The following is a 114,767-nucleotide window of genomic DNA, read 5'->3' as shown; positions in this document are numbered from 1 at the left end:
AACAAATCTATTTTCTTAAAGCTAGAAAAAGTGTATATTAATTTTTTTAATAAAAATATTACTATATAGAAAGAGGGAGGATATGATTTGGAAAAAAATAGAAAATAGAAGTCTTTACTTACTAGAAATTCTTGAAAGAAGCTCTATAAGTGAAGAATTATTATTGGAGAAATTAGAAGTTAGCAAGAAAACCTTGTCTAATGATGTAAAACAACTAAATAAAAAAATGCAAAACTGCGCTTTCGTTAACCTTAAAGATAAAAAGCTTTCACTTTTTGTTTATGATTATGACCTATATAAAAGATGTGTAAATATAATGAAAAAAGAAGGAGAAAGTTTTAATAATGAAAAGTATAGACTGACTTATATAATGGGATATCTCTTTTTAAATGATACAGCCAATATGGGTGATCTATCTTTCGAAATGATGATTTCAAAGACAACTTTGAATAAGGATATAGAAAAACTAAACAAATTAATAAAAGATTATAGGCTAAAGATATCAGGTAAGCCCAATGTTGGTATTTGTTTGCAGGGAGAAGAAATAGATATAAGAAACTTTGCTATTGAAAATTGTTACTATGAAATTATTAAAGAAAATAAAAATACAAGAATAGTTTCTAAGATAATTAAAGATATTTTATCACCTTATCTAATAGATGAGGATACGATAGAAAAAATGAAAATGTTTCTAAATGTATCTATTTCTAGAATTAATCAGGGGCATAATATTGAAAATCTTTCAGAAAATTATGCATATGATTCAAATGGATTTTCTTTTGATATTGCAAATATCTTAAGAGATAAGGTAGGTCATATGTTTGAAATTGTCCTAAGTCATGATGAATTGAAGTTTATAACAGTTCCTATTAGGGGAATGAGAACCCCTCTTATAACAAATAAAATTTCAGATATCAAAATAGGTGATGAAATATATAGTTTGATAGAAGAAATTTTTATGGCTATCAAAAAGCAAATGGATCTTGAAGTTGACTTAGGAAAGGTCAAAAAAGAATTCACCTACCATATATATTTTCTTTTAAATAGGATTAAACTTGATTATAAGATAAAAAATAGTCTAAACGATGAGATTAAAAAAGAATATAGGGTTGCTTATAAGATGGCAGAAGTAGCTTCTAAGGTTATAGAAGATAAGCTTGATAAAAAGATAAATGAATCAGAGAAGTCTTATTTGGCCTCATATTTTCAAATATATATAGTTGAAAAACTAGATTTGATAAATAAAAATAGCTTTAAAATTGCTATTTACACCTCTGATGAGATTAATGGTCAATCTTTAAAAAGGAAGCTAAAATCAATGAGCCCTGGAAATGATTTATCTGTAAGTATATTAGACTCTATCGATTTAAATTTAAATGTTTTTGATCTTATTATAACAAATAAGGACATTGATACAGATATAAATCAGATAAGTGGAGAAGAAGCCTACAATTTTGCAATGATTAAGGAAAGAATTGAAAATCTTAAAGAAAAGAAGAATTTAGTTTTAAATAAAAGATTCTTGAAATCTGTATTTTTAAATGAGCTAAATGATCAAAAATTATTCTTATTAGATGGAGAAGATTTTAATGAAAATCTTACCTATATGCTAGATTCATTAGAAAATGAAAGATTAATTTCAAAAGATTTTAAACAAAAAGTTATTGATAGAGAAAAGAAATCTTCAACAATTTTCTCTCAAAGTGTAGCTTTTCCTCACGCTAAGGCAAATAAACTTACTGTAGCTTTAGGTATAAATGAGAAATCTTATCCAAAATTAATATTTTTAGTTGGTTTACCAGAAAATTTAGATGAAGTTTTAGTTAAGTTATATGACGAAATTGTTACTATAGCAAATGATGAGAACTTAGTTGAAAAAATATCTAAGATAAAATCTTACTCTAAACTAATGGAATTTTTTATCAAGGATACAAATTTATTTAGATAAGGAGAAATACTATGAACAATTTGATAATTTTAGGTATTTTTATACTTTTTATGTACCTGCTTCAATATTTATTTACTTTTTTACAGATGAATTCTTTTAAAAAATATTTTAATGAATTTATTAAAGATGGAAAAGTTGCTATAGGTATAAAAAAGGGAGCTATTAGGGCAGGTTCTATAGTTTTGTTTTCTGTAGATGATATAGGAAATATTAAAAATTATGCTTATATTAAGGGTGTTTCAGTATTTGCTAGATTCAAAAAAGAAGATACTTTTAATAATGCCAATATAAAAGATTTAGATCAAGAGCTTTTAAAAGGACTAAAGTTAGACAAAAACCTATCTTTAGCTATTTTAAATGCAAGGGAAAATTTTATTAAAGCATTAAATGGAGAAAAGATAGAAATGGAAAAATCGCCTCTACAAAAAGCTTTTGGCTTTTTTAAAAAATAAATAAAAAATAAGGAGAAAATTTATGGATTTTTTAGTAAATCTCGCTCAATCCTTTATAGGATTATTTGAGCTTGGAGCAGAGACTCTAGTAAGTTGGATGACAGGTATTGTACCTAAGGTACTTTTACTTTTAGTATTTATGAACGCACTAATAGCACTTATAGGAGCTGAAAGAGTTAATAAATTTGGAAAATTATGTTCGAAAAATAAATTATTAGCTTATGGAGTCCTTCCATTTGTTTCAGCATTTATGCTAGGTAACCCTATGGCATTATCAATGGGAAAATTCTTACCAGAAGCACAAAAACCTTCTTACTATGCATCAGCAGCTTATCATTGCCATACAAACAATGGTATTTTCCCACACATAAATCCTGGAGAATTATTCGTTTGGTTAGGAATAGCTCAAGGGGTTGAAAAACTTGGTCTATCAACAGTACCTTTAGCTATAAGATATATGCTTGTAGGTTTGGTAATGAACTTTTTAGCAGGATGGATAACAGATTTTACAACAAAATATGTTGAAAAACAACAAAATATAAAATTAAAAAGAAGCATAGATGTGGAGGCTCACAATGACTAAAATTAGGATAGAAAAAGGTCATGCAGGATTTGGCGGACCATTAGAAATAGGACCTGAGGGAGAAAAAGATACACTTTTATATATAACAGGTGGTGGAGCAAAACCAGATATAGTTGATAAAATTGTTGAACTTACAGGTTGCCAAGCAGTAAATGGATTTAAAACTTCTGTAGCAGAAGAAAAAATATTTGCAGTAATTATAGATTGTGGTGGAACTTTAAGGTGTGGAATTTATCCTAAAAAAGGAATACCTACTATAAATATTATGGCAACTGGAAAATCAGGTCCACTAGCAAATTATATAACAGAAGATATTTATGTATCTGATGTAGGCTTAAATCAAATTAAAGCTTTGTCAAAAGATGAGATCACAGAAAAAGTTCTTGAAAACAACAAGAAAGAAGATAAGAAAGTTTCTTACTCAAGTGATAAAAAAGTTTCTGAAACCTTAGCAGAACAATCTGGAAATTCATTTATCCAAAAAGTTGGTATGGGAACAGGTAGGGTTATAGATATTTTCTTCCAAGCAGGAAGAGATTCTGTACAAACTGTTTTAAATACAATCCTTCCATTTATGGCATTTGTATCTATGCTAATAGGTATAATTCAAGGATCAGGATTTGGTAATTGGTTTGCAAAATTATTAATACCTCTTGCAAATAATATTATTGGACTTGTAATTTTAGGTTTAGTTTGTTCACTTCCTGTTTTATCAGCCTTATTGGGACCAGGAGCTGTTATAAGTCAAGTTATAGGAACATTGATTGGTAGTGAAATAGCAAGAGGAAATATTGCACCAAATCTTGCACTTCCAGCTTTGTTTGCTATAAATACACAAAACGCTTGTGATTTTATACCAGTTGGATTGGGACTTGCTGAAGCAGAAAAGGAAACAGTAGAAGTTGGAGTAGTATCTGTTATGTATTCAAGATTTCTTATAGGAGTACCAAGAGTAATAGTAGGATATCTTGCATCATTTGGATTATATTAGGAGAAATAATGAAAGCTATTTACGAGAATAAAATTAAGGCTCAAGGAGAATTAGTAGAAGAGTTCGGAAGTGAAATGATAATATTTTTCGGTGATAATGCACCTGATACTTTAAAAGATTATTGTCATTTAATAGATATCAAAAAAGTCAATGGACAAATTAAAGCAGGCGATTATTTTGAAGTTGATGGATCAAAAGTAAAAATATTAGCCGTTGGAGAAGAAGCCCAAACAAATTTAGAAAATTTAGGTCATTTAACTGTTAATTTATCAGAAAATTTAGATGACTTATTGCCTGGGGCAATAATTTGTGAAAATGGAAATTTAAATAAGTTAGAAATAGGATCAACTATAAAAATATTGGAGGCATAAAATGGATTGGTTAGGATTAGAAAATAAAGTTGTACTTGTCACTGGAGCAGCATCAGGAATTGGAAAAGCAGTAAGTGAAGGTTTGTTAGAATCTGGGGCTAATGTTATTGCTTGTGATATTAATAAAGAAAAACCAGAATTTAATTTTGAAAATGAAAAAAATCTTCTTTACAAAGTTTGTGATATAACTAGTAGACAAGATGTAAAAGAAGCAATAGCTGATGGTGTAAAAAAATTTGGAAGCTTAGATGCAATTGTAAATAATGCCGGAATAAATATACCTAGACTTTTAGTTGATCCAAAAAAAGAAGAAAGTGAATTTGAGCTTGATGATAAAGTTTTTGATAAGGTAGTTGATATAAACCTTAAAGGATTATTTTATTGTTCCCAAGAGGCAGCAAAAATATTTGTAAAACAAAAATCTGGGGTAATAATAAATATGAGTTCAGAATCGGGTCTTGAAGGTAGTGAAGGTCAATCTATATATGCAGCTACAAAAAATGCTGTAAACTCCTTTACTAGGTCTTGGTCAAAAGAACTTGGAAAATATGGAGTCCGTGTTGTAGGTGTTGCTCCTGGAATTTTGGAAGCTACAGGGCTTAGAACTTTATCATATGAAACTGCTCTTGCTTATACAAGGTCTATATCTGTAGATGATTTAAGAAAGGGATATTCATCAACAAAAACAACTCCATTAGGAAGAAGCGGAAAGCTTTCTGAAGTTGCAAATTTAGTTTGCTTTTTAGCAAGCGACAGGTCATCCTACATCCACGGAGTAACCATAAATGTTGCAGGTGGAAAAACTAGGGGATAAAAATTATAGGAGTGATATATGAAGCTATTAATAGATGATGCAAATATTGAAAAGATAAAAGAAATATATCAATATTATCTTGTAGATGGAGTTACAACAAATCCATCAATTCTTTCAAAGCAAGATCAATCACCAAAGAATGTATTAAGTGAGATAAGAAAAATAATAGGTCAAGATGAGCTTCATGTGCAAGTTTTATCAAAAAATTCTAAGGATATAATAAAAGAAGCGAAATTAATAGTAAAAGAGTTTGGAGAAAATACTTTTGTAAAAATTCCTTCTAATAAAGAAGGTTTTAAGGCTATGAAAGAGCTTAAAAAAGAAAATATTAAAGTTACAGCAACAGCTATATATTCTCCAATGCAAGCCTTTCTTGCTATGAAATCAGGGGCTAGATATGTGGCTCCTTATGTAAATAGGATTGATAATTTAGGATATGATGGACTTTATGTTGTAAAAAAAATCCAAAATATTATAGATTCAAACCAATTTGAAACAGAAATTTTGGCAGCAAGTTTTAAAAATTCAAACCAAGCTCTTGATTTAATAGAATACGGAGTGGGAGCTCTCACTTGTGGGGTAGATGTAATTAACAAATTTGTTGATGATAGGAATGTGGATAGGGCAGTAGAAGATTTTTCAAAAGACTTTGAAAAAATTGACCCTAATAAGAAAACAATGATTGATTATTTAAATTAATAAAAGACTGTTAAGAGTAAAATCTTAACAGTCTTTTATTTTAATTTTTCATTTAATTTTTCAATTTCACTTTTTGTTGAAAAATATATTAATGCCCAAATTATTAAATATATTATTACAAAAAATATTAAAGAAAAAAGAGCTGATTGTATATTTGGGAACCATTTTAAATAAAGTCCTGCTATTATAAAATATATAGCTAGAATTGCAAAATGAGTAAGACTTGCCTTTAACAAATTATCTTCTTTTATTATCTTACTTCCAATAAAAGATGTTATTCCAAAACCACCATATAAGATTAGCTCAATTATTCTTGCTTTTAAAAGAGAGTCTTGTCCATTTAAAAATTCTGAAACTCCCAAAGTGATTTCTCCTATAGCAAGGGAGATAAATATTTCTATGATACTTCCAATGCCAATTCCTACCAAAAATGATTTTAATAATTTTTTTAATTCTTTCATAATTTCCTCCTAAAAGCCTAAGGCTTTTTTAAATTCTTTTAAATATCTTCTTGAAACATAGGAAATTTTTCCATTTTTAAACTCTACTGCTATGGTTCCCTTAAAAGAAAGGTCTAATTTCTTAACATAATCAAGATTTATAATTTCATATCTTGATATTTTTATAAATTTATTTTTGTTTAGCCTTTCATAAAGCTCATAAAGTCTAATTCTTGACTTATATTCTCCGTTTTTACTTTCTATAAATACATTCTTATCCTTAGTCATACACCTTATAATTTCTCCATATTCCAAAAGATAAATTTCATCATCTTTAAAAACAACAAGCTTATTAATATTTGTAGCCTCAAGGCTTCTTTTTATATTTTCAATATCTTTGTTGTATGAAGGAGCATAAATTTTTACAAGACTTTCATCCAAATTTTCGTCAATTATTATTTCAACTTTCATAGACCCTCCTTATGTTTATATAATACATGAAAATTTTTGTCATAACTACAAAATTCGGACAAGCGGTAGCTTAAATCCATTGAGTGGTCATTTTAAATTTTGTAGAAATTGTATTCAAAACAAATAATTATTAAAAAATTATTTTAATATCAGATTTTAACGAGAATAATTTTAAAATAAATAGATTTTTTGAAAAAATATTTTATTTTTATTTTCTAAAAAGGTGACTTTATTGTTGATAAATAGATATTAAAAATGATATCGAGTTAAAAATTTATTGTGCTCGCAATTTAATTTAATAAAGTGTGTAATTAACTACAACAAAGGAGGAGATATGATTAAGTACATAATAAAGAGAATTTTACAGGCCATAGCAGTTTTGCTTTTGGTTACTTGTATTACTTTTTTTCTAATGAAGCTCGTACCTGGTTCACCTTTTGCTAGTGAAAAATCTCAATCACCAGAGGTATTGGAGGCTTTAAATAAAAAATACGGTTTGGACCAACCTTATTCAGTCCAATTAAAAAGATTTATAGTAAATGCTCTTCATGGAGAATTTGGTGTATCTTTGAAAATGCAAAAAAACAGACCAGTTATTGAGATTATAAAAGAAATGCTTCCAACAAGTGTAAAACTTGGACTTATTGCTCTTTTGTGGGCAACTTTAGTAGGAGTTCCTTTGGGATCTCTTGCAGCTTATAGGTCAGGAGATTTGGATTTTGTAAATTCTGCACCACAAGAAGAAATCAAAAAACTTTTAGATACAAAAGAATTAAAAACTTTACCATATGTAGGAACATATTTTGTATGTTTTATACAGAAAAAAAACCATTTGATAATCCAAAAGTTAGAAAAGCATTCTCACTTGCAATTGATAGAAACTTTATTGTTGATCAAGTTACAGGAAGAGGAGAAAAAGTTGCCAGTGGTTACGTTCCTTCAGGAGTTTATGATGAAAAGGGAACTAAGGGCGATGACTTTAGAACAGTTGGTGGAGATTATTATTCTGTAAAATCTGAAGATTATGAAAAAAATATAAAAGAAGCTAAAAAGTTAATGGAAGAAGCTGGATTTAAAGATGGTAAGGGCTTCCCACAAATAGAATATTTATATAATACTGATGATAATCACAAGGCAATAGCAGAAGCTTTACAAAATATGTGGCAAGAAAATCTTGGAGTACAAGTTAATCTTCAAAATCAAGATTGGAATGTATTCTTAAAAGAAAGAAGAGATGGAAACTACAATATAGCAAGACATGGATGGATTGCTGACTATAACGATCCAATGAGCTTTATCGACATGTGGTTAACAGGTGGCGGAAATAACGATGCTCAATACAAAAATAAAGAATTTGATAAATATGTAAAAGCAGCCAAAGCTACATCAAATCCAAAAGAAAGAATGGAAAATATGCATAAAGCTGAAGATATTTTAATCAAAGATGATTCAGTAGTTGCTCCAATTTATTTCTACGTAAATCCTTACATGATGAAACCAAATATCAAAGGAATGTACTACACACCACTTGGATATTTCTTCTTCAAATCAGCAACAGGATTCTAAAAAAATTTATAGTAAGTAGGGAAATTTAAAATAAAAATGTGATGTTACAGAATATAATTTCTGCAACATCACATTTTTTTCTTAAAAATTTTTAATAATTTATTTTTTATTTTCTTCTAATTCTTTAATAAATTCGTTGATATCTTTTTTATTTATCCTAGAAATTCCAGAATGTTCTGAGTCGAATTTATTTGATTTTATTTTTTCCCCAGATTCATCTTCCATAACTTCTATAACCCTATCTCTACAGAAATTTCCTTGGCAAAAGCCCATTCCACATCTTGTACGTCTTTTTATTGAATCGAATGTCAAACAAGGGATACCTCTATTCATTGCATCTCTTATTGTTTTTTCGCTAACTTGCTCGCACCTACAAACAAGTCTTTCAGGATTTCCAAGTGGCAAATCAATTTTATCTTTTACCTTATTAAAATCTTCGAGTTCTTTGTATTTAATAATAGCTTTTCTGTTAGGATTGTAGGAAGGATCTTCTTCTAATTTTAAATTTAGGTCCTTCAAAATTCCTTCAACAATTTTTGCAACTTCTGGTGATGAAGTTATTCCAGGTGATTGGATTCCTACAACATTTATAAAACCAGAAGTTTTGGTATTTTCTATTATAAAATCTCCTGTTGATGAGGCAGGTCTAAGTCCTGCGAAAGAGCGGATAAATTTTTTCAAATCTATTACATCGTCTTTTACAGACTTTAATCCAAGCTTGTAAATTTCTGCAAGTCTTTCAATGTGAGTTCCAAGATCAATTTCTTCTTCATCAATGGCATCAGGGCCCAAAAGAAGGTTGTTGTGGTAGGTTCTTGTTACAAGAATTCCTTTTGATTTTGGAGAAGGTGTTTGGAATAAAACTTGTTTTATTTTTTCACCGGTTCCTTTTTGCATTAGAAGATACTCACCACTTCTTGGATGGATTGTAAAATCAGTTTCTGTAATCATACTTGAAATTTTTGCTCCGTTTAGTCCAGAAGCATTTATTACAAATTTTCCTTCATAAATATTGTCATCAGAAGTTTTTACTTTAAAAGTATCTCCTTGTTTTTTAATATCAACAACTTCACTTTGTAGTTTCAACTTAGCGCCATTTTCAATGGCATTTTCTATTAGGGCAATAACGTATTCGTATGGTGAGCAAACACCAGCGCCTTTGCAATAAAGTGCTGCTATTGCATCATCGGATACATTTGGTTCGATTTTTCTCAATTCTTCTTGATCAATTATTTTTATATCGTCAAGATCATTTTCTATGCCCATTTTATAGAGTTTTTCTAGTTCTTTTTTATCATCTTCATCAAAAGCCAAAACCAAAGATCCATTTTCCAAAAATCCAAAGTTCAGCTCTTGGTTTAACTTATTAAATTCCACTCTTCCCTTGTAGCAAATTCTTCCTCTTAGCTCTTCGTGGCTTTCGGCGTATCCACCGTGAACTATAGCGGAATTGGCCTTGCTTGCTCCCATAGAAACATCAATTTCTTTTTCTAAAATCAAAATATTTAATTTATATCTAGAAAGTCTTCTCGCAATTGATGCTCCGGTTACGCCAGCTCCGATTACTATAATGTCATACATATTATTCTTCTCTTTTCTTAAATTTTTATAAATAATTAAAATATAAAGTTAAAAATTAAAACTGCTAATATTCCACCAATTATTGGTCCAACAACAGGAATCCAAGAATATCCCCAGTTAGGATCAGCTTTGTTTTTAAAAGGTAATACTGCATAAGCAATTCTTGGTCCCAAATCTCTTGCAGGGTTAATTGCATAACCTGTTAGTCCACCTAAACTCATTCCTATAGATACTATAAGACCAAATACATATAATTTGTCAACGCCGCCCAATCCAGCGCCTTCAACATTACCGAATCCTAAAATAGCAAATACTAAAACGAAAGTTCCAATTATTTCTGATAAAAGATTTCTAAAAGTATTTGGAATTGAAGGGGCTGTACAAAATGTTGCTCTAACTGTTAATGGATCATCGCTTGTAGCATCATAATGATCTTTGAATAAAATATAAACTAAAATAGCTCCGCAAAAAGCTCCAAGCATTTGTCCAATTATGTATGAAGGAACTGTATTCCATTCTATTCCGCCATTAAATGCAAGGGCAATTGATAGAGCTGGATTAAAATGAGCACCTGTTAGTGCACCAAAAATACAAGCTGGAATCATAACTGCAAGACCCCAAGCAAAAGTAATTTGAACAGGACCTCCTCCTTGCATTCCACTCTTATTCATAAGAACGTTTGCAACTACTCCGTCTCCTAATAAAATAAGTAACATTGTTCCAAAAAATTCACCTAGTATTATGTCTCTCATAATATCCTCCTGTTATACTAGCAAATATAAAAAAGCAACAAAAATAATTAATTGTTGCAGTCTCTCTTTTATATTCAGCTGTGAAAATGTTTACACCAATATTATAGCATAAATATTTTTCCTATACAAATAAAAATTTTAAAATTTACAAACAAAATAATTTAACCTATAATTAAAATATAAAAATTAAAGGAGAAAAAATGGATACAAAAACTATAATTTCATATATTGAAAATTTATGTACTAAGCCATCACCTACAGGATTTACCAAAAAATGTGAAAAATATTTAATGGATGAATTTAAAAAAATGGGATATGAGCCTTATCAAAACAATAAAGGAAATGTGATAGTTCCAATTTATGAAAATAAAAATAACAAAAATGACGGCTTACTACTTTCAGCTCACATAGATACACTTGGACTTATGATAAGAAGTATAAAAGAAGAAGGTGGACTTCAAGTAACTACTCTAGGTGGTTTTCCACTTAATTATGGGGAATTTGAAAACGTAAAAATCTTTACAAGAGATGGTAAAGAATTTGAGGGGGTTTTTAGATTAAATGAGCCTTCAGTTCATGGATCCGATACTCCAAAACTTTCAAAAAGAAGTTTTGATGAAATGGAAGTAGTTTTAGATGAAATCATTGAAAGTGATGAAGATGTAGAAAATCTTGGGATAGGAGCTGGAGATTTTGTAGCTTTTGATCCTAGATTTAGGTATTCAAATGGATTTATAAAATCTCGCCACCTTGATGATAAGGCATCAAGTGGAGTCTTGCTTGCTCTTGCTAAAGAAATAAAGGAAGAAAATTTAAAATTTGATAGAAATATTTATATGATGTTTACAACTTATGAAGAAGTTGGACATGGTGCAAGTTCCGGACATCCAGAAGGAATAAAAGATATGATTGCAGTTGATATGGGTGTTGTTTACGATGATTTAAAAACAAACGATAGGATGGTTTCAATTTGTGCAAAAGATTCTTCAGGTCCTTATAATTTTGATTTGACAAATAATCTTATAAATACAGCAAAAGAGATAGGGATTGATTTTGCTGTTGATATTTATCCTTTTTATGGCTCAGATGCATCAGCCGCTATGAGTTCGTTTTATGATTACAGACATGCTTTAGTAGGCTGTGGAATTTCTGCATCTCATGGTTATGAAAGATGTCATGAAAAAGCCTTGATGGGACTTTTTTCTTTATTAAAAACTTATATAAAAAAATAGAAAAGTGTAAAAAAATTACCTATCTAGACATATAAATGAAAATCATATAAAATATAATTGTAGAAAAAACTATTTCTTAAAATTTAAGGGGGAGAGATGAAAATTAAAAAAATTATGGCTGGAGCCTTAACTCTAGCTCTTTCACTAAGCATTACAGCTTGTGGATCAAAAAAAGATGGAGATAACGCTTCATCAGGATCAAATGCAAAAAAAGCAGAAGTTTCTGCAACTATGGTTACTGACCAAGGTGGTATAAATGATAAATCATTTAATCAATCATCTTATGAAGGTTTAAAATCCTACGAAAAAGATGGAAAAATTAAGTTTGATTACATTGAATCTCACAAAGACTCTGATTACCAACCAAACCTTGAGTCAGCACTTGATAGTGAATCAGATATAATTTTTACAGTAGGTTATGCTCTTTATGATGCAACAAGCAAGGCTGCAAAAGACAATCCAGATCAAAATTATGCAATAATAGATAATGCAAACCCAGACAAGATTAAAAATCTTCTTGGAATCACCTTTGCAGATCATGAAAATTCATTCTTAGTTGGATATATAGCTGGTATGACAACAAAATCAAATAATGTAGGTTTTGTTGGTGGAATGGAATCAGCAGTAATTGATAGATTTGAATATGGTTATAGAGCAGGAGTAAAAGAAGCTGCAAGAGAAAAAGGTCAAGACATAGAAGTTCAAGTGCAATATGCAAACTCTTATGCTGACCAAGCAAAAGGAAAAAATATTGCCAACCAAATGTATCAAAAAGGTGCAGATGTAATCTTCCATGCTGCAGGTGGTACAGGAATTGGTGTATTTGAAGCAGCAAAAGAAAATAATAAATATGTAATTGGTGTTGACCGTGACCAAAAAGATGAAGCTCCAGATAATATCTTAGTTTCCACAATCAAGGGAGTTGGAAAAGCTGTCCAATTAACAATTGATGATTACAAAGATGGAAAATTCAAAGGTGGAGAAACAAAAGCATATTCATTAAAAGACGGAGATGCCCTAGGAATAGCTTATGGTGACAATAATTTAGTAGACCAAAAAGTTAAAGATAAGGTTGAAGATTTGAGAAACCAAATAGTTGATGGAAAAATTAAAGTTCCACAAAATGAAAAAGAATTTAAATCAATGGGCTATGACAAATAGGTTAAGAAAATAGTAAATTAAAAAAAGAGTAGGAAGATAGACTACTCTTTTTTTTAAAAGGTAAATGTTTAGAAAATTCTAAATTAATAGTGAGGTTATATGGATAAATATTTAAATGAAAGCCCTATCGTTTCATTGAAAAATATTCATAAAAGTTTTGGAGACAAAAAAGTTTTGAAGGGGGTAGATTTTGACCTTCACAAATGTGAGGTCCATGCTCTACTTGGAGAAAATGGAGCCGGAAAAACTACTTTAATGAATATTTTGTATGGAATGTTTGACCAATCTGACGGTGAAATTTATATAAAAGACGAAAAAATAATAAATAATTCACCCAAAAAGGCAATAAATATGGGTATAGGAATGGTTCACCAACATTTTATGTTGGTAGAACCCTTTAGTGTAACAGAAAATATAATTTTGGGCTATGAAGGAAAAAAAGTTATTATTGATAGGAAAAAAGCAAGGGAGGAAGTTGAAAAATTAAGTAAAGAATACGGACTTCTGATAGATCCTGACAGTAAGGTTTCAGATATTTCTGTAGGCCAACAACAAAGAGTCGAAATATTAAAAGCTTTATATCATGGAGCAGATATTTTGATTTTTGATGAACCTACAGCAGTTTTAACCCCTCAAGAAATAAACGAATTTATAGAAATAGTTAATAAACTAACTGAACTTGGAAAATCAGTTATAATAATTACCCATAAACTAAAAGAAATAAAGGCTATGGCTGACACTTGCACAGTTATTAGACGTGGTGAATATATAGATAAATTAATTGTTAAAAATGTAAATGAAGCTGAACTTGCCGAAAAAATGGTAGGCCGTGATGTAAGCTTTAATGTTAAAAAAGAAAAAATAAATCTTGGAGAAGAAATTTTTAAGATTGAAGATTTATGGGTTAAAGATAACAGGAAAGTGGATAAGGTAAAAGGTCTTAATCTTTCTATAAGAAAGGGAGAAATTTTAGGAATTGCTGGCGTTGATGGAAATGGTCAAACAGAGTTAATTGATGCCATTTCTGGAATGAGAAAAGCTCAAAAAGGAAAAGTAATTCTAAAAGGAAAAGATATTACTAATGAAAATCCTAGGGATATAATTGATCTTGGTATGAACCAAATTCCAGAAGATAGGCAAAAAAGAGGCCTTGTTTTGGAATATCCAATTAAAGATAATTTGATTTTGGAAAATATAGACAAAGATTTCTCAAAAAAAGGAATTTTAGATTTCAAAAAAATAGAAGAAAATGCCAATTCTTTGATAGAAAAATTTGATATTAGACCAAATGATATGAATGAAAAGGCAGGAAGCCTTTCTGGTGGAAACCAACAAAAAGTTATTATAGCAAGAGAGATTACAAATAATCCTGATCTTTTGATAGCAGCCCAACCTACAAGGGGGCTTGATGTTGGGGCAATTGAATTTATCCACCAATATTTAGTTGAACTTAGAAACCAAGGAAAGGCAATTTTGTTAGTAAGTTTTCAATTAGATGAAGTCATGGATTTATCAGATAGAATTTGTGTAATTTATGATGGAAAAATAGTGGGAGAACTTGATCCAAAACAAACTGATGAATACGAGGTAGGAAGATTGATGGCAGGAGGAGATTATGAATAATAAAAAATCATTTGCAAATTCAAAAATATTATTTACTCTTGTATCAATAATTTTAGGTTTATTAGTAGGAGCGATAGTTCTTTCATTAACAGGATACAATCCAATAGAAGCTTATGGAAAATTGATAGAAGGAGTTTTAAAATCTCCAAGAAATATAGGTTGGGCTCTTGTAAATTCTACACCAATAATTCTAACGGGTCTTGGTGTATGTTTTGCTTTTCAAACAGGCCTTTTTAATATGGGAGCTGAAGGACAATTTATAATTGGTACAACAGTAGGATTTTTGGTTGGATATTTATTAGACCTACCTCCTCTTATCCATGTTATTGTTACAATAATTTTAGCTATATTAGCAGGATTTATTTATGGAGGTCTTGCTGGATTTATAAAAGCTAAATTTGGAATTCATGAAGTAATTTCAACTATTATGCTTAACTGGGTAGCTTTTTATTTTCAAAATTTTATAGTTTATAGATATCAAAAACCAAATTCAATGGGAACTTTTGATATAAAAGATTCAGCAAAAGTAACCCTTATTACAAATGCTAGTCAAAAATTTGATGGATTTTTTGGGAAATTTTTCAGAGCGCCAATTCATTTAGGAATAATACTTGCAATTATTAGTGTAATCATCATTTGGTTTATTCTTGAAAAAACAAGTCTTGGATATAAATTAAAAGCAGTAGGATTAAACAGAGAAGCTAGTGAATATGGTGGAATTAGTGCAAATAAAAAAATAGTCCAATCAATGGCAATTTCTGGAGCCTTGTGCTCACTTGCAGGTGTAACCCAAATTATGGGATATACCTATTCACTTCCACTTTTATCAGCTATGGAGAATTTTGGATTTGATGGACTTGCAGTTTCACTTTTGGCATCAAATAACCCAATCGGTTGTATTTTCTCAGGATTATTTTTGGGATCTTTGAAATATGCTGGATCTAACTTACAAAGGACTATGGGAGTTCCAAGCGAATTGATCTCTATAATTATAGGAACAATAATTTTATTTACTGCTATCCCTTTGATATTTAGAATTATAAAAGCAAAAGTAAATAAGAAGAAAAATAGAAAGGCAGGAAATAATGCTTAATTTGACAGTTTTAGGATTGATAATTGGAAATACACTTTCAAATGCTACACCAGTATTATTAACTGGCCTTGGTGGAATGATGAGTGAAAAATCAGGTATTGTAAATATTGGACTTGAAGGAATGATGACAATCGGCGCTCTTGTTGCAGCAAGTGTTGGATATTATGTTGGAAATCCATGGATAGGATTTTTTGCAGGAGGTCTTGCAGGAATGTTTTTTGGTCTAATCCATGCTATAGTTTCAGTAACTTTTGCAGGAGATCAAACAATTTCTGGTATTGCTATAAATACTCTTGCCCCAGGCTTGGCACTTTTTTTGGCAAGATTATTTTTTGACGGGGCAACCCAAACTCCATCAATCCCCTTAGAAAATAAAATTCCTAGATTATTTAACGGTCTAATTACTAATCAAGCTTTAAAAAATATTTTTTCTCAATACGCAACAGTCTATATTGCTCTAATATCTGTAATCTTACTTTATTTATTTTTGTATAAAACAAAATGGGGGCTAAGATTAATTGCAGTTGGGGAACATCCAAAGGCAGCGGAAACTTTAGATATTTCTGTAAGAAAAATTAGGTATCTTGCTGTTATGTTTTCGGGATTTATGGGAGGACTTGGTGGAGCGTCTATGTCACTTGCAGTTGTAAGTGTATTTTCACCTACGTTAATTGCAGGTCAAGGATATATTGCTCTTGTTTGTGTAATATTTGGAAATTGGAAACCACAAGGAGTTTTGATTGGATCATTATTTTTTGGTCTAACCCAAGCTATAGCAACCTATCTTACAGGAACATCAATACAATTACCAATGGAATTCATCTCAATGATTCCATATATATCAATACTAATCTTCTTGATTTTATTTAACAAAAAATCAAATGCACCAAAGGCAAGTGGTAAGCCTTATTTGACAGAAGATATTTAAATAACAGAATATAAAAATAACTCATACCGATCTAATAATCAAAAGAGAACTCATAGATAAATTTAATAAATGAGATCTCTCCACAAGGTCGAGATGGGTTATTTTTGTTTTTCTAAGATTACTAAAGAATATATTATTTTTATTCTAAAATTATTTTAAATTATGATATGAAAAATCAAAATCAATTTATAAAATAAATAGAATATATCGTTAATTGGATTTAAAATTGAAAAATATAATAATGATATTTCTAGTTACTTTTGAGGTTTGATATTTTTACATTTAATTCATTAATCAAAGAAAAAATCTGATAATATTTTGAAAGATTTACAAGATAAAAATGGCCACAAACCCATATCGACCAGGTAAATGTACCTTGATTTGGCATATTTACCCCTAAAACAAAGTGTGGTAGCACTGGAGAGTTTGTGAAACAAACATGTTTTAGTATGAAGGAGTGGAGATATCTCATGGATTATTTTTATAAGAAAATAATTTTGAAATTGATTTAATAGTTTTAATTTTTATTATTTTATATTTTATGTTATTTAATCTGTCTATTTTAAAAAAAGGTATAAAAAAAGCACCAATCGGTGCAATTTTAAAAGGGAAAATTTACGTATTACAACTAAAAAAGCAAGCTTTAGCTTGCAAAAAAATGGTCGGGGTGAAAGGATTCGAACCTTCGGCCTCATGGTCCCAAACCACGCGCGCTACCAAGCTGCGCCACACCCCGATGTCCTAACGACAATATATAATATACCAGCTTTAAAATTATTTGTCAAATATTTTTTTAGAAATTTTTAAAAAAATGTAAGATTTGTCTATTTAGCTGATATGTAAGAATAAAAATCTTCGATTTCTTTCTCACTGAAGATAATTATACCATTTTTCTTTAGGACTTGGCAAGTAATTCCATCACCATTTATTAAATTTTTATCAAAATTTCCATCGTATATATAATCTTTTCCACAAGATGGGGATTTTGCTTTTAATAAGGCTATTTTTATATTATATTTTTTACAAAGATCAAGGGCTATTTGACTTCCTTTTTTAAATTCTTTTGTAAAATCTTCTCCGTCTATATTTATAACTTTTGAATTTTTTATCTCGCAAGGTTTTCTTGGAGTTTTCATCCCTGAATCTACTTCTGGACATACATCTATAAAATTTATTTTAGGAAATTTTTCTCTTAAATTTTTGATTTTGTTATTTTTTCCATCATATCGGCAATTTATTCCCAACAGACATCTTGATATTAAAACATTCATATTTTTATCCTTTCTGATATAATTATAGCAAAGGAGAATTCAAATGAAAATTAAAAACTTTTTTTATAAATTTATTTTAAGCTTTTTTCTTATTTTCGCTTTTACTGGGTGTGTAAAATCTGAAAATTTATATTCAAATCATAGCGTAGAAAATATAAGTATTGCTGAGGATAAAGCTTATTATAAAAAAGATGACCTTGTTGAGTATTTAAAAACTTATAAGAAACTTCCGAAAAACTATCTTACAAAAAAAGAAGCCAAAAAACTTGGTTGGATTCCAAGAAAAGGAAATTTGTGGGAAGTTACTAATAAGGGAGTTATTGGTGGAGATTATTTTGGAAATTTTGAAAAAAATTTACCAGATGCAAATTACAAAGAATGTGATGTAAATTATTATGGTGGAAAACGTGGTGGAGAAAGATTAATTTATGACGAAGATTTTAATATTTTTTATACCAATGACCACTATAAAACTTTTACTAAGGAGAATTAGATGATTTTGTTGGATGGATATGAATTTAAGTCAAGGGAATTGGCATTTTCTTATTTAAATGAAAAAATTGATTTTGAATATGAAGTAGATAATCTTGATGGTCTTTTTGACTGTCTTTCTATGGTTGATGAAAAAATTATTATCAAAAATTTCACTTTTATCTATAAAAATTTGAATGAATACGGAGAAAGATTTTTGTCTTGTTTTATGAAAGCTTGTCTTTTATTTGATTTAGAAATTGATTTTATTTCATAGCTTAATATAGTAAATGAAAGGAGCGAAGATGGAAGATAGGTCTGTAAATAATGAAATTAGAAATTTTGTTGCCAAAAATATTATAAATAATTTTCTAAAAGACGGAGATAAGTTTTACGAGAAAGAATTTCTTATTAATAAATTTAGGGTAAATCCTTCCTATGTTGATAAGACTTATCAAAGACTTTTGGATGAAGATTTAATTGAGGCAAAAAGTGATTATTATTATATGAAAATTGATGAAAGCAAAAAAAATGCCCTTATCGTAGAATTTGCTAATGGATATTTAAATGATTTTTTGAAAAATATGAACTCTATTGGAATTTCCAATGAGGGTGTTTATGATTTTGTAACTTTGAGGATGAGTGCTAATGGATAATATTTTAGAAATTAAAAATTTGAAAAAAACTTACGGTAAAAAAAATGTGCTTGATGGAATAAATTTAAAACTTGAAAAAGGGAAAATATTGGGCCTTATGGGTCCAAATGGTTCTGGTAAAACTACTCTTTTAAAATGCATCATGGGTCTTATTAAGCCTAATGATGGAGAGATTTTAATTGATGGGAAAAAAGTTGGAGTTGATACTAAAAAAATCATCTCTTATCTACCTGATGCCTATCATCTTTATGATAATTTGACAATTGAAGATACTGTAAATCTTTATAAGGATTTTTATGATGATTTTAATATGAGAGTTTGCAAGGAACTTTTTGACTTCATGAAAATCCCAAAAGAAGGCTATTCTGAAAAATTATCAAAGGGAATGAAGGAAAGGCTACTTTTGGCCCTAACTCTTTCTCGTGATACAAAATTATATATTTTGGATGAGCCGATTGAAGGAGTGGATCCTATTGCCAAAGATATGATTTTATCTGCAATTATAAAAACTGTAGATATTGGTAGGACAATAATTATTACAACCCATCAAATTGGAGATTTGGAAAATCTTTTTGATAGGGCAGCCTTTATTCAAAGAGGTCAAATTCTTTTGGAAGAAGATGCCGAGGATTTGAGGGATAAGTACAAAAAACAAATGGTAGATTTATATAAGGAAATTTTTGTAATATGATTAAGTTTTTAAAGTACGAATTAAAAAGATCTAGGGGTTTTTTTCTCATAATGGCACTTTTTGCCATAATTTCAGTATCCCTTATCGGAATTTTTTACAAATTTAATAGCTTTGATATGGAAAATAAGAATTTTTCATTTTTTATTCTTATTCTTGCCCTTGGTCTTATAATTTTATCGATTTGCCTTATATTTTTTACAATTAGGTTTAAAAGAGATATTTTTGATAAGTCATCTTATATAACTTTTACTATTAATATTTCTGTGGCAAAGATTATTTTTGCAAAATTTTTGGCGAGTGTCTTGATTGGATTTTTAAGCCTTTTTATTTTTATAGGTGCATTAATTATAGGATCTAATATTTTAGGAATTTCTAAAGGTTTGTTAGATATTTCCTCACTAAATCTTTTAGCCTATGTAGGAGTAAGTGAGATTTATTATTCCATAGCTTATCTTTTGTTAATTTTGGGAATAACCCTATCAAAAGTTCAAATATTTAAAAAATATTATTCCTTTGTAACAGTAGTACTATCCATTGTTTTATTTACAATTATGGTTTGGTTATTAAGAAATATTTATCAACTAAGTCCTCTAGTATTAAGTTTTAAAAATTTTTCTATCCAAAGACTAATTAATATAAATGGAATAGATATTTCTATGCTATATAATGGAATAGATGGAAAAATAATAGGAATTAATATTTGGATGTTAATATTTTCAATTTTAATAATAGCAATTACATTTTTTTATAATGTATTTTTGATAGAAGAAAAGATAGATTTTTAGGAGATTATATGAGGAAGTATTTAAAATACGATGTAAAATCAAATATGAAATTTTTTATTTCAACTGTAGCAACATTTGTAATCCTATTAATATCTTTGTTATCAATAAAAAGTCTGGGCGCCATATCCCAATCATTAGAGATAAATTCTGCTATAAATTCAATAGAAATAATAGTTATAGTTGTTTTTATCTTGACAATTTCCTATTTTATAATCAATTCTTTTTACAAAGATCTTTATACAAATAGGTCAATACTAACATTTTCCTTGCCAATAAGTGCAAAAGAATTCATATTTGCAAAACTTTTGGTAATAAATATATTCTTTTGGCTTTTGGTATTTTTGTCAGTGTTTTTATTTTATGTAGTTGGAATTTATATGAACATAAAATCACTCTTATCATTGATATTTATAATGATTTTGGTAAATATTATCTCTCTGATTATATTTTTATATATGCAAATGGACAGATTTTTATTAAAAAGAAAAACTTCTGCATTTGCAATTTTTATCATTATGGTTTTAATATTTGCTTTAGGATTTTTTATAAATAAAAATTTTCTTCTCTTAAATAACGAAATGATTTTAAAAAATTATAATTATATGGCCTTTATATATGCTTATATAAAATATAAGGGAGATTTCTATATAAATTTAACAAGTTTTACCTATTATATTTTAATAAGTTTCTTGTTATTTAGGATAAATGCAAAAATATTAAGAAAAGATCTAGATTTATCGTGAGGTTAATATGAACAAAAATATGTATATAGGAATAATAGGAGGAGTAATTATTTCTATTATTTTAAATAATGCTTATAGTTTTCAAAATAAAGAAATGGTAGCTGTAGTTTGTGCAGTTCTTGGTGCTTTTTTCGGTGCAAGTATTGATAATAAGTTTAAGAAATCTAAGTAGGGTATAGTCATAGTATAGTAAGGAGATCTTATGGAAAATAAAATTAATGATGTCAAAAAAATAATAAAAGAATCAAATAATATTGTGTTTTTTGGTGGGGCAGGAGTTTCTACTGCATCAGGTGTTCCAGATTTTAGATCTGCAACTGGACTTTATAATAGAGAAAATAATTCTTCATATTCACCAGAATATATGCTAAGTCATGAATTTTTTGAAAATCATCCTGATAAATTTATGGAATATGCCAAAGAAAATTTGATGATCGATGGAATAAAACCGAATGATTGTCATTATGCCCTAACAAAACTAGAAAAAGAAGGAAAACTAAAAGGTATAATCACACAAAATATAGATTCTCTTCACCAAGAAGCAGACAGTAAAAATGTAATTGAGCTTCACGGAAATTTGAGAGATTATTATTGCACATCTTGTGGTAAAAATTTTGATTTATCTTATGTAAAAAAATTTGATAACTTAGTAAAATGCGATGAGTGTGGATCAGTGGTTAGACCTGATATAGTTTTATATGGAGAAAGTTTAAATAATGATAATATAAACTATGCAGTAAATTTAATTAGCCAGGCTGATGTTTTAATAGTTGGAGGAACAAGTTTAGTTGTTTATCCTGCAGCAGGACTTATAGATTTTTATAGGGGAAATAAACTTGTAGTAATAAATAGAGATCCTACCCCAAAAGATAATAAAGCAGACTATCTTTTAAAAGGAGATATATCAAAAATTATGAAAGAATTAGTAGAAGGTGTTTAATTTTGAAAAAAAGACATGGAATAGATGAACTATCAATAGGACTAGTATGGTTTGCCATAGGGCTTATGCTATTAAATTATTTTTTAAAAATTGATTTTTTACAAGCTCTACCCATAATTATTGTTTTTTATGCCATATTTAGGACTATTTCAACAAATGAAATAAAAAGAAACAGTGAAAATTATATTTTTAAATTAAAATTCTTAAATCCAATTCAAAAAAAATATAGGAAAATTAAGAGGAAAATATTTGGAGATAAAAAATATAAGTATATTAAGTGTAAATCTTGTGGTCAAGAATTACGTATTCCTAAAGGCAAAGGAAAAATTATGGTCAAATGCCCAAAATGCAAGACAAAACAAAAGGTAAAATCTTAAAAAAAAATTAAATTTTTTCTTTATTTTTAAAAAAATTTATTGTATAATACGTGAGGAAGGAGCATGTATGGATAGATTAATAGGAACAGTATCAATGGGTGTTAGGACACCTATTATTGAGACAGGAGATAACTTAGTAGATATAGTATTTGATAGTGTAAACAAGGCTGTTGAATCAAAAAATATCGAATTAAAGGATAAGGATGTAGTTTGTGTTACAGAATCACTTGTAGCAAGAGCTCAAGGAAACTACGCGACTTGTGAACAAATTGCTAAAGACATCAATAACAAATTCAAAGAAGATGAAATAGCAATCTTATTCCCAATTTTAAGTAGAAATAGATTTTCAATTATGTTAAAGGCTTTTGCCCTAAGTGGTAAAAAACTTCACATCTGCTTATCTTATCCACAAGATGAAGTAGGAAATTATATTATGGATAGGATGGACTTATTTGAAAGTGATGTAAATCCTTATTCAGATATCTTATCAGAAGAAGAATTTAGAAAACTTGCAGGAGATTATAAACACGAATTTACTGGAGTTGACTATATTTCTCTTTACAAGGAAATGGCAAAAAACAGTGAAGTACATTTTTTCAATAATCCAAAAGATGTACTTAAATTTACAAAAAGTGTTTTGGTTTGCCAAATTCATACAAGAGATTTAACTAAAAAACTTCTTGAAAAATCTGGTGCAAAAGAAGTTTACGGACTAGATGAAATAATGACACAATCAGTTGATGGATCAGGTTATAACGAAGATTACGGTTTACTTGGATCAAATCTTTCTACAGGCGATGTAGTAAAATTATTCCCAAGAAACGGCCAAGTTTTCGTAGATGAGCTTCAAAAAAGACTTATAGAAAAATACAATAAAGAAATTGAAGTAATGATTTATGGCGATGGAGCTTTCAAAGATCCAGTTGGAAAAATCTGGGAGCTTGCAGATCCAGTTGTATCCCCAGCATATACAAAGGGACTTTCTGGAACACCAAACGAATTAAAAATCAAATATATAGCTGATGCCGAATTAAAAGACTTATCAATTGAAGAAAGAACCGAAAAAATGAGAGAAAGAATTTCTAAAAAAGCAGATGATCTAAAAGGAACAGATGAAACTTTAGGAACAACACCTAGACAAATTACTGACCTTTTAGGATCACTTTGTGATTTAACTTCTGGTTCTGGAGATAAGGGAACTCCTGTTGTTATTATACAAGGGTATTTTGATAATTATTCAAATGATTAAAAAAAAGCCGAGAGGCTTTTTTTTTTATAAACTTGGAGGATTAAAAATTATTTAAAATGAACGAAAATATAGACGAAAATAATATTTCGGAAAAAGAAAAATTAAAACATATTCTTGAAAGAAATGCTTCAATAAAAATTTTAAGAAAAGATAGAAAAAAAGATAAATTTGCACACGAGCCACCAAGTGGTAGAAAAAAATTTTTATTAATGAGTTTTGCAGCAATTTTGATGGCAACAGGTACTCATTTTTTTAAATATCCCAATCATTTTGTAATCGGAGGAGTAGAGGGGGCATCTATACTGCTTTCTAATAGCCTCTCTCTATCTCCAGCCTTAATAACTTTGATTTTAAATGTTTCTTTGTTAGTTTTGGCTTATTTTATTTTGGGTAAAAAATTTGTCTTAAAAACGGGATATGTATCCATACTAAATTCCTTAACAGCTCTTTTATTAAGCAAAGTAATTCCTCATACAGTGCCCTTTACAGATAATAAACTTTTAGAATTATTTTGTGCAGTTTTAATTCCTGCTCTTGGTTCCTCGATTTTATTTAATCTATCCGCTTCAAGTGGAGGAACTGATATAATTGCTATGATAATAAATAAATACACAAATTTGAATATTGGAAAATCTCTTTTGATGGGAGATTCTATTTTAACAATAATGTCAATAAAAATATTTGGAGCAGAAATTGGAATTTTATCATGTCTTGGACTTTTGATGAAAGGACTTGTTGTAAATCAAATTATATCATCATTTAATACTGCAAAATTATTCTTAATTGTTACATCGAAACAAGAAGAAATAAGTGTATTTATAAGAGATAAATTAAATAGGTCGGCAACTGTAATTGATGGGACTGGCTTATATTATAAAAAAGATCAATCAGTATTTTTGTGCGTTACAAATGATTATGAGGCAGCTTTATTTAGAAGTTATATAAAACAAATTGATCCTCGTTGTTTTATAACAGTCTTAGATACATCTTCAATAATTGGTAAGGGTTTTTATACAACAGATTTACAATAAAAAAACTCCTGATTTTTCAGGAGTTTTTTTATGCCAAAAATAATTTTAAATGATACATAAAGTAGGCTATTATTAAAATTTCTATAAATTTTGCAACCACCATTATTTTTAGGTATTCTTTAAATCTGATTTTTTAAAACCTGCAACCATGGATAGGGCATTATCAGGGGCAAATGGAGTTGCGCTTGTTATAAATAAAATTTTTTTGAATTTTTTACTACTTTGCCTTTTTACACTTTCAAATTTTTTGAGATTCTTTTTGGAATAAAGATATTTAAAAATCTTTTTCCATAAATTCTTGTCAAAGTATAATTTATTACTGCTGCCATAAGGCCAGTAATATAATTTAGAAATAAGCCAAATTTTTGTCCAAACAAAGCGAAACCTATTACTATAAAAATTGTTGTTGGAATAAATGGAACAAATCCGATCATTACTTTCAAAATTATAAAAATTAAAGGATCAAGGTATGTAAAAGCTCCAATATAATCATATAATTTTTTAGAATTTGTTAGGATTCCAAGTTTATATAATTTATATAGAAAGCTCAAAAATAAAATTGAAAGTCCAAGGCTTATTAATATTTTAATTTCTTTACTATATTTTTTTAAAAAATATTTCATAATTAATTTTAAATACGGACTTAGAAAAAAGAGAGGCCAAGGGCCTCCCTTTAAAAAAATCTTATTCTTGTTCTTCGAACATATCTTTGCCTACTCCGCAAACTGGGCAAACCCAATCTTCTGGTAGATCTTTGAATTCTGTTCCTGCGTCGATTCCGTTATCTGGATCTCCATTTGCAGGATCATAGATATATCCACAAGCTGTACATACGTATTTCATAATATTCTCCTTTCACTTTGTTATATTTACATTATACTACAAAAAAATAAAAATCAATAATTTTAGTAAAAGACAAAAAAATTGACAAAAAATTTTTTTATTGGGTATAAGTCTATTAGCAAGAGATGAGGGATGATATGGAACTTATTAGAAATACAATACCAACAGATCTCAATTTGATTAAAAAATTTAGGGATGAGCTTGTTTTAAATTTAAAAAATAAAAAAATAGATGAAAATTTAATTTTTAAAATAAAATTAATTCTCGATGAACTTATAATAAATTCCTATAAGCATGGAAATAGATGTCAGTATGATAAGATCATTGATACAACTTTTATCATGGATGATGATTGTTGCCTAATAAAAGTGAAGGATGAGGGAGAAGGAATTGATTATCTTTATGAAAATGATGGTTTAAATGATCATGGTAGGGGGATAAAACTTGTTTATACTCTAGCAGATGATTTAATAATTAAAGATAATATTATAATAGCCTTGGTAAAAAGAAATTCGAAGATAAAATTGTATATATAATACTTGGTAAATTTGATTTATCAAGTATTTTTTTTGTTATTTATTGATAATCTTATCACATATGATATAATAAATTGATGAATAAATAGTTTATAATAGATAAGAAAGAAGTGATTTAATGAAACGTGAAGATATAAGAAATGTTGCAATAATTGCCCATGTAGACCATGGTAAGACAACTTTGGTTGATGGACTTTTAAAAACAAGTGGTATTTTTAGAGAAAATCAAAAAGTTGATGAAAGAGTAATGGATTCAAATTCTATAGAAAAAGAAAGAGGAATTACAATTCTTTCAAAAAATACTGCCATAAATTATAAAGATATAAAAATAAATATTATCGATACTCCAGGACACGCAGATTTTGGTGGAGAAGTTGAAAGAGTTTTGAACATGGCTGAAGCAGTTGTTTTGGTAGTTGATAGTCATGAAGGTCCAATGCCTCAAACAAAATTTGTTTTAAGAAAGGCAATTGAATTAAATCTTCCAGCAATAATTTGTATTAATAAGGTTGATAGGCCAGACCAAAGAGTTGAGGAAGTAATGGATGAAGTCCTAGACTTATTTATCTCACTTGATGCTGACGAATCATATCTTGATTCCCCATTTGTTTTTGCATCAGCAAAACAAGGCTGGGCAAGTCTAGAATTTGGAGAAGAAAAAGAAGATATGACAGATCTTTTGGATACAATTATAGATTATACACCAGCTTTTGAGGCAGAAGAAAATGATCCATTTAAAGTTTTGGTTTCAACAACAGATTATGATAACTATCTTGGAAGAATCGCAATTGGAAAAGTTGAAAGTGGAAAAATCAATAAAAATGATCCATGCATAATTGTAAATTACAATGACAAAGATAGAAAAGTAAAATCGAAAATTGTTACAATTTATGAATTTGAAGGATTACAAAGGAGCGAAGTTGAAGAGGCTTCTTTTGGTTCTATAGTTGCCCTATCAGGTATGGAAGATATAAATATAGGAGATACAATTTGCACTGAAAGTGATATGGACCCTATAGAATTTACAAAAATTTCTGAACCAACTTTATCAATGACTTTTTCTGTAAATAATTCACCATTTGCAGGAAGAGATGGAGATTATGTAACAAGTAGACATTTAAGAGATAGATTATTTAAAGAAAAAGAAACAGATGTATCACTTAGAGTAGAAGCTACAGATTCAACGGAATCATTTAAAGTTTCAGGGAGAGGAGAACTTCATCTTTCAGTATTAATTGAAAATTTAAGAAGAGAAGGTTACGAATTTCAAGTTTCAAAACCTGAAGTAATGTTTAAAAAAGATGAAAATGGAAAAACTTTAGAACCAATAGAACTTGCAACTATAGATGTAGATCAAGAATATACTGGAGCAATTATAGAAAAATTAGGACTTCGTAAGGGAGAACTTGTAGATATGGCTCCAAATTCTTCAGGATATACTAGAATGGTATTTAAAATTCCTGCAAGAGGCCTAATTGGTTATAGACAAGAATTTTTGACGGATACAAAAGGAACTGGAATTTTAAATACAGAATTTGATTCATACGAAAGATATAAAGGAGATATTGCAAAAAGACAAGCAGGATCACTTATTTCATTTGAAACAGGAGTAGCAACTACTTATGGTCTTCATGCAGCTCAATCTAGAGGACAACTTTTTGTAAAACCTCAAGATGAAGTTTATGAAGGAGAAGTTATTGGATCAAATGCAAAAGGCATTGACATTGACGTAAATGTCTGCAAAAAGAAGAAACAAACAAACGTCAGATCATCATCAGCTGATGATGCTTTGGTTTTATCTCCTGCGAAAATAATGAGCGTTGAAGAAATGATGGAATTTGTTGAAGAAGATGAGCTTATTGAAATTACACCTCATAAGCTAAGAATTAGAAAAAGAATCTTAGATAATAATTTAAGATACAAATCTAAGAAATATAATAAGTAGGTGCAAAATGAGAAAAAGATTTGAAAGATTTCTTTCAACATCTTTGCTTTTAAGTGTATTAGTGGTTTTATTATCAAATTTAGCACTAATACTTACAAAAATTAACCCACAAATGATAAATCATATTTGGAATATATCCTTTATTATTTCGTGGGTTATAATGTTAGTTTATCCCCTTTATATTTTGATGGAAAAAAATAGTAGAGGATATTCAATTTTTGTAGCATTAATTAGTGTAGTTGTATTTTGTTTGTTAAGTTTTCATGCTCTACTTGTAATAAGCAATTACACACCACTATTACCAAAATACATAGCAGTTGATGGAAGAATAACAGATTATTGGCAACAAATATTTTACAGTGGTCTAATAATAATGTATTTGATACATATTATTAATTTAATTCTTATAAAAAGATTAAATAATAAAGAAGAAAAAATTGAAAATTAAGGGAGGTTGAGTTTATGAAAAAAGGATTGAGTGTTTCTTTATCAGTTATAAAAAGGTTACCAAAATATTATAGGTATTTAGAAGCTATAAATGAAAAAGGAATTGTAAGGGTTTCATCAAAAGAGCTTTCACAAATTACAGGTCTAACTGCAAGTCAAATTAGGCAAGATTTAAATCATTATGGTTGTTTTGGTCAACAAGGATATGGCTATAATGTAAGAGAATTAATGGATGAGCTTGCAAAAATTATTGGCGTAAATAAAGAATATTCTATGGTAATAATCGGATATGGAAATATTGGGCATGCACTTTTTCAATATAGTGGATTCAAAACTTTAGATTATAATGTTAAAGCAGTTTTTGATAAGAATAATGAACAATTATCAACAGACTCACAAAAAGTTTTATCAACCGATGATCTAAAAGATTATTTAATAGAAAATAAAATTGACATAGGAATAATTACAACTCCAAAAGAGGGGGCTCAAGAAGTATGTGATATTCTTTGTGAAGGAGGAATAAAAGGAATTTGGAACTTCGCACCGGTTGATTTAAAGACAAAAAATAATGTCGTCATAGAAAATGTTCACCTAGATGAATCATTATTTACTTTGACATACTTTATCAACTCACCAGAAGATTTCTCATTCTAGATAATTATGATTGTAGCATCAGTATCAAACTTAGAAAAATCCTACCCAAGAAAAGATGTATTTTCAAATATTTCTTTTACAATAAATAAGGGAGATAAAATAGGATTAATAGGAAATAATGGTTCTGGAAAGTCTACACTATTTAATATATTAACAGGTGAAATTTCAAAAGATAAGGGAAATATTCATATACCTAATGATGTAAGTCTTGGATATTTAAAACAACAACTAGGTCTTATGTCTGATAAAAGTATATATGATTATTGTTTGGATGTTTTTAAAGATCTAATAAATCTTGAAAAAAATATTAGAGATTTGGAAATAAAAATGAGCGAGGAAAAAAATCCAGATAAGCTCGATGAAATAATGAAAGAATACGCGAAAAAAAGCGAAGAGTTTGAAAAAAGAAATGGATATTCTTATAAGTCAGAAATAAGAGGAGTTCTTATTGGTATGGGCTTTGAAGAAGAAGACTTTCAAAAAGAAGTTTCGCTTTTATCAGGAGGACAAAAGGCAAGGGTTGAACTTGCCTGTCTTTTATTGGAAAAACCAGACCTTATTTTATTAGATGAGCCAACTAACCACCTTGATATAAAGGCAATAAATTTTTTAGAAAATTTTGTCAAAAATTTTAAGGGATCAGTTATAGTTATAAGCCACGATAGGTATTTTTTGGATTCGACTGTTTCAAAAATATTTTTGATGGAAAATGGGGCTTTAAAAATTTATAATGGTGATTATACTTCCTTTATGGATCAAAGAAAAAAAGATTTGAAAGTTCAAAATCACCTATATAAATCACAACAAAAAGAAATTAAAAGACAAGAAGAAATAATTGATAGGCTAAAAAATCTTGGTGGTTCAAAAAGAAAAAGAGGAATTTCTCAATCAAGATCCAGACAAAAACTTTTGGATAAGATGGAAAGGATAGAAAAACCTGATAATCTTAACGAATCAATAAATATTAGATTTACACCAAGAATTGTTTCTGGAGTTGATGTATTAAGTGTTGACAAATTGAAAAAATCTTATGATAAAGATATTTTTGAAGATATTTCTTTTAATATTTATAGAAATGATAGGGTAGCAATTATTGGAGAAAATGGTGTAGGAAAAACCACACTTTTTAAAATTATTTTAAATCAAGAAAGAAAAGATGATGGTCAAATAAAGCTTGGATCAAGTGTAAAAGTTGGATATTTTGATCAAGAACAAAAATCTTTAAATACAGAAAATACCTTGTTTGAAGAAATAAGAGAAACTTATCCTGATCTTACAAATTATGAAATTAGATCATATTTGGCAAAGATAATGTTTTATCAAGATGAAGTAGATAAGCCGATAAATGAATTATCAGGAGGCCAAAGGGCAAGAATTTCTCTATTAAAACTTATGCTTTCAGATTGCAATTTTATTTTGATGGATGAGCCAACTAATCATCTTGATATAGATTCAAAAGAAGCTTTGGAAGATGCTCTAATTGCTTATGAGGGGACAGTTCTTGTAATAAGCCACGATAGGTATTTTTTAAATAAAATTGCTGTGAAAATTCTTGATATGCACAAAAATTATATCAAAGAATATTTGGGAAATTACGATTATTATGTAGAAAAATTAAAAGAAGAGTCAATGGAAGATGAGAAAAAAACAGATTTGACTCAAACCCAAATTAAAAAACAAGAAAAAAAGAAAAAATTAAAAAGACTTGAAATAAAAAAAATAAAAGAAAAACTTGAAAAATTAGAAAAAGAAACAAATACTATTGATACGAAAATTCATCAGTTAACTGAACAAAGTTTAAAAGAAGGATTTTATGATGATCAAGAAAAAGTAATTAAAACTTTCGAAAGCATAAAAAATCTTGAAGACAAAAAGCTGAAATTACAAGATAGATGGCTAGAATTATCTTTAGAATTGGAAGAAAATTAAAAAGTTTTGTTTCAAATGATAAAGTGTGGGTAAATTAATATTAAGGAGGATTTATGGGAGGTTTTAAAAAATTTTTGTGGTCTCTAATGACAATAGTATTGATAATAATTGCTGCTGTGCTTGGCACAGTATCTCTTGTAGATGAAGGAATTCGTCATGATTTATTATCATACTTAGAAATCCAAAATTATAGATATGTACTTCTAGGATTTGCAATTGCTGTGTTGGTTTTTGCTATTATTCTTTTAATAGATATTATCGCAAATCAAAATGATAAACGCGAATATTTAGTCGAAGATAATACTGGAGATATTTTTATAACAAAAAATTCATTAGATGCTACAGTAGATTCTGCTGTTAAGAAATTTCAAGGAGCAGAACTTACAGATTCAAAAGTAAAGATAATTAAGGGCAATACTATAGATGCAAATATAAAATGCGATATTTTTGGCGAAAGAGATTTTGAAGATTTAGGAAGAAAAATTCAAGCAGAAGTTGAATTTGCTTTGAAGAATCTTACAGGACTTGAAAATTCAAATGCTCATGTTCAATTAAATAAAGCCCAAAAAAGTCAAGAAAGAGAACTTAGGTAGGTGGTATAATGGACAAAAATAATGAAAATTTAGATTTGAAAAATCAAGAAAATGAAAAAAATGTATCCACCTATGATGTAGAAATGAGAAAGCTAGATATTAAAGAGAGAAAAGAAGAAGAATGCAAAAAATTTAAAGAAGAAAATAAGTACAAAATAATTTCTCTAATTTTAGGAATTGTAACTATTGGATCTTTATTTGATTATGGATTTTTTAGAACTCTCGGTATTTGGATAGTATTAGGTTTTTGCTATTGCTTAGGTGGATGGCTTGACAAAGATCCTAAAGTTATAGGATTTGTAGTTAATTTATTAAAAAAATTTCAATAAATAAGAAAGGAAAAAAATTATGACAGAAAAAACATTTGACAAAGATTACGAAAAAGGACTAGAAAAAGACGCAGAAATTGAACAAGAAGTTTCAAAATTATCTTTTGCTGACAAGGTTGTAGCAAAAATTTCAAGAATTGCTGTAAACAGAGTTGATGGAATATTAGATATGAAAGCAAGCTTTTTTGATTCTGTATCATCAGTTTTCCAATCATCAACAGAACAAGATACATCAGGAGTTGATGTAGAAGTTGGAGAAAAAGAAGCAAAAGTTAATATGCAAATAATCTTAGAATATGGAAAGTCAGCTCCAAGAATATTTGAACAAATCAAAAAAGTTGTTAAAGAAAATGTAAAAGAAATGACAGGTCTTGATGTTGTAACAGTTAATGTTGATGTTGTTGATGTTATGACAAGAGAAGAATACAGGGCAAAAAATTCTGATTCAGAAGACAAAAAGGATAGAAGATAATAATTATTAAGAGACTGATTTTACCAGTCTCTTTTTTTTTAAGGAGAAAAAATGGAAGTTTTATTAATTGGATATAAATCTTGCTCAACTTGTAAGAAAACTGAGAAATTTTTGGAAGAAAAAAATATTTCTTACAAATTTCAAGACGTAAAAGAAGAAAAGCCTGAAAAAGATCAAATAAAAGATCTATATAAAAAAAGTGGTTTAGAAATTAAGAAATTTTTTAATACTTCTGGACAAATTTATAGGAAATTAAATTTGAAAGACAAATTAAAGGATATGTCAGAAGATGAAAAAATAGATCTACTTGCATCAGATGGAATGCTATTAAAAAGGCCAATTATAGTAAATGGCGATGATGTTGTAGTTGGTAGATTAAATATTGAGAAATATTTTGAAAATAATTAATTAAAAATTTTTGATTATTTTAGAAATATTATAAATAATTTAAAATTAAATATTTTAAAATATGTAAAATGATAAAAAAAGCACTTGTAATGGAAAACTAAGATATCAATAATCTTATATTACAAGTGCTTTTAAATGATAAATTGTGTGTTTTTAAATTGATGTCACCTATCTATATACATTTTTATTTTCATAAATTACAAGAATTATTCCCTTATCAAATTCAATTTTAAATTCTTTTCCAACAGGTTCGTTTGACACTCCAAGATGCATGTCATTTTTTAGAGTGAAATTTTTTAATTGGTATTTTAAATTTATTAGATTTAGATTTTCTATTTTTTCTGTCAAAGCAAAAATAGAAACGTAGGTATTTTCTATTTGTTTATTCTCTATGAAATTTTTATTTATTACAAAAACTTTTTGATTTTTGCTTTTTAGTACTATATCAATTCCTTTTTTCTTAAACTCTTCTATTATTTTTATATTTGCTATGGTGTGGGACAATCTTCCCCCCAAAGCTCCATAAACAATAAATTTTTTATATCCTTTTTCTATTCCAATATTTATTGCTGCATATAAATCTGTTTCGTCTTTTTCTGGTTTCAATACGATTTTATTTTCAAAATTAGGTTTTTTTGCTGAATCAAAATCGCCAATTATTAAATTGGGTTTTAGTCCGATTTTTTCTATATAGGTGTAACCCTTATCAGCTCCTATTATATAATCATTATCTTTTACTTTGTCAAAAAAACCATCAAAATTTCCACCAGCAAAAATATAGCATTTTTTCATAATCCACCTCGTCCTTATTATAGCATGGATTTGATAGAATAAAGAAAATTTCTATGGTAAAATGTATGTAAAAGATTAATAAGGAGAGTTAGAAGATAATGAAAAAATTAGACCAAAAGAATTCACAATTATTAAGGGTGATTCTTATTTCTATTTTGGTATTTTTTGCATTTTGGTATATAAAAAATGTAACTAATGCTCTTGCAGTTTTTATAGCTGTAAATCAACCTTTTTTGATTGGATTTATGTTGGCATTTATTATTAATTTGCCTATGAATTTTTTTGAAAAAAAAGTATTTGTAAAAGTATTTAAAACAGAAAAAACTAAAAAGTTAATTCCAGCACTATCATTGATTACTTCATGGATATTATTTATTCTTGGTATTGTTATATTTTTAAATGTTTTGATTCCAAGGATTTCTTCGGCAGTAACAACTTTAATTGAAAGATTTCCAGTATTTTTAAATGATTTTGTAAAACTTTTGAACAAAAATCAAATTACAAAAAGATTTGCTGATGATATACAAAGATATATTAATAGTGTAGATTGGAACAAAACTTTGGTTCAAGTAAGAGACTATTTTATGGGGGAAGCTGGAAATATTTTTGATAAAACAACATCAATAATTAATTCGGTTTCATCTACTCTTGTAACAGTTGTAACTAGTTTGATATTTTCTGTATTCGTATTGATAAATAAGAAAGACTTGAAAATTTTGGCAAATAGGATTATCTATTCACTCTTTAAAAAAGACACAGCTGATGAAATTAATAAGGTTGCAAGCCTATCTTATTCAACCTTTGCATCCTATATAAATTCAAAGGCTCTTTCAAGTTTGATTTTAGGACTTTTGGTTTTAACCGGAATGTTTATTTTAAAAATTCCTTTTGCAGCAATGGCTGCAATTATGGTTGCTATTGCAGATTTTATTCCTTATGTTGGTGCATTAATTGCAACAATTATAATGATGATTTTAATTTTTATAGAATCACCTATTCAATCATTGGTATTTTTGATATTTTTATTAATAGCTCAACAAGTCCAAGGATCGATAATTTATCCAGCTCTTGCTGGAAAAACAATAGGTCTTCCATCAATTTGGGTTATAGTTTCAATAGCAATTGGAGGAAGTTTGTTTGGAGTTGTAGGAATGCTTGTTTCAATTCCAATAGCATCAATTTTATACACATTAATGAATGAGAAAATGGATAAAAAATTAAAAGAAAAAGAAATTTCAAAAGACAAAATAAAAGAATTATCCGAAAAAGTTCACTATAAAAAGGAAGAAAATTAGATGAAGCTAAAAAAATCTAAGATAGGTGAATTTGTTCCAGTTGTTAGGAAAAATAAAATTTTATTTGGTGGTTATCAAAATATGTTAAAAGATATGGGAGTAAGTAAATTTTATAGGGATAGATCTTGTGTGGTAACAGCCTTTACTAATATTTACCTATATCTTTTTAGAAAAAATGAAAAATTTTCTTATGATGAATTTAATGATTATCAATATTGGTTTTTTAAAGTCTTAAAACCAAAAATATATGGAATTCCAACAGCAAGATTACTAGATTTTAAAGTAAATAGGATAAGAAAATCCTATCATTTAAATCTGAAATCTCATATTTTAGAAGATTTACCAATAAAAAGACACTCAATGGAGGAGATAGCTAATTTTATAATAAAGGCCCTAGATCAAGATCTTCCTGTAATATTTTTTAATTGGTTAAGTAATTCAGTAGATGTAATGAAACATCATGGAGTAACAATAACAGAAATTAATAAAAAGGAGGATGACTATATTCTGACTCTTTCTTCTTGGGGAGAAGTTTATAAAGTTTCCTTAAAAAAATTTTTAAATCAACCAAGAACTTACACTGGTTTTATTTATTTTGAAAAAGATGAAATACTAAAATAGGCTTATAAAATTATTAAAAGAGGATTAATATGGCAAAGATAAAAAGATTTAAAAGAGCAAGTGGAGTTGTTATGCCAATTTTTTCTATTCCCTCTGATTATGGAATAGGAGCTTTTGGAAAAGAAGCTTACAAATTGGTAGACTTTTTTTCAAATGCGAATCTTTCCTATTGGCAAATATTGCCTCTAGGACCAACAAGTTATGGAGATAGTCCCTACCAATCATTTTCTTCATTTGCTGGAAATCCATATTTTATAGATTTGGATTTATTAAATGAAGATGGTTTATTAGAAAAAGAAGATTATGAAAATTTAGACTTTGGAAATGATGAAGAAAGTATAGATTATTCTTTAATTTATAATTTAAGATTTAGAGTTTTGAAAAAAGCTTACCAAAAAGCAAAAACAAAATTAAAAGAAGAGATTGAAGAATTTAAAAAAGAAGAAAAATATTGGTTAAAAGATTATTGCCTATATATGGCAATAAAAAAAGATCAACTTGATGTGGCTTGGACAGATTTTCCAGAAGAATTAAAAAATAGGAACAAAGATGCCCTAGAAGAATTTAGAAAAAATCATCTAGATGAAATAAATTTCTATGCCTTTATCCAATATGAATTTTTCAAACAATGGAGAAATTTGAAAGCTTATGCTAATAGAAAACAAATAGAAATAATAGGAGATTTGCCGATATATCTTGCCTTTGATAGTGCTGATACTTGGGCAAATTCCAACATATTAAAATTAGATCCAAAAACAAAAAATCCTACAGTTGTAGCAGCTGTTCCACCAGATGCTTATTCTGAAGATGGACAATTGTGGGGAAATCCAATTTATGATTGGAAAAAATTAAAAGAAAGTGATTTTAAATTTTGGATAGAAAGAATAAGACTTAATTTAAGATTGTATGATTATCTAAGATTAGATCATTTTAGAGGATTTGAAGCTTATTATGAAGTTCCATTCAATGATGAAAATGCAAAATATGGAAGATGGCAAAAAGCTTGTGGAGATGAATTTTTCAAAAAAGTAAATGAAGAATTTAAAGACGCTAAATTTATAGCAGAAGATTTAGGTTTTATAACTGAAGAAGTTGAAAAATTAAAAAATAAAACAGGATATCCTGGAATGAAAGTAATACAATTTGCATTTGGAGACGATTATACTTCTTCATACCTTCCTCACAATTATGAAAAAAACTCAATAGTTTATGGATCAACTCATGATTCAGATACTCTTCAAGGTTGGATTGATAACTTAGATGATGAAAAATTAGAAATGGTTAAAAAGTATTTTAATATAAAAGAAAATGACCAAATAAACTGGGAAATAATTAGGAATTTATTTATGTCGGTTTCAGATATAGCTATATTTCAAATACAAGATTTCTTAGGATATGGAAATGAGGCTAGAATTAATAAACCTGGAATATTGGGAGAAAACTGGAAATGGAGACTTAAAAAAGAAGTTCTAGATGATGAAATTTCTTTAAAAATAAAGGAATTGTCAAAAACATATGGGAGAGATAATTATGAACAAAAATAAATTTATGGAAAATTATATTGAGAATTTGCAAAGAATAACGCTTAAAAATTTTAAAGATACTTCAGATAAAGATAGGTATTTTGCTCTTTGTGATACAATAATGGAATTAATAAACCAAGAATGGAGAAATTGCAAAAATAGGTCAAGAAAATCAAGAAAAGCCTATTATTTTTCGGCAGAATTTTTGGTAGGAAGATCACTTGGGAATAACCTCATAAATCTTGGAATTTATGATGAGGTCAAAGAAATTTTAAACGAACTTGATATAGATTTTGAATCTATAGAAAATTTTGAAGATGATGCTGCTCTTGGAAATGGTGGCCTTGGTAGACTTGCAGCTTGTTTTATGGATTCAGCTGCAACTCAAAAACTTGATATGTATGGTTATGGTGTTAGATATAGGGAAGGATTATTTAAACAAACTATACAAAATGGATTTCAAGTAGAAGAAGGAGATCACTGGATAAAAGATGGTGATGGTTGGTCAATAAGAGTTGAGTCTGATTCAAAAATTGTAAAATTTAGAGACCAAACTGTAAAAGCAGTTCCATATGATATGCCAATGTTAGGTTTTGAAAACGAACAAGTAAATACCCTAAGACTTTGGCAAGCAGAACCATTTGAAGAATTTGATTTTTCATATTTTAATAATTTTCAATATGATAAGGCAGTTGAAGAAAAAAATAGGGCAGAAGATATAACTAGAGTTTTATATCCAAATGATATGCAAAGAGAAGGGAAAGTTTTAAGATTAAAACAACAATACTTTTTCTGTTCAGCATCAATTCAAGATATGGTTTCAAAATATAAACAATACTTTGAACACGACCTACAATTTAAAGAATTTTCAAAATATCATGTAATTCAATTAAATGACACTCACCCAATAATAACAATTCCTGAGCTAATTAGAGTTTTAGTTGATGAAAATGGAATGGAATTTGAAAATGCAGTAGAAATTACAAAAAATACATTTGCTTTTACAAATCATACAGTTTTACAAGAAGCTCTAGAAACATGGCCAAAAGATATAATGCTTGAAGTATGTCCTAGATGTTTTGAAATAATTGAAAAATTAAATGAAAATATTGTAAAAGAATTTAAAGGAAAGGGACTTTCAGAAGAAGCTATTGATCCTTACAGAATTATAAGATTTGATCAAATAAGAATGGCAAACCTTGCAATAGTTATGAGTAAGTCTGTAAATGGAGTTGCAAAACTTCATACACAAATTTTAAAAGATGATACCTTTAACAATTGGTACAAATTAATGCCAGAAAAATTCAATAACAAGACAAATGGTATCACACCAAGAAGATGGTTAGTGTATTCAAATATAAGACTATCAAATTTCATAACAGAAAAATTAGGTAGCGATGATTGGAAATACGATCTTACAAAATTAAAGGGATTAGAAAAATATTTAGATGATGAAAAAACTCTAGAAGAAATAAATAAAATAAAATTTGAAAATAAAAAAGATTTGGCAAAATATATTCTAGAAAATGAAGGAATAAATGTAGATCCAAATTCAATATTTGATATTCAAATAAAAAGAATTCATGAGTACAAAAGACAACATTTAAACCTTCTTCATATAATAAGTCTTTACCATAAACTAAAGAAAAATCCTGACATGGACTTTTATCCTACAACCTTTATTCTTGGAGGAAAAGCAGCACCAGGATATTTTAGGGCAAAGGCAATAATAAAACTTGCAAACGAAATAGCGAGAGTTGTAAATAATGACCCAGATGTAAATGACAAAATAAAAGTAGTATTTGTAAATAACTACAGGGTAAGCTACGGTGAAAAACTATTCCCAGCAGCAGATATATCTGAGCAAATTTCAACAGCAGGAAAAGAAGCCTCAGGAACTGGAAATATGAAATTTATGCTAAACGGAGCCTTAACACTTGGAACTTATGATGGAGCAAATATAGAAATATTTGAAAATGCAGGAGTTGAAAATAATTATTTATTTGGAGCGAAAGTAGAAGAATTAAATAAAATTTATAATTCATACAATCCAAAAGAATTTTATCACAAAAACCAAGATATAAAAGATGCAGTAGATACACTTTTATCAGGAGAGTTAAATGACAATGACTCCTATATGTTCCTTGATATTTATAATTCCTTAATAAATCCACAAGGTGGAGAAAAAGCTGATAATTATTTTGTCCTAAAAGACTTTGAAGACTATAAGAAAACCCACGAAAAAATAAATAAGGAATACACTGATAGACTTGCATGGGCAAGAAAGAGTTTAAAAAATATAGCAAATGCAGGTTACTTCTCATCAGACAGGACAATCCTTGAATACGCAAAAGATATTTGGAAACTTTAAAATTAGAAAGAGAAAAAATGAACAAAGATTTAATAATAGGTTTACTCATACCCTTCCTAGGCACAAGTCTTGGATCGGCAATGGTATACCTAATGAAAAATGAATTATCAACAAAATTACAAAAATCTCTATCAGGATTTGCAGCAGGAGTAATGGTTGCAGCAAGTGTGTGGTCTCTATTAATTCCTGCTATGGAAATGGTAGAAGAAAAAATGGGAAAAATTTCTTGGATTCCAGCAGTAGTTGGATTTGCTGTAGGAATAGTATTCTTATTATTTTTAGATAATGTTGTTCCTCACCAACACGTTGATAGCGATGTGGCAGAAGGTCCAAAAAATGATTCTTTAAGAAAAACAACTATGATGGTTCTTGCAGTTGTAATCCATAATATTCCAGAAGGAATGGCAGTAGGTGTTACTTTTGCAGGAGTTTTATCAGGAAACACAGATTTAACAATGGCAGGAGCTATGGCGCTTTCATTGGGAATTGCAATTCAAAATTTTCCAGAAGGAGCAATAATTTCAATGCCATTAAAAAGTCAAGGAATTGGAAAAAATAAATCATTTATAATGGGAGTTTTGTCAGGAGCAGTAGAGCCAGTAGCAGCTGTTTTAACAATAATATTATCTCAAATAATGATACCAATATTACCATATCTTTTAAGCTTTGCAGCAGGTGCAATGTTTTACGTGGTAGTAGAAGAATTAATTCCAGAAGCAACAGGAGAAGGCGAAGATCACTCAAACTTAGGAGTAATTTGGTTTTCAGTAGGCTTTTCAGTAATGATGATCCTGGATGTGGCATTAGGCTAGAAATTGTGCCGGTGGCACAATTTCTACTAATGCCCCGCGGATTAAGTACGAAGAATTAAAAAAAGTTTTAATTTGGAAACTAAGAAAATTAAGTTTAACGCAACCAAGGAGCATATGCTTGGGCTAGAAAATGTACCAGTGGTACAATTTCTACCAACATCCCGCGGAGTAAAAACGAAGAACTAAACTTCAGTTTTAAAATAGTAAAAAAACTAAATTAAGTAAAACGTGGTCAAAGAGCGTATGTTGTGCTAAAAAATGTACCAGTGGTACAATTTCTACCAACATCCCGCGGAGTAAAAACGAAGAACTAAACTTCAGTTTTAAAATAGTAAAAAAAACTAAATTAAGTAGAACGTGGTCAAAGAGCGTATGATGGGCTAAAAAATGTGCCAGTGGCACATTTTTTACAAACATGCCGCGAAGTAAAAACGAAGAATAAAATTTAAATTACAAAAATAAATAATAGTTGAAACAAAAATTAAAACTAACAAAAACACCAAGCTAAAAGCTTGGTATTTTTTTGTGATTTTTTTCATTAAATTCAATCAGCAAAAAAATTTATCAAATTTAAATTTTATTTTAGCCTTTCTTTTCTACAAAATTTTATAATAAAGTATATAATATATATATATATACTTAGGAGGTGGACATGTCATATTTAGATAATTTTATAGCTTATTTATCTTTGATTAGGATTACAGATATAATTGATATAGCACTGATTGCCTTTATTGCTTATAAATTATTAAAGCTTCTTAGAAATACTAGGGCTGAGCAAGTTATGAAGGGTTTTATTTTTGTTTTATTTTTTGCATCTATTTCAGACATTTTTAATTTGAATACTGTTTCATGGCTTATGAATCAATTTTTTACTGTGTCTTTGGTATTTATTATTGTAGTTTTTCAACCTGAGTTAAGATCTGCTCTTGAAAGAATTGGTAGGGGAAGAAGTTTTTTTGTAAATGATTCCTATAATAAAAATGAGAAGTCTATCGATGAAATTGTTTCTGCTATGAGTTCTTTATCAAGGCAAAAAATTGGTGCCTTGGTTGTAATCGAAAGGGAAGTTGGTCTTAATGATATTATTGAAAGTGGTACTAGTTTAAGATCAGAAATATCAAGCGAGCTTTTAATTAATATTTTCATTCCAAATACTCCTCTTCACGATGGCGCTGTTATTATTAGAAATGATTTGATAGAAGCCGCAGCTTGCTATTTGCCTTTAACAACTAATAATACCTTGTCAAAAGAACTAGGTACTCGTCATAGGGCAGCAATTGGAATTAGTGAAAAAAGTGATTGCCTTGTTGTTGTAGTAAGTGAGGAGACTGGAACAATTTCTCTTGTGAGCAATGGAAATATAAATAGATATTTTGATGAACAATCTCTAAAAGATAGGTTAGTTAAGGAATTAAATTACGATGAAAATAAGTTGAATATGAAAAGGAGGGATGAGAATGAACAACAAAAATGATAGAAAATTAATAGCATTATCAGTTCTTGTGGCTGTCATAATGTGGGCTTATGTTATGACTTCAACTAATCCTTCTTTATCAAAAACTGTAAGAGGCGTACCTTTAACTATAAAGAATCAAGAAGTAATGCAAAAAGAAGGCTATGCTTTGGTAGGAAAAGATGAGATTTCAAGTGTAAATGTTAAAGTTGAAGGTTCTAGATCTGATCTTGCATCTTTATCTTCTGATGATTTAGTTGCAAGTGTAGATTTGGGGGTTCCAACTGAAGGAGTAAAAACTTTAAATATAAAAGTAGATGGACCTTCAGGAATTAAGGTTGAAAGCACAAATCCATCAAATGTTAATTTTAAAATTGAAAAAATTGTAAAAAAAGATCTTCCAGTTGAAATTAAAATTCCTGATAAGTTAAAAGAATCTAAGATAATAAATGTGAGCGAACAATCAACAAAGAAAATTACAGTTTCAGGTCTTAGAAAAAATATTGATAAGGTTGATAAAATTATTTTAAATATTGGAAAAGATGAATATTTAGATGGTAAAATTCATGATATTGAAGCAAGGCCTGTTGATAAAATTGGTAAAACAGTCGCAAATGTAGACTTATCTCAAAATGATGTTTCAATTTCTTTTGATGTATTACAAAGTAAAGAAGTTGAAATAGAATTAGATTATGAAGAGTCTCTTCCAAAAAATATGGAAGTTATAGAAAAAAAATATTCTCCTAATAAAGTCGTAATAAAGGGTGAAAAAAGTATTATAGATAAAATCGATAAGATTAAGACAGAAAAAATTGATCTTACAAATTTAAAAAACAATGAATTTGAGAAAAGCCTAGAATTAGTTGTGCCGGAAGCAGTAGAAATTAATGACGGAGATAATTTTATAAATGTTTATATAAAAATAGGAAAGAAATAATGTCTTATGAATATTTAGCTAAAAGATTAGAAAATGAAGGATTTGAAACTTATCTAGTTGGAGGAGCTGTAAGGGATAGGCTTCTTGGAAAAGAAATACATGATATTGATCTTACGACAAGGGCAAGACCAAATGATATAATGAGAATTTTTTCCGATTTAAAATTAATTGATATTGGGAAAAAATTTGGAACAATTAAAGTTATTTATAAGTCAAAAGAATATGAAATTACTAGCTTTAGAAGCGAATCAACCTATAAAGATAGAAGACATCCAGAAAAAATTTCCTTTTCAGACTCAATAGATGAAGATTTAAAAAGAAGAGATTTTACAATAAATGCTATGGCTTTTAGAAATGGCGAACTTATTGATTTATTTGGTGGAAAAAAAGACCTACAAAATAAATTGATTAGGGCTGTAGGAAATCCCTATGAAAGAATTAAAGAAGACTATTTAAGAGCAATTAGAGCAGTAAGATTTGCAACAATCCTAGATTTTGAAATTGAAAGTGAATTAAAAAAAGCTATAAGTCAAATGGCAAGTCATATAGAAGATATTTCAAAAGAAAGAATTAGCGATGAAGTTGATAAAATTTTATTAGCAGATAATCCTTCAAGAGGGATTAGACTTTTGGATGATCTTTATCTTTTAGAATATATTTTTCCAGAAGTAAAAAAAATGCTTGGCTTTGACCAACATTCATCTCACCACAATCTAGATTTATTTGAACATTCTATGAAGGTTTTGGAAATCTCTTCCAAAAATCTAAAAACTAGAATGGCAGCCTTATTTCATGATACAGGAAAAATTGATACATTCTTTATAGATAAAAATGGAGAGGGTAGATTTTTTGGCCACCAAGAAATTTCTGAAAAAATAATTAGAAAAAGACTAAAAATTTTAAAATATCCAAAAAAATTTATTGAAAATACTGCAATTTTGGTTAGAAGACATATGGACAACACTAATACTTATACTAAAAAGTCTGTAAGAAAACTTCTTAGAAAAGTTGGAGAAGAAAATATTTATGATCTTTTTGACCTCCAAAAAGCAGATGTTTTAGCAACAGCCCATGACAATACAGAAAATATTATTTTGGCAAAAAAATTTCTAGAGGAAATTTTAAATTCTGATGTTCCAAGCAAGGAAGATCAGATAGATTTTTCTGGAAAAGATTTAATAGAATTAGGTTTTGAAGAAGGAAAAGAACTTGGTATGATATTAAAGGAAATTTATTCATTGGTAATGGATGAAAAATTAATAAATAAAAAAAGTGAAATCATCAAATATATAAAAAATAAATATATTAATCTTGATAGAAATTAGTACAAGTAGTATATTAAACTAATGAGTATGTAGTGTTTTAGGAGGAAAAGATGACAGAATTAAAATCACATGAAAATAATATAGCAAAATTTGATCTTACAGTAGCTGCTGAAGATTTTCAAAAAGCAGTTGATAATGTATACAAAAAAAATAAATCTAAATATAGAGTAGATGGATTTAGAAAAGGAAAAGTTCCAAAAAGAGTTATTGAAAAAATGTACGGAGTAGAAGTATTCTACGATGAAGCAATTCAAGAAGTTTTCCCAGAACCTTATAATAAAGCAATTGATGAATTAAATCTTGAAGTAATCGACCAACCATCAGTTGATTTTGATGATATAGAAAAAGGAAAAGACGTAGTATTTAAAGTTGAAGTTGAAACAAAACCTCATCCAACACTTGGAGATTATTCTGAACTTGAAGTTACAGAAATTCCAACAGAAGTTACAGATGAAGATGTAGAACATGAACTTAAACACCAACAAGAAGAAAATGCAAGAATAATTCCTGTAGAAGATGGTGAAGCTAAAGATGGAGATACAGTAAACATCGACTTTGACGGTTTCCTTGATGGGGAAAGATTTGAAGGTGGAAAAGCTGAAAATTATGATTTAGTACTAGGATCAAAATCATTTGTAGGTGACTTTGAAAAACAAGTTGAAGGACACAAAGTTGGAGATAAATTTGATGTTAATGTAACTTTCCCTGAAGATTATCAAGCTAAAGAATTCCAAGGAAAAGATGCAAAATTTGAAGTAGAAATAAATTCAATTTCAAGAAAAGAACTTCCAGAAATTGATGATGAATTTGCAAAAGATATTTCAGAATTTGAAACCTTAGAAGAATTAAAAGAAGATACAAAGAAAAACCTTAAAGAAGATAAGGAAAAATCTGTAAAAACTCAAATTCAAAATGAAGCAATCAAAGCTTTAGTTGATAAATCTGAAGTAAGTGCACCAGATGCATTAGTAAATAGAGAAATTGATTTAGAAATGCAAAATCTTGATCAAAGATTACGTCAAATGGGAATTTCTCTACAACAATATATAGAAATGACAAAAATGGACATGTCTGCCATTAGAGATCAATATAGAGCTGTTGCAGAAGATAAAGTAAAAGCAAATCTTGTAATGGATGAAGTTGCTTTGAAAGAAAATGTAGAAGTAACAGATGAAGAAGTTGAAGCAGAAATTAAAGATGCTGCAAAACAATATGGAGTAGATGATTACGAAAAATTCAAAGAAATCTTCGAAAAGAATGTTTCTAGAGATACAGTTATTGAAAATGTTAAAAGAAGAAAAGCTGTAGAACTTCTAGAAAAAAATGTAAAATTAGTTCCTGCTAAAAAAGATTCAGAAGAAACTAAAGAAGAAAAAGAAGATTAGTAATAATCATAAACTCCAAAAAGGATAAGGAGATTTTATGAACGCAAAAAACTTTTTAGTTCCTACAGTTATAGAACAAACAAATAAAGGCGAACGTGCTTATGACATTTACTCAAGATTGTTAAAAGACAGGATTATATTTCTAACAGGTCCTGTAGAAGATGGGGTAAGTGATATTATTATTGCTCAACTTTTATTTTTGGAAAGCCAAGATCCTAATAAGGATATTCAATTTTATATAAATTCACCAGGTGGAGTAGTTACAGCTGGACTTGCAATTTATGACACAATGAATTATATAAAACCAGATGTATCTACAATTTGTATAGGACAAGCTGCATCAATGGGGGCAGTTTTGCTTTCATCTGGGGCAAAGGGAAAGAGATTTTCTCTTCCTAATTCAAATATCCTAATTCACCAACCATCGGGTGGAGCTCAAGGACAAGCTAGCGATATTCAAATTCAAGCTGAACAAATTTTAAAAATCAAAAAAAGATTAAATAAAATTTTATCAGATAATACAGGACAATCTATTGAAAAAATACAAAAAGATACAGACAGAGATTTTTCAATGGATGCTTATGAAGCAAAAGAATATGGATTAATAGATAAGGTAATTGAGTAAAAATATGAGTAAAATGGAATTTGAAGAAAATAGATGTTCCTTTTGTGGGAAAAGTGCTAACGAAGTTGATAGACTTATAGCAGGACCTGATGCATTTATTTGTAATGAATGTATAGATTTATGTGCGTCTATTATTGATAGGGAAAATTTAACTGAAAATAAAAATGTTGATATAGATCTTGCCACACCTAGTGAAATAAAAGAGTATCTAGATAGATATGTTATCCAACAAGAAATGGCAAAAAAAACTCTATCAGTATCAGTTTATAACCATTACAAAAGAATAAATTCAAATTATGATAACGATGATGAAGTTGAGCTTCAAAAATCAAATATTTTGATGCTTGGACCAACTGGATCTGGAAAAACTCTTCTAGCCCAAACTTTAGCCAGAAAATTAAATGTTCCATTTGCAATAGCAGATGCGACTAGTTTAACTGAAGCAGGTTATGTTGGAGAAGATGTTGAAAATATTATTTTGAAATTGGTACAAGCTGCAGATTATGATATAGAACTTGCCCAAACAGGAATAATTTATATAGATGAAATTGATAAAATAACTAGAAAAAGTGAAAATCCTTCTATAACTCGTGATGTAAGTGGAGAAGGAGTACAACAAGCACTTTTAAAACTTATTGAAGGAACAGTTGCAAATGTTCCTCCACAAGGTGGAAGAAAACACCCAAGCCAAGAATATATACAAGTTGACACTACAAATATTTTATTTATTGTTGGTGGGGCTTTTGATGGAATAAAAGACATAATCAAACAAAGAACCAACAAAAAATCAATTGGTTTTGGATCAGATGATATGGAAAATAAAGAAATTTCTTTAAAAGATGTATCAACAGAAGATCTTTTAAAATTTGGATTAATTCCAGAGTTTATTGGTAGAGTTCCAATAGTTGTTTCACTCGAAGATTTGGATGTAGATAGTCTTGTAAAAATTTTACAAGAGCCAAAAAATTCTTTATTAAAACAATATCAAAAATTATTTGAACTTGATGGAGTAAAATTAACTTTTGAGGATGAAGCTGTAAGAGAAATTGCTCAAAAAGCTTTCAAGCAAGAAACAGGAGCTAGAGGTCTTAGAACAATCCTTGAAGATTTACTTTTAGATGTAATGTATGAAATTCCATCAAAAGATCATATCAAAGAAGTTATTGTATCAAAAGGCGCTATAAAAGATAAGAAAAAATTAATATACAAATAAGAAAGGGAGACTTAGGGCTCCCTTTTTATAACACAAGGAGAAAAAATGAACTTTATCTATAAAACAGATAAAAAAGAATATCCAATGGTTCCAGTTAGAGGACTTTGGGCTTTTCCTGATACTGTAGTTCATTTTGATTGCCAAAGATCAGTTTCTAAAAAGGCTGTGGAAGATGCTTTATTAAATGAATCTGAAATTTTTTTGGTAAATCAAAAAGATATTTTGGAAGATAATCCTAAAAAAGAAGATATATATGACTACGGAACAGTTGCCAAAATAAAACAAACTTTTAATCTACAAAACGGAGAATTAAGAGTATTGATTGAGGCAAAATGTGTTGGGGAAGTTTTGGATGTAAAAATTGAAGATGGATTTTTTAAGGCAGAAGTAAAAGAATTTATTTTCGATGAGGAAGGTTTTGAAAGTAATGAAAATATTGATGCCTTAAAGAAAATGTTAATAGAAGATTTCAGGTCATATGTTTCTATAGATAATACAATTCCACCAGAAATTGCCTTTTCTTTAGTCGAAATTGACAATATTGACAAATTAGCAAATCTAATAACTTATTATTTACCACTAAGCCCTAAAGAAAATTATTCTATTTTAAAAGAATTTAATATAGAAGAAAAATTGATAAATCTTCATAAATTAATTCAAAAAGAAATTGAATTAAAAGATTTATCCAAAAAAATTGACGCTAAGGTTCAAGAAAATATTAATAAGGGACAAAAAGAGTACTATCTAAGAGAAAAATTAAATGCCGTAAAAGATGAATTAAATGATCTTACAGGAAAAGATTTAAATGAAGCTGATTCTTTTAGAAAAAAAATTAAAAAATTAAAAATAAACAAGGAAGATAAGGAAAGTTTACTAAAAAGTGTAGATAGACTTGAAATGATTCCAGAAATGAGTCCTGACTATGGGGTTATAACTTCCTATCTTGATTTTGTTTTGGGACTTCCTTGGTCCAAAAAATCAAAGGATAATCTTGATATTATCCATGCAAAAAAAGTTTTGAATGAAGACCATTATGGTCTTATGGAAGTTAAAGAAAGAATTTTAGAATCAATTGCTGTTAGAAAGAAAAAAGGAAATAATCAAGCGGCAGTGATTTGTCTTGCTGGTCCTCCAGGAGTTGGTAAAACTTCAATTGCAAAATCAATCGCTCGTGCCTTAAATCGTAAATTTATTTCAATGCGTCTTGGTGGAGTAACAGACGAATCAGAAATTAGAGGACATAGAAGAACATATGTTGGGGCTATGGCTGGAAGGATTATGTCAAATTTATCAAGGATAAAGGTAAAAAATCCTGTATTTTTGCTAGATGAAATTGATAAATTAGGTTCAGATTTTAGGGGAGATCCTTCATCAGCCCTACTAGAAGTCCTAGATCCTGAGCAAAATGATAAATTTATTGACCGTTATCTTGATATAGGCTTTGACTTATCAGAAGTATTTTTTATAACAACTGCAAATGATATTTCAAATATTCCTCCAGCACTTTTTGATAGGCTTGAAATTATACAAATTTCTGGTTACACTCAAAGAGAAAAAGAAGAAATTGCAAAAAGATATTTAATAAAAAAAGAAATGGAAAATAATGGACTTGATGATAATGATTTGAAAATTTCTGATTCAGTTATTGAAAAAATTATTAAGTCTTATACTAGAGAAGCAGGCGTTAGGTCTCTTGAAAGAAATATAGCAAAAATATGTAGACGCGCTGTAAAAGAAATTCTTGAAGGAAAGAAAAAAGTCAATGTTTCTATGAGAAATTATGAAAAATATCTTGGTAAAGAAAGATTTTTTGATGATCAAAGACTTAAAGAAGACAAGGTTGGAATTGCAAATGGACTTGCTTGGACTAAAGTTGGTGGAACAATTTTAAATATAGAAGTTAATGTTATGGATGGAAAAGGGGCAAATTTATTTACAGGAAGCCTTGGAGATGTAATGAAAGAGTCAGCCCAAGCTGCAATTTCATATTTAAGAAAACATGCGAAAGAATTAAAAATTGATCCTGATTTTTATAAAAATAAAGACATTCACGTTCATGTTCCAGAAGGAGCAACTCCTAAAGATGGTCCTTCAGCAGGAATTACAATGACAACTGCAATTGCATCTGCTCTTACAGGAAAAAAAGTAAGGAGTGATCTTGCAATGACTGGAGAAGTTACAATTACAGGAGAAGTTTTACCAATTGGTGGACTTAAAGAAAAAGCCCTAGCTGCTTTTTCTTATGATATAAAAAATGTAATTATTCCAAAAGAAAATGAAAGAGATATTGAAGATATAGACAAGGAAATAAGAGATAAAATTAACTTTATAAAAGTATCTAAAGTTTCGGAAGTTTTAAAGGAAGCCTTAATATGAAAATAAATAAAATAAATTTAGATCAAGTTGCAGGATTTATTTCTCAATTTCCAAATGATAATTTTGATGAAATTGCCTTTGCAGGAAGGTCTAATGTAGGAAAATCTTCTTTTATAAATTCATTTTTGGGTAAAAAAAATCTTGCAAAAACTTCTTCAAAACCTGGAAAAACAAAAACTATAAATTTTTATAAGATAAATGATAGATTTAGGCTAGTAGACCTACCAGGTTATGGCTACGCTAAAGTTTCAAAAAAAGAAAAAGAAAAATGGAATAATTTAATACATGACTATCTATATAATAGAGAAAATCTAAAGGAAGTTTTTCTATTAGTTGATATTAGACATGCTCCAACAAAACAAGATAAACAAATGTATGATTGGATAATAGATTCAGGCTTTACAGGCTTTGTTATTGCAACTAAATATGATAAAATACCTAAAACACACTTAAAAAAACACATAAAAGAAATAATGAAGACATTAAATATTAATGATGAGGGTTTGATATTTGCATATTCGTCAACCACATCTCACAATAAAAATGTCCTACTTGAACAAGTAGAAGTAATTATTAATGCATAAATTAAAAAGATTTCACTAGAATAAAGTGAAATCTTTTTTTGTAAAAAAATAAAAGATGACAAAAGCCATCTTATATTAGTCAATAAATTCTATATCTTTTCCGTCCATGTGAGAAATTCTTGCAAGAGAGTAAACATCTATACCCATTTCATCTAAAATTTTTCTTCCATCTTGGTATGATTTTTCAATTACTATTCCAAAACCAGCAACATTTGCACCAGCTTGTTTACAAATTGCAACCATTGCCTTTGCAGCTTGACCATTAGCTAAAAAGTCATCGATTAATAGCACATTTTCATCTTCATGCAAAAAGTCCTTACTTACAATAAGTCTTTTCATTTCTTCTTTTGTGTATGAATAACAAGTTGAAGAATATGTATTATCATCGGTTGTAAGAGATTTTTGTTTTCTTGCAAAAACTACATCACAATCTAAAATTAATCCAGTAATTACCGCTGGAGCAATTCCTGAAGATTCTACTGTTAAGATTTTATTAATATTTTTATCTTTAAAATGTTCAGCAAATTCTTCTCCCATTTCCTTTATTAAATTTGGTTTTATTTGGTGATTTAGAAATGAATCTACCTTTAAAATATCCTTGCCAAGAACTGTACCATGACTTAATATTATATCTTGTAATTTCTTCATTATAAATATCTACCTCCGTACTCTTTTTATTATTATAATGCAAAATTTATCTAAAAGTCAAAATTCGCTTTTATTAAAATCCTTTAAGGGTAATATATATTATATGAATAGAAATGAAATTATCAATGATTTAATAGAATTTATTGACAAAAGTCCGATAAATTATTTTGCGGTCCAAAATTCTATTGAAATTTTAGAAAAAAATGGTTTTAAAGAATTAAAAGAAAATGAAAAATGGAAACTTGAAAAATATGGTAAATATTTTGTAAGTCGTGATGATACGGCACTAATTGCTTTTAGCGTGGGAGATGATCCAAGAAAGGGGTTTGACATAATTGGATCTCATACAGATTCTCCAACTTTCAAAATAAAATCAAAGCCTGAAATGACTTCAAATGGTTTTTTAAAATTTAATGTAGAAGGATATGGAGGAATGATTGTTTCCTCTTGGTTTGATAGAGATTTGTCTTTGGCAGGAAAAGTTGTTTTTGAAGAAAATGGGGAATTTAAAACAAAGCTTTTAAAAATTGATAAAGATCTCTTGACAATTGCAAATTGTGCAATTCATATTAATAGGGATTTAAATTCAGGCTATAAATATAATATGCAAGATGAACTTTCTCCAATTATAAAAACAATCGAAGATGATTTTAAAAAAGAAGGATATTTGCAAAAATTATTGGCAAAAGAAATTGGAGTAGATGAAGAAAAAATTATAGATTTTGATTTGGCACTTTTTGATAGGCAAAAAGGATCTATTATGGGAAGTGATGATGAATTTATTCATATTGGAAGATTAGATAATCTTGCAAGTGTCCACCAATCACTTACAGCTTTAATTAATAGTAAAAACGAGAAATTTAATATGTGCGTATTAAATGACAATGAAGAAATTGGATCAGGCACAAGAACTGGAGCAAGCTCACCATTTTTGGACCAAATTATGGAAAGAATTGTGATGAATTTGGGTTATGATAGGGAGGATTATTTTATTGCCCTTGCAAATTCATATTTAATTTCAGCAGACCTTTCTCACTCAATTCATCCAAATTATCCAAATCTTTTTGATCAAACAAATAATACTAGGATAAATATGGGTATAGGAATAAAGGTAGCTTCTAATGGTGCTTATACAACAAATGTAGAAACTAGAGCAAGATTTTTAAAACATGCAAAAAATGTTGGAGCAAAAGTTCAAACTTTTCACAACAGATCAGATAAGGTCGGTGGCTCTACAATTGGTCCAATAGTTTCTTCAAAATCTGGAATAAAATCAATAGATGTCGGCACACCAATTCTTGCCATGCATTCAATAAGAGAGCTTGCTGGAGTTAAAGATCATATAGAAGCTATAAAAATATTTGAAGATTTTTACAATAAAAAATATTAGGAGGATATTATGGCAGTTATAGAATTAACAGTAGTACCAATAGGAACAAAAGAAACCTCAGTTTCAAAATATGTAGCAGGATGCGAAAAAGTTTTGAAAGAATACGAAGATTTGGAAGTAAGATTAAATCCAATGGGAACAGTAATTCACGGAGATATAGATAGAGCTTTTGAAGCAATCAGAGCTTGTCAAGAATCAGTTTTTAAAAATGGAGCTGATAGAGTTTACTCAGTAATAAAAATAGACGACAGACGAGATAAAAAAGCAAGCCTTGACCAAAAAATAAAATCAGTTGAAGATAAAATGTAAAAAAAAATCCCATCTTGATGATGGGATTTTTTGTGCCTATTTTATCCAAATAGTGGAAATATATATCTTAGTAAAAATACTAAGGCAAGTACATAAACAAGTGGTGAAACTTCTTTTCCTTTTCCTGTTAATAATTTTACGCTTGCGTATGAAATCATTCCAAATGCGATTCCTTCTGCAATTGAATAAGCAAATGGCATCATTATTATTGTCATAAATGCAGGGAATGATTCTGTAAAATCTCCAAAGTTTATATCAACAATTGAATCTATCATAAATAATCCTACCATTACAAGAGCTGCTGCAGTTGCTTGTGGTGGAATTATTGTAATAAGTGGATAGAAAAATATTGATAAGAAAAAGCAAAATCCTGCTGATAAAGCAGTTAATCCTGTTCTTCCGCCTTCTGCAACTCCAGTTGCACTTTCTACAAATGTAGTTACTGTTGATGTTCCCAAAAGTGCTCCAAGAGTTGTACCAATACTATCTGCAAAAAGTGCACGTCCAGCATTAGGTAACTCGCCATTTTTATCTAACATTTTTGCTTTTGTTGCAACTCCTGTAAGTGTTCCAACTGTATCAAATAAGTCTACAAATAAAAATGCAAATACAACAGAAAACATTTCAAATGAAAGCATTGATGAAAAATCTAATTTTAATGCAATTGGGCTAATTGATGGTGGTAATTGAATTATTCCACCTTCTGGAAGTTTGCTTACTCCTGTAAATAGGGCGATTATTGTAGAAATTACAATTCCAATTAATAAAGCTCCCTTTGTTTTTCTTGCAGTTAAAACTGCCATAATTAAAAGTCCTATAAAAAATATGAAACTTTCTTTGCTAACTAAATTACCAAGTCCAAGACCAATATCATTTTTTACAATTACTGTAGAATTTAATAAACCTATTAGAGCAATAAACAATCCAATTCCTACAGATACTGCTGTTTTTAAACTTCTTGGTATAGCATTAAAAATTGCTTCACGAACATTAAATATTGATAAAATAATAAAAACAATTCCTTCTATAAATACAGCTGCAAGAGCAAATTCCCAACTTTTTCCCATAGTCATTACGACTGTATAGGTGAAAAATGCGTTTAGTCCCATTCCAGATGAAAGAGCAAATGGAAGATTTGCATAAAATGCCATAATTAAAATTGCAATAATTGATGCTATAATTGTTGCAGTAAATACAGCTCCCTTATCCATTCCGGCATCACCCAAAATTTGAGGGTTTACTGCTAGAATATATGACATAGTCATAAATGTTGTTATTCCTGCCATAATCTCAGTTTTTACACTGGTTTTATTTTCTCTTAATTTGAAAAGTTTTTCGGCAAGTGATTCGTTCGAATTTTTTTCCATAATTCCTCCTTTTTTCGAGCATATTATATCATAATTACTTTAATTTATCACTTTATTTTTTTATAAATTTCTCATATAATGTATTCAAGGAGGAAGTTTTGACGACAAAAAATATAATTGAGTTAATTGTAATGATTTTTGGCATTTTATTTTCTGGATTTTTTTCATCATCAGAAACTGCTATTACTTCAATAAATAAATTTAAATTAAGGCAGCTTGAAGAAAAGAAAATTAAAAATGCAAAATTACTTAGAAAACTCGTTGATGATAGCCAAAACACTATTACAACAATACTTGTTGGAAATAATATTGTAAATATTCTAACAACAACTATTGCAACACTTTTTTTTACTGATATTTTTGGAGGAGCAGGAGCTGCTATTTCAACTGTAGTTGTTACAATTACAGTTTTAATTTTTGGAGAAATAACTCCAAAACTTGCAGCCCAAATTAATAGTGAAAAAATGGGACTTAGATTTGCAAAACCAATTTATATAATTTCATTAATTTTAAAACCATTAGTGTTTTTATTGGGTCTATTTACTAAGTATCTTACAAAAAAAATGTCAGGCGATTCAGTAAATAGTGATAAAGTAACAGAAGAAGATTTAAAAACTATAGTTGATGTTGGTGAAGAACAAGGAGTTATTAATAACGAAGAAAGTGAAATAATAAATAATGTTTTTGATTTTGGTGGATCTTTTGCATCAGATATTATGACTCCAAGAACAAATATGGAAGCTATATCAATAGATTCAACAAAAAAAGAACTTGATGACTTTTTAATTGAAAGTAAACATTCAAGAATTCCTGTTTATGGAGAAAGTATTGATAATATTGTGGGCGTTTTGCATATGAAAGATATAGTTACTTTTATTGCAGAAGGTAGAGAAGTTAGATTAAAAGATATGCTTAGACAAACTTTTTATGCCTATGAAAATATGAATATTATTGATCTTTTTAAGTCAATGAAAAAAATGAATGTTTCTCTTGCTATTGTTGTTGATGAATATGGTGGAACAGAAGGACTTGTTTCAATTGAAGATATTATTGAAGAACTTGTGGGAGATATTTATGATGAATATGATCCAGATGATGAAAAAGTCTACAAGGTTTCTGATAATGAATTTATAGTTGATGCAAGTATGCACATTAATGACTTCAATGATTATTTTAATAGAAATTTAAAAGAAGTTAAAAATGATTCTATTGGAGGTTTGGTAATAGATTATCTTAACCGTCTACCAAAAACTGGAGATGTTGTTAAAGTAAATGATATTACCTTGATTTGTGAAAAAGTTGAAAGGTACAAAATTAATTTATTAAGAGTTAAATTTAATATTGAAAGTTAGAGGTATTATGAAACAAACAGTTTATATTACAGGCCACAAAAATCCAGATACTGATTCTATTTGCTCAGCCCTTGCCTATGCAAATTTGAAAAATAGACTTGGTGATAATAAGGCTATTCCAATAAGACTTGGTCATGTTAATCAAGAAACTCAATTTGTGCTTGATTATTTTGGAGTAAAATCTCCAATGCACAAAGATTCAATGAAACTTCAAATAAAAGATATTGACTATGATAATTCTTATAATGTTGATGAATCACTTCCTATTAGAAATGCTTGGTCAATTATTCAAGAAAATAAATTAAATTCTTTATTCGTGGTTGATAATGATGAAAAATTAATAGGAGTTGCATCTTTATCAAACTTGACTCATTCTTATATGGAAGTTTGGGATGATAGAATTATTGGAAGAACTCATACTCCAATTGAAAATATTGTAGATATTTTATCTGCAAAACTAGTAGTTAATCCAAAAAATCCAAGACATTTTACAGGGAAAATGATGGTTTATGCTATGAATGAAAAAGATTCACCTGAAACTTCTTTAGTTGGTGATGGAGATTTGGTTATAACAGGAAATAGGCTTGAGGCGCAAGAATATCTTATAAAGAAAAATATTTCCTTAATTATTTTAACCAATGGATCTAATATGAAAGAAGAGCTCAAAAAAGAGGCCGAAAAAAATAATATAACAATTATTTCTACTGAATATGATACTTTTATGACAGCAAGACTTTTGCCTATGGCAGTTCCAATTGCAAATGTAATGAGTACAGAAAATTTGGTTTATTTTTCACCAGAAGATACAGTTGATACAGTTCGTGAGGTTATGGGAAAAACTAGATTTAGATCTTACCCAATTGTTGATGCAAGAGGAAGAGTTCTAGGTGCAATTTCTAGATATCATTTGATTTCTGACGAAAAGAAAAAATTGATTTTAGTTGACCATAACGAAAGAAATCAATCTGTGGATGATATTGATTATGCGGATATTATAGAAATAATTGACCATCACAGAGTTGCAAATGTTGTTACAAATCAACCTTTATTTTTTAGGGCAGAGCCAGTGGGTTCAACTGCAACTATTGTTTCAAAAATGTTTTTTGAATCAGGAATAAGACCAACAAAAGAAATAGCAGGTCTTCTTTCAGCTGCTATAATTTCTGATACACTTTTATTTAGATCACCAACTACAACTGAAACAGATAAAAGAGTATTAAATAGACTTTCAAAAATAGCAGATATAAATCCAGAAGAATTTGCCTTAAAAATGTTTAAGGCAGGAACAAGTCTAAAAAATAGGTCACCAGAAGATTTGATTGATGGAGATGTAAAAGCATTTACAATTGGTGATGATAAAATTAGGGTTGGACAAGTTATGACAATGAATCCAGAAGAACTTGATCCAATAAAAGATAAACTTACATCACTAATGAAAGAAAGAATAAATGCAAAAGGTGAAAATACTTTTGTTCTTGTACTTACAGATATTTTTAACCAAAAATCAGAGCTTTTGGTTGTTGGAAATTATTTGAGTGATATAGAAAATGTTTTTGGAAATAAGGTAGTAAATGGAACTATTTCAGCTCCAGGTGTTTTATCAAGAAAAAAACAAGTTATACCAAAATTAACAGAAGCTATCATGAATTCACATAATAATTAAAATTTACTGAGAAAAATTTTTGTGTTATAATATAAAAAATTTAAACTATTAGGAGAAAAAAGATGAAAAACTTAAATTTTGCACAATTTAGCTTTTACTTTTTTAACTTTACTTTAAAAAAAAGTAGGGCTATTTATCATGTGCAAAATTTTTAGACTATTTAAGTTTTTGAATTTTAGCTTCTTGGTAATAGCCAGGAAGCTTTTTTGATTGGAAAAGAATGTAAGAAGGAGCTTTGAAAGATGATTATAAAATTAAAAAATGGATCAAAAGAAGCTGAAATTAAGGCTTTAATAAATGAAATTGAAAAAATGGGGCTTAAAGTAAGTATGGCTGTTGGATCAAATACAACAATTTTAGGACTATTGGGAGATACTTCCAAAGTTTCAAAAGACGATATGAAATCAAAAAAGATTGTTGATGATGTAATAAGAATCCAAGAACCATACAAAAAAGCAAATAGAAAATTTCATCCAGAGGATACAATAATTACTTTAGAAAATGGAACACAAATTGGAGGGGGGTCTTTTGTTTATATGGCAGGTCCATGTTCTGTTGAAAGTGAAGAACAGGTAATTTCTATTGCCAAAAAAATAAAAAAATCTGGAGCTACAATTTTAAGAGGAGGAGCTTTCAAACCAAGAACAAGCCCATATTCCTTCCAAGGTTATGGAAAAAAAGCTATAGATTATCTTGTAAAAGCAAAAAAAGAAACAGGACTTGCCCTTGTTTCAGAAATTATGGAAATAAATCAATTAAAATATTTTGATGATATAGATATTTTGCAAGTTGGGGCAAGAAATATGCAAAACTTTGATCTATTAAAAGCTTTGGGCGAAACTGATAAACCAATTTTATTAAAAAGAGGTCTTGCTGCAACTTATGAAGAATTATTGATGGCAGCTGAATATATTATGAGTAGGGGAAATGCAAAAGTTATACTTTGTGAAAGAGGAATTAGAACTTTTGAAACTGCAACAAGAAATACTTTAGATGTTACAGCTATTCCTTTCTTACACGAAAAAACTCACCTTCCTGTAATTATTGATCCATCTCACGCAGCTGGAATTTCAAGATATGTAAAAGATCTGTCACTTTCTGCAGCAGCTGTTGGAGCTGATGGACTTATGATTGAAGTCCACGAAAATCCTGCAAAAGCATTTTCAGATGGTGCCCAATGCGTAGTGCCAGATGATTTTGACAAAATTTTAAAGGCAAGTAAAAAAATCCATGAATTAAGAAAGGAAATCTAAAATGGGTCAAAGCTTTGGAAAAAATTTAAAAGTTACTATTTTTGGATCAAGCCACCAAGAATATATGGGAGTGGTAATTGATAATATAAAACCTGGTTTTGAAATTGATATGGAAAAACTTGATGACTTTATGCAAAGAAGAGCTCCGGGAAAATCAAAATTTACCACAAAAAGAAAAGAAAGTGATAAGGTGAATTTTATTTCTGGCCTAAGAGGAAATAAAATAATTTCAAAAACTATAACAGCCCTTATAAAAAATACAAATTTTAAATCTAATGATTACGATAATATAAATGATATTCCAAGGCCATCTCACGCAGACTATACAAGTTTTATAAAATACGGAAAAGATATGGATATGAATGGGGGAGGGCCATTTTCTGGAAGACTCACTGTTCCATTTTGTCTTGCTGGAGGAATTGCAAAACAAATTTTAGAAGAAAAAAATATAAAAATTTCATCAAGAATTAAAAATATTGGTGGAATTTCTGATATAAATCTTGATTTGGCAAAGCCTCCAATGAAGGATTTAGAAAAAATTTCTTATAAAGAAATACCTGTTTTAGAAGAAAAAAAGGAAGCGGAAATAAGAAAATTATTGGAAGATGTTAGAAAAAAAGGAGATTCTATAGGTGGAATCTGCCAAGTTTTTGGAGAAAATATACCAAAGGGATTGGGAGAACCTATATTTGATTCATTTGAGGCAAAAATATCCTATCTTTCTTTTGGAATTCCTGGACTTAGGTCAATCTCTTTTGGCGAGGGCCTAAATTCTATAAGTATGAGAGGATCAGCCCACAACGACCAATTCGAGCTTGAAAATGGTAAGGTAAAAACTAGAACCAATAATGCAGGAGGTATTGTAGGAGGAATTACAAATGGCATGCCTGTAGTTTTTGATTTGATTTTTAAACCAACACCATCAATATCTTTATGTCAAAAATCATTTTCTATAAGGGATAAAAAAGAAAAACATCTAATAATAGAAGGCCGTCATGATCCTTGTTTTGCTCTTAGGACTCTTCCAATTGGAGAATCTGTTCTAGCCCTTACAGTTTTGGATTATTTATATGAATAAAGATTATTTACTTAAAAATTTAAAAAATGAGAAAATAGAACTTGAAGATTTAAAAAATCTTGATAGATATTTAAAAGAAAAATATAGTAGATTTTTATCAAAAAAATATGATGGAAATTTTTCGAAATTTCTGGAGAAAAAAATTATAAGAGAAAATTTTCCCAAAAATGCAAAAGTCGGTCTAGGTGGAGCAAAAGGATCTTATGCTGACCAAGTAGGTCATATTATTTTTCCAAAAGGTGATATAAAATACTTTAAAAGATTTGACCAAATTTTGGATGCTATTGATGAAAATACTTGTGAATTTGGAATTCTTCCCTTAGAAAATTCTTCCTATGGATCAGTAAAAGAAGTTTATAATTTGATGCTTGATAGAAATTTTTATATTTTGGGAAGTTATAAACTCAATATTAATCATTATTTACTAGGAAATTCTTTTTCAAAAATTTCTGACATTAAAGAAGTTTATTCTCATCCTCAAGCTTTGGGTCAATGTAGAAAATATATAATTGAGCATGGATTTATCCAAAATGAATATTATAATACGGCCCTTAGCGCAAAATTTGTTAAAGAAAAAAATGATAAAAATATTGCAGCAATAGGATCAAAATTTTGTGCAAATATTTATGGCCTAAATATTCTTGATGAAAACATACAAAATGTTTCAAATAATTACACCAGATTTATAATTGTAGGCAAAGACTTAAAAATATATGAAAAAGCAGATAAAATTTCTGTAAGATTAAAGGCTCTTGATAGGCCGGGGTCTTTGTATAATATTGTGGAAAAATTTAAAATATTGGATGTAAATATGACAAAATTAGAATCATCTCCAATTCCAGGTTCTGACTTTGAATTTATTTTTTATTTTGATTTTGAAGGATCTATTAAAGAGAAAAAAATAAAAATATTATTAGATTTTTTAAAGGAAAATGCTAGAGATTTTGAATTTATAGGCTCCTACATAGACTTTAGCAAGATAGTTGACAAAAATACAAATTAACTATATAATCAAAATAACTTATAAGTTAAAAAATAAAAAGAAAACTTTGATCAGAGGTAAGTAAGTTTTACAAATCTTTTATAGAGAGCTTATGTGTGGTGGAAATAAGCAAAGATCTAAAACTGAATGGATCTGAGAGTGCTCGGGTGAAAATAGTAGTCTAAGCCGTCTTCCCACGTTATAGGGATATGATATGAAATTATTTTAAATTAGTATCAGAATAAAGATGTGTATTATTTATTAAAATTTATTTTACATAAAAAGGATGGCACCGCGAATTTAACCATTTGCTCCTTCATGGAGCAGGTGGTTTTTTTATTGGAAAAATTTAAAAATTTAGGAGAAAAATAATGAAAACAAGATCAATAACAGAAGCCGCAATTTTACTTGCTATAGGAACAATACTTCATTTAATACCAGGATTTGTAGGGATGGTAAAACCTGATTTTATGTTGGTATGCATATTTACAATTATAATTTTAAATAAGGATTTTAAAACTGCCCTTGCAGTAGGAATAGCTGGGGGGATTTTGGCAGGAATGACAACAAGCGCACCTGGAGGATTTTTGCCAAATTTTGTAGATAAAATTATTTCATCCTTACTTGTATATGTGGCTGTTAAATTTTTTGAAAAAATAAATATGGAAAATAATTTTTCAGTAGGATTTTTATATTTTATAGGAACAGTAATTTCTGGATTTGTATTTTTATCCTTGATGAACCAAGCAGGAGCTCTTCCTGAAAGTATGGGATTAGGATTTATGTTTCTTAGCTTAGTTATATCAACAGCTGGAATAAATATATTTGTAGGATTATTTTTTTATAAGATAATGAATATGTATAATAGAAAAGTAGCAAGAACCATAGCATAATCAAGGAGAAATCCAAGATTTATAGCGTAGACAAAACCCTCAAGCACGAATATCTGACTCCAAAAATTGTTGATTTCTAAATTTCAAAATTCTAAAATCGCAAACTCGCTAACGCGAGGACAGATAAATAGCTTAAAATTGTGCCAGTGGCACGATTTTAATATTTATCCCTCGGAGTAAAACGAAGAAATAAAATTTAATTGAATTTAATTTATTTAACAAATAATCATAGCTTTAAAATTTAGAGTGCGATTTTTTAACGAATTTTTAAATTTGAAATCAAATCAATTTTTCCGTATGATATTATTAGCATGAAGATTTGTATACTTTGTCAACAGTCTGAATCAAGGAGAAATCCTTAATTTTTTTATGCCATAAAATTTATTTTAATAAAAAAAGTTATAAATTATTATTTTATTTTTCAAAAAAAAGTTTATAATAATAAGAATAAAAGTATATATATTAGAAAGAAGGATTTTCCTATGGATAAAATTATAAAAATAAATAGTGAGCTGAGCGATTTTTTGTGGGGCTATCCTATGATTGTTGCTCTTCTTTTTGGGGGACTTGTTTTAGTTTTTAGGTCAAATTTTTGGGTCTTTAAGAATTTTTCCTATATTTTCAAAAATACTTTTGGAAGACTTGTTAAGGATTCAAAATCGGATGAAAATTCAATTTCTCCTTTTGAGGCAGTTTCTACGGCTCTAGCAGGTACTATTGGGGCTGGAAATATTGTAGGAGTTGCAACAGCAATTGGTTTTGGTGGGCCTGGTGCTATTTTTTGGATGTGGATTGCAAGTTTTGTTTGCATGACTACAAAAATGGTTGAGGTTACAATGGCGGTTGCGACAAGAGTTTCGGATGATGATGGGAAATATATTGGTGGGCCCATGTATTATATTGAAAAAGGAGCTGGATCAAAATTTTTGGCAAAAGTTTTTTCATTTTTTGCTTTTATAGCAATTATTGGAACGGGAGCTTTGGTTCAATCAAATTCTATTTCTGAATCATTAAATGCAATGACTGGATTAAATATTCATATAGGTGGAATTTTGATTGTAATTTTTATGATTTTGGTTGTTATTGGTGGTATAAAAAGAATTGGAGCTTTTGCGTCAAAAATCGTACCAATAATGTCAGTTTTTTATATTGTTGGCTGTCTTTTAATTCTTATTTTACAAATCGAAAGTTTACTACCTGCTTTTAAAGAAATTATTTTTTGTGCCTTTTCTGGAAAATCTATTGCAGGAGGGGCAACTGGTTCTGCAATTTTACTTTCTATAAGATGGGGACTTGCTAGAGGGATTTTTTCAAATGAAGCAGGACTTGGTACTGCTCCAATGGCACATGCAACAAGTCATACAGATCATCCAATTAGACAAGGAATGTGGGGAGCGATTGAAGTTTTTATTTCTTCAATGATTATTTGTACAATGACAGCTCTTGTAATTATAACTAGTGATTTATATAAAATTAAGGGACTTGAAGGAGCAGCCCTAACAGCAGCATCTTTTTCAAAAACACTTCCATTTGGAAAATATATAGTTTCTCTTGCCTTAATTTTATTTGCCTTTACAACAGCAGTTTCTTGGTGCTATTACGGCCAAAGATGTGTAAAATATTTGACAGGATCTACAAAGATATCTGAAATATTTAAATATGCTTATATTGGTTTTTGTTATATAGGATCAATTGGTGGTTTAAAATTTGCTTGGTCTGTGGCTGATACTGCAAATGCCCTAATGGTAATTCCAAATATAATTGCCCTAATCATAATGAGTGGAACATTTAGAAAAATACTAAAAGATTTTGATAAGTATAAGGATTCTAAAAAAAGAGGAAATTATACTTGGACTTATGATAATAAATGGGAAAAATATTTTGAAAAATAAAAAAAGACTTTTGCAAAAGTATTTGCAAAAGTCTTTTTCAATTATTTATTTAATTGTTCAAGCAAGAAATCTGGGTCTACTCCATGAACCATGCAAGCTTCATCAAGTGTTTCATATAATGATGAAGGACAAGCTATACAGCCCATTCCGATTGAAAGGAAAGTATTAATTGATTCTGGTTTTGCTTGAATTATATCACCGATTAACATATCATGTGTAATTTCAACTTTTTCTTTTTTTCTTTCTTCTAAAGCCATAAAATCCTCCTTATGTCTAAGAACTATTTTACTATAATAGATATTAAAAATCAAAGTAAATTACTAGGAATTAGGGTACAATTAAGGTGGTGATAATATGAATGAAAAAAATTTAGAAAAAATAATGACTTTAAGGAAAAAACTAGAAGAATTGGACCAGGATTTGAATAAAATTAAAAATAAAAATTCATTTTTTAAATTTTTCCTAAAATCTTTAGTCTTATCTTTTATTTTTTTACTTATAAGTAAATATATAAATTTAAAAGACGAATCTAAAATTATGATTTTTGTTGGTGTTTTTGTTCTTTCAAATATTTTTCAAATAATTTTTACTTCTAAAAAACAAAAGGAAGAAATTGAAAAAATAAATAAAGAGCAAATAAAGATTCAAGCGAAAATTTTTAGTCTTGTAAAAGAGTCAAGTAATTGAAATAAGCTTCGAATTAAGTATAATATTAGCAGTCAAAGACTTGAAGTGCTAAGGAGGATTTATGAAAAGAGAATTTAAAGCAGAAGCCAAAAAAGTTATGGATTTGATGATAAATTCAATCTATACAAACAAGGATATTTTTCTTAGAGAATTAATATCAAACGGCTCAGATGCTATTGATAAATTATATTATAAAGATTTAAAATCAGATAAAAATGTTGATAAGAAAGATTATTATATTGAAATTATTCCAAATAAAGAAAAAAGATCTATAACAATCAGAGATACTGGAATTGGAATGGATGAAAAAGATTTGGAAGAAAATCTTGGAACTATTGCAAAATCTGGTACTGAAATTTTTAAAAAAGATATCAAGGGTGAAGATTTAAATAATCTTATTGGTCAATTTGGGGTTGGATTTTATTCAGCCTTTATGGTTAGTGATAAAATCATTGTAAATAGTAAAAAAGATGACCAAGCTTATAAGTGGATTAGTGAAAATGCCCAAGGATATGAGATTGAAAAATCCGATAAAAATAATCAAGGTACAGACATTACTCTATTTTTAAAGGAAAATTCTGATGATGAAAATTATGATATTTATCTTGATCAATACAAGATAAAAGAACTTATTAGAAAATATTCAAACTACATCAGATATCCAATAAAAATGGAAGTTACAAAATCTAGAAAAACAGAAGATTCTACAGACGAAGATCCAAAATATGAAGATTACAGTGAAGTAGAAGTTTTAAATTCTGAAATTCCAATTTGGAAAAAATCAAAAAAAGATTTAACTGATGATGACTATATAAATTTCTACAAAGATCAAGGATATGGATTTGATGATCCACTTTCATGGCTATATTTAAATATTGAAGGAACTGTAGAATTTAAGGCGATAATTTATATTCCAAGAAAAGCACCTTATGATTTTTATTCTAAAGATTATCAAAAAGGATTAGAACTTTATTCATCAGGAGTAAAAATAAAAGACAGACACGAAGATTTGTTAGATGATGAGTTTGCCTTTGCCAAGGGAGTTGTTGAAAGTGACGATATATCTTTAAATATTTCTAGAGAAACTCTTCAAGAAACTAGAGAATTAAGATTTATTGCCAAACAAATTAACAATAAAATAAAATCTCATCTTTTAGATATGATGAAAAATGATAGGGAAAAATATCAAATATTTTTCAAAGAGTTTGGTAACAATATAAAGGGTGCCATTTATGAATCTTATGGGGCAAAAAAAGATAGATTAGAAGATCTTTTGTTGTTTAATTCTTACAGAGAAGATAAGATGATTTCATTGAAAGAATATAAGGATAAGATGAAATCTACTGATGAAAATATTCTTTATACAGTTGGAGAAAACTTAGAAAAAATAAAAAATTCTCCAGCCTTAAAATCAATAGGTGATGATAAGGATGTATTATTGCTTGATGAAAAATTGGATGAATTTTTAATAAAAATGCTAAATTCATACAAGGATATTGCCTTTAAATCAATAAATCAAGTTGATGAAAATGAAGAAGAAAATGAAGAAAACAAGGATCTTATTGAAAAAATAAAAGAAATTTTACCTGAAGAAGTTGTTGATATAAAAATTTCCAAAAATTTATCAGATGATGTAATTTCAATGATAAAACAAAAAGGAGATGTATCAATTGAGATGGAAAAAACTTTAAAATCTCAAGTAAATGCTCCAGACATCAAGGCGGAGAAAGTATTAGAAATCAACAAAAATTCAAAAGCATATACTTTGCTTGAAAGAGACTTGCAAGAAAATCCAGATGAATTTAAAATGATAGTAAATATATTATTTGACCAAGCAAAACTTATTGAAGGATTGGAAATTGAAAATCCTCTTGAGTATGCAAAAAATATTTGGAAATTAATTTAGGAGAAAAAATGATAGAGTACAAAAGAAAAAATGTATGGGAAAATTTATCTTTAGACCAGGAAAAAGAATTAGAAAGTCTATCAAAAGATTATATGGATTTTCTAGATAAGGCAAAAACAGAAAGACTTGCCGCAAAAGAGATAGTAAAATATGCAAAGAATGCAGGATATGTTGACCTTGATGAAAAAATAAAGTCTGGAAAAATAAATCCTGGTGATAAAATTTATGCTCTTAATAAAAATAAGGCTGTAGTTATGTTTCACATAGGAGATGAAGATTTGGAAAAGGGACTATCAATTGTTGGAGGACATATTGATTCACCAAGACTTGATTTAAAACCAGTTCCATTAACAGAAGAAAATGGTCTTTCATATTTAAAAACTCATTATTATGGGGGAGTAAAGAAATATAATTGGACAAATATGCCCCTTGCTCTTCATGGAGTAGTCTTTACAAAAAATGGAGAAAAAGTAGAAATTTCTCTTGGAGAAAGGGATGATGAGCCAGTATTTTATATTTCTGAACTTCTAATTCACCTATCCAAAAAATTAATGACAAAACCTGCAGAAGAAGTTGTAACAGGAGAACAATTATCAATAATTGTGGGAAATAGACCACTTTTAGATGAAAAAGAAAATCCTGTAAAGAAAAATATTTTAAAAATATTGAATGAAAAATACGGCATCGAAGAAGAAGATTTCATAACTGCTGAACTTGAAGTAGTTCCTGCAGGAAAAGCAAGAGAAGTTGGTTTTGATAGGTCAATGATTGCATCTCACGGTCATGATGATAGAGTTTGTTCATACGCAGCTTTGAGAGCTTTGCTTGATATAAAAGAAACTAAAAAAACTTTGGTAGGACTTTTTGTTGATAAAGAAGAAATTGGATCAGTAGGCGCTACAGGTATGACTTCACAATTTTTTGAAAATACCCTACTAGAAATAATGAATTTAAAAGAAGAATTTAATTTAATTAAATTCAAAAGAGCCTTGAGAAATTCAAAAGTTTTATCAGCTGATGTAACCTTAGCAGAAGATCCAAACTTTAAAGATGCAACAGAAAGTCAAAATTCAGCTCAAATTTCTCATGGGGTTGCCCTTACAAAATATACAGGTTCTGGTGGAAAAGGCGGATCAAACGATGCTGATGCAGAATATTTATCACAAGTTAGACTTGCCTTTGACAAAGATGGAGTAATTTTTCAAACAGGAGAGCTAGGAAAAGTTGATCAAGGTGGTGGAGGAACAATAGCTTATATTCTTGCAGAATATGGAATGGATGTAGTTGATTGTGGAACACCAGTAATTTCTATGCATGCTCCAATAGAATTGATTTCAAAGGCAGATTTTTATTCTACATTTACAGCCTACAGGGCCTTTTATAAAAATATTTGACAAGAATTTTAATCTAGCGTATAATATTATGCTAATTTGACTTATCCACAATTTCATAGTATAATAGATACAAATGCATGGAAGGTGGGTATATGGAATATAAATCAGTTAATGAAATAAGAACAGAAGTTGAAAAAAATGTAGGTAAAGAAGTAACATTAAAGGCTGATAAAGGAAGAAAAAGAATTGTAACCAAAAGTGGCATAATTTTAGATGCTTTCCCAAGTGTATTTACAATAAAAGTAAATAATGCTTTTGATACAGAAAGAACTGTATCTTATAGTTACTCAGATGTATTAACATCCACAGTAAAATTGCAAATTAATAATTAATTATAGATTAATAGAAAAAATCATCCTTGAAATAAAGGGTGATTTTTTTATAAAGATATATCAAATTTTTAATTTTTACAATTATAAAAAATATTTTCTCTTCTATAATCTAATTTTGAAAAGTTTTCGTAAATATCTTCTAGATTTTTTATTATGTTTTTCATTTCAGAAGAAATTTTTTCAACTTCTTCTAAGCTGTGTAAATTAATAGGCAAAGAATTTATTTTTTTAATTGATAGGGCATTTGTATTTATTAACCTTATTAGCTTTTTAGATGATAAAAATGCAAGTATATAATATGGGTCTATTTTATTTTTATCTATTTTTAAAATAAAACAGTTATCATTTACTAAATACTTCTCATTATTTTCAACTATAGCTGCAGAATAGGGTGAGTTTTTTGTAATAATTATATCGTCTTTTTGGGCGTAATTATAATATTTTTCCCTATCTTCATTTATTAATTCAAAAATTGAACAGTTGCTTTTGTTAATAAATCCTTTGTTTATGTTGGAATTAGTTAGATATTTTATACCTTTTTTTGAATTTATGTCATTTTTCCAATCTTTATTAAACTCAGTAGTTTGATATCCCCTTTTTATAGATAGTAAAAAATCACCTAATGTAAGTGGACTATTAATTTTAGATTTACAGCTTGAAGCTAAGGGTAAAGATTTACTATTTAAATTTTCCTTTGTTATATATTCTTTAAAAAATAAATTGTACTTATCATCATAATAAACATATTCAATATTTTCTTGGATTTTTCCCGTTGATAACAATAATTTATAGTTATTAAAGTTTAAAATACTATAAAAATTTTTATCAAATAATTTTTCTTTAAATTCTTCAAACCATAATCTTTTAAAATCTTTGTAATCTAGGAATAAATTTATAAAAGTAAATTTATTTTTTTCTATAATATTATCTATAAATTTTAAATTGTTCTTATTTATACTAGAAAAGAATCTATCATATTCTAAGTCATTTAATTTTTTATCATCTTTATAATAAACATTACCTTTAAGACCTAGTGATTTTTTAAAAATTTGTACAAAAATATAAGATTTAAAATCATGTAAAATAAAAGAATGTTTTTGAATTTCTTTTACTTTAAATAGATTAATAATATTTGGAAAATTTTGGTTAATATTAAACAGTACATTTTCTTTAACAAAATTTTTATATAGATTTTCTAGATTTTCATTTATTATGGATTTATCACCATAAATATATGGTAAATTTTTTATTAATTCATATAAAAAATTATTAGAAAAAGATTTTTGTATTTTTCCAATTATAGGAAAATATGTTTTTTTTATATCTTCAATATAATATTTTACCTCTATTGGAAGATTTTTTTCTTCATTAAGGCATATATATAGAATAGTCAAAACATGAAGTTTATTTTTTATCTTTTGTAGTTTTTCTATATAATTAATATTTTTTTCTAAATTTGAAATTAAAAATTCAGGATAAGAATTTCTATCTACATTTTTTAAAAATATATGGATTATATCACTTTGATATTTTGTAAGAACTGTACCAAAACTTGAAGGTTTATCAATGATTTTTGCTTTATGCAAATTTGGAAAATCTTTTTCATTTATAAGTTTATTGAAATAATATGTGAAAATATCATAAATACTTTCCATAACTATAAATTTTGGAGTAGAAATCTCCAATAGTTCAAGTTCTCTCTCAAGCGCTATAAATTGGTATCTAATGAAATTATCTTTATCTTCATCGTTTAATGATTCTAAATATTCAAAAACTTCATCTGAAGTTCTTGTAGCATAACCATTTGGTATTTTTGAATTTGGAGCAACTTTAAAAAAATCTGTAATATATGCCCCTTCCAAAACAGTATTTGTATACAATTTGTTAAGTCTTGTATAAGGAGTATTATTGTATTTTCCATCATCTAGGGAATGAAAACCACAAAAAGCTGGCATATTAGAAGTGAAAATTTCATCATTGGTTAGAAAATCCTTATCAATATCTTTAAAATTTTTCTTATCAAGCCTAATATTCATGGCCAAATATATAAAATCACTATTTAGTCTCTCATCTCTAAATTCTTTATTATCTAATTTTTTTGGAATACCATTTTTTTGAATTGAATTATCCCAAATCATAAACGAACCAAAATAAGCAAATTCCTTTTTTAATAAATCATATTGCATAAAACCACCTAAAATAATTATACTTTATAAACTTATTTTACATTAAATCAATATATTTTTAAAAGTATTTAAATACTTTTGAAATTTTAAGAAAATTACTAATAGACTAATATTTTTTTGAGATAAAAATATTTTGGTTTTATAATACTGAGTATTTAATATATTAACGTGTTAAGATTAATATATAGAATATAAAAAGGGAAGTGATATAAATTTTATTAGAAAAAAATTGTTGTGGTAGGTTTTGGAAATTAAAAAAAGAGAGGTGGAAAAAATGGCAGAATTTGAAAAAGGCGACAAAGTAATGTTAACTGAAGATTTAAATTGGAGCATTAGTAAAGGTGAAGTTGGAATAGTGATAGATTGGGACTTTTTTGATTTTACAAAGGTAAAATTTGATAATGGAGAAGAAGTATTAGTTGATAATAGAAAATTAATGAAAGTCTGAAAAATTATTATATGTATCTTACTGATATTTTACATATAAATTTATGAAATTAAAATAAACAAAAAAAGAGCAAGAAATCTTGCTCTTTTTCTTATTAATTTAAATTAGTTATTTGATCCAGCATCTGAAGCAGGTGTGCTTACATCGTTTGATGAAGGTGTGCTTGCTGCGTTTGAATCTGTTGTACTAGCGTTTGAATCAGATTTTTCTGTTGTTGTAGTTGAAGCTGGTGTGCTTGCTGCGTTTGAGTTTGATGTTGTTTCAGCTTTATTTCCACAACCAACTAATGCTAGTGATAGTGCTAATACTGGTAATACTTTTTTAATTTTCATTGTTTAATCCCCCTGTTTAAAAAAATATAATTACTATCATTCCCGATAGTAATTATAATATACCAGAATATAAATGAAAATTCAAATAGTCATTTGAAAAATATTTTTGTTTTATAATATATAATTATTTTTTTAATAATATAAGTAGGATTAAATTTCTATGTTTACCCAATCTCCTTTTCTAAACCTAGTCCATAAACCAACAAATCTTGATATTTGATCTGCCATAATTCCCATCCAAATTCCTTGAATTCCTAAATGAAGTACATTTACAAAAAATAGGGTCGAAGCAGATCTTATAAAGGTAATAGATATCAAACTTACTGCAAGAGTATATTTTACATCACCAGCAGCTCTTAGTGCACCACCAAAAATTATTTGAGATATTTGAAAGATTACAATAAAGATTAAATAGAATGTGATAATTGATCCCATTGCTATAATTTTTTCATCGTCAAAAAACATTCTAAAAATATTTTTTCTAAATAAAACCAAAATTATTGAAATAATTATTGAAATAGAAAGTCCGATTTCTTGGCAAGTTTTTCCATATTTTATTGCCTCATCTTTTTTTCTAGCTCCGAGAGCATTTCCTGTAAGGGCAACTGCTGCAACTTGCATACCATCTCCAAAAGAAAATGAAAGAGATAATAAATTCATTCCAACATTGTGAGCTGCAAATTGATCTGTTCCTAGTTTTGCAGCAGTTATAGCTGTAACCAAAAAACCAATTCTTGCGGCAATATTTTCAATAAATATATTAGAACCAAGGGCTAAAATTTCTTTAAAAATAAAATTTGAAAATCCTAGAGCATATTTTTTAATAAGTTTAAAAGACATATATGATGATCTTCTAAAAAGTGAGGAAAAACTCATTATTGCAGCAACAACTGCTCCTAATACTGTAGCTAGACCAGCCCCAGCAACTCCAAGTTTTGGAAAGCCTAAATTACCGTTTATTAATAAATAATTAAAAAGAATGTTTACCAAAGATGAAACTAAATTTGTTGTAAAAGCAATTTGTGTATTTCCACTTCCTCTTTGACCAGCATTTATAGTCATAGAAATAACATTGAAAATTAAACCGCCCATTATTATTCTAAAATATGAAACTCCCAAATCATGAGTATCAGGTGATGATCCAGAAAGTTTTAAAATTTGTGGCGTAAAAATTACAAAAACGGATGAAATTATAAGACACAATAATAAAGCAATAATCATTGCTGTTACCATAGTTTGATTTGCCATTTTTTTGTCTTCTTCACCTTTTCTTCTTGCAACAAGAGCAGAAACTGATACAGAAATTATGATAGGGCTATAAATTTTGGTTGAGTTGTAAGCCCAATAGCTGCAACAGCATTTGGTCCAATTGATGAAACCATAAAAGTATCAATTAGACCTGCCAAGGCTATAAAAAAAGATTCCAACACAGAAGGCCAAGCTATTTGCAAAGCTCTTTTCCAATACCTATTTTTTATCAAAAAATCACCTTCCTCCTATAATTTTTTTAAAATTTTATTAACATAAATATCTTCGGTTTTATCATCTAAATCTATTTGTAAATTAAGAATTTTTGCAATAATTTCCTTGGTTTTTTTAATACTTATTCTATAATCATCATTTTTCAAAAAATGAGCTAGAAAAATAGAATCAAATAAATCTCCACTTCCACCAAAAGATTTATTTAAATAAGCATATTCTTCGTCTATATAATCTTTATCTTTTGATAGAATAAAATGTCTATTTTTCTCTTCTATACTGGTTATAATAACTTTTTTTCTTTTTTTTCAAAAAAATCTACTATTTCATAAGGAGTCTTAAATTTAAAATCAGTTAAAAGATTTGCCTCAGTAAGGTTTGGTATTATAATATTTGCAAAATTTGCCATATATTTATAAATTTCTACAATATTCTTATCAAGTCCATTATAAATTTTTCCACCATCTCCCATAATAGGATCTAAGATCATAAAAATATTATTTTCTTTTACATATTTACAAATGATTTTAGCTTGATTAATATTTAATACAAATCCAACTAAAATAGCCTTATATTTTCTTTTTTGCTTCCTATAAACATCAAGAGTATTTTTTAAATAAAGACTAGAATCAAAAATTTCGATAGGTCTTTGAGAAAATTTATTTGAAATTAATGCTGAAGGCAGAAAATCAACATCATAAGAATAAAAATTTAAAATATCCCTACAAAGACTTCCTCCCATAAATCCACTTGATATAAAATCACCAATTACCAATATTTTGTCTGAATTTTCTAAAGTTTCCATATGACTCCTTTAAAATAAAATCTACTTATCCATTCTTATAAAACTATTATAAGTATATTAGAAAAAATTATCAAATCGGGAAAATTATAAAAGAATAAAATTAGAATTATAAATATTATTTGAAAATAAACTAATTAATTATACTTTATACTATTAAAATTTTATAAAATTAGTTATAATAATATTATGAAAAATTATAACAATAATATTAAAAAATATAATGAAAAAAACGGAGGGAAATATGACAGTAAACAAAAATAAATTTGTCAAGAAAACTAGATCATCAGTTTTGAAGGTTGTATTTGGCAGGGCAGGACTCTATATTCTTTTTATATTGATTCAAGTTGCTATTTTGATTTCAATAGTTAATCATTTATCTGTTGATTCATCCTTAATTGTTGGATCATCTGCATTAATTGCTGCAATTTCTTTGCTTGTTGTTTTATCTATGGATGTAAATCCGTACGAAAAACTTTCCTGGTTTTTTGTAATAGCAGTATTTCCTACTTTTGGAATAATGTTTTTTATCCTATCTAGAATTGATATAGGAAAAAAATTAGAAGAAAGTTCAATTATGGATAGCGAAGAAGAAACGAATTATTTGCATACTGTAGACAGAGAACTAGTTGATAAAATTAAAAATGAAGATAAGGAATTTTATAATTTAGTAAAATATTTAAATGATTATGGAACATATCCTGTAAGTGCAAATAATGATGCCAAATATTATGGGGTAGGTGATGATACGGTTAATGATATTATTGATGCTATAAGAAGTGCAAAAGATTTTATTTTTATAGAATTTTTTATAATAAATCAGGGATATTTTTGGGGAACTATTCTTGAAGAGCTTTCAAAAAAAGCAAGTGAAGGCGTCGAAGTTAGACTAATGTATGATGGGACAAATGCAATTTTAAATCTTCCCAAGAAATTTACAGAGGAGATGGAAAAATTAGGGATAAAATGTAAGGTATTTTCACCGATAATTCCTATTATTTCAACCTACCATAACAACAGAGATCATAGAAAAATTTTGATCGTTGATGGAAAAATTTCTTTTACAGGTGGGGTAAATTTAGCTGATGAATATATAAATGTTGAAGAAAGATTTGGTCATTGGAAAGATACTTTTGTAAGACTTGAAGGTCCAGTCGTTCAATCATTTACAATTATGTTTTTACAATTGTGGGATAGTGAAGAAAAAGAAGATCTTGAAAGATATTTAAAAACATATCCAAAAAAATCTGAGGGCTATATGATTGGAGTTGGAGATAATCCAATTAGAAAAGAAAGATTTTTTAAAAATATCTACACGCATATTCTTGATACTGCAAAAGATTATGCCTATATAATGACCCCATATCTTATTATGGATAATGAAATGATAAAATCATTGACATTTGCCGCAAAAAGAGGAGTTGATGTGAGAATTGTTCTTCCAAAAATTCCTGACAAAAAAATCCCCTATATGTTGGCAAAATCTCACTATAAAAAATTAATAGAATCTGGAGTAAAAATTTATGAATACATACCAGGCTTTGTTCACGCAAAAACTTGGATTTCCGATGGCGAAAAAGCTGTGGTAGGATCTGTAAATTTAGATTATAGGGCTCTTTATTTGAATTTTGAATGTGGTGTTTATATTCACAAGGCTCCAGTTATAAAAGAAATTTTAGAAGATTTTGAAATTACATTTGATATTTCAAAAGAAATAAGCATGGAAGATGTTAAGGCATATCCCTTATATAAAAAATTAGCAGCAGCAATAATAAAACCACTTGCACCATTAATGTAAAGATCTAGGAAACTAGATCTTTTTTATTTGAAAATTAATTGATAAAATTTTTTAAATAATTGATAAAAATAAAAAAAGTTTAATAAATAAAATCAAAAATTATATTATGTTGAAATTATAAAGAATATTATACATATATTATAGACTCTTCTAAAAAATACTGATAATATAAAGATAAGATATATTATTTAAATAAGGAGTAGTCCATGAAAATTAAAAATATGGGCCTATTAACATCTGCTCTTATTCTTGCTTTAACAATTGGTGGAATAAATTCTGTAAAGGCAAGTGATGAAATGAGATGAAATCAGATGTAAGTGTAGAAGAAAATAAGGATCAAGAAAATTCAGAAAAATTAGAAGAGAAAGAGCCAGTTTATAGTGAGATTAAATTATACGTAAAAAATTAAATTATACGTAAAAAATAGAAGAGTTAGGGATGGATCTTACTATAAAATTGAAGGTCAAGATGCTCAAAAATTTCAAAAAGTTGATGATATCGAAAAATATGAAATACATGATAACGTAATTCCAGGAAAAAAACAAAAATTGAAATTATTGATGGAAAAGATGGAAAAGTTTATGCTGAAGGTGAAATAAATGCTATAGCAGATGCTAAAAATTATCATAAAATGGAGGTAGAAATTATACCTAAAATTCCTATAAAAACTAGGAAAATGACCCTGTTATTTAAAGATAAACAAAATGAAGATAGACAACTTCCTGGTGGCAAAAATTATGTGTTTGTTGATGGAAAATTAATAGGTGAATACAATGGCACAAACTATAGTATTGAAAATTTTGAATATGAAACGGGCAAAAAATTTAAAATTGAATTTAGAAGAACTTATAAAGCTAATTCTAAATTATTTGCAAGCATTGATGATTAAATGCCAGAAGATGGTAAACTAGTCGATTCCAAATCAATGGATGTTTATCTAAGATTTCCAGAAGATCTAAAAGATGATAAAAAAGAAAATGGAAAAAAATTAGAAAGTTCTGAAGATTCAAAAAATATTAAGGAGCAAATACCTGATAGTACTCCTGAAGTTTCAACTGAAGATGAAGATAATAATGAAACAGACTCAAATGAACTTATACCTTCTTCTAGTCAGTCAAATGAATCCAATAATTCTAATAATTCTAATCAATCTAGTGATTCTAATGAATCTCGTGATAATAATGGTAAAAAAGATTCATCTAATGGGAAAATCGAAGATAGTAGCGATAAAATTTCCGAAAAATCTTACAAAATTAGACAAGAAGCCATAGGTGCTGCAAAAAAAGAAATGAAAAAAGATATAAAATGGAAGTCATTTTATTTAATAAAACAAGAAGATGGAACTTATAAATACGGTTTAAGTGAAAAAGAAGACAAAAATAATAATGGCACAGATAATTCCAGAAAAAATCATATATTGAAACCTAAAAAAATTACATCATCTACAAAATTTGAAAAAAAGCAAAATCACCTATTAATGTAAAAACAGGAGTTAATGGATTAGGGACAATTTTTGGAGTTTTAGCTTTATCAATAATCGGATTTTTCGCTACAAAACATAAAAAATAAAATAAAAAATTTTAACCTCTAATTTTAAATTAGGTGTTTTTATTTTGAATTAAAAAATTAATAATTGAACTAAGTAAATACTATATCTTTTGGAAAAATTAACCAATATAATTTTATATTAAAAATAACTTGAGAAAAATTAAATATACCATATTTTTATTTTAAATTATTTAGCTTAGATTTTTTTCTCTAATTTAAACTCAATATTAAAATTATAATATCTTTGTATGTATTGACCTAGAAATCTATGTCTTTTTTTGAAAAATTATTTGACAAATTTTTTAAATGTTATAAAATAAAATCAAGAAGTGTATGGAGATACACCGAACACCATACAAAATTCATAGAAAGGAGTTTTTATGTTTGATTTAAACAATTCATCTCAAATTCCCTTGAATGAACAAATTGTTGAACAAACAAAATTAATGATTGCTCAAGGGATTTTACTTGATGGTGATCCTATGCCATCAGTTAGAGAATTATCAAAAACTTTGCTTATCAATCAATCCACTGTTCAAAAAGCCTACAATAAGTTAAAAGAAGACGGAATTTTGCTTACAAAAAAAGGTCTTGGAACTTTTGTAAGTTTGGATGATAAAAAAATTGATATTAAAAAAGAAAGGCTTGAAAAAAATTTATATGATATTTTTTTGAAGTGTAGCTTTTATGGAATTGACTTTGAAAAAATAAAGGAAATCTATGAAAGAAGTAAGGAGGAATTTAATGATAGTGGAAGTAATGAGCCTTTATAAATCTTTTGGAAAAAATAAAGTCTTAGAAGATGTAAATTTTTCCTTAGATGAGGGAAAAATATATGCCTTGGTTGGTAGAAATGGTTCTGGTAAGACTACTCTTTTAAAAATCATGGCTGATATTTACCAAAAAGATTTGGGAAAAATTAATATTTTTGGTAAATCTTTTAAAGAAGATAAACATATCATAGAAAACATAGCGTATTTACCTGATAGATTTGATTATTTTGATTATTCTTCAGTTGAAAAAATGCTTGGATATTATGAAGTTATTTATCCAAATTTTGACAAAAGATTTGTATTAAAAGAGCTTGAAAAAAATAATATTGATATTAAGAAAAATTTGAAATCTTTTTCTAAAGGATACAAAAATTTGATTGGACTTTTGGCTGTAATTGGAACTAATGCAAAAATTGTATTATTAGACGAAATTCTTGATGGTATGGATGTTTTGAACAAGGAGATAATTCTTTCTTATATTTTAGATTTAAAAGATTTTGGAAGGATAGTTCTTGCTTCAAGTCATGAACTTGAGGAATTGGCGAAGGTTGCTGATGAGACTTTATATCTTTCTAAAGATGGAAAACTTACAAATCTTCAAAAAAATAAGGAAAAATTTGTGAAATTACAAATTGTAGTAAAAGATGAATTAGATCCCAAAATACTTGATAGAGCTGTTTTGAGATTTAAGTTAGGAAGAGTTTATACTATTTTGATTGAAAATAGAGAAAATTTAATGGATATGATTAAAAATAATGAATCAGTAGTCCAGTTTGATATTTTGGATCCAAAAATTGAAGATAATTTTTATTGGGAGAAGGAAAGGAGTAAATAATGAAAGACTTTAAAAAAGAAATTAGCATTCTTAATAGAAGAAATGGATTTTGGATAGTCCTTGTTATAGCTGTAAGTCTACTATTTTCTGGACTTTTCCAAACAAATTCTTTGGATGGGACTTATAAGTCTTTGATTCAAACAACTAATAAATTAAATACTATTGCAAAAACCAATACAAAATATAAAAAAGATACAAAACTTGATGAGGAGTTTTTCAAAGAAAATGATATTTTATTTGAAAAAATTGCAAAAAAATATAAGTATGATAAACATATAAACTTTGATTATGAAAAGGCAAGTCAAAAAGAAATCGATAAATTTGAACAATTCCAAATAAAATACGGCGAATATTTTCAAATTTTAGACCAATATAAATTTATGTCAAATCAAGCAAAAGGAAAATCAAAAGATTTATATTTTACATCAATTTTAAGTATTGGAGCAATCTTATCTATTGTTTTAGGATTTTTGTTCTCTTCAATGGAGCATGCAACTTCATATTATGAATTTGCAAGAACTTATCCATGGACAAAGAAAAAAGATTTTTTGATGAAAATAGGATTTGGATTAATAATAATATTTGCCTTTGTTTTAATTTCTTCATTTTTAAATTATATGATTATAAAAACATCTAATTATGAGATTTTAAAAACTGGTATAAGTCAAATTCCAGAAACCATCAAAAGTTTTGGAACTTTATCAGCAATCTACCTTGCAATTTTATCAATAGGTTTTATGGCTGGAAATATTTTGGGACATATTGGGCTTTCTATTATTACTTTTGCGTTTTTAGATATTTTGGATGGATTAATAGAAAATATTAGTGAAATTTTATTAGGATATTCAAATTATGATAGATCAATTGCATCTTTTATTAATAATAAAATTCCTGATAATGGAAGTTTAATTAATACAGTTTTAAGAGTAGTTTTAAGACCCCTTCCAAATTTTGACACTTCTAAAAATTCTATTATAGGTCTAATAATATTTTCCATAATAGTTTTTGCCATATCATATTCATTGATAGAAAAAACAAAAACAGAAAATTCAGGAAAGATGGTTCTGTTAAAACCTATAGAAAGTTTAGCAAAAGTCTTAGTAATCTTATCTTTTTCAAGTATAGGAACTATGATTTTTCAATCATCTCTTTTTGAAGGATTTTCAATTATGAATTTTGTAGTATTTGGGATATTGATTTTTGTATTTACAAAAATATTTAATATTTTATTTGATTTGAGATTAAAGGTATAAGCAATCTACTTTATATAACATAGTAGTTTGAATAGACTGGGCTCTTGCTCAGTCTTTTTTAGTGATTAAATTTTCAAATTTGGTAAAATATAATAAAGCTTATATTTAGGAGGTAATTATGGCAAAAGATAGGTTAACTTGGAATGAATATTTTATAAAACTTGCTCATATGGTAGCTCTTAGGGGAACTTGTGATAGGGCGTATGTTGGTTGTGTTTTGGTAAATAATGAAAATAGAATTATTTCTACAGGCTATAACGGATCTATAAAAGGAAATCCTCATTGTGATGAGGTTGGACATACTATGAGAGATGGTCATTGTATTGCAACAATTCATGCAGAAATGAATGCTCTTTTGTATTGTGCAAAAGAAGGGATTTCTGTTAAAAATTCAATTTGCTATGTTACACATTTTCCTTGCCTAAATTGCACAAAATCTTTGATCCAAGCAGGAATTAAGGAAATATATTATTCAAATGATTATAGAGTTGATCCTTATGCAACAGAACTTTTGGAGAAAAATCATATTAAATTTGAAAAAACAGAAAATAGAAAATGAGAAAAAAATGGGATACAATAAAAGAAAATTTGAGATAATAAAAGAATTTTTAAGCCCTAATTTATTTTTAGATATTAGAAAACTACTAAAAAATAAAAATAATGATTCTAGTCAAATTAAAGATCTGGAAAGAGAATTTGGTGGAAAATTAAGAAATTTATTTGAAAATTTGGGACCAGTTTTTGTAAAATTCGGTCAGTTATTATCTACAAGAAGGGATATTTTTTCTGAAAATATAATAAGTGAGCTTGAAAAATTACAAGATGATGTAAAAGAAGAAGACTTTGAAAATATTAAGGAAGTTTTTTATAAGGAATTTTCTAAAGATATTTATGATGTTTTTGATGAATTTGAAAAAAAACCTCTAGCATCAGGTTCTATTGCCCAAGCTCATTTAGCTACTATAAAGGTTGGGTCACTTAATAGGAAAGTTGTTGTAAAAGTTCAAAGAAAAAATTTAGATAAAAGAGTTAAAGAAGATTTGATTATAATGAAAGATCTTTACAAAAAACTTGAAAGTAAACTTGATGGAATCGAATCTTTTAATTTTGGAGAAATAATAGAAGAATTTTCTCTATCTTTAAACAAAGAAATAGACTTTGAAGTAGAAAAGAATAATATAAAAAAATATAGGAAATTAAATATAAAAGAAAACGACTTTTTATCCCCGGACGTTTATGATTCTTATTCTAGCAAAAAAGTCTTGACCTTAGAATATATCGAAGGGAAATCTATAAGGTCTGTTTTTGAAAAAAAATCTAATAAAAGAAAAGATATGGCTCAAAAAATAATTGAGGCATATGTAAATCAAATGTTTACTTATGGATATTTTCATGCAGACCCACATCCAGGAAATATTTTTGTAGACAAAGATTTAAATATTTACCTATTAGATTTTGGTATAGTAGGAAATTTATCCGAAAATTATAGATATCAGATAATGAAAATATTTTTGGGAGCAAGTTTTGGTGAAGTAAAATTAATAACAGATGCCATAATTGGAATGGGGTTATTAGAATTTGATTCCAAAAAAATAGGAGATTTTGAAAAAAGAATCCAAAGACTTTTAGATAAATATATGGTAATGAGTCTAAACCAAATGAAACTTTCAGATTTGATTACAGATTTTTATACTCTTTTGGTAGATTATTCTATAAGAATCCCATCAGAACTTACAAGTTTTGCAAAAACAGTTTTAATCTTAGAAGGATTAATAGAAAAATTAGTCTATAAAGAATCATTCTTAGAGCTTGCCCTTCCTATTGCAAAATCAATGGTTTTTAAAATATTTAGTCCAGATATAGTTGTAAATAGACTAAGACCAAAAATGTATGATACCTATTCTTTAATAAAAGAATTTCCCCACACCAGTCTAAATATTCTAAGGCAACTTGCTAGGGGAGATTTTAGAATAATAGATCAAAAAAGTGAGATAGAAAGAAAATCTTACGAAAAAATAGAAAATCAAAAAAGCCAAGCTATAATTTTTCTTGGCCTTTCAATAGTAATAGGATTTTCACTTTTGAGTTTATCTAATTTAAATTTAGATCAAAATATTTTGAAAGCTATATTAATATTAATTTTAAGCCTTGGATTTTTTATGGCTTACATTATAATAAAAAACCTATATAGAAAGGAATGATATGAGAAAAACAAAAGAATTTGAAATAGAAAGATTTCTCACAAATAGTGAGGGATACTTAAAAAATAAATATCTTTTAGGACTTATGTTTGAAGTTTCATTTGACCAATCAGAAGAAATAGAAGATGAAAAAATAATGGAAGACAAAAGATGGATTGTTTATTCTTGGGACATAAAAATAGAAAAACCAATAAAAGCAAAAGATAAAATAAAAATTACAACATTTGCCATAGATATGAATAAATTCTATGCTTATAGAAATTTCTTTATAGAAAAAGATGGAGAAATAATAGCTAAGGCTTATTGTGTATTTTTATTATTTGACATTAAAAAAATGCGCCCAGTAAAAATTCCAAAAGAAATTGCAAGTGCTTATCAAAAAGAAAATCCTATTTATAAAGAAAAATCTCAAAAATACTATAAAAATTTTGGATCTTTGGAAAAAATCCAAATCAGAAGAGCAGATATAGACTCAAATTATCATGTAAATAATGCTTCCTATATGGATTTATTGGGAGAAATAATTGGAATAAAAGATCAAGATATAGAATATATAAATATAGTTTATAAAAATGAAATAAGAGATAAAAAGTATGTATTTGGTCAAAAGTGTGAAAGCAAGAATGAAACATCATACCAACTTGTAGATGAAAATGGAAAAATTTATAGTTTTGGAAAAATTAGGAGAAAAAATGTATAAAGAAAAATTTGGAAATATACCAAATAAAGACAAGATCAATTATTACCTAATAGAATCCAACGAAAATCTTGGGCCATGGGTTAGAAGGTCAAAATTAATAGGGAAAACTGCAAAAACAATAGCCAAAGAATTAAATTTAGACCCAGATATAGCTTATGCTTGTGGATCACTTCTAGATATAGGAAAAAAAGAAAATAAAAAGGACTTAGACCAAATAATTACAGGATTCAATATACTTAGAAATGAATCATATTTTTTTCCAGCAAGAATTACAATTACAAGTAAATTTATAATCAAGGATATTGATTCATTTGATGGAAAAATAAATATAGAAAAAAAGGATGAAAAAAAACTAGAAAATCTTCTGAAAATTTATAAATACAATGATTATGACAAATTGATTCAATTATTAGATAAGTCAATTTTAGAAAATTATGTTGGGGTAGAAAATTACTATAAAGATAAAATAGGAGATAAATATCTAGAAGAAAAAATAAAAAAATTAAATCAATATCAAAAATATTTTGAAGAAAAATTAAAAAATCCAATTAAATATTATGTAGATAAAAACACTCGATAATTATCGGGTGTTTTTATGTGAATATGATTTCATTAAAAAATAAATTTTATTTAGAATTCAAAACTACTAATTATCAACTAAATAAAAGAATTGATTATTTTTAAACGACTAAAATTTGACATAATTTTTAATATAAGGTAAACTATTTCATAGATAATTCTAGAATTTATCGGAGTGCTGACCGCTCATCAACTTTTATTTTCGATAACCGAGATTTTTTTAATCGTTCGCTAGTCTACAATTATTTTGATAACCGGGGTTCTCAATTTGGATACTGTCCGCTAGTTAATTTTTCGAAATTAATAACCGGGGTTCTCTGTACACTTTAACTAAACTTAATTATATGGAGGCAATATTATGAAAAAGTACCAATTGGATGTACCTACACCACATTCTTATACCTATGTCACAAAAAACGTTCCAAATGTAACAGTTGAACAAAGAGAAAGAGCTTTAAAAGCTACTCATTATAACGAATTTGCATTCCCAGCAGGCATGCTTACAATTGACATGCTTTCAGATTCAGGAACAACAGCAATGACAGACGTACAATGGTCTGCAATGTTTTTGGGAGATGAATCTTATGGTAGAAATAAGGGATACTATGTTCTTTTAGATACATTTAGAGATGTTTTTGAAAGAGGAAATGATCAAAAAAGAATAATTGATCTTGTTAGAACTGATTGTGAAGATGTTGAAAAAATGATGGATGAAGTTTATCTTTGCGAATATGAAGGTGGATTATTTAATGGTGGATCTGCTCAAATGGAAAGACCAAATACTTTCATTATTCAACAAGGACGTGCAGCTGAATCTGTTTTATTTGAACTTGTTAGAAATATTTTAAATGAACGTGAACCAGGAAAAACTTATACAATTCCATCAAACGGACACTTCGATACAACTGAAGGAAACATTAAACAAATGGGTTCAATTCCTAGAAACCTTTATAATAAAGAGTTATTATGGGAAGTTCCAGAGGGTGGTAAATACGAAAAAAATCCATTCAAAGGAAACATGGACACAGAAAAACTTGAAGAATTAATTACAAAACTTGGAGCTGAAAACGTACCATTAATCTATACAACAATCACAAACAACACAGTTTGTGGTCAACCAGTATCAATGGCAAACTTAAGAGAATGTTCAAGAATAGCTCATAAATATGATATACCTTACATGTTTGATGCAGCTAGATGGGCAGAAAATGCATATTTCATTAAAGTAAATGAAGAAGGTTATGAAGATAAATCAATAAATGAAATTGCTAAAGAAATGTTCTCATATTGTGATGGATTCACAGCATCACTTAAAAAAGATGGTCATGCAAATATGGGTGGAGTTTTAGCTTTTAGAGATAAAGGATTATTCTGGAAAAAATTCTCAGACTTCAATGAAGATGGATCAGTTAAAACTGACGTAGGTATTTTACTTAAAGTTAAACAAATCTCATGCTACGGTAATGATTCTTACGGTGGAATGAGTGGTAGAGACATTATGGCTCTTGCAGCAGGACTTTATGAAGCTTCTAAATTTGAATACTTAGATGCACGTACAAAACAATGTGAATACTTGGCTCAAGGATTCTATAAAGCAGGAGTAAAGGGTGTTGTACTTCCAGCTGGTGGACACGGAGTTTATATAAATATGGATGAGTTCTTTGACAATAAAAGAGCTCCAGAAACATTTGCAGGACAAGGATTCTCAGTTGAACTTATAAGAAGATACGGAATAAGAACAGCTGAACTTGGAAACTATTCAATGGAATACGATCTAAAAACACCTGAACAACAAAAAGAAGTTGCTAACGTAGTAAGATTTGCAGTAAACAGAAGTCAATTAAGCAAAGAACATATGGACTATGTAATTGCAGCTGTAAAAGCTTTATATGAAGATAGAGCATCTATTCCAAATATTAAGATTGTTAAAGGTCATAATCTACCAATGCGTCATTTCCACGCATTCTTAGAGCCATATGAACCATCAGAAGAAGAAAAATAAATTAAAAATTAATAAATCAACAGGATTTAAAAAGTCCTGTTGATTTACTAATAAAGAGGTTTATTATGGACAATCAAATATCAAACAGAGATGGATTTCAAAGTAAATGGGGTTTTATACTAGCTTGTATAGGATCTGCAGTTGGAATGGGAAATATTTGGAGATTTCCAATTCTAGTTTCTCAATATGGTGGAATGACATTTTTGATACCATATTTTATTTTTGTAGTATTGATAGGTTCAACTGGTGTTGTTACAGAAATGGCTTTAGGTAGGTCATCAGGAAGTGGACCTGTTGGTGCCTTTGGTAAGGCAACAAAATTTAAATTTGGTAATGAAAAGATTGGTAAAATAGTTGGTTTAATTCCAGTTATAGGCTCACTTGCTATGGCTATGGGTTATACTTGTGTCATGGCTTGGGTATTTAAGTATACCTTTATGTCAATAAGTGGAAGTTTAACTAAACTTGGTCAAGATGTTAGCGTTATAAATGAAATGTTTAGTGTAACAGCATCAGCAGGTGGTGCTAATTTATGGATTGTAGTTGCTATAGTTGTAAGTTTTATTATTATGACAATGGGAATCTCTAATGGAATTGAAAAAGTTAATAAGATAATGATGCCAGTTCTATTTATATTATTTTTTGGACTTGCTATCTACATTTATACTTTGCCAGGAGCTTCAAAAGGATATGAGTATATATTTACAATAGATCCAAAAGGAATAACAAATCCTAAAGTATGGATATATGCATTTGGACAAGCTTTCTTCTCATTATCAGTAGCGGGTTCTGGAACTGTAATTTATGGTTCTTATTTAAGTAAAAAGGAAAGTATACCTTCATCTGCGAAAAACGTTACCATATTCTGTACTATTTCAGCTTTAATGGCTGCTTTTGTAATAATTCCAGCTATGGCTTCAGCAAATGCCCCACTAGATACTGGTGGTCCTGGGCTAATGTTTATTCATATAGTTCATGTAATTAATGGAATGGCTGCAGGTAGAATAGTAGGAATAGTATTTTTTGTAAGTGTACTATTTGCAGGAATAAGTTCTATTATTAATTTATATGAAACATCAGTAGCTTCTGTACAAGAAGTTTTTGGATTAAAGAGAAGTATGGCTACTGCTATAATCCATATTCTAGGATGCATAGTAGCAATTTTGATTCAATCAATAGTTTCAAGTTGGATGGATTTTATATCTATTTACTTATGCCCGCTTGGAGCAGTATTAGCTGCAGTAATGTTTTTATGGTTATTTACAAAAGAACATGTTTATGAAGCAGTTAATGAAGGATCAGAAAAACCAATTGGTAATTGGTATTATCCATTATCAAAATATGTCTATGTAATAGCTGCAACAATTGTATTGATCGCAGGGGCTATTATGGGTGGAATTGGATGATAAAATTTTAAATTAAATTATATAAACTAAAATTTAATACTAAGTTCTAATATGTGTAATAGATTAATTAAAACAAATAATTTTAGTAAAAAAAGATTGACTTTTGTCAATCTTTTTTTTATGCATTTCATAAAATATGGAAAAATAAATACAAAATAAATTAAAAACTTCTAAAAATCCTATGATATTGTTACTATTACAAGCTAGTTTGATTATTAGACAACTCAATATTAAATTCATATATAGGAATAGACGAAAAAAAATACTTAAAATAATAATACGATAAGATTACTTTCGAAAAGAAAAGACTTGATATTCTTAAATCATATGAAAAATAGATTAAAGAAAAAAATATAAAAGCTAATGAAATACCAGTTGTCTTAGTAGCCAATCATGGACCTTTTACTTTTGGAAAAGATGCAGAAGATTCTGTATTTCATTCTGTAGTACTAGAAGAAGTTTCTTTTATGAATTGGCATCTAGAAGTTTTAAATAAACATAAAAGCATGAGTCAAAATTTATTAGATAAGCACTATTTAAGAAAACATGGAGAGAATTCCTATTATGGACAAGATTAATTAAAAGGAGAAAAGAATGAAATTTTTTCTAGATACAGCCAATATTGACGAAATTAAAAGAGTAAACAATCTTGGTCTTTGTTATGGGTTTACTACAAATCCTTCAATTATAAAAAAAGAAGGAAAAGACTTTAAAGAAGTTGTTACAGAAATTTGTAAGCTTATAGATGGATCTGTATCAGCAGAAGTTACAAGCTATGACTATGAAAGAAATGGTCAAAAAAGCAAGAGATATTTCGAAATGAGCTGAAAATAGTGTAGTTAAAATTCCAATGACAGAAGATGGACTAAAGGCAATAAATACTATTTCTAAAGAAGGAATAAAAACAAACTGTACTCTTATTTTTTCAGTAAGCCAAGGATTAATGGCAGCCAAGGCTGGAGCAACTTATATCTCACCTTTTATTGGAAGAATAAATGATATGGGTGAAAATGGAATAAGATTAATTAAAGATTAAAAAAAGTACTTGATAATTATGGTCTTGAAAGTGAGATTATAGCTGCATCAATTAGGACAAACAAGCACCTAGAAGATTCAGCTATAGCAGGAAGTCATATAGCAACAATTCCAGGAAACTTATTTGAAAAATTATGGATGCACCCACTAATAACAATGGGAATAAAAGATTTCAAAAAAGACTGGGATAGCTTCCAACAAAGAAATAAGTAAAAAAATATATTTTCTAAGGGATATAGATTTTCTGTATCTCTTATTTTAGTTTTAAATTTATAAATTAGTCCTTGCTTAACAATCTAAGTATTAAATGGTAAACTAGTATAGGTAAATAAAATATAAGGAGGCTTTATGAATTGTCTTATTGGCCAGTCTGGCGGACCTACTGCTGTTATTAATTCTTCCTTAGCTGGGGCTATCCAAGCTGGGATTGATTTTGATTTTGATAATATTTTTGTTTCTTTAAATGGAATTGAAGGACTTTTACATAATGATATAAAATTTGTTGACAAAGATTTATTTAAAAATAATAATGCAAAAGAAATGCTTAAAAAAAGGCCATCTTCTATTCTTGGATCTTGTAGATTTAAACTTGATGATGACTATTCATCTGATCAATATAAACAAATTTTCGATATTTTAAAAAAATATGAAATTTCTACTTTTGTCTATATTGGTGGTAATGATTCTATGGATACTGTAATGAAATTAAATAAGTACATAGAAAAAAATGAAATAAATTGGATAAATGTTGTTGGATGTCCCAAAACTATAGATAATGATTTGTGTGAAATGGATCACTCTCCAGGATTTTCTTCTGCTGCAAAATTTGTAAATTCTGCTTTAAGACAAATTAGGCTTGATTGTGATATTTATCCTATAAAATCAATTACCTTTGTTGAAATAATGGGAAGAAATGCAGGATGGCTAACTGCTACTTCTTATCTTTCTAATTATAAATCTGATAAAGATATTGTAAATTTAGTATATCTTCCGGAAGATGAAAAATCTTTGGATGATATAAGTATGGAAATAAAGGAAAAATTTGAAGAGGACAACAACCTGGTAATAGCTGTGTCAGAAGGTTTTATGGATAAGGAAGGAAAACTTCTAAATGAAAAACAAAAATCTTTTGATAAAGGATTTAACCACCCAATTATTGCAGGAATTGGACAAAAAATTTCTGATTATATTCACAATGAATTAGAAATTAAAACAAGATCTGTTGAGCTTAATATAGTTCAAAGAACAAGCTTTTTGATTTCAAAAACAGATTCTGATGAAGCGTATCAATTAGGATATTTGGCTATTAAATATGGAAGAGAAAAAACCAATATAGTTCCTATATTAAAAAGAGAAAATGCTAATGATTATAAGGTGAAATATTCAACTACAAAACCTTTAAATATTGCGAATAAAGAGAAGAAAATTCCTCAACAATGGCTAGATTCTAGAGAAATTTTGAAAGAAAAAATTATAGACTATGCTCTTCCTTTAATAAAAGGAGAAGTAGAACAAGAATTTAATGATGGGATTTTTGATTATATTAAATTAGAAGATTTTACAAAATAAAAGACCCTTTTATGGGTCTTTTTAATAAAACATAATTTATAATTATTCAATCATTTTGCTCTTTTATATGTGATGTATTTATATTTTGTATTATCTTCTATTATTTCTTCTGATTCATCAACGATTTCAAAATCATCATCTTTATCAAAATTGTGAAGGAAGGTGTCGGAATCTTTTTTTGCATCAATTTTTGTGATTATAGCCTCATCGCAATAATCTAAAAGTAAGTCTACAATTTGATTTCCTCCAATTACAAAAACATCTTTGTTTTTTTTATTTTCCTTAAGATATTTAACTAGACTATCTACATCATTAAAGACCAAAGCATCATCAAGTTTTAAATTTTTATTTCTGGTTATAACTATATTTTCTCTATTTGGAAGGGCACCATGCATTGAGTCATAGGTTTTTCTTCCCATAATTACTATATTATTTAAGGTTATTTTTTTAAAATGAGCCAAATCTTTTTTAAAATGAAAAAGTAACTTGTTGTCTTTACCAATTCCAAAATCTCTATCTACTGCTAAAATTATTTTCATATTCACTCCTTTTTAAGTTCTATTATTTATTTTATCATTTTAAATTTTAAATTCAAACTCGTAAAAACTTTTTTATTAAAAGTATAATATATTTATAAATATGAAAAATAAAGGAGTAAATAATGAAGTTTTTTCTAGATACTGCAAACGTTGATCAAATCAAAAGAATAAATGATTTAGGACTTTGTGATGGAGTTACAACAAATCCATCTATAATAAAAAAAGAAGGAAAAGATTTTAAGGAAGTGGTTACAGAAATAGCTTCTATTGTTGATGGCCCAATCTCAGCAGAAGTTACTTCCTATGATTATGAATCTATGGTAGAAGAAGCTTTAGATATTTCTAAATGGGCAGAAAATATTGTAGTAAAAATTCCTATGACAGAAGATGGATTAAAAGCTATTAACACACTTTCAAAAAAAGGTATTAAAACAAATTGTACACTAATTTTTTCAGTAAGCCAAGGTCTTATGGCAGCAAAAGCTGGAGCAACATACATTTCTCCATTTGTTGGAAGAATAGACGATATGGGAGAAGATGGTGGAGAATTAATTTATAATTTAAAAACTGTTTTAGATAATTATGGTCTTGATAGTGAAATTATTGCTGCATCAATTAGAACAAACAAACATTTAGAAGAAGCAGCACTTGCAGGAAGCCATATTGCAACAATTCCAGGAAATTTATTTGAGAAGATGTGGACTCATCCATTAACCACACAAGGAATAGAAAATTTCAAAAAAGATTGGGAGGATTTTATAAAAAGATAATAACTCGGTGTTGCAAAACAAAAAAATTGCAACACTTTTTAATTAGGAGGTATGAATGAAAATATTAAATTTTGGATCGGTCAACATAGATTTAATTTTAAAGTTGATCAAATAGTAAGGCCAGGCGAGACAATTTCTTTTATAAATTTCAACCAAAGTCCAGGTGGTAAAGGATTAAACCAATCAATAGCCCTAAGCAATGTAAACAATAATATTTACCATGCAGGAAAATATGAACAAGATGGAGAATTTATTAATAAAATATTAGAATATAATTAAGTAAACACAAGATTTTTAGGAAAATCACAAAAAAACACAGGAAATACCCTAATACAAATAGATAAAAACGGAGAAAATTCTATTGTTTTATATAAGGGAGCAAATTACGATATAGATGAAAATTTTGTAGATAAGGTATTAGAAAATTTTTCTAAAGGCGACTGTCTAGTTCTTCAAAATGAAATTTCATCATTAAAATATATAATAGATAAAGCTTACGATAAAAAATGAAAATATGCTTAAATACTTCACCTATAAATGAGCTGATATTTGATATAGACTTAAGTAAGCTAGATTTTTTAATTTTAAATGAAACAGAAGCAAAAGATATAAGCAAATTTTCAGACAAATACGAAATAATAAAATTTTTTAGATAAAATTATCCAAATATAAAAATAATCCTTACCCTAGGTTCAAAAGGTTCAATTTATTTTGACAAAAATCAAATTATAAATCAAAAACCATACAAGGTAAAAGCAATAGATACAACAGGTCTGGAGATACCTTTATGGGCTACTTTGTGGGTTTATATTTTGATGGGAATTCAATAGAATCTTCCTTAAATCTTGCCTCAAAAGCATCAGCCCTTGCATGCACAAAAAATGGCTCTCAAAATTCAATACCAAATATTGAGAATATAAAAAAATTTAAATTTTTGGATTTTAATTAATGTAATATTATGGATAGATAAAAATAATTTTGGAGGATATATGTATTTATTAATTATTAGTTTGATAATGCCTGTTACATTCTTTTTTATGTATTTTTTCCTAAAATATAAGGCAAATAAAAAAATAAATCGATGGTCAGGCTTTAGGTCTAGGCTTTCTATGGAAAGTGAAAAAAATTGGAAATTTGCAAATAATTATGCGGGAAAGCTTTCTTTAATTTTTGGAATAATTAGTATGGTAATGACCATTTTTGTTATTTATAAGTATGATTTAAATGACAAAATTGTATTGGTTTTAACTGGAATACAAATTTTATTTTTGATTATGATTAGTGTGATGACTGAAATAAAATTGTATAGAAAAAAATAATGGAACTGTTGCAGAATGATTTTTAATCATAGATTTGCAACAGCTCCATTTTTTTATTATTTAATATTCAATTCTTTATATTCAAATCCAGTATCTTCAGCAACTCCCTTATTTGTTACATACCCATCGTAGGTATTTACAGCAGTGATAAGTTCTGGAGATTTTTCACAAGCGTTTTTTAGTCCGAGATTTGCTATTGTTTTAATATATCTTGTAGTTGCATTTGATAAAGCATAAGTTGATGTCATAGCAACTGCACCAGGAATATTTGCTACAGCATAATGAATTACACCGTGTTTTACAAAAATTGGATCAGTATGGCTTGTTGGATGTCCTTTTGTAATATCTGTTGAACCACCTTGGTCAATAGCTACGTCGACTATTACAGATCCTTCTTTCATTTGTTTAACCATATCTTCTTTTATAAGTTGTGGTGCACGTCTACCAGGAATTAAAACTGTAGAAATAACTAAGTCAGCACCTTTAACTGATTCTTCAATATTTATTGAGTTTGAATAAAGAGTTTCGATTTTATCTGGGAACAATTCTTGTAGACGACTTAAAGCTTCAATATTTACATCCAAAACTGTAACTCTTGCTCCCATACCAACAGCAATTCTAACAGCTCCAGTTCCTACAGTACCTGCTCCTACAATTACAACGTGAGCTGGTCTTACACCTGGAACTCCTTGAAGTAAAATTCCTCTACCACCAGCAGGTTTTGTAAGATATCTTGCCCCTTCTTGAACAGCCATTCTTCCTGCGATTTCACTCATTGGGGTAAGTAAAGGCAATTTGTTATCAAGTTTTAAGGTTTCATAAGCAATTCCTGTAACTTTTTTATCAACTAATTCCTTAGCTAAATTTTCATTACCAGCAAGATGTAAATAAGTATATAAAATTAAATCTTCTCTTAAATATTTGTATTCTTCTTCTAGTGGTTCTTTAACCTTATATATAATATCAGCTTTTTCCCAAACATCTTTGGCAGAATCAATTATTTTTGCTCCAACTTCTTCATAATCTTTATCTTCAATACCAGATCCAATTCCAGCCTTAGTTTCAATCAAAACTTCATGACCTGCTTTTATTAATTCTGCAACAGCACCAGGTACGGCTGCAACTCTGTATTCTTGATCTTTTATCTCTTTTGGTATACCTATTATCATAATTCCTCCTTAAATTATTGAGATACTCTAGTAAAGTTATACCCAATTTTCGATAAAATAATATTTTTTCAATTATTTTTCATTAAAAACAAATTTTTCCAAATAATAAGCTATACCGTCCTCATCATTAGTTTTAGTAATAAAATCTGCCTTTGATTTCATAAAATCAGTTCCATTTCCCATAACTATGCCACATCCTGCCATTTCAATCATAGTAAGATCATTTTCTTCATCACCAAAGGCAATCACATCATCCATAGACATATTATAATAATCAGCAATTTCTTTTAAACTTCTTCCCTTATCAATTCCTTTTGGCATAATTTCATAAAAATATGGAGTGGATTTAACTTGGGCAGTTTTTTCAAAAAACTTATCCTTTAGTTTTTTTGCATCTTTGTCAATTAAATTAGGATTTTGTGAAAACATAATTTTATTTGGAGCAAAATCCAAACTATAAGCTAAAGCATCAATAACTTTATAACTAGTAAAGGCTTTATCACAAATTTCTTTTAAATTATAGGTATCAGATGAGCTTGTAAGTATTCCATCATCAGAATAAATAATATAATGCATATCTAAATTTTTTTCGGAAAATTGTAAAATTTCTTTAGCAAGATTAAGATCTAATGAATGATTAATTATTACTTCGCCTGTTTTATAATTTGTAATTCTGCCACCATTAAAATTAGAAAGTAGACCATCAAATTTTTTAAATTCCAAGATATCAGCAAAAGGATAAACACCAAAAGGATCACGACCTGATGCTATAACAACAATATGTCCTAATTGTTGAGCTTTGATTAAAGCATCATGAGTTTTTTTGCTGATTTTTCTATTAGAATTTAATAAAGTCCCATCAATATCAACTGCAATAATTTTTTTCATTTTTACTCCTTTTTCTTTTCTTTTTATATAATTATATTAGAGAAATATTTTTTTATCAAAAACAATAAGGTTTGAAATTTTAATTGTTATATTTTATAAAACTAACAAAAAATTTGGGTAATAAGTTAAAAAGGAGGGAGTATGACTAATAGTATTAGTGTTGATAGGAAAATGAAGTTTCAAAATTTTAAACGTTCTGAGCTTGCGGAAAGGCTTGGTAGACTTTCTAGAATTTGTAATGATTTGGATATTCCAATTTTAATTATTGTTGATGGATGGGAATCTTCTGGTCGTGGCTTTGTTATTAAGGACTTATGCCGAGAGTTTGCCGCTAAAAATTTTGACGTTGATGTTTTTGATAAGGATGAATCTTTTGATGATAAGTATCCTTTTATAAGGAAGTTTTGGATAGATGTACCTCAAAAGGGAAGGATTAAAATTTTTGATAGGTCTTTTTATTATAAAATTTTTGAAAAGAAAAATTTATCTGATAAAGAAATTAAAAAAAGGATTGATTCTATAAAATCTATAGAGAAGGCTCTTTTTGATGACCAAACTATTATTTTGAAATTTTTCTTGAATATTGATAAAAAGGAACAGAAAAAAAGAATTGAAAAATTAGAAGATTCTTTTAAGGAAGATTTTTATATAGATGGTTTGGATTTGGATGAGCAAAAAAGCTACAAGGATTATGAAAAACATTTCAAAAAGACCTTAGAGGCTACAGATTTTTCTTATTCAAGATGGGATATTGTTGATTCTAATGACAAAAAAGCTGCCAGCAAGGAAGTTTTGGGTCTTGCAATCGATAGGATTAGTCAAGGAATGGAAAGAGTTATTAGGCAAAGGGAAGAAAATGAAAATGTAGAGAGAGATTATATTTCTTCTTCTAACATTTTACAAAATATAGATCTTTCTAAAACTATTTCTGATGATGAATATGAGGAGAAAAAAGATAAGCTCCAGGATGAAGTTGCAAAAATTATGTACAAATATTATCAAAAGGGTATCAGTCAAGTTTTGGTTTTTGAGGGAGTTGATGCAGCGGGAAAAGACGGAGCTATTGAAAGATTAATCAAGGAAGTTGATCCAAGACTTTACAAGGTACACGGAATTTCTGCCCCATCAAATGAAGAATTATCTAGAAATTATTTGTGGAGATTTTTTACAAAACTTCCTGAAGATGGCTATGTAGGAATTTTTTCAAGATCTTGGTATGGAAGGGTTATGGTTGAAAGAGTTGAAGGCTTTGCCAAAACAAACGAATGGGACAGGGCTTACGGTGAAATGCTCGATATGGAAAAGCAAATTTATGACCACGGTTCTTTGATTTTGAAATTTTTTGTAACTATTGATAAGGACGAGCAATTAAAAAGATTTAAGGATAGGCAGAGAGAGCCTGATAAGCAATATAAAATTACAGATGAGGACTGGAGAAATAGGGACAAATGGGATGATTATATTGAGGCAATGAATGAAATGCTCGAAAGAACCAATACTGACTATAGTCCTTGGATAATTGTTGAAGGAAACTGTAAAAAATATGCAAGAATAAAGGTCATGGAAGAATATATAAAAGCTGCCAAAGACCACCTAAAAAAACTTGAAAATAAAAAATAATTTTTAAATGTAACATAGGTTACCGATTAATAGTTTTTTTTCCTGTATTATAGAATTGTAATATCAAAGAGAAGATATAAATAGAGTATATAAAAGAAAGGATTTTATTATGTTTTGTTTTCAATGTCAAGAAACAGCTGGCAACAAGGGCTGTACAAAAGTAGGCGTTTGTGGAAAAGATGAAAATACAGCAAATAGCCAAGATTTATTAATTTATGTGACAAAGGGACTTGCTGAAGTTTTAAATAAATTAGAAAAAGTTGATTCTAAATATTATGATTTAATTTCAAATAATATGTTTGTAACAATTACAAATGCAAATTTTGATGAAGAAGATATTTTAGACAAGGTAGAAGAAACTATAAAGGCAAAGGATGAATTAATCAAAGAAAATAATATTGAAAATTTATCAGATGCAGCAAAATATACAAGTGATGATAGGGATGAGCTAAAAAGAAAAGCTATCGAAGTCGGTGTATTAAATATTGTAAATGAAGACGAAAGATCTTTGGTAGAACTTGTAACTTATGGTCTAAAGGGAATGGCAGCTTATAACCATCACGCAAATGTTTTGGGATATAGAAATAATGAAGTTGATAAATTTATAGCCCAAACTTTGGAAAAAACTTTAAAAGATGATAAGGATATAAATGATTTAATTAATTTAACAATGGAAACTGGAAAACATGGTCTTATGGCAATGGAAACTTTGGATAAGGCAAATACAGAAAAATTTGGTAATCCAGAAATTACTGAAGTAGATTTTTCTGCAGGAGAAAATCCAGCAATTTTAATTTCAGGTCACGATTTAAATGATATGGAAATGTTGCTTGAACAAACAAAGGGTACTGGTGTAGATGTTTATACTCACTCAGAAATGTTACCTGCAAACTACTATCCAAAATTCAAAAAATATGAACACTTCCACGGAAATTATGGAAATTCTTGGTGGAGCCAAAATGAAGAATTTCAAAAATTCAACGGACCAATTTTAATGACAACAAACTGTATAGTTCCACTTAAAAAAGATAATGATTACCTTGATAGGTTATTTACAACAGGAAATGCAGGATACCCTGGTGCAAAACACATAGACCCAGATGAAAATGGCCATAAAGATTTCTCACAAATTATTGAGATGGCAAAATCTTGCAAGGCTCCAGAAAATCTTGAGAATACAAAAATTGTTGGAGGATTTGCCCACAATCAAGTTGAAGCTCTTGCTGGAGATGTGGTAAAAGAAATTAAGGCTGGAAATATTAAAAAATTTGTTGTAATGGCAGGATGTGACGGAAGACACAAGACAAGATCATATTACACAGAATTTGCAGAAAAATTACCAAAAGATTATGTGATTTTAACAGCAGGTTGTGCAAAATACAGATACAACAAATTAAATCTTGGAGACATAAATGGAATTCCAAGAGTATTAGATGCTGGTCAATGTAACGATTCATATTCTTTGGTAAAAACTGCTTTATTATTACAAGATGCCTTTGGTCTTGAATCAGTAAATGACTTACCACTAGAATTTAATATAGCTTGGTATGAACAAAAAGCTGTAATAGTTTTACTAGCTTTATTAAGTCTAGGAGTACAAAATATTCACCTAGGACCAACACTACCTGCTTTCTTATCTGAAACAGTAGTAGACTTCTTGGTAGAAAATTTCAATATTGCTCCAATTACAAATGTAGAAAAAGACTTAGAAGAATTTACAGCGTAAAAATAAAAAGAAAATAAATCTTATTAAAAGACCCACTAAATAGTGGGTCTTTTTTAAATTTTAATATTCCTTAATCATTTCTTTAACATCCTTATGCAAGTAAAAAAGTGTGATCACATTTGGAATAACCATCAAAGAATTAAATAAATCTGATAAATTCTAAACCAAATCAATTTCTCTTTTCTAATTACACTATTTAAACTATTAATCAAATTAGATATCATAATTTCTCCTTAACTTATTCTTTTCTATGACAAAAATCCTAGATTTAGTCTTGATTATATATTATTAAAATATATTTTGTTAAATAACTTTATTTAAATAATTCGATATAATGAGATAAAAGAAAAAAACAATATATTTGAATTTTTTATTTTAAAAATATTAATAAGGTATAATTTTATAGAGGTGGAAAATGAATTTAAGACAAATACCATTATTTAAAAACTTAACAGAAAAAGATTTGAAAATATTGGAAGAAAACATAAAAATAGAAGAAAAAACTTATGAAAAAGGATCATATATATTCAATCAAGGCGATATAAAAGGAGATTTATATTTTTTGATAGAAGGATCGATTCTTGTGGCAAAATTTGATTCAAATGGTAAAAGATCAATAATACAAACTTTTAATAATAAAGGAATATTTGGAGAAGTTTATGCCTATCTAAATGAACCTTTTGATTTTTCAGCCTTAGTTCAAAAAAAATCTAAGATATTGGTAATAAAAGAGTTTAGAAATTTGATTAATGAATTTATGCCAAAATCTTTTCTGATAAATTATATAAATTTAATAAGTAAAAAATGCCTTATTCTAAGTCAAAAAAATCAAATTACTAATCAATTTACTCTCAGACAAAAAATAGCAAATTTTTTATTAATAGAAGAAGAAAATAATAAGATAAAATTAAAACAAACAAGAGAAGAGCTAGCCGACTTCCTATCAACTACAAGACCTTCTTTGTCAAGAGAATTATCTAATATGGCAGATGAGAATATTATAAAAATTTCTGGCAAAGATATTTATATTTTAGATATAAATTTATTAAAAAATTTACTATAAAGTTTCAAATTAATTCGTATTTGTAAAAGTTATTACAATTTGATTAATAAAAAATAGTTAAATTATGTAATTTTTATATAAATAGTTGTATTTTTCAGTAAAATTTGATAAAATTTATTTACTAAGTTGTAACAATATCAAGGGGAGGATTACGTTTAACGTAGAATTTATTATGAAATCAAAAAATATGAAAAAAGTAGCCTTGGCTATGGCTATATCTACATCTGTTCTTGTTCAATCAAATGGAATCTCTTTAGCGGATTCTTTGAATACAACTACAAATGTTGAGAATTACAGTAATGAAAACAAATCGAATCCAAAAAATTACAAAGAAGCTAAAGAAAATTATGACGAAGCTAAAAAAGATTATGATCTTGCTAGTGAAAATTTGGATGAAAGTCAAAAAGCTTATGATAAAGTAAATGAGACAAACAAAAATTTAGAGTCAAAAAAAGAAGTAAGTGAAGGAAATTTACAAGAAACTAATAATAAGCTAGAGACTGCTGTAGAAGATAATACAAAAATTCAAGAAAAAAATGTAGAAGAAAAAAGTTCAAAGCTAAATAATCAAGAAAAAGAACTTGAAAATTCAGAAAAATCAGCTCAAAAATCAGAAGAAACTGTAAATGAAAAAACACAAGAAAAAGATACAGCTAAGAAAAATTTAGATGCTAAAAAAGAAAAAAATCCAGATGCTGAAGAAAAAATAAAAGCTGCAGAAAATAATTTAAGTGAAGCTGATAATAATAAAAACAAGGCTGAAAGTGATTACAAAGAAAAAACTAAAGCATTAGATGAAAAAAATAAAGAATTAGAAAATTTAAATAATTTTGAAAAAGATAACAAAAAATTAGAAGTAAAAGTCAAAGAAAATGATTCTAAAATAAGTGCATTAGAAAATGATAAAGCTAAAAAAGAAAATTCTTTGAATAAATTAAATTCTGAAAAAGAAAATCTAAAATCTCAATTAGATTCTAGACAAAAAGAATTAGAACAACTACAAAAACATGCTAAAAATTCTGTTACTGAAAAACAAAAAGCTGAGGCTCTTAAACAATGGAATGAGGGTTCTGTTGGATTTTTCAGACAAAACGGTTCTCAACAAGCTATAGATGTATTTAAAAAATTACCAGGTTATAGTAAAAATAAATGGAATTCAAATATATACTTACAAGCAAATAAAAATTATAATCAAGATGATTCTAGGAAGATTGAAAACATGCTAGACTCAATTGATGCTCTTAGAAAAGTAAATGCTAAAAGACAAAAAGATAAGGGTTATAATGGCAGAAATCTTAATGTATTAAGAATAAGCGATTATGATATGGCAGTAGCTCAAGCAAATGCCAACTATACAAGAGTAATCTTAAATAAATATGGTGTAGATTACAACAAAGTACATGCGAAAATTCATCCTCAAGAAGAAAATTTAACATGGGGATTTGGACCTGAAAACTCTATTGATTTCTGGTGGGATAGAGAAAAACCATATTTTGATAGAAATAAAAAGGGCGTTTATACAAACATAAGTGATGTAGAGAGTAAGGTTAAAAGAGAAAATTCTAATATGACAATATGGCATTATGCACAAATAGTTGACCTTGGATATACATTCAATCAAAATCCAACTGTAAGTGCTGGTTATGCTATGGGTCAAGGAGTTTCATCTTCAGTATTTAATAAGGTAAAAAATCAAAAAACTTACTCTATTGATGAATATGAAAAAAGACTTAAAAATTATATTGAAGATTTAAAAAGAAAAATCAATGCAGAAACAATTCAAGATAAAGATCTTTTACAAAAAATTCAAAATGTACAAAATACTATAAAAGATTTAGAAAATAAATTAAAGTCAAAACAAGCTGAAATATCTAGAGTTAAGTCAAATATAAATAATCTAAATAAAAAAATAGATCCATTATCAAAAGAAAATGCTAAAGACAAAGAAAAATTAAAAGAAAACAAAAAAAGACTTGATAATTTAGATAAAGAAAAAGAAGATTTGAAAAATCAAATTGAAGAAAAATCAAACGAAAAAGAAGCTTCCTTAGATAATCTAAATATAAGCAAGGCTAATTATAAAAAAGCTAAAGAAAATTTAGATATTACAAATAAACAATTTAAATCTTATAAGCAAGCGTTAGATAATTTTGAAAAAGCACAAAATGAACTATCTCAAGCTAAAAAAGAATTAAAAGAAAATAATCAAAAAATAGCCGAATTAGAAAATCAAATAGTTAATACAAAAGAACAGTTAGAAAAAGCAAAAGATTTGTATGAAAAATCAAAATCAGTGGATTTAAATGATCCTGAATCTTATAAAGAATTTGATTACATTAAAAACTTATTGGCTGATAAAGAAAAATATGAAAAAGAATTAGAAAATAGTGAAAAAGATTTAGAAGATGCAAAAGAAAAATCAAACTCAATATCTAAACAACTAGAAGATGTAAAAGCAAAATATGACCTAGCTTTAGAAAATTATAAAGATGCTAAAGAAAAATTAGATAAATTTAAAGAAAAAGAATCTAATTATATAACACTAAAAACACCTAAAAAACAAGGATTAAATTTCTTATACTGGAGATATGGAAATAAAATTTACTATCCAGGAGATAAAATAAAACTAGATGGAAAAACTAAGCTAGAAGCAGTATGGGAAAAAGCGAGTCAAGGAAGATTGGCTAAAAAAGTTAATAAAGTTTCTAATGAAAATCCAAACACAAGTGTCGAATCTTCATTAGCACCAATGTTAATTGGTTTAATGAGTACATTTGCTACAGCTATATTAAAGAAGAAAGAAAAATAAAATTATATATTAAAATAAGAGAATGTCAGAATTAGACTTAAATTTAATTCTGACATTTTTAATTTTATAATTAAATAAAAATTTAAGTAGATAATTAGAAATAAAAACAATGAGAAAAATTTTAAGAAATATTTGAAAAAATAAATTAAGAGTATATAATATAAAAAGTTGATACAAAAATCTAAAAGAAATTATCTAAAAATTAATAAAAAATTACTAAATTTACTTGATTTTTCTTATGATTTGTTGTATCATATTTAAGTGCTATGAAGTGGGAGGTTGCTTTCACACTTAAGCCAGATGTGGAAGGTAATTTCCACCAAGCAAGCTAGAGAATAATCTCTAGTGCTTTCCAAATATAATTAAACGCCCGGTAGGGTGGCGCATCAAAAGGAGGAAAAATGGCTAATCAAAAGATAAGAATTAGACTAAGAGCATACGATCATGAAATAATTGATAGCTCTGCAGAAAAAATTGTTGAAGCGGTAAAAAGATCAGGAGCAAAAGTAAGTGGACCAATTCCATTACCAACAGAAAAAGAAGTTATAACAATACTTCGTGCGGTTCACAAATACAAAGACTCAAGAGAACAGTTTGAACAAAGAACACACAAAAGATTAATCGACATCATTGGACCAAATGCTAAAACTTTAGATTCATTAAAGAAACTAAATTTACCAGCTGGTGTTGATATAGAAATAAAACTGTAATTAGAATGATTGAAGATTTTCCAAATAATTTTGGATCAATCCGCTGTAATTAAGGAGGTACTCAAATGAAGAGTATATTTACAACAAAAGTAGGCATGACTCAAGTCATTGATGAAGATGGTGTTGTTACACCTGTAACTGTACTTAAAGCTGATGAGAATGTAATAGTTCAAGTTAAATCAGAAGAAGTTGATGGTTACAATTCAATCCAAGTTGGATATTATGACAAAAAAGAAAAGAATGTTAAAAAACCTATTAAAGGACACTTTGACAAAGCTAATGCATCTTATAAAAGATATTTAAAAGAAGTTAGACTATCAGAAAAATCTGAATTAAATCCTGGAGATACACTTAGTGTTGACCAATTTGAAGAAGGCGAATTAGTAGACATAGTAGCAACTTCAAAAGGTAAGGGAACACAAGGTGCTATTAAAAGATGGAACTACGGAAGAGGACCAGCAAGCCACGGTTCTAAATCACACAGAGTAGCAGGTGCAAGAGCAGCAGGTTCTGATCCAGCTAGAGTGTTCAAAGGTAGAAAAGGCTCTGGAAAAATGGGTAATGAACGTGTAACAGTTCAAAACTTAAAAGTTGTTAAAGTTAACACAGAAGACAGCTACATCCTAGTTAAAGGCGCAGTTCCAGGACCAAAAGGTGGACTTGTTCAAGTAAAACAAGCAACAAAGAGCCTATAATAAGGAGGAATAAATGCCTAAAGTAGAAGTTTTAAATATTAAGGGAGAAAATGTTGGAGAAATTGAGTTAAATGAAACTCTTTTTGCAGCAGATATTGCTGAAACAGCTGTTTATGATGCAGTAAAAAGCCAACTAGCTAATAAAAGACAAGGCACACAATCCGCTAAGACTCGTGCAGAAGTAAGAGGTGGTGGAAGAAAGCCATTTAGACAAAAAGGAACTGGTAGAGCAAGACAAGGATCTATAAGAGCACCTCACTATACAGGTGGTGGTATTGTATTTGCACCAAAGCCAAGAGATTATAGCTATAAGATTCCTAAAAAAATGAGAAGAAAAGCTCTTTACTCAGTTTTGACTTCAAAAGTTAACGATAATGAATTGGTTGTTCTTGATGAATTAAAACTTGATTCATACAAAACTAAAGAAGCAAATGAGATATTAAAAAATATTAATGCAGACAATAAAGCATATGTAGTAATTGCTGAAAATGATGATAAAGTTTATAGATCATTTAGAAATATTGAAGGCTGTAATGTAGAAAAAGCTAACTTAATCAATGTATATGATCTTTTAAGACATGACAAACTTGTCGTAACAAAAGATGCAATTGCAAAACTTGAGGAGGTATTTATATAATGAAATCACCTTACGAAATAGTAAAAAGACCAATAATTACTGAAAAAAGTATGGAATTAATTGAAGATAATAAATACACTTTTGAAGTAGACAAAAATGCTAACAAAGCAGAAATCAAAAAAGCAATCGAAACTATCTTTGAAGGAGTAAAGGTAAAAAAAGTTAGAACTTTAAACTTTACTGGTAAAAAAGTTAGAACTAGATACGGTTATGGTAAAAAAGCTGATTGGAAAAAAGCTTACGTTACATTAACTGAAGATTCTGAAGCAATTGAATACTTCGACGGAATGTAGGGAGGATTTAAATGCCTATAAGAAAATTAAAACCAACATCAAACGGACACAGAAATATGTCTGTTATGACATATAGTGAAATTACAAAAAAAGCACCAGAAAAATCTTTATTAACTGATTTAAGAAAATCAGGTGGTAGAAATAACACTGGTAGAATTACAGTTCGCCATAGAGGTGGTGGAGCAAAAAGAAAATATAGAATCATTGATTTCAAAAGAAACAAAGATAATATACCAGCAAGAGTAAAAGCTATTGAATATGATCCAAATAGATCTGCAAATATTGCCCTTTTAGCTTATGCTGATGGAGAAAAAAGATATATACTTGCTCCAAGAAATCTTAAAGTTGGAGATGTAGTTGAAAGTGGTAAAGAAGCTGATATCAAACCAGGTAATGCACTTGAATTAAAAGATATTCCAGTTGGTACACAAATTCACAATATCGAACTTAAAGCAGGAAGAGGAGCAATTCTTGTAAGAAGTGCAGGAGTTTCTGCTCAACTTATGGCTAAAGAAGGAAGATTTGCAACAGTAAAATTACCAAGTGGTGAAACAAGATTAATCCATAATGATTGTAAAGCTACAATTGGTACGGTTGGAAATATTGAACATGAATTAGTAAGAGTTGGTAAAGCTGGTAAAACAAGATATATGGGTCAAAGACCACATGTAAGAGGATCAGCAATGAACCCAGTAGACCATCCACACGGTGGTGGTGAAGGAAGAACACCAGTAGGTAGACCAGCACCATCAACACCATGGGGTAAACCAGCACTTGGTCTTAAAACAAGAAAGAAGAAAAATAAATCTTCTAAATACATTGTAAGAAGAAGAAACGAAAAATAGGGGGATTTAATGGCTAGATCACTAAAAAAAGGACCTTTTGTCGATGAACATTTAATGAAAAAAATTGAAGCGTTAAATGAAAAAAATGACAAAAAGGTAGTTAAAACTTGGTCAAGACGTTCTACAATATTTCCTGAATTTGTAGAACATACTATAGCAGTTCACGATGGTAGAAAACATGTTCCAATATATATAACAGAAGATATGGTTGGACATAAACTTGGAGAGTTCGTTCCAACAAGAACTTTCAAAGGCCATGCTAAAAAAGCGACTGAATTAAAATCAAAATTAAGATAGGAGAGTATAAATGGAAGTTAAAGCAACAGCTAAATATGTAAGAATATCTCCTCTTAAAGTTAATTATATATGTAGAGAAATTAGAGGTAAACAAGTAGATGAAGCACTTAATATTTTAAGATTTACAAATAAAAAAGGTGCTAGACTACTTTCAGACGTACTTAAAAGTGCAATAGCAAATGCAGAAAACAATAATGGATTATCTAGAGAAAATCTTATTGTTAAAAAAGCCTTCGCAAACGACGCTCCAACTATGAAAAGATGGAGACCTAAGGCTAAGGGTGCTGCTTATCCAATCCTTAAGAGATCATCTCACATAGGTGTAGTTCTTACAGAAGACGAAGTAGAGGAGGCATAATAATGGGTCAAAAAGTAAATCCTAAAGGCTTTAGAGTTGGCGTAATTAAAGAATGGGACTCTAAATGGTATGCAAATAAAAAAGACTTTTCTGAACTTTTAGTAGAAGATCATAAGATAAGAGAATTAGTTAAAAAAGAAGTTTACGATGCAGGAATTTCTGATATAGAAATCGAAAGAGCAGTAAATAACATTAAAGTTTCAGTTTATACTGGAAAACCAGGAATGGTAATAGGTAAAGGCGGAGCAGGAGTAGAAGAATTAAAGAAAAAAGTTGAAAAAATCGCTCCTGGCAAAAGAGTAATAATTAACGTTGAAGAAATCAAAAATCAAGACGTTGATGCTCAATTAGTAGCTGAAAATATTGCAGCACAACTTGAAAATCGTATCACATTTAGACGTGCTATGAAACAAGCAGTTCAAAGAACAATGAGAGCTGGAGCTGTAGGAATCAAAACTCAAGTATCTGGTAGACTTGGTGGTGCTGATATGGCAAGAAGCGAAGGATACAATGAAGGTAAAGTTCCACTTCAAACACTAAGAGCTGATGTTGATTATGGTTTTGCAGAAGCTGATACCCAATACGGTAAAATCGGATGTAAAGTTTGGATAAACAGAGGAGAAGTTCTTCCTGGAGAAAAAGCAAAAAGAATTCCAGACATTAAACAACCAAGACAAAACAGAAGAAACAAGAAAAGACGTCCAAATAGAAGAAACAACGATAGATAATATTATTATCTCAAGGAGGAAACAAGATTATGTTAATGCCTAAAAGAGTAAAATATCGTAGACAACATAGAGGAAGAATGAAAGGTAAAGCCCAAAAAGGTAATACACTTGCTTATGGTGAATACGGATTACAAGCACTAGGTAGCACATGGTTAACAGCTAACCAAATCGAGGCTGCAAGACGTGCTATGACAAGATATATAAAAAGAGGCGGAAATATTTGGATTAAAGTATTTCCAGATAAACCGGTATCAAAGAAGCCAGCAGAAGTAAGAATGGGATCTGGTAAAGGTGCTCCAGAATATTGGGTAGCAGTAATTAAACCAGGTAGAGTTTTGTTTGAAATGAGTGGTGTTAGTGAAGAAGTAGCAAGAGAAGCTATGAGACTTGCGGCACAAAAACTTCCAATCAAAACAAAATTTGTTAAAAGACTTGAAGTCAAAGAAGTGGAGGAAGCTTAATGAAAGCAGTAGAAATCAGAAAATTAAGTGAAAGCGAATTAAATAAAAAACTTTTCGATTTACAATCTGAATTATTTAATCTTCGTTTCCAATTGGCTACAGGTCAACTTGAAAACCCAGCTGCTATTGGAAATGTTAAACAAGATATAGCTAGAGTAAAAACAATCCAAACAGAGAGAAAGCTCAATATAAATAAGGAGGCTTAACTTGATGGAAAGAAATAGTAGAAGATCCGTTCAAGGAATAGTTGTATCAGATAAAATGGATAAAACAATTACTGTAAAAGTAGAAACTAAAATCCAACACCCTGTATACAAAAAAAGATTAAATGTAAGTAAGAAATATAAAGCTCACGATGAGAACAATGAAGCGAGAGTTGGCGATACAGTAACAATAATGGAAACTAGACCATTATCTAAGACAAAAAGATGGAGACTAGTTAAAATTAACGAGACTGCAGTTCGTGCTTAATTAGGTAAAGGAGATTATTATGATACAACAAGAATCTCGTATGAGAGTAGCAGATAACTCCGGAGCAAGAGAACTTTCAGTTATCAAAGTTCTTGGAGGAGCCGGAAGAAGATACGCAAACATTGGCGATGTAGTTACTTGTTCAGTTAAAAGTGCAACACCCGGTGGAGCGGTAAAAAAAGGTGAGGTTGTTAAAGCTGTTATAGTTAGAACTTCAAGAGGAGTTAAAAGAAGCGATGGATCATATATTAAATTTGATGATAACGCAGCTGTAATTGTTAAAGATGACAAATCACCTGTAGGAACTCGTATATTCGGGCCAGTAACAAGAGAACTTCGTCATGAAGGATTCATGAGAATTATCTCACTTGCACCGGAAGTATTATAGGAGGATTAAATGCATATTAAAAAAGGCGATAAAGTCCAAGTAATATCAGGTGAATATAAAGGACATGTAGGAGAAGTTATTAAAGCATTTCCTAAAGAAAATAGAGTGATAGTTGAAGGTGCAAACATTCAAACTAAACACCAAAAAGCAAGACAAATGGGTGAAGAAAGTGGAAGATTTGAAAGAGAAGGAAAAATCTCAGCATCAAAAGTTCTACTATACTCAGAAAGCTTAAAAAAAGGTGTAAGAACATCAACTGAAATAATCGATGGAAAAAAAGTAAGAGTTTGCAAAAAAACTGATGAAAAATTCGATTAGATCCAAAAGGAGTAATTATGACAAGTAGATTAAAAGAAAAATATAAATCAGAAGTTGTTAAAGGACTTGTGGATCAATTCGGTTATGAAAACTTAATGCAAGTACCAAAACTTGAAAAAATTGTTATAAATATCGGACTTGGTGAAGCAAAAGATAACAAAAACATTTTAAACAAGGCAAAAGATGAACTTGCACTTATTACAGGTCAACAACCAATTGAATTAAAAGCTAAAAAATCTGTATCAAACTTCAAACTAAGAGAAGGTCAACCAATCGGTACAAAAGTAACTCTTAGAGGAGAAAAAATGTATGATTTCATGGATAAATTAATTTCAATCTCTCTACCAAGAGTTAGAGACTTTAGAGGAATTAACCCAAATTCATTCGATGGAAGAGGAAATTATTCATTAGGAATCAAAGAACAATTAATATTCCCAGAAATCAACTATGACGATGTAGATTTCTTACATGGTATGGATATTACATTTGTAACAACAGCAGAAACTGATGAAGAAGCTAAAGCATTCTTAACATTAATGGGAATGCCTTACAGAAAATAAAGGAGCAAAAAATGGCAAGAAAGTCAATGATTGCGAAACAAAAAAGAAAGCCAAAATACAGTACAAGAGCATATTCAAGATGCAAGATTTGTGGAAGACCACATTCTGTATTAAGAAAATACGGTATTTGCCGTGTATGCTTTAGAGAGCTCGCAAACAAAGGTGAAATTCCTGGAGTAAGAAAAGCAAGCTGGTAAGTTAGGAGGAAAATAATTATGATGACAGATCCAATTGCGGATATGCTAACAAGAATAAGAAATGGTAACAAAGCTAATCATACATCTGTAAGCTTACCATCTTCTAATGAGAAACGTGCTATTGCTCAAATTCTTTTAGACGAAGGTTACATCAAAGGATTTGATGTAGAAGAAGACAATAAGCAAGGTATTCTTACAATAGACTTGAAATACGCAGAAGAAGGCGAAAAAGTTATTACAGGACTTAGAAGAATTTCTAAACCAGGATTAAGAGTTTATGTAAAAGCTAATGAAGTACCAAAAGTACTTGATGGACTTGGAATTGCAATAATCTCAACATCAAAAGGACTATTAACAGATAAAGCTGCAAGAGATTTAAATGTCGGCGGCGAAGTTATGTGTTATGTATGGTAAGGAGGAATAAATGTCAAGAATAGGTAAAAAACCAATTGAAATCCCTTCTGGAGTAACTATTGATGTTAAAGACAATTTGGTTACAGTAAAAGGACCAAAAGGTGAAGATTCTCAATTAGTATCAAAAAACTTGAAGCTTGAACAAGCTGATAATGAGTTAAATGTTATTGCTTCTGAAAATCCTACAAAAATAGAAAATCAAGAACATGGTCTTTATAGATCATTAATTGCTAATATGATTTTAGGAGTAACAGAAGGATATCAAAAAACTCTTCAAATTGAAGGTACAGGATATAGAGCACAAAAACAAGGTAAAACTCTAGTAATGAATCTAGGATTTTCACACCAAGTTAAAATGGACGATCCTGAAGGTATTGAAGTAGAAGTTCCAAATGACAGAACAATTGTTGTAAAAGGAACAAATAAACAACTTGTTGGACAATATGCAGCTAACATTAGAAATTGGAGAAAACCTGAACCATATAAAGGTAAAGGAATCCGTTATGAAAATGAGCATATTAGAAGAAAAGTTGGTAAGACAGGTAAGTAGGGGGCAATAATGGCTAAAAAAACTAAAGAGCAAAAATTAAAAACTCGTAAATATAGAGTTAGAAATAAAGTCAGTGGAACTGCTCAAAAACCAAGACTTAGTGTCTACAAATCAAATACTAATATATATGCACAATTAATAGATGATGATGCACAAGTAACACTTGCAAGTGCAAACACATTACAAAAAGATGTAAACGAAGGTTTAGAAAATTGTGCAAATATAGAAGCTGCCACAAAAGTTGGTGAAATGATAGCAAAAGTTGCACTTGATAAAGGAATCGAAGAGGTTGTTTTTGATAGAAACGGATATCTTTATCACGGAAAAGTAAAAGCCCTAGCTGAAGCAGCAAGAGAAAATGGTCTTAAGTTTTAACGAGGGAGGATTTAGATGTATTTATTAAAACAAGATGTAGACAAACTAAACCTCGAAGATAGAGTAGTTAGTATAAATAGAGTTGCGAAAACTGTAAAAGGTGGACGTAACATGAGATTTGCTGCCTTAGTGGTAGTAGGAGATCAAAACGGACATGTTGGTGTTGGAACTGGTAAAGCAACAGAAGTTCCAGAAGCTATAAGAAAAGCAACAGAAGATGGAAAAAAACATATGATTACTGTTCCTATAGTTAACACTACAGTTCCTCATAGAACATTAGCAAACAAAGGTGCAGGATCTGTACTATTGATGCCAGCTAAAGAAGGTACTGGAATCATCGCAGGTGGTCCAGTTCGTGCTATATGTGAACTTGCAGGATATAAGGATATAAGAGCTAAAAACTTAGGCTCATCAAATCCAAAAAATATCATTAATGCTTGCTTAAAAGCTTTCTCTTCTATGAAAACTGTAGAAGAAGTTGCAAGATTACGTGGTAAATCAATAGAAGAATTCGATTATTAAGGAGTAATTCTATGGCAAAAGTTGAAATTAAATTAAAAAAATCCTTCATAGGCAGAAAAGATGATCAAATCGCTACTGCAAAAGCACTAGGTCTTAAAAAGATTGGTCAAACAGTAGTAAGAGAAGATAATTCTGCACTAAGAGGAATGATCAATAAAATTCCATTTATGTTGGAAGTTAAAGAATTAAGCTAGGAGGTGTAAAATGAAACTTCACGATTTAAAACCTAACCAAAAGCTAAAAACAAAAAATAGAAAAGGTAGAGGTCCAGGAAGTGGAAACGGAACTAGAGCAGGTCGTGGTCAAGACGGACAAAACTCAAGAAGTGGTGGAGGAGTTAGACCAGGATTTGAAGGTGGTCAAATGCCATTATTTAGACGTCTTCCAAAAAGAGGATTCAAAAATATCAACACAAAAGAATATGAAACAATTAATGTTTGTGATTTAGATATATTTGAAGACGGTACAGAAGTTACACCTGAACTACTATTTGAAAATAAAATTTTAAATAAAAATAAAGCAAAAGCTGGAATCAAAATTCTTGGTGACGGCGAAATAACAAAGAAATTAACAGTAAAAGCTCATAAATTTACAAAATCTGCAGAAGAGAAAATCACAGCCCAAGGGGGAAAGGCTGAGGTGATCTAATGTTAGATACGCTAAAGAGAGCATGGGGTGAAGAAGAAATAAGAAAAAAATTCTACTTCACTCTTGTGATGTTATTAATCTATAGATTAGGAAATAACATCCCAATTCCATTTATAGACGCACAAAAGTTAGCTGAGGCATATAAAGGAATGGAAGGAACACTAGTTGATTACTTAAATATGTTAACAGGTGGTGGACTTTCTACTTTATCAATATTTGCTCTTGGAGTACAACCTTACATTACAGCATCAATCGTAATGCAATTACTTACAGTTGTAATACCAAGATTTGAAGAGCTAACAAAAGAAGGCGAAGCAGGAAGGAAAACTATACAAAAATATACAAGATATATGACAATATTTCTTGCTATATTTCAAGCTATAGCTATAACAAACGGATTATATGGAGCAGCTTTATCATCTGCTACATCATTCCAAAAAATAGTTATGAATGTAGTACTTATTGGTGGAACAATGCTTGTTACATGGATGGGTGAAACCATAACTGAAAAAGGAATTGGAAATGGTGTATCTATTATAATCTTCATGGGTATAATCGCAAACGTACCTAAAACCCTTAAAACATGGAAGACTGGACTTCACTACGATACAATTTCATGGCTTTCAATCTTAATCATGGCACTTGTGATAATTTTTATAGTAGTATTTACTGTAAAGATTACAGAAGGTGAAAGAAAAATACCAGTCCAATATGCAAAAAGAGTAGTTGGAAGAAAAATGTATGGTGGACAATCAACTCACATTCCTGTAAAAGTAAATATGAGTGGTGTAATGCCAATAATATTTGCTTCAGCAGTACTAGCTATCCCATCAACAATTTCATTATTTATGGGAAATGCAAATGGAGGATTGAATCAATTCTTTAGCAAATCAACATTTGGATTTGTAATTTATCTTGTTGTTCAAGCAGTACTAATTTTGGTATTTGCTTACTTCTACAACATGATACAATTTAATACAGTTGAATATGCTAAGCAACTACAACAAAATGGTGGTTTTGTTCCAGGAATAAGACCAGGAAAACCTACTAGTGATTACCTAGCAAAAGTTGGAAACAAAATCACATTTATTGGTGCTATTTCGTTAGCATTACTTACAATAGTACCAGCACTATCATCAAGATTTTTAGGACTAAACTTGTCATTTGGAGGAAGTTCAGTAATAATTGTTGTTGGTGTAATACTTGAAACAGTGAAACAAATAGAAGCTATGCTTACTATGAAAAACTACAAAGGATTTTTAAACAGGTAATATTATGAATATCATATTGTTAGGACCTCCGGGAGCCGGAAAAGGAACACAAGCAGAAAGATTAATTAAAGAATTGGATACAGTTCAAATTTCAACAGGTGACATATTTAGAACAAATATGAAAAATAACACACCTTTGGGAGCTAAAGCTAAAGAATATATTAATAAAGGTCAATTAGTTCCAGATGAGTTAACAATAGATTTAGTTTGGGACGCTTTAGATAAGGTAGAAGATGGAAAGACAGTTCTATTAGACGGATTCCCAAGAAATATTACTCAAGCCGAAGCACTTGATGAAGGAATGCAAAAAAGAGATAATAAGATTGATAAGGTAATAAATATCAACGTACCTGAAGATGTAATTATTGAAAGAATATCTGGAAGAAGAGTAAATGTGTCAACTGGAAAAGTTTATCATATAAAATTCAACCCTCCAAAAGTTGAAGGAATTGATGATGAAACTGGCGAAAAATTAATTCAAAGAGAAGATGACACAGAAGCAGCAGTTAAAGAAAGACTTGATGTTTACAACAAACACACATCAGTTTTGATTGATTACTACAACAAAAAAGGTATATTAGTTACTATTGACGGTGCAAAAACTCCTGATGAAGTTTTTGATCAAATCAAAAAAAGTTTAGGTAGATAAGTATAAAATATTAACAAATATGCTAAATTTTTCAATGAATTACAAAATCGAAAACGAGATAAAGATAGAGTCTTTCATTATTAAAGATATCTTGATTATGTCTTGTTGTAAAAAAGAATCAATCAGACATTAATAGATCAAAATAAAAAAGAAAAGGAGAGATTTTATCGATGTCAAAAAAAGATGCTATAGAAGTAACAGGAGTAGTTAAAGAAGCTCTACCAAATGCAATATTTAAAGTAGAACTAGAAAATGGACATGAAATACAAGCACATATTTCAGGTAAACTAAGAATGAACTACATTAGAATATTACCAGGAGATACAGTAACAGTTGAATTATCTCCATACGATCTTACTCAAGGAAGAATTACTTGGAGACGTAAATAGTCACGGCAGTGTTAAAGATTTTGAAAAAATCTTTAATTTTCGAGGCGAATAAGATGAGCCCGAAAAACTAAGTGAGCAAAGCTAGAGAAAGCTTTTAGTTGACTATTTGATAAACAAGTTTTAGATAAAGAAAGAGAGAACGATAATGAAAGTTAGAGCATCAGTAAAAAAAATGTGTGATAAATGCAAAATTATCAAAAGAAACGGAAAAGTTATGGTAATTTGCGAAAATCCAAAACATAAACAAAGACAAGGTTAAGGAGGTATTAGATGCCAAGAATAGCTGGTATAGACTTACCTAGAGAAAAAAGAGCAGAAATAGGATTAACTTATATTTATGGTATAGGAAAATCTTCAGCACAAGAAATATTAGAAAAAGCAGGAATTAATCCTGATACAAAAATGAAAGACCTTACAGAAGGTGAACTAGGAAAAATTCGTGAGATACTTGATGATTACACAATCGAAGGTGACTTAAGACGTGAAGTATCAATGAATATCAGAAACCTTAGAGAAATTAATTGTTACAGAGGAATTAGACATAAAAAAGGTCTACCTGTAAGAGGTCAAAATACAAAAAATAACGCAAGAACTAGAAAAGGAAGACATTAGGAGGAGATATGGCAGCAAAGACTAGAAAATCTTCTGCTAAAAGAGGTAGAAGAAGAGTTAAAAAGAATGTCGAAAGAGGACAAGCTCATATCAATTCAACATTCAATAATACAATGGTAACTTTGACAGATGCACAAGGTAATGCCTTATCATGGGCTAGTGCTGGACAATTAGGTTTTAGAGGATCAAGAAAATCTACTCCTTTTGCAGCACAAGAAGCAGCATTAGAAGCAGCTAAAAAAGCTATGGTATATGGTTTAAAAAGTGTAGAAGTATTTGTTAAAGGACCAGGCTCAGGAAGAGAATCTGCAATCAGAAGTTTACAAGCAGCAGGTCTTGAAGTAACAATGATAAAAGACGTAACACCAATTCCTCACAATGGTTGTAGACCACCTAAGAGAAGAAGAGTTTAATAAGGAGTGACTATGGCAGTAAGCAGAGATCCAATTTTTAAAAGATGTAGAAGCTTAGGAATAAGCCCAGCATATTTAGGATATTCAGGAGAATCTAAAAGATCAAACTCTAATCAAAGAAGAAAACTCAGTGAATATGGTATGCAACAAAGGGAAAAACAAAAAGCTAAATTCATCTACGGAGTAAGTGAAAAACAATTTAGAAGTTATTATGAAAAAGCTTCAAAAATGAAGGGACAAACAGGTGAAAACCTAATAATCCTTTGTGAAAGAAGACTTGACAATATAGCATTTAGATCAGGACTTGCTAGAACTAGAAGAGAAGCAAGACAAGTTGTAACACACGGACATTTATTATTAAATGGTAAAAGTGTTGACATCCCATCAATTCTTGTAAAAGAAGGAGATGTTATCGAAGTTAAAGAAAAATCTAGATCAAGCCAATTATTTAAGGCTATCAAAGAAACAAATCAATCATTCGGTATAGTTTCATGGTTAGATTCAGATTTAGAAAACTTAAAGGTAAAAGTTACAAACTTCCCAACAAGAGAAGATATTGATATACCTGTAGAAGAACGTATGATTGTTGAGTTCTATTCTAAATAGAATTAGTTAAATTGTTAGAACTAAGGAGATACAATGATAGAAAAATTAGATACAAAAATTGAAATTTTAGATATAGACGAAGAAACTAATTACGGAAAGTTTGTCCTATATCCACTCGAAAGAGGCTATGGTACAACCATAGGAAACAGTATGAGAAGGATGCTTTTATCATCCTTACCTGGTTCTAGCGTCTCAAAGATTCTTATAGACGGGGTACTACACGAATTTTCTACAATTCCTGGAGTTGTGGAAGATGTACCTGAATTAATATTAAATATCAAAGGTATTGATATAAAAAAACATACTAAAGAAGATCTAACTCTATTTTTAGATATAGAAGGTCCAAAAATTGTTACAGCAAAAGATATAAAAACAGATGCCCAAGTTGAAGTAGCAAATCCTGATCATTATCTTGCAACAGTTAATGATAAAGGAAGATTATTCATAGCACTTGATGTTACTGACGGTAAGGGATATAGAGTTGCTGAACAAAATAAAAAGGATACAGATCCTATAGGAGCAATTGCAATAGACTCATCATTTACACCAGTTAAAAGTGTAAACTTTACAGTAGAAAATACTAGAGTTGGTGAATCTACAGATTATGATAAATTAATCCTTGAAGTTTGGACTGATGGAACAATCACTCCGCAAGAAGCCTTATCTGAAGGAGCTTCAATTTTGATGGAAGATATTAGATTTTTCAAAGATCTTCCTGGTCAACAATTCCCACCAGAAGTTGAGGAAGAAGAAGTTGAAGAAATTGAAGATGACGATGATAATCAAGTAGAATTATCTAAAACTATTGAAGAATTAGATCTATCATTAAGATCATTCAATTGTCTAAAAAGAGCAGGATATAATACTGTTGGTGAGATAATAGAAAAAAGTGAATCTGAACTAAAAGATATTAAAAACTTCGGTAAAAAATCTTTAGATGAAGTTATAGATAAAATCCATAGTTTAGGACTTAAC

Annotated in this window: 130 protein-coding genes, 1 tRNA gene, 3 pseudogenes and 1 other annotated feature (1 of these 135 only partly in view); of the genes and pseudogenes, 115 read left to right on the top strand and 19 right to left on the bottom strand. The window is 28.6% G+C overall.

Annotation, left to right across the window (positions count from 1 at the left end; genetic code table 11):
• Window positions 1-82: 82 nt before the first annotated feature.
• The 7 genes from ASHG_RS07440 to ASHG_RS07410 are packed head-to-tail and all read left to right on the top strand — an operon-like array spanning window position 83 to window position 5,858.
• Entirely contained in the window at window positions 83-1,948 is a 1,866-nt protein-coding gene (locus ASHG_RS07440; protein WP_040398650.1) for a BglG family transcription antiterminator, read from the top strand.
• Between the two features lie 11 nt (window positions 1,949-1,959).
• The gene (locus tag ASHG_RS07435) at window positions 1,960-2,400 is read left to right on the top strand and encodes a transcriptional regulator GutM (RefSeq protein ID WP_004814346.1); all 441 of its coding nucleotides are present in this window, start codon (window positions 1,960-1,962) and stop codon (window positions 2,398-2,400) included.
• A gap of 22 nt (window positions 2,401-2,422) precedes the next feature.
• Entirely contained in the window at window positions 2,423-2,983 is a 561-nt protein-coding gene (gene srlA, locus ASHG_RS07430) for a PTS glucitol/sorbitol transporter subunit IIC (protein WP_004814345.1), read from the top strand.
• Entirely contained in the window at window positions 2,976-3,974 is a 999-nt protein-coding gene (gene srlE / locus ASHG_RS07425) for a PTS glucitol/sorbitol transporter subunit IIB (RefSeq protein ID WP_040398647.1), read from the top strand. Before srlA ends, srlE begins: the two co-directional genes overlap by 8 nt.
• Before the next feature lie 8 nt (window positions 3,975-3,982).
• Window positions 3,983-4,345 (top strand): PTS glucitol/sorbitol transporter subunit IIA, encoded by a 363-nt coding sequence (locus ASHG_RS07420; RefSeq protein WP_040398645.1) that lies wholly within the window; start codon window positions 3,983-3,985, stop codon window positions 4,343-4,345.
• Window position 4,346: 1 nt separating this feature from the next.
• Entirely contained in the window at window positions 4,347-5,159 is an 813-nt protein-coding gene (locus ASHG_RS07415) for an SDR family oxidoreductase (RefSeq protein WP_040398644.1), read from the top strand.
• 18 nt (window positions 5,160-5,177) lie between these two features.
• A complete protein-coding gene (locus ASHG_RS07410) occupies window positions 5,178-5,858 on the top strand; it encodes a transaldolase family protein (RefSeq protein WP_040398643.1) in 681 nt (226 codons plus the stop codon).
• Window positions 5,859-5,893: 35 nt separating this feature from the next.
• Here ASHG_RS07410 and ASHG_RS07405 read toward each other — a convergent pair whose 3' ends face one another.
• Entirely contained in the window at window positions 5,894-6,319 is a 426-nt protein-coding gene (locus ASHG_RS07405; RefSeq protein WP_040398642.1) for a DUF3021 family protein, read from the bottom strand.
• 9 nt (window positions 6,320-6,328) lie between these two features.
• Window positions 6,329-6,769 (bottom strand): LytTR family DNA-binding domain-containing protein, encoded by a 441-nt coding sequence (locus tag ASHG_RS07400; protein ID WP_040398641.1) that lies wholly within the window; start codon window positions 6,767-6,769, stop codon window positions 6,329-6,331.
• A 334-nt stretch (window positions 6,770-7,103) separates the two neighbouring features.
• Here ASHG_RS07400 and ASHG_RS09595 point away from each other — a divergent pair.
• Together ASHG_RS09595 and ASHG_RS07390 are read left to right on the top strand one after the other, a co-directional pair.
• Window positions 7,104-7,316, top strand: a pseudogene (locus tag ASHG_RS09595) (ABC transporter permease); the annotation flags it as partial.
• Between the two features lie 144 nt (window positions 7,317-7,460).
• A pseudogene (locus tag ASHG_RS07390) lies at window positions 7,461-8,335 on the top strand (peptide ABC transporter substrate-binding protein); the annotation flags it as partial.
• 99 nt (window positions 8,336-8,434) lie between these two features.
• Here the strand turns inward: ASHG_RS07390 and ASHG_RS07385 are convergent.
• Together ASHG_RS07385 and ASHG_RS07380 are read right to left on the bottom strand one after the other, a co-directional pair.
• Window positions 8,435-9,916 carry an NAD(P)/FAD-dependent oxidoreductase gene (locus ASHG_RS07385; RefSeq protein ID WP_040398640.1) on the bottom strand — a complete coding sequence of 494 codons (1,482 nt, stop codon included), beginning with the start codon at window positions 9,914-9,916 and terminating at the stop codon, window positions 8,435-8,437.
• Between the two features lie 35 nt (window positions 9,917-9,951).
• Window positions 9,952-10,668 (bottom strand): MIP/aquaporin family protein, encoded by a 717-nt coding sequence (locus tag ASHG_RS07380; RefSeq protein WP_040398639.1) that lies wholly within the window; start codon window positions 10,666-10,668, stop codon window positions 9,952-9,954.
• Window positions 10,669-10,868: 200 nt separating this feature from the next.
• Between ASHG_RS07380 and ASHG_RS07375 the strand changes: the two genes are divergently transcribed.
• From ASHG_RS07375 to ASHG_RS07355, 5 genes are all read left to right on the top strand, one after another.
• Entirely contained in the window at window positions 10,869-11,900 is a 1,032-nt protein-coding gene (locus ASHG_RS07375; RefSeq protein WP_040398638.1) for a M42 family metallopeptidase, read from the top strand.
• 96 nt (window positions 11,901-11,996) lie between these two features.
• Window positions 11,997-13,061, top strand: coding sequence for a BMP family lipoprotein (locus ASHG_RS07370; RefSeq protein ID WP_040398637.1), 1,065 nt, complete (start codon window positions 11,997-11,999; stop codon window positions 13,059-13,061).
• Window positions 13,062-13,160: 99 nt separating this feature from the next.
• Window positions 13,161-14,684 (top strand): ABC transporter ATP-binding protein, encoded by a 1,524-nt coding sequence (locus tag ASHG_RS07365; protein ID WP_040398636.1) that lies wholly within the window; start codon window positions 13,161-13,163, stop codon window positions 14,682-14,684.
• Window positions 14,677-15,777 carry an ABC transporter permease gene (locus ASHG_RS07360; protein WP_040398635.1) on the top strand — a complete coding sequence of 367 codons (1,101 nt, stop codon included), beginning with the start codon at window positions 14,677-14,679 and terminating at the stop codon, window positions 15,775-15,777. Before ASHG_RS07365 ends, ASHG_RS07360 begins: the two co-directional genes overlap by 8 nt.
• Complete coding sequence (locus ASHG_RS07355) at window positions 15,770-16,705, top strand: ABC transporter permease (RefSeq protein WP_040398634.1); 936 nt, start codon at window positions 15,770-15,772, stop codon at window positions 16,703-16,705. The genes ASHG_RS07360 and ASHG_RS07355 overlap by 8 nt, the downstream gene beginning before the upstream one ends.
• A 659-nt stretch (window positions 16,706-17,364) precedes the next feature.
• Here ASHG_RS07355 and ASHG_RS07350 read toward each other — a convergent pair.
• Together ASHG_RS07350 and ASHG_RS07345 are read right to left on the bottom strand one after the other, a co-directional pair.
• Window positions 17,365-17,441 (bottom strand) — tRNA-Pro (locus ASHG_RS07350).
• 88 nt (window positions 17,442-17,529) lie between these two features.
• A complete protein-coding gene (locus ASHG_RS07345) occupies window positions 17,530-17,976 on the bottom strand; it encodes a 2-thiouracil desulfurase family protein (protein WP_084689299.1) in 447 nt (148 codons plus the stop codon).
• A gap of 43 nt (window positions 17,977-18,019) precedes the next feature.
• Between ASHG_RS07345 and ASHG_RS07340 the strand changes: the two genes are divergently transcribed.
• From ASHG_RS07340 to ASHG_RS07295, 11 genes are all read left to right on the top strand, one after another.
• Window positions 18,020-18,469 (top strand): ribonuclease domain-containing protein, encoded by a 450-nt coding sequence (locus ASHG_RS07340; protein ID WP_040398632.1) that lies wholly within the window; start codon window positions 18,020-18,022, stop codon window positions 18,467-18,469.
• On the top strand, window positions 18,470-18,724 hold the full coding sequence (locus ASHG_RS07335) for a barstar family protein (RefSeq protein ID WP_040398631.1): 255 nt from the start codon (window positions 18,470-18,472) through the stop codon (window positions 18,722-18,724). It begins immediately after the preceding gene.
• 28 nt (window positions 18,725-18,752) lie between these two features.
• On the top strand, window positions 18,753-19,103 hold the full coding sequence (locus tag ASHG_RS07330; protein ID WP_040398630.1) for a hypothetical protein: 351 nt from the start codon (window positions 18,753-18,755) through the stop codon (window positions 19,101-19,103).
• Window positions 19,096-19,794 carry an ABC transporter ATP-binding protein gene (locus tag ASHG_RS07325; protein ID WP_040398629.1) on the top strand — a complete coding sequence of 233 codons (699 nt, stop codon included), beginning with the start codon at window positions 19,096-19,098 and terminating at the stop codon, window positions 19,792-19,794. Before ASHG_RS07330 ends, ASHG_RS07325 begins: the two co-directional genes overlap by 8 nt.
• A gap of 50 nt (window positions 19,795-19,844) precedes the next feature.
• Complete coding sequence (locus ASHG_RS07320) at window positions 19,845-20,579, top strand: ABC transporter permease (protein WP_244264280.1); 735 nt, start codon at window positions 19,845-19,847, stop codon at window positions 20,577-20,579.
• A gap of 8 nt (window positions 20,580-20,587) precedes the next feature.
• On the top strand, window positions 20,588-21,322 hold the full coding sequence (locus ASHG_RS07315; protein WP_040398627.1) for an ABC-2 transporter permease: 735 nt from the start codon (window positions 20,588-20,590) through the stop codon (window positions 21,320-21,322).
• A gap of 7 nt (window positions 21,323-21,329) precedes the next feature.
• Window positions 21,330-21,494 carry a hypothetical protein gene (locus ASHG_RS09150; protein WP_167320527.1) on the top strand — a complete coding sequence of 55 codons (165 nt, stop codon included), beginning with the start codon at window positions 21,330-21,332 and terminating at the stop codon, window positions 21,492-21,494.
• Window positions 21,495-21,524: 30 nt separating this feature from the next.
• Window positions 21,525-22,262: an NAD-dependent protein deacylase gene (locus tag ASHG_RS07310; protein WP_040398626.1), complete on the top strand. Its 738-nt coding sequence runs from the start codon at window positions 21,525-21,527 to the stop codon at window positions 22,260-22,262.
• A 2-nt stretch (window positions 22,263-22,264) separates the two neighbouring features.
• Window positions 22,265-22,639 carry a Zn-finger containing protein gene (locus tag ASHG_RS07305; protein WP_040398625.1) on the top strand — a complete coding sequence of 125 codons (375 nt, stop codon included), beginning with the start codon at window positions 22,265-22,267 and terminating at the stop codon, window positions 22,637-22,639.
• A 67-nt stretch (window positions 22,640-22,706) separates the two neighbouring features.
• Window positions 22,707-23,888, top strand: a complete 1,182-nt coding sequence (locus ASHG_RS07300; RefSeq protein WP_040398624.1) for a coenzyme F420-0:L-glutamate ligase — start codon at window positions 22,707-22,709, stop codon at window positions 23,886-23,888.
• Window positions 23,889-23,944: 56 nt separating this feature from the next.
• Entirely contained in the window at window positions 23,945-24,919 is a 975-nt protein-coding gene (locus tag ASHG_RS07295) for a YitT family protein (RefSeq protein ID WP_040398623.1), read from the top strand.
• A gap of 230 nt (window positions 24,920-25,149) precedes the next feature.
• On the opposite strand, the gene ASHG_RS07290 is transcribed toward ASHG_RS07295, so the two are convergent.
• Both ASHG_RS07290 and rd read right to left on the bottom strand, forming a co-directional pair.
• Window positions 25,150-25,542, bottom strand: coding sequence for a TVP38/TMEM64 family protein (locus ASHG_RS07290; protein WP_244264279.1), 393 nt, complete (start codon window positions 25,540-25,542; stop codon window positions 25,150-25,152).
• Window positions 25,543-25,603: 61 nt separating this feature from the next.
• Window positions 25,604-25,762 (bottom strand): rubredoxin, encoded by a 159-nt coding sequence (gene rd / locus ASHG_RS07285; protein ID WP_004814307.1) that lies wholly within the window; start codon window positions 25,760-25,762, stop codon window positions 25,604-25,606.
• A gap of 137 nt (window positions 25,763-25,899) precedes the next feature.
• On the opposite strand from rd, the gene ASHG_RS07280 reads away from it, so the two are divergent.
• The 9 genes from ASHG_RS07280 to ASHG_RS07240 all read left to right on the top strand — a co-directional run bounded on the left by ASHG_RS07280 (window position 25,900) and on the right by ASHG_RS07240 (window position 33,075).
• Complete coding sequence (locus tag ASHG_RS07280) at window positions 25,900-26,298, top strand: ATP-binding protein (protein ID WP_040398622.1); 399 nt, start codon at window positions 25,900-25,902, stop codon at window positions 26,296-26,298.
• Between the two features lie 118 nt (window positions 26,299-26,416).
• The gene (typA, locus tag ASHG_RS07275) at window positions 26,417-28,243 is read left to right on the top strand and encodes a translational GTPase TypA (protein WP_040398621.1); all 1,827 of its coding nucleotides are present in this window, start codon (window positions 26,417-26,419) and stop codon (window positions 28,241-28,243) included.
• Between the two features lie 7 nt (window positions 28,244-28,250).
• A complete protein-coding gene (locus ASHG_RS07270) occupies window positions 28,251-28,691 on the top strand; it encodes a hypothetical protein (RefSeq protein WP_040398619.1) in 441 nt (146 codons plus the stop codon).
• A 14-nt stretch (window positions 28,692-28,705) separates the two neighbouring features.
• On the top strand, window positions 28,706-29,344 hold the full coding sequence (locus ASHG_RS07265) for a redox-sensing transcriptional repressor Rex (RefSeq protein WP_040398618.1): 639 nt from the start codon (window positions 28,706-28,708) through the stop codon (window positions 29,342-29,344).
• 6 nt (window positions 29,345-29,350) lie between these two features.
• Entirely contained in the window at window positions 29,351-31,273 is a 1,923-nt protein-coding gene (gene abc-f, locus ASHG_RS07260) for a ribosomal protection-like ABC-F family protein (RefSeq protein ID WP_040398617.1), read from the top strand.
• Window positions 31,274-31,326: 53 nt separating this feature from the next.
• On the top strand, window positions 31,327-31,866 hold the full coding sequence (gene amaP, locus ASHG_RS07255) for an alkaline shock response membrane anchor protein AmaP (RefSeq protein WP_040398615.1): 540 nt from the start codon (window positions 31,327-31,329) through the stop codon (window positions 31,864-31,866).
• 8 nt (window positions 31,867-31,874) lie between these two features.
• Window positions 31,875-32,195: a DUF2273 domain-containing protein gene (locus ASHG_RS07250; RefSeq protein WP_040398614.1), complete on the top strand. Its 321-nt coding sequence runs from the start codon at window positions 31,875-31,877 to the stop codon at window positions 32,193-32,195.
• Between the two features lie 19 nt (window positions 32,196-32,214).
• On the top strand, window positions 32,215-32,667 hold the full coding sequence (locus ASHG_RS07245) for an Asp23/Gls24 family envelope stress response protein (protein ID WP_040398612.1): 453 nt from the start codon (window positions 32,215-32,217) through the stop codon (window positions 32,665-32,667).
• A gap of 51 nt (window positions 32,668-32,718) precedes the next feature.
• Window positions 32,719-33,075 carry a Spx/MgsR family RNA polymerase-binding regulatory protein gene (locus ASHG_RS07240; RefSeq protein WP_040398610.1) on the top strand — a complete coding sequence of 119 codons (357 nt, stop codon included), beginning with the start codon at window positions 32,719-32,721 and terminating at the stop codon, window positions 33,073-33,075.
• 168 nt (window positions 33,076-33,243) lie between these two features.
• Here ASHG_RS07240 and ASHG_RS07235 read toward each other — a convergent pair whose 3' ends face one another.
• Window positions 33,244-33,867, bottom strand: coding sequence for a thiamine diphosphokinase (locus ASHG_RS07235; RefSeq protein WP_040398609.1), 624 nt, complete (start codon window positions 33,865-33,867; stop codon window positions 33,244-33,246).
• Window positions 33,868-33,965: 98 nt separating this feature from the next.
• Here ASHG_RS07235 and ASHG_RS07230 point away from each other — a divergent pair, with 98 nt between their 5' ends.
• The 13 genes from ASHG_RS07230 to yihA all read left to right on the top strand — a co-directional run bounded on the left by ASHG_RS07230 (window position 33,966) and on the right by yihA (window position 50,390).
• A complete protein-coding gene (locus ASHG_RS07230) occupies window positions 33,966-35,162 on the top strand; it encodes an AI-2E family transporter (RefSeq protein WP_040398608.1) in 1,197 nt (398 codons plus the stop codon).
• Entirely contained in the window at window positions 35,163-35,783 is a 621-nt protein-coding gene (locus tag ASHG_RS07225) for a hypothetical protein (protein WP_040398606.1), read from the top strand.
• Between the two features lie 29 nt (window positions 35,784-35,812).
• Window positions 35,813-37,327, top strand: a complete 1,515-nt coding sequence (gene malQ, locus ASHG_RS07220; protein WP_040398605.1) for a 4-alpha-glucanotransferase — start codon at window positions 35,813-35,815, stop codon at window positions 37,325-37,327.
• The gene (locus ASHG_RS07215; protein WP_040398604.1) at window positions 37,314-39,677 is read left to right on the top strand and encodes a glycogen/starch/alpha-glucan phosphorylase; all 2,364 of its coding nucleotides are present in this window, start codon (window positions 37,314-37,316) and stop codon (window positions 39,675-39,677) included. The genes malQ and ASHG_RS07215 overlap by 14 nt, the downstream gene beginning before the upstream one ends.
• A 17-nt stretch (window positions 39,678-39,694) precedes the next feature.
• On the top strand, window positions 39,695-40,489 hold the full coding sequence (locus ASHG_RS07210; RefSeq protein ID WP_040398710.1) for a ZIP family metal transporter: 795 nt from the start codon (window positions 39,695-39,697) through the stop codon (window positions 40,487-40,489).
• 652 nt (window positions 40,490-41,141) lie between these two features.
• Complete coding sequence (gene cdaA / locus ASHG_RS07205; protein ID WP_040398603.1) at window positions 41,142-41,966, top strand: diadenylate cyclase CdaA; 825 nt, start codon at window positions 41,142-41,144, stop codon at window positions 41,964-41,966.
• Window positions 41,950-42,882: a CdaR family protein gene (locus ASHG_RS07200; protein ID WP_040398601.1), complete on the top strand. Its 933-nt coding sequence runs from the start codon at window positions 41,950-41,952 to the stop codon at window positions 42,880-42,882. The genes cdaA and ASHG_RS07200 overlap by 17 nt, the downstream gene beginning before the upstream one ends.
• Window positions 42,882-44,207: a CCA tRNA nucleotidyltransferase gene (locus tag ASHG_RS07195; protein WP_040398600.1), complete on the top strand. Its 1,326-nt coding sequence runs from the start codon at window positions 42,882-42,884 to the stop codon at window positions 44,205-44,207. Before ASHG_RS07200 ends, ASHG_RS07195 begins: the two co-directional genes overlap by 1 nt.
• Window positions 44,208-44,257: 50 nt before the next feature.
• The gene (tig, locus tag ASHG_RS07190) at window positions 44,258-45,592 is read left to right on the top strand and encodes a trigger factor (RefSeq protein WP_040398599.1); all 1,335 of its coding nucleotides are present in this window, start codon (window positions 44,258-44,260) and stop codon (window positions 45,590-45,592) included.
• A gap of 37 nt (window positions 45,593-45,629) precedes the next feature.
• On the top strand, window positions 45,630-46,217 hold the full coding sequence (gene clpP, locus ASHG_RS07185; RefSeq protein ID WP_040398598.1) for an ATP-dependent Clp endopeptidase proteolytic subunit ClpP: 588 nt from the start codon (window positions 45,630-45,632) through the stop codon (window positions 46,215-46,217).
• 4 nt (window positions 46,218-46,221) lie between these two features.
• Complete coding sequence (gene clpX / locus ASHG_RS07180) at window positions 46,222-47,430, top strand: ATP-dependent Clp protease ATP-binding subunit ClpX (protein WP_040398596.1); 1,209 nt, start codon at window positions 46,222-46,224, stop codon at window positions 47,428-47,430.
• A gap of 45 nt (window positions 47,431-47,475) precedes the next feature.
• Window positions 47,476-49,806, top strand: a complete 2,331-nt coding sequence (lon, locus tag ASHG_RS07175; RefSeq protein WP_040398595.1) for an endopeptidase La — start codon at window positions 47,476-47,478, stop codon at window positions 49,804-49,806.
• Window positions 49,803-50,390 carry a ribosome biogenesis GTP-binding protein YihA/YsxC gene (gene yihA, locus ASHG_RS07170; protein ID WP_040398593.1) on the top strand — a complete coding sequence of 196 codons (588 nt, stop codon included), beginning with the start codon at window positions 49,803-49,805 and terminating at the stop codon, window positions 50,388-50,390. Before lon ends, yihA begins: the two co-directional genes overlap by 4 nt.
• 75 nt (window positions 50,391-50,465) lie before the next feature.
• Here the strand turns inward: yihA and ASHG_RS07165 are convergent, their stop codons facing one another.
• A complete protein-coding gene (locus tag ASHG_RS07165; RefSeq protein WP_040398592.1) occupies window positions 50,466-51,038 on the bottom strand; it encodes a xanthine phosphoribosyltransferase in 573 nt (190 codons plus the stop codon).
• Window positions 51,039-51,141: 103 nt separating this feature from the next.
• Between ASHG_RS07165 and ASHG_RS07160 the strand changes: the two genes are divergently transcribed.
• The gene (locus tag ASHG_RS07160; protein ID WP_040398590.1) at window positions 51,142-52,428 is read left to right on the top strand and encodes a M18 family aminopeptidase; all 1,287 of its coding nucleotides are present in this window, start codon (window positions 51,142-51,144) and stop codon (window positions 52,426-52,428) included.
• Between the two features lie 9 nt (window positions 52,429-52,437).
• Window positions 52,438-52,737, top strand: a complete 300-nt coding sequence (locus ASHG_RS07155; protein ID WP_004838072.1) for an MTH1187 family thiamine-binding protein — start codon at window positions 52,438-52,440, stop codon at window positions 52,735-52,737.
• A 41-nt stretch (window positions 52,738-52,778) separates the two neighbouring features.
• Here ASHG_RS07155 and ASHG_RS07150 read toward each other — a convergent pair whose 3' ends face one another.
• Complete coding sequence (locus tag ASHG_RS07150) at window positions 52,779-54,104, bottom strand: NCS2 family permease (RefSeq protein ID WP_040398589.1); 1,326 nt, start codon at window positions 54,102-54,104, stop codon at window positions 52,779-52,781.
• Between the two features lie 98 nt (window positions 54,105-54,202).
• Between ASHG_RS07150 and ASHG_RS07145 the strand changes: the two genes are divergently transcribed.
• The 7 genes from ASHG_RS07145 (at window position 54,203) to ASHG_RS07115 (ending at window position 63,217) form a co-directional block, all read left to right on the top strand.
• Window positions 54,203-55,456, top strand: coding sequence for a hemolysin family protein (locus ASHG_RS07145; protein ID WP_040398588.1), 1,254 nt, complete (start codon window positions 54,203-54,205; stop codon window positions 55,454-55,456).
• Between the two features lie 7 nt (window positions 55,457-55,463).
• The gene (locus tag ASHG_RS07140; protein ID WP_040398587.1) at window positions 55,464-57,119 is read left to right on the top strand and encodes a putative manganese-dependent inorganic diphosphatase; all 1,656 of its coding nucleotides are present in this window, start codon (window positions 55,464-55,466) and stop codon (window positions 57,117-57,119) included.
• 242 nt (window positions 57,120-57,361) lie between these two features.
• Window positions 57,362-58,372 carry a 3-deoxy-7-phosphoheptulonate synthase gene (aroF, locus tag ASHG_RS07135; RefSeq protein ID WP_040398586.1) on the top strand — a complete coding sequence of 337 codons (1,011 nt, stop codon included), beginning with the start codon at window positions 57,362-57,364 and terminating at the stop codon, window positions 58,370-58,372.
• 1 nt (window position 58,373) lies between these two features.
• The gene (aroC, locus tag ASHG_RS07130; RefSeq protein ID WP_040398585.1) at window positions 58,374-59,450 is read left to right on the top strand and encodes a chorismate synthase; all 1,077 of its coding nucleotides are present in this window, start codon (window positions 58,374-58,376) and stop codon (window positions 59,448-59,450) included.
• Complete coding sequence (locus ASHG_RS07125; RefSeq protein ID WP_040398584.1) at window positions 59,443-60,453, top strand: prephenate dehydratase; 1,011 nt, start codon at window positions 59,443-59,445, stop codon at window positions 60,451-60,453. The genes aroC and ASHG_RS07125 overlap by 8 nt, the downstream gene beginning before the upstream one ends.
• A 37-nt stretch (window positions 60,454-60,490) precedes the next feature.
• Window positions 60,491-60,751 (top strand) — a binding site (T-box leader).
• Window positions 60,752-60,803: 52 nt separating this feature from the next.
• Window positions 60,804-61,325 (top strand): tryptophan transporter, encoded by a 522-nt coding sequence (locus ASHG_RS07120; protein WP_040398583.1) that lies wholly within the window; start codon window positions 60,804-60,806, stop codon window positions 61,323-61,325.
• A gap of 482 nt (window positions 61,326-61,807) precedes the next feature.
• Window positions 61,808-63,217: an alanine/glycine:cation symporter family protein gene (locus ASHG_RS07115; protein WP_040398582.1), complete on the top strand. Its 1,410-nt coding sequence runs from the start codon at window positions 61,808-61,810 to the stop codon at window positions 63,215-63,217.
• A 41-nt stretch (window positions 63,218-63,258) separates the two neighbouring features.
• Here ASHG_RS07115 and ASHG_RS07110 read toward each other — a convergent pair whose 3' ends face one another.
• Entirely contained in the window at window positions 63,259-63,474 is a 216-nt protein-coding gene (locus ASHG_RS07110; protein ID WP_040398581.1) for a DUF1858 domain-containing protein, read from the bottom strand.
• 97 nt (window positions 63,475-63,571) lie between these two features.
• Here ASHG_RS07110 and ASHG_RS07105 point away from each other — a divergent pair, with 97 nt between their 5' ends.
• The 4 genes from ASHG_RS07105 to ASHG_RS07090 all read left to right on the top strand — a co-directional run bounded on the left by ASHG_RS07105 (window position 63,572) and on the right by ASHG_RS07090 (window position 67,536).
• A complete protein-coding gene (locus ASHG_RS07105) occupies window positions 63,572-63,904 on the top strand; it encodes a hypothetical protein (protein ID WP_040398580.1) in 333 nt (110 codons plus the stop codon).
• Between the two features lie 61 nt (window positions 63,905-63,965).
• Window positions 63,966-65,810, top strand: a complete 1,845-nt coding sequence (gene htpG / locus ASHG_RS07100) for a molecular chaperone HtpG (RefSeq protein ID WP_040398578.1) — start codon at window positions 63,966-63,968, stop codon at window positions 65,808-65,810.
• Between the two features lie 8 nt (window positions 65,811-65,818).
• Window positions 65,819-67,204 (top strand): aminopeptidase, encoded by a 1,386-nt coding sequence (locus ASHG_RS07095; RefSeq protein ID WP_040398577.1) that lies wholly within the window; start codon window positions 65,819-65,821, stop codon window positions 67,202-67,204.
• Between the two features lie 92 nt (window positions 67,205-67,296).
• Complete coding sequence (locus ASHG_RS07090; protein WP_040398576.1) at window positions 67,297-67,536, top strand: Veg family protein; 240 nt, start codon at window positions 67,297-67,299, stop codon at window positions 67,534-67,536.
• A 68-nt stretch (window positions 67,537-67,604) separates the two neighbouring features.
• On the opposite strand, the gene ASHG_RS07085 is transcribed toward ASHG_RS07090, so the two are convergent.
• Window positions 67,605-69,722, bottom strand: coding sequence for a restriction endonuclease subunit S domain-containing protein (locus tag ASHG_RS07085; protein WP_040398575.1), 2,118 nt, complete (start codon window positions 69,720-69,722; stop codon window positions 67,605-67,607).
• Window positions 69,723-69,996: 274 nt separating this feature from the next.
• On the opposite strand from ASHG_RS07085, the gene ASHG_RS09060 reads away from it, so the two are divergent.
• The gene (locus ASHG_RS09060) at window positions 69,997-70,170 is read left to right on the top strand and encodes a hypothetical protein (protein ID WP_004817767.1); all 174 of its coding nucleotides are present in this window, start codon (window positions 69,997-69,999) and stop codon (window positions 70,168-70,170) included.
• A 104-nt stretch (window positions 70,171-70,274) separates the two neighbouring features.
• Here the strand turns inward: ASHG_RS09060 and ASHG_RS07080 are convergent, their stop codons facing one another.
• The 3 genes and pseudogenes from ASHG_RS07080 to ASHG_RS07070 all read right to left on the bottom strand — a co-directional run bounded on the left by ASHG_RS07080 (window position 70,275) and on the right by ASHG_RS07070 (window position 72,786).
• The gene (locus ASHG_RS07080) at window positions 70,275-70,502 is read right to left on the bottom strand and encodes a hypothetical protein (RefSeq protein WP_040398574.1); all 228 of its coding nucleotides are present in this window, start codon (window positions 70,500-70,502) and stop codon (window positions 70,275-70,277) included.
• A 150-nt stretch (window positions 70,503-70,652) separates the two neighbouring features.
• Window positions 70,653-71,983: pseudogene (locus ASHG_RS07075) on the bottom strand (MATE family efflux transporter).
• Between the two features lie 281 nt (window positions 71,984-72,264).
• Window positions 72,265-72,786, bottom strand: coding sequence for a bifunctional hydroxymethylpyrimidine kinase/phosphomethylpyrimidine kinase (locus tag ASHG_RS07070; protein ID WP_244264278.1), 522 nt, complete (start codon window positions 72,784-72,786; stop codon window positions 72,265-72,267).
• A gap of 241 nt (window positions 72,787-73,027) precedes the next feature.
• Here ASHG_RS07070 and cls point away from each other — a divergent pair, with 241 nt between their 5' ends.
• The 16 genes from cls to ASHG_RS07000 all read left to right on the top strand — a co-directional run bounded on the left by cls (window position 73,028) and on the right by ASHG_RS07000 (window position 88,482).
• On the top strand, window positions 73,028-74,581 hold the full coding sequence (gene cls, locus ASHG_RS07065; protein ID WP_040398572.1) for a cardiolipin synthase: 1,554 nt from the start codon (window positions 73,028-73,030) through the stop codon (window positions 74,579-74,581).
• Between the two features lie 676 nt (window positions 74,582-75,257).
• Entirely contained in the window at window positions 75,258-75,470 is a 213-nt protein-coding gene (locus tag ASHG_RS07060; protein ID WP_148334125.1) for a hypothetical protein, read from the top strand.
• Window positions 75,471-76,064 (top strand): hypothetical protein, encoded by a 594-nt coding sequence (locus ASHG_RS09415; RefSeq protein WP_040398570.1) that lies wholly within the window; start codon window positions 75,471-75,473, stop codon window positions 76,062-76,064.
• Between the two features lie 445 nt (window positions 76,065-76,509).
• Window positions 76,510-76,902 (top strand): GntR family transcriptional regulator, encoded by a 393-nt coding sequence (locus ASHG_RS07050; RefSeq protein WP_040398568.1) that lies wholly within the window; start codon window positions 76,510-76,512, stop codon window positions 76,900-76,902.
• Window positions 76,874-77,737 carry an ATP-binding cassette domain-containing protein gene (locus ASHG_RS07045; RefSeq protein WP_040398566.1) on the top strand — a complete coding sequence of 288 codons (864 nt, stop codon included), beginning with the start codon at window positions 76,874-76,876 and terminating at the stop codon, window positions 77,735-77,737. Before ASHG_RS07050 ends, ASHG_RS07045 begins: the two co-directional genes overlap by 29 nt.
• Window positions 77,737-78,990 carry a membrane protein gene (locus ASHG_RS07040; protein ID WP_040398565.1) on the top strand — a complete coding sequence of 418 codons (1,254 nt, stop codon included), beginning with the start codon at window positions 77,737-77,739 and terminating at the stop codon, window positions 78,988-78,990. The genes ASHG_RS07045 and ASHG_RS07040 overlap by 1 nt, the downstream gene beginning before the upstream one ends.
• 118 nt (window positions 78,991-79,108) lie before the next feature.
• Window positions 79,109-79,549, top strand: a complete 441-nt coding sequence (locus ASHG_RS07035; RefSeq protein ID WP_040398564.1) for a deoxycytidylate deaminase — start codon at window positions 79,109-79,111, stop codon at window positions 79,547-79,549.
• Between the two features lie 7 nt (window positions 79,550-79,556).
• On the top strand, window positions 79,557-81,191 hold the full coding sequence (locus ASHG_RS07030) for an ABC1 kinase family protein (protein WP_040398709.1): 1,635 nt from the start codon (window positions 79,557-79,559) through the stop codon (window positions 81,189-81,191).
• Window position 81,192: 1 nt separating this feature from the next.
• On the top strand, window positions 81,193-81,891 hold the full coding sequence (locus ASHG_RS07025; protein WP_040398562.1) for an acyl-[acyl-carrier-protein] thioesterase: 699 nt from the start codon (window positions 81,193-81,195) through the stop codon (window positions 81,889-81,891).
• Complete coding sequence (locus tag ASHG_RS07020; RefSeq protein WP_040398708.1) at window positions 81,884-82,471, top strand: HD domain-containing protein; 588 nt, start codon at window positions 81,884-81,886, stop codon at window positions 82,469-82,471. Before ASHG_RS07025 ends, ASHG_RS07020 begins: the two co-directional genes overlap by 8 nt.
• 357 nt (window positions 82,472-82,828) lie before the next feature.
• Window positions 82,829-84,472: a tryptophanase gene (locus ASHG_RS07015; RefSeq protein WP_040398560.1), complete on the top strand. Its 1,644-nt coding sequence runs from the start codon at window positions 82,829-82,831 to the stop codon at window positions 84,470-84,472.
• 65 nt (window positions 84,473-84,537) lie between these two features.
• Window positions 84,538-85,878, top strand: coding sequence for a sodium-dependent transporter (locus ASHG_RS07010; protein ID WP_040398558.1), 1,341 nt, complete (start codon window positions 84,538-84,540; stop codon window positions 85,876-85,878).
• A gap of 338 nt (window positions 85,879-86,216) precedes the next feature.
• Window positions 86,217-86,456 carry a class II aldolase/adducin family protein gene (locus tag ASHG_RS09410; RefSeq protein WP_084689298.1) on the top strand — a complete coding sequence of 80 codons (240 nt, stop codon included), beginning with the start codon at window positions 86,217-86,219 and terminating at the stop codon, window positions 86,454-86,456.
• A gap of 16 nt (window positions 86,457-86,472) precedes the next feature.
• Window positions 86,473-86,706: a transaldolase family protein gene (locus tag ASHG_RS09495; RefSeq protein WP_262359313.1), complete on the top strand. Its 234-nt coding sequence runs from the start codon at window positions 86,473-86,475 to the stop codon at window positions 86,704-86,706.
• A 22-nt stretch (window positions 86,707-86,728) separates the two neighbouring features.
• Window positions 86,729-86,914: a transaldolase family protein gene (locus ASHG_RS09490; RefSeq protein WP_262359312.1), complete on the top strand. Its 186-nt coding sequence runs from the start codon at window positions 86,729-86,731 to the stop codon at window positions 86,912-86,914.
• 347 nt (window positions 86,915-87,261) lie between these two features.
• Entirely contained in the window at window positions 87,262-88,482 is a 1,221-nt protein-coding gene (locus tag ASHG_RS07000; protein WP_040398557.1) for a diphosphate--fructose-6-phosphate 1-phosphotransferase, read from the top strand.
• Between the two features lie 50 nt (window positions 88,483-88,532).
• On the opposite strand, the gene ASHG_RS06995 is transcribed toward ASHG_RS07000, so the two are convergent.
• The gene (locus tag ASHG_RS06995) at window positions 88,533-89,021 is read right to left on the bottom strand and encodes a dihydrofolate reductase (protein WP_040398556.1); all 489 of its coding nucleotides are present in this window, start codon (window positions 89,019-89,021) and stop codon (window positions 88,533-88,535) included.
• A 122-nt stretch (window positions 89,022-89,143) separates the two neighbouring features.
• On the opposite strand from ASHG_RS06995, the gene fsa reads away from it, so the two are divergent.
• The 5 genes from fsa (at window position 89,144) to ASHG_RS06980 (ending at window position 91,110) form a co-directional block, all read left to right on the top strand.
• The gene (gene fsa / locus ASHG_RS06990) at window positions 89,144-89,791 is read left to right on the top strand and encodes a fructose-6-phosphate aldolase (RefSeq protein ID WP_040398555.1); all 648 of its coding nucleotides are present in this window, start codon (window positions 89,144-89,146) and stop codon (window positions 89,789-89,791) included.
• A 51-nt stretch (window positions 89,792-89,842) separates the two neighbouring features.
• The gene (locus ASHG_RS09405; protein WP_244264277.1) at window positions 89,843-90,070 is read left to right on the top strand and encodes a hypothetical protein; all 228 of its coding nucleotides are present in this window, start codon (window positions 89,843-89,845) and stop codon (window positions 90,068-90,070) included.
• Between the two features lie 227 nt (window positions 90,071-90,297).
• On the top strand, window positions 90,298-90,447 hold the full coding sequence (locus ASHG_RS09400; RefSeq protein WP_244264276.1) for a hypothetical protein: 150 nt from the start codon (window positions 90,298-90,300) through the stop codon (window positions 90,445-90,447).
• A 131-nt stretch (window positions 90,448-90,578) separates the two neighbouring features.
• Window positions 90,579-90,740, top strand: coding sequence for a hypothetical protein (locus ASHG_RS09395; RefSeq protein WP_244264275.1), 162 nt, complete (start codon window positions 90,579-90,581; stop codon window positions 90,738-90,740).
• A 40-nt stretch (window positions 90,741-90,780) separates the two neighbouring features.
• Window positions 90,781-91,110 carry an SdpI family protein gene (locus ASHG_RS06980; RefSeq protein ID WP_051145899.1) on the top strand — a complete coding sequence of 110 codons (330 nt, stop codon included), beginning with the start codon at window positions 90,781-90,783 and terminating at the stop codon, window positions 91,108-91,110.
• A 56-nt stretch (window positions 91,111-91,166) separates the two neighbouring features.
• Here ASHG_RS06980 and ald read toward each other — a convergent pair whose 3' ends face one another.
• Together ald and ASHG_RS06970 are read right to left on the bottom strand one after the other, a co-directional pair.
• Window positions 91,167-92,279, bottom strand: coding sequence for an alanine dehydrogenase (gene ald, locus ASHG_RS06975; RefSeq protein WP_040398554.1), 1,113 nt, complete (start codon window positions 92,277-92,279; stop codon window positions 91,167-91,169).
• 72 nt (window positions 92,280-92,351) lie between these two features.
• On the bottom strand, window positions 92,352-93,167 hold the full coding sequence (locus ASHG_RS06970) for a Cof-type HAD-IIB family hydrolase (RefSeq protein WP_040398552.1): 816 nt from the start codon (window positions 93,165-93,167) through the stop codon (window positions 92,352-92,354).
• A gap of 141 nt (window positions 93,168-93,308) precedes the next feature.
• Between ASHG_RS06970 and ASHG_RS08915 the strand changes: the two genes are divergently transcribed.
• The 33 genes from ASHG_RS08915 to ASHG_RS06805 form a co-directional block, all read left to right on the top strand.
• On the top strand, window positions 93,309-94,787 hold the full coding sequence (locus tag ASHG_RS08915; protein ID WP_040398551.1) for a hypothetical protein: 1,479 nt from the start codon (window positions 93,309-93,311) through the stop codon (window positions 94,785-94,787).
• Between the two features lie 109 nt (window positions 94,788-94,896).
• A complete protein-coding gene (gene hcp / locus ASHG_RS06960) occupies window positions 94,897-96,513 on the top strand; it encodes a hydroxylamine reductase (RefSeq protein ID WP_040398550.1) in 1,617 nt (538 codons plus the stop codon).
• A gap of 415 nt (window positions 96,514-96,928) precedes the next feature.
• Window positions 96,929-97,576, top strand: a complete 648-nt coding sequence (locus tag ASHG_RS06955) for a Crp/Fnr family transcriptional regulator (RefSeq protein ID WP_040398548.1) — start codon at window positions 96,929-96,931, stop codon at window positions 97,574-97,576.
• Window positions 97,577-97,748: 172 nt separating this feature from the next.
• Window positions 97,749-100,385 (top strand): coiled-coil domain-containing protein, encoded by a 2,637-nt coding sequence (locus ASHG_RS06950; protein ID WP_040398547.1) that lies wholly within the window; start codon window positions 97,749-97,751, stop codon window positions 100,383-100,385.
• A gap of 401 nt (window positions 100,386-100,786) precedes the next feature.
• Window positions 100,787-101,095 carry a 30S ribosomal protein S10 gene (gene rpsJ, locus ASHG_RS06945; RefSeq protein ID WP_004815458.1) on the top strand — a complete coding sequence of 103 codons (309 nt, stop codon included), beginning with the start codon at window positions 100,787-100,789 and terminating at the stop codon, window positions 101,093-101,095.
• 65 nt (window positions 101,096-101,160) lie between these two features.
• On the top strand, window positions 101,161-101,790 hold the full coding sequence (gene rplC, locus ASHG_RS06940; RefSeq protein WP_040398546.1) for a 50S ribosomal protein L3: 630 nt from the start codon (window positions 101,161-101,163) through the stop codon (window positions 101,788-101,790).
• Between the two features lie 13 nt (window positions 101,791-101,803).
• On the top strand, window positions 101,804-102,427 hold the full coding sequence (rplD, locus tag ASHG_RS06935) for a 50S ribosomal protein L4 (RefSeq protein WP_040398544.1): 624 nt from the start codon (window positions 101,804-101,806) through the stop codon (window positions 102,425-102,427).
• On the top strand, window positions 102,427-102,720 hold the full coding sequence (gene rplW / locus ASHG_RS06930) for a 50S ribosomal protein L23 (RefSeq protein WP_040398543.1): 294 nt from the start codon (window positions 102,427-102,429) through the stop codon (window positions 102,718-102,720). Before rplD ends, rplW begins: the two co-directional genes overlap by 1 nt.
• Window positions 102,721-102,731: 11 nt before the next feature.
• Complete coding sequence (gene rplB / locus ASHG_RS06925) at window positions 102,732-103,565, top strand: 50S ribosomal protein L2 (protein WP_040398541.1); 834 nt, start codon at window positions 102,732-102,734, stop codon at window positions 103,563-103,565.
• Between the two features lie 9 nt (window positions 103,566-103,574).
• A complete protein-coding gene (gene rpsS / locus ASHG_RS06920; protein ID WP_004815464.1) occupies window positions 103,575-103,862 on the top strand; it encodes a 30S ribosomal protein S19 in 288 nt (95 codons plus the stop codon).
• Window positions 103,863-103,872: 10 nt separating this feature from the next.
• Window positions 103,873-104,220, top strand: coding sequence for a 50S ribosomal protein L22 (gene rplV, locus ASHG_RS06915; RefSeq protein WP_040398539.1), 348 nt, complete (start codon window positions 103,873-103,875; stop codon window positions 104,218-104,220).
• Window positions 104,221-104,222: 2 nt separating this feature from the next.
• On the top strand, window positions 104,223-104,948 hold the full coding sequence (gene rpsC, locus ASHG_RS06910; RefSeq protein WP_040398537.1) for a 30S ribosomal protein S3: 726 nt from the start codon (window positions 104,223-104,225) through the stop codon (window positions 104,946-104,948).
• A gap of 29 nt (window positions 104,949-104,977) precedes the next feature.
• A complete protein-coding gene (gene rplP / locus ASHG_RS06905) occupies window positions 104,978-105,409 on the top strand; it encodes a 50S ribosomal protein L16 (RefSeq protein WP_040398536.1) in 432 nt (143 codons plus the stop codon).
• Window positions 105,409-105,615: a 50S ribosomal protein L29 gene (gene rpmC / locus ASHG_RS06900; protein ID WP_004815471.1), complete on the top strand. Its 207-nt coding sequence runs from the start codon at window positions 105,409-105,411 to the stop codon at window positions 105,613-105,615. Before rplP ends, rpmC begins: the two co-directional genes overlap by 1 nt.
• 4 nt (window positions 105,616-105,619) lie before the next feature.
• Window positions 105,620-105,880: a 30S ribosomal protein S17 gene (gene rpsQ, locus ASHG_RS06895; protein WP_004815472.1), complete on the top strand. Its 261-nt coding sequence runs from the start codon at window positions 105,620-105,622 to the stop codon at window positions 105,878-105,880.
• Between the two features lie 19 nt (window positions 105,881-105,899).
• A complete protein-coding gene (gene rplN, locus ASHG_RS06890; RefSeq protein ID WP_040398535.1) occupies window positions 105,900-106,268 on the top strand; it encodes a 50S ribosomal protein L14 in 369 nt (122 codons plus the stop codon).
• 9 nt (window positions 106,269-106,277) lie between these two features.
• Window positions 106,278-106,586, top strand: coding sequence for a 50S ribosomal protein L24 (gene rplX / locus ASHG_RS06885; protein ID WP_004815475.1), 309 nt, complete (start codon window positions 106,278-106,280; stop codon window positions 106,584-106,586).
• Window positions 106,587-106,603: 17 nt separating this feature from the next.
• Entirely contained in the window at window positions 106,604-107,146 is a 543-nt protein-coding gene (gene rplE, locus ASHG_RS06880; protein ID WP_040398533.1) for a 50S ribosomal protein L5, read from the top strand.
• A gap of 11 nt (window positions 107,147-107,157) precedes the next feature.
• A complete protein-coding gene (locus ASHG_RS06875; RefSeq protein WP_004815479.1) occupies window positions 107,158-107,343 on the top strand; it encodes a type Z 30S ribosomal protein S14 in 186 nt (61 codons plus the stop codon).
• A gap of 18 nt (window positions 107,344-107,361) precedes the next feature.
• Entirely contained in the window at window positions 107,362-107,757 is a 396-nt protein-coding gene (rpsH, locus tag ASHG_RS06870) for a 30S ribosomal protein S8 (RefSeq protein ID WP_004815481.1), read from the top strand.
• A gap of 10 nt (window positions 107,758-107,767) precedes the next feature.
• Window positions 107,768-108,307, top strand: coding sequence for a 50S ribosomal protein L6 (rplF, locus tag ASHG_RS06865; RefSeq protein ID WP_040398531.1), 540 nt, complete (start codon window positions 107,768-107,770; stop codon window positions 108,305-108,307).
• A 9-nt stretch (window positions 108,308-108,316) separates the two neighbouring features.
• Window positions 108,317-108,682 carry a 50S ribosomal protein L18 gene (gene rplR, locus ASHG_RS06860; RefSeq protein WP_040398530.1) on the top strand — a complete coding sequence of 122 codons (366 nt, stop codon included), beginning with the start codon at window positions 108,317-108,319 and terminating at the stop codon, window positions 108,680-108,682.
• Window positions 108,683-108,697: 15 nt separating this feature from the next.
• Window positions 108,698-109,204 carry a 30S ribosomal protein S5 gene (rpsE, locus tag ASHG_RS06855; protein WP_004815490.1) on the top strand — a complete coding sequence of 169 codons (507 nt, stop codon included), beginning with the start codon at window positions 108,698-108,700 and terminating at the stop codon, window positions 109,202-109,204.
• A gap of 11 nt (window positions 109,205-109,215) precedes the next feature.
• Window positions 109,216-109,398 (top strand): 50S ribosomal protein L30, encoded by a 183-nt coding sequence (gene rpmD / locus ASHG_RS06850; protein ID WP_004817749.1) that lies wholly within the window; start codon window positions 109,216-109,218, stop codon window positions 109,396-109,398.
• A gap of 10 nt (window positions 109,399-109,408) precedes the next feature.
• Complete coding sequence (gene rplO, locus ASHG_RS06845) at window positions 109,409-109,852, top strand: 50S ribosomal protein L15 (protein WP_040398529.1); 444 nt, start codon at window positions 109,409-109,411, stop codon at window positions 109,850-109,852.
• A complete protein-coding gene (secY, locus tag ASHG_RS06840) occupies window positions 109,852-111,123 on the top strand; it encodes a preprotein translocase subunit SecY (RefSeq protein WP_040398527.1) in 1,272 nt (423 codons plus the stop codon). Before rplO ends, secY begins: the two co-directional genes overlap by 1 nt.
• 4 nt (window positions 111,124-111,127) lie before the next feature.
• Window positions 111,128-111,772 (top strand): adenylate kinase, encoded by a 645-nt coding sequence (locus ASHG_RS06835; RefSeq protein ID WP_040398526.1) that lies wholly within the window; start codon window positions 111,128-111,130, stop codon window positions 111,770-111,772.
• 170 nt (window positions 111,773-111,942) lie between these two features.
• The gene (infA, locus tag ASHG_RS06830; protein ID WP_019118178.1) at window positions 111,943-112,161 is read left to right on the top strand and encodes a translation initiation factor IF-1; all 219 of its coding nucleotides are present in this window, start codon (window positions 111,943-111,945) and stop codon (window positions 112,159-112,161) included.
• Window positions 112,162-112,306: 145 nt separating this feature from the next.
• Window positions 112,307-112,420 (top strand): 50S ribosomal protein L36, encoded by a 114-nt coding sequence (gene rpmJ / locus ASHG_RS06825; RefSeq protein WP_004818043.1) that lies wholly within the window; start codon window positions 112,307-112,309, stop codon window positions 112,418-112,420.
• Between the two features lie 11 nt (window positions 112,421-112,431).
• Entirely contained in the window at window positions 112,432-112,773 is a 342-nt protein-coding gene (gene rpsM / locus ASHG_RS06820) for a 30S ribosomal protein S13 (protein ID WP_040398524.1), read from the top strand.
• A gap of 8 nt (window positions 112,774-112,781) precedes the next feature.
• Complete coding sequence (gene rpsK, locus ASHG_RS06815; RefSeq protein WP_040398519.1) at window positions 112,782-113,186, top strand: 30S ribosomal protein S11; 405 nt, start codon at window positions 112,782-112,784, stop codon at window positions 113,184-113,186.
• Between the two features lie 12 nt (window positions 113,187-113,198).
• Window positions 113,199-113,792, top strand: a complete 594-nt coding sequence (gene rpsD / locus ASHG_RS06810) for a 30S ribosomal protein S4 (protein ID WP_040398518.1) — start codon at window positions 113,199-113,201, stop codon at window positions 113,790-113,792.
• A gap of 33 nt (window positions 113,793-113,825) precedes the next feature.
• Window positions 113,826-114,767, top strand: partial view of a DNA-directed RNA polymerase subunit alpha gene (locus tag ASHG_RS06805; protein ID WP_040398517.1) — the 5' portion only. The gene runs 15 nt beyond the window's last position; the window shows 942 of its 957 coding nt (coding positions 1-942); the start codon lies at window positions 113,826-113,828; the stop codon falls past the right edge of the window.

Origin of the sequence: Anaerococcus senegalensis JC48 (genome assembly GCF_000321005.1) — a bacterium.
Classification (GTDB): domain Bacteria; phylum Bacillota; class Clostridia; order Tissierellales; family Peptoniphilaceae; genus Anaerococcus; species Anaerococcus senegalensis.
The sequence above is the reverse complement of the archived record's forward strand: the minus strand, read 5'-3'. Positions and strand labels throughout refer to the sequence as shown.

Coding starts and splice junctions, on each gene's coding strand:
- ASHG_RS07240 (WP_040398610.1), top strand. CDS start 32,719: ATGGAAGTTTTATTAATTGGATATAAATCTTGCTCAACTTGTAAGAAA.
- hcp (WP_040398550.1), top strand. CDS start 94,897: ATGTTTTGTTTTCAATGTCAAGAAACAGCTGGCAACAAGGGCTGTACA.
- rplO (WP_040398529.1), top strand. CDS start 109,409: ATGAAACTTCACGATTTAAAACCTAACCAAAAGCTAAAAACAAAAAAT.
- tig (WP_040398599.1), top strand. CDS start 44,258: ATGACAGAATTAAAATCACATGAAAATAATATAGCAAAATTTGATCTT.
- rpsH (WP_004815481.1), top strand. CDS start 107,362: ATGATGACAGATCCAATTGCGGATATGCTAACAAGAATAAGAAATGGT.
- ASHG_RS07015 (WP_040398560.1), top strand. CDS start 82,829: ATGAAAAAGTACCAATTGGATGTACCTACACCACATTCTTATACCTAT.
- ASHG_RS07105 (WP_040398580.1), top strand. CDS start 63,572: ATGAATGAAAAAAATTTAGAAAAAATAATGACTTTAAGGAAAAAACTA.
- ASHG_RS07165 (WP_040398592.1), bottom strand. CDS start 51,038: ATGAAGAAATTACAAGATATAATATTAAGTCATGGTACAGTTCTTGGC.
- ASHG_RS07340 (WP_040398632.1), top strand. CDS start 18,020: ATGAAAATTAAAAACTTTTTTTATAAATTTATTTTAAGCTTTTTTCTT.
- aroC (WP_040398585.1), top strand. CDS start 58,374: ATGGGTCAAAGCTTTGGAAAAAATTTAAAAGTTACTATTTTTGGATCA.
- ASHG_RS07195 (WP_040398600.1), top strand. CDS start 42,882: ATGTCTTATGAATATTTAGCTAAAAGATTAGAAAATGAAGGATTTGAA.
- ASHG_RS07375 (WP_040398638.1), top strand. CDS start 10,869: ATGGATACAAAAACTATAATTTCATATATTGAAAATTTATGTACTAAG.
- ASHG_RS07095 (WP_040398577.1), top strand. CDS start 65,819: ATGATAGAGTACAAAAGAAAAAATGTATGGGAAAATTTATCTTTAGAC.
- ASHG_RS07225 (WP_040398606.1), top strand. CDS start 35,163: ATGAAGCTAAAAAAATCTAAGATAGGTGAATTTGTTCCAGTTGTTAGG.
- htpG (WP_040398578.1), top strand. CDS start 63,966: ATGAAAAGAGAATTTAAAGCAGAAGCCAAAAAAGTTATGGATTTGATG.
- ASHG_RS07125 (WP_040398584.1), top strand. CDS start 59,443: ATGAATAAAGATTATTTACTTAAAAATTTAAAAAATGAGAAAATAGAA.
- ASHG_RS07290 (WP_244264279.1), bottom strand. CDS start 25,542: ATGAAATATTTTTTAAAAAAATATAGTAAAGAAATTAAAATATTAATA.
- ASHG_RS09490 (WP_262359312.1), top strand. CDS start 86,729: ATGACAGAAGATGGACTAAAGGCAATAAATACTATTTCTAAAGAAGGA.
- ASHG_RS07435 (WP_004814346.1), top strand. CDS start 1,960: ATGAACAATTTGATAATTTTAGGTATTTTTATACTTTTTATGTACCTG.
- ASHG_RS07230 (WP_040398608.1), top strand. CDS start 33,966: ATGAAAAAATTAGACCAAAAGAATTCACAATTATTAAGGGTGATTCTT.
- ASHG_RS07155 (WP_004838072.1), top strand. CDS start 52,438: ATGGCAGTTATAGAATTAACAGTAGTACCAATAGGAACAAAAGAAACC.
- ASHG_RS07110 (WP_040398581.1), bottom strand. CDS start 63,474: ATGGCTTTAGAAGAAAGAAAAAAAGAAAAAGTTGAAATTACACATGAT.
- ASHG_RS06955 (WP_040398548.1), top strand. CDS start 96,929: ATGAATTTAAGACAAATACCATTATTTAAAAACTTAACAGAAAAAGAT.
- typA (WP_040398621.1), top strand. CDS start 26,417: ATGAAACGTGAAGATATAAGAAATGTTGCAATAATTGCCCATGTAGAC.
- rpmD (WP_004817749.1), top strand. CDS start 109,216: ATGGCAAAAGTTGAAATTAAATTAAAAAAATCCTTCATAGGCAGAAAA.
- ASHG_RS07380 (WP_040398639.1), bottom strand. CDS start 10,668: ATGAGAGACATAATACTAGGTGAATTTTTTGGAACAATGTTACTTATT.
- ASHG_RS07280 (WP_040398622.1), top strand. CDS start 25,900: ATGGAACTTATTAGAAATACAATACCAACAGATCTCAATTTGATTAAA.
- ASHG_RS07300 (WP_040398624.1), top strand. CDS start 22,707: ATGGATAGATTAATAGGAACAGTATCAATGGGTGTTAGGACACCTATT.
- cls (WP_040398572.1), top strand. CDS start 73,028: ATGACAGTAAACAAAAATAAATTTGTCAAGAAAACTAGATCATCAGTT.
- ASHG_RS07400 (WP_040398641.1), bottom strand. CDS start 6,769: ATGAAAGTTGAAATAATAATTGACGAAAATTTGGATGAAAGTCTTGTA.
- ASHG_RS07115 (WP_040398582.1), top strand. CDS start 61,808: ATGGATAAAATTATAAAAATAAATAGTGAGCTGAGCGATTTTTTGTGG.
- ASHG_RS07310 (WP_040398626.1), top strand. CDS start 21,525: ATGGAAAATAAAATTAATGATGTCAAAAAAATAATAAAAGAATCAAAT.
- rplD (WP_040398544.1), top strand. CDS start 101,804: ATGCCTAAAGTAGAAGTTTTAAATATTAAGGGAGAAAATGTTGGAGAA.
- aroF (WP_040398586.1), top strand. CDS start 57,362: ATGATTATAAAATTAAAAAATGGATCAAAAGAAGCTGAAATTAAGGCT.
- ASHG_RS06970 (WP_040398552.1), bottom strand. CDS start 93,167: ATGAAAAAAATTATTGCAGTTGATATTGATGGGACTTTATTAAATTCT.
- rpsC (WP_040398537.1), top strand. CDS start 104,223: ATGGGTCAAAAAGTAAATCCTAAAGGCTTTAGAGTTGGCGTAATTAAA.
- ASHG_RS06980 (WP_051145899.1), top strand. CDS start 90,781: ATGTATTTATTAATTATTAGTTTGATAATGCCTGTTACATTCTTTTTT.
- rpmC (WP_004815471.1), top strand. CDS start 105,409: ATGAAAGCAGTAGAAATCAGAAAATTAAGTGAAAGCGAATTAAATAAA.
- rplN (WP_040398535.1), top strand. CDS start 105,900: ATGATACAACAAGAATCTCGTATGAGAGTAGCAGATAACTCCGGAGCA.
- srlE (WP_040398647.1), top strand. CDS start 2,976: ATGACTAAAATTAGGATAGAAAAAGGTCATGCAGGATTTGGCGGACCA.
- ASHG_RS07085 (WP_040398575.1), bottom strand. CDS start 69,722: ATGCAATATGATTTATTAAAAAAGGAATTTGCTTATTTTGGTTCGTTT.
- ASHG_RS07200 (WP_040398601.1), top strand. CDS start 41,950: ATGAACAACAAAAATGATAGAAAATTAATAGCATTATCAGTTCTTGTG.
- ASHG_RS07330 (WP_040398630.1), top strand. CDS start 18,753: ATGGAAGATAGGTCTGTAAATAATGAAATTAGAAATTTTGTTGCCAAA.
- ASHG_RS09150 (WP_167320527.1), top strand. CDS start 21,330: ATGAACAAAAATATGTATATAGGAATAATAGGAGGAGTAATTATTTCT.
- ASHG_RS07440 (WP_040398650.1), top strand. CDS start 83: ATGATTTGGAAAAAAATAGAAAATAGAAGTCTTTACTTACTAGAAATT.
- ASHG_RS06995 (WP_040398556.1), bottom strand. CDS start 89,021: ATGAAAATAATTTTAGCAGTAGATAGAGATTTTGGAATTGGTAAAGAC.
- ASHG_RS07120 (WP_040398583.1), top strand. CDS start 60,804: ATGAAAACAAGATCAATAACAGAAGCCGCAATTTTACTTGCTATAGGA.
- ASHG_RS09405 (WP_244264277.1), top strand. CDS start 89,843: ATGAATGAAAATATTAAATTTTGGATCGGTCAACATAGATTTAATTTT.
- ASHG_RS09060 (WP_004817767.1), top strand. CDS start 69,997: ATGGCAGAATTTGAAAAAGGCGACAAAGTAATGTTAACTGAAGATTTA.
- ASHG_RS07080 (WP_040398574.1), bottom strand. CDS start 70,502: ATGAAAATTAAAAAAGTATTACCAGTATTAGCACTATCACTAGCATTA.
- rplV (WP_040398539.1), top strand. CDS start 103,873: ATGGAAGTTAAAGCAACAGCTAAATATGTAAGAATATCTCCTCTTAAA.
- fsa (WP_040398555.1), top strand. CDS start 89,144: ATGAAGTTTTTTCTAGATACTGCAAACGTTGATCAAATCAAAAGAATA.
- ASHG_RS07025 (WP_040398562.1), top strand. CDS start 81,193: ATGAGAAAAACAAAAGAATTTGAAATAGAAAGATTTCTCACAAATAGT.
- ASHG_RS07360 (WP_040398635.1), top strand. CDS start 14,677: ATGAATAATAAAAAATCATTTGCAAATTCAAAAATATTATTTACTCTT.
- ASHG_RS07040 (WP_040398565.1), top strand. CDS start 77,737: ATGAAAGACTTTAAAAAAGAAATTAGCATTCTTAATAGAAGAAATGGA.
- rpsK (WP_040398519.1), top strand. CDS start 112,782: ATGGCAGCAAAGACTAGAAAATCTTCTGCTAAAAGAGGTAGAAGAAGA.
- rplR (WP_040398530.1), top strand. CDS start 108,317: ATGGCTAAAAAAACTAAAGAGCAAAAATTAAAAACTCGTAAATATAGA.
- ASHG_RS07355 (WP_040398634.1), top strand. CDS start 15,770: ATGCTTAATTTGACAGTTTTAGGATTGATAATTGGAAATACACTTTCA.
- rpsD (WP_040398518.1), top strand. CDS start 113,199: ATGGCAGTAAGCAGAGATCCAATTTTTAAAAGATGTAGAAGCTTAGGA.
- rpmJ (WP_004818043.1), top strand. CDS start 112,307: ATGAAAGTTAGAGCATCAGTAAAAAAAATGTGTGATAAATGCAAAATT.
- ASHG_RS09400 (WP_244264276.1), top strand. CDS start 90,298: ATGAAAATATGCTTAAATACTTCACCTATAAATGAGCTGATATTTGAT.
- rplE (WP_040398533.1), top strand. CDS start 106,604: ATGACAAGTAGATTAAAAGAAAAATATAAATCAGAAGTTGTTAAAGGA.
- ASHG_RS07050 (WP_040398568.1), top strand. CDS start 76,510: ATGTTTGATTTAAACAATTCATCTCAAATTCCCTTGAATGAACAAATT.
- ASHG_RS07315 (WP_040398627.1), top strand. CDS start 20,588: ATGAGGAAGTATTTAAAATACGATGTAAAATCAAATATGAAATTTTTT.
- secY (WP_040398527.1), top strand. CDS start 109,852: ATGTTAGATACGCTAAAGAGAGCATGGGGTGAAGAAGAAATAAGAAAA.
- srlA (WP_004814345.1), top strand. CDS start 2,423: ATGGATTTTTTAGTAAATCTCGCTCAATCCTTTATAGGATTATTTGAG.
- clpP (WP_040398598.1), top strand. CDS start 45,630: ATGAACGCAAAAAACTTTTTAGTTCCTACAGTTATAGAACAAACAAAT.
- rpsQ (WP_004815472.1), top strand. CDS start 105,620: ATGGAAAGAAATAGTAGAAGATCCGTTCAAGGAATAGTTGTATCAGAT.
- ASHG_RS07370 (WP_040398637.1), top strand. CDS start 11,997: ATGAAAATTAAAAAAATTATGGCTGGAGCCTTAACTCTAGCTCTTTCA.
- rpsE (WP_004815490.1), top strand. CDS start 108,698: ATGTATTTATTAAAACAAGATGTAGACAAACTAAACCTCGAAGATAGA.
- rpsJ (WP_004815458.1), top strand. CDS start 100,787: ATGGCTAATCAAAAGATAAGAATTAGACTAAGAGCATACGATCATGAA.
- ASHG_RS07060 (WP_148334125.1), top strand. CDS start 75,258: ATGACCCTGTTATTTAAAGATAAACAAAATGAAGATAGACAACTTCCT.
- ASHG_RS07270 (WP_040398619.1), top strand. CDS start 28,251: ATGAGAAAAAGATTTGAAAGATTTCTTTCAACATCTTTGCTTTTAAGT.
- abc-f (WP_040398617.1), top strand. CDS start 29,351: ATGATTGTAGCATCAGTATCAAACTTAGAAAAATCCTACCCAAGAAAA.
- ASHG_RS07295 (WP_040398623.1), top strand. CDS start 23,945: ATGAACGAAAATATAGACGAAAATAATATTTCGGAAAAAGAAAAATTA.
- ASHG_RS07045 (WP_040398566.1), top strand. CDS start 76,874: ATGATAGTGGAAGTAATGAGCCTTTATAAATCTTTTGGAAAAAATAAA.
- ASHG_RS07010 (WP_040398558.1), top strand. CDS start 84,538: ATGGACAATCAAATATCAAACAGAGATGGATTTCAAAGTAAATGGGGT.
- ASHG_RS07235 (WP_040398609.1), bottom strand. CDS start 33,867: ATGAAAAAATGCTATATTTTTGCTGGTGGAAATTTTGATGGTTTTTTT.
- ASHG_RS07030 (WP_040398709.1), top strand. CDS start 79,557: ATGGGATACAATAAAAGAAAATTTGAGATAATAAAAGAATTTTTAAGC.
- ASHG_RS07345 (WP_084689299.1), bottom strand. CDS start 17,976: ATGAATGTTTTAATATCAAGATGTCTGTTGGGAATAAATTGCCGATAT.
- ASHG_RS07215 (WP_040398604.1), top strand. CDS start 37,314: ATGAACAAAAATAAATTTATGGAAAATTATATTGAGAATTTGCAAAGA.
- ASHG_RS07385 (WP_040398640.1), bottom strand. CDS start 9,916: ATGTATGACATTATAGTAATCGGAGCTGGCGTAACCGGAGCATCAATT.
- ASHG_RS09415 (WP_040398570.1), top strand. CDS start 75,471: ATGCCAGAAGATGGTAAACTAGTCGATTCCAAATCAATGGATGTTTAT.
- clpX (WP_040398596.1), top strand. CDS start 46,222: ATGAGTAAAATGGAATTTGAAGAAAATAGATGTTCCTTTTGTGGGAAA.
- ASHG_RS07090 (WP_040398576.1), top strand. CDS start 67,297: ATGGAATATAAATCAGTTAATGAAATAAGAACAGAAGTTGAAAAAAAT.
- amaP (WP_040398615.1), top strand. CDS start 31,327: ATGGGAGGTTTTAAAAAATTTTTGTGGTCTCTAATGACAATAGTATTG.
- ASHG_RS07245 (WP_040398612.1), top strand. CDS start 32,215: ATGACAGAAAAAACATTTGACAAAGATTACGAAAAAGGACTAGAAAAA.
- ASHG_RS07000 (WP_040398557.1), top strand. CDS start 87,262: ATGAATTGTCTTATTGGCCAGTCTGGCGGACCTACTGCTGTTATTAAT.
- rplC (WP_040398546.1), top strand. CDS start 101,161: ATGAAGAGTATATTTACAACAAAAGTAGGCATGACTCAAGTCATTGAT.
- rplF (WP_040398531.1), top strand. CDS start 107,768: ATGTCAAGAATAGGTAAAAAACCAATTGAAATCCCTTCTGGAGTAACT.
- ASHG_RS07405 (WP_040398642.1), bottom strand. CDS start 6,319: ATGAAAGAATTAAAAAAATTATTAAAATCATTTTTGGTAGGAATTGGC.
- cdaA (WP_040398603.1), top strand. CDS start 41,142: ATGTCATATTTAGATAATTTTATAGCTTATTTATCTTTGATTAGGATT.
- ASHG_RS07365 (WP_040398636.1), top strand. CDS start 13,161: ATGGATAAATATTTAAATGAAAGCCCTATCGTTTCATTGAAAAATATT.
- ASHG_RS08915 (WP_040398551.1), top strand. CDS start 93,309: ATGACTAATAGTATTAGTGTTGATAGGAAAATGAAGTTTCAAAATTTT.
- ASHG_RS07325 (WP_040398629.1), top strand. CDS start 19,096: ATGGATAATATTTTAGAAATTAAAAATTTGAAAAAAACTTACGGTAAA.
- rplP (WP_040398536.1), top strand. CDS start 104,978: ATGTTAATGCCTAAAAGAGTAAAATATCGTAGACAACATAGAGGAAGA.
- ASHG_RS06950 (WP_040398547.1), top strand. CDS start 97,749: ATGAAATCAAAAAATATGAAAAAAGTAGCCTTGGCTATGGCTATATCT.
- ASHG_RS07320 (WP_244264280.1), top strand. CDS start 19,845: ATGGCACTTTTTGCCATAATTTCAGTATCCCTTATCGGAATTTTTTAC.
- rplW (WP_040398543.1), top strand. CDS start 102,427: ATGAAATCACCTTACGAAATAGTAAAAAGACCAATAATTACTGAAAAA.
- ASHG_RS07035 (WP_040398564.1), top strand. CDS start 79,109: ATGGCAAAAGATAGGTTAACTTGGAATGAATATTTTATAAAACTTGCT.
- lon (WP_040398595.1), top strand. CDS start 47,476: ATGAACTTTATCTATAAAACAGATAAAAAAGAATATCCAATGGTTCCA.
- ASHG_RS09395 (WP_244264275.1), top strand. CDS start 90,579: ATGGGCTACTTTGTGGGTTTATATTTTGATGGGAATTCAATAGAATCT.
- ASHG_RS07210 (WP_040398710.1), top strand. CDS start 39,695: ATGAACAAAGATTTAATAATAGGTTTACTCATACCCTTCCTAGGCACA.
- ASHG_RS07160 (WP_040398590.1), top strand. CDS start 51,142: ATGAATAGAAATGAAATTATCAATGATTTAATAGAATTTATTGACAAA.
- ASHG_RS07150 (WP_040398589.1), bottom strand. CDS start 54,104: ATGGAAAAAAATTCGAACGAATCACTTGCCGAAAAACTTTTCAAATTA.
- rplX (WP_004815475.1), top strand. CDS start 106,278: ATGCATATTAAAAAAGGCGATAAAGTCCAAGTAATATCAGGTGAATAT.
- ASHG_RS07070 (WP_244264278.1), bottom strand. CDS start 72,786: ATGGAAACTTTAGAAAATTCAGACAAAATATTGGTAATTGGTGATTTT.
- malQ (WP_040398605.1), top strand. CDS start 35,813: ATGGCAAAGATAAAAAGATTTAAAAGAGCAAGTGGAGTTGTTATGCCA.
- ASHG_RS07420 (WP_040398645.1), top strand. CDS start 3,983: ATGAAAGCTATTTACGAGAATAAAATTAAGGCTCAAGGAGAATTAGTA.
- ASHG_RS07335 (WP_040398631.1), top strand. CDS start 18,470: ATGATTTTGTTGGATGGATATGAATTTAAGTCAAGGGAATTGGCATTT.
- ASHG_RS06875 (WP_004815479.1), top strand. CDS start 107,158: ATGGCAAGAAAGTCAATGATTGCGAAACAAAAAAGAAAGCCAAAATAC.
- ASHG_RS07415 (WP_040398644.1), top strand. CDS start 4,347: ATGGATTGGTTAGGATTAGAAAATAAAGTTGTACTTGTCACTGGAGCA.
- rplB (WP_040398541.1), top strand. CDS start 102,732: ATGCCTATAAGAAAATTAAAACCAACATCAAACGGACACAGAAATATG.
- ASHG_RS07140 (WP_040398587.1), top strand. CDS start 55,464: ATGAAACAAACAGTTTATATTACAGGCCACAAAAATCCAGATACTGAT.
- yihA (WP_040398593.1), top strand. CDS start 49,803: ATGAAAATAAATAAAATAAATTTAGATCAAGTTGCAGGATTTATTTCT.
- rd (WP_004814307.1), bottom strand. CDS start 25,762: ATGAAATACGTATGTACAGCTTGTGGATATATCTATGATCCTGCAAAT.
- ASHG_RS06835 (WP_040398526.1), top strand. CDS start 111,128: ATGAATATCATATTGTTAGGACCTCCGGGAGCCGGAAAAGGAACACAA.
- ASHG_RS07020 (WP_040398708.1), top strand. CDS start 81,884: ATGTATAAAGAAAAATTTGGAAATATACCAAATAAAGACAAGATCAAT.
- ASHG_RS09495 (WP_262359313.1), top strand. CDS start 86,473: ATGAAATTTTTTCTAGATACAGCCAATATTGACGAAATTAAAAGAGTA.
- ASHG_RS07250 (WP_040398614.1), top strand. CDS start 31,875: ATGGACAAAAATAATGAAAATTTAGATTTGAAAAATCAAGAAAATGAA.
- ASHG_RS07410 (WP_040398643.1), top strand. CDS start 5,178: ATGAAGCTATTAATAGATGATGCAAATATTGAAAAGATAAAAGAAATA.
- ASHG_RS07265 (WP_040398618.1), top strand. CDS start 28,706: ATGAAAAAAGGATTGAGTGTTTCTTTATCAGTTATAAAAAGGTTACCA.
- rpsS (WP_004815464.1), top strand. CDS start 103,575: ATGGCTAGATCACTAAAAAAAGGACCTTTTGTCGATGAACATTTAATG.
- ald (WP_040398554.1), bottom strand. CDS start 92,279: ATGATAATAGGTATACCAAAAGAGATAAAAGATCAAGAATACAGAGTT.
- infA (WP_019118178.1), top strand. CDS start 111,943: ATGTCAAAAAAAGATGCTATAGAAGTAACAGGAGTAGTTAAAGAAGCT.
- rpsM (WP_040398524.1), top strand. CDS start 112,432: ATGCCAAGAATAGCTGGTATAGACTTACCTAGAGAAAAAAGAGCAGAA.